Source organism: Nostoc sp. CmiVER01 (assembly GCF_034531135.2).
Taxonomy (GTDB): domain Bacteria; phylum Cyanobacteriota; class Cyanobacteriia; order Cyanobacteriales; family Nostocaceae; genus Nostoc.
Genome location: NZ_JAVRBU020000016.1, coordinates 119,270 through 227,098, shown reverse-complemented (window position 1 = coordinate 227,098; position 107,829 = coordinate 119,270). Strand labels below are relative to the sequence as shown.

The following is a 107,829-nucleotide window of genomic DNA, read 5'->3' as shown; positions in this document are numbered from 1 at the left end:
TCCCCTCTTTGCGCCAGTCATAAGTAGATCCTTCTAAGCTTTGGGAATCTACTGCGGCAGTGAATACGCGGTGTCCGACAATAGTTGTCCGCAATTCTAGCGCCTTGGGCACATTTTCTTGAAAGGTCATCGGACAAAAACGCAGTCCTTCCATATTCTCCAGGTCATTATTTGTAACTGGAGTGGTAAACACAACGTTTTCTCGCCCCTGCTGATCGTAAATAGCAAAAGAAGAAAGCATTTTGGTAACTATACCTTGGTTACACTCTTGAGCAAATTGCTTGACTGCTTCTGGATTGTTTGAAGTCAGAGTACGTGGAGTTACAAGACCTATTTTGCGTGCAACTTGCAATTGTAATTGCTTATTATTAGCTCGATCCACATTGGACATTTTATCAAAGTGAAATCCTTGAAGGCTGGCAATCATACCCCTGACTGTGGCGCGACATTCGTTAATTGATGCATCTCTGTATTGCTTGTCCATTGAGTCGGGAATTTTTTCTCCGTAGCGCATCCGCCGATACCAAACTGAGGAGACTTCACTCAAATCTAGCTTTTGTTCGCCATCAGTAATAATTACTCGTTCACTATCGCCGCAGTAAATATCTAGCTTGACTTCGGTGGGATATCTGTCTGTGTCAAACCGAAATGCTTTTTCTCCTCTAGCCTCAATTTCTTTGATGACTAGAGGAATACTTTCGTTGTCTTTACTAAACGTAACTATTAATACGGTCATAAAAAGTATGAACAGTGAAGTATGTAGACACCTTTTGGGTGGCTTGCCGCGGGCTAATATCAAATATTAAGTTTTTGATTATTCATTCTTTGTTTGAAGTAGGGCGTCTGCGATCGCACTTGCAATCGGTAAGTTTAAATCCTTTTCCAGCATTCCCCACTCCCCCACAGGGTTGATTTCCAAAAAGACGTATTCCCCTGATGGTGTGACGATGAAATCTAAGGCTCCAAACAACAGCCCAAATTTCTCCATAAAGGCTTTGAGACGACGAATTACTTCATCAGGAAGCTGGTGATGTTGCCATGCGCCAACTTCAACACCAGGTTTACGCCAATCAACTTTGGCTGCTGCATACATATCTGCATTTAGCGCCCCCACAAATACATTACCATTCACATACACCATCCGTAATTCCTGTTGCTTTGGAATTTGCTCTTGAAAAACCATTGGGCAATAACGCAGTGACTCAGCATCAACTAAATCTTCTTCTTTGACGATGCTGGTGTACAGAAAAAACGAGGAGTTAGCTTCCATACTGCGGGAAAGAGCAGTTAAGAGCTTGCTCACCATTTTGCCGTTGACTTGCCCAAAAAACTCTCGTGCTGCTTGGGCTTTGTTGGTGACAAGAGTCTGGGGAATAACAAAGCCTACTTCAGACGCAATCCGCAGTTGACGCAGCTTGTTACTTGCATAATCTATCCGCTCTAAATTATCTACCCACGTAGCTCCCTTGAGGCTGTCCCAAAAAGCATCTAAAGTTGCAAGTGATTCTCTAACGCAAGCTTCTCGGAACTTTGGCGCTAATTCTTGACTCAGTTGTGGTTCCCAAATACGGCGCATCCATACAGCTTGCACCTGCTCTGTGTTGATAGAGCGGTTGTTACATTCTATAGTGTGGTAGCTTTTAGACTTATCAAAATGTGCTGTTAATTGCACTTCTAGAGGAAACTTATCAGTATCTAGACGAAATGATTGCACCCCTTTTTTTGATAAGGCTTCTGCCACTCTATCTATTGTAAAGAAATCACCACTGTGGGTGATTAATAAAACAACATCACGAGACAGGTGCATAAAATATTTTTTTGAGAATTTTAGGAGGTAGCTATTCAAAAATAGCAAACAAATTGCCTTTTAGAAACCAAAAATTTTAGATGATTTAGGGATTTATAAAAAGCAATCATCTCTATCTTATGGATAAGGCAATATGAAAGCGATCGCCTACGGCGGGCGCTCTGCGCCATCGCGTCTCTATGAGTAGTTTTCAGTTCTTTGATAACTGCTACTCTATTAAATGATGATTCAGCCAATTACAAGGTATCTTTCCGATCAGAAAGGTACTTTCAGATGTAAAAGAGTAAATTATTTATCTTCCAAATCTGAAGGAAACTTGTAAGTCCAAGGAACCTCTGTTCCTTCAGTAGCTTGCTCTGACAAGAAACGTGTAAAGAATGGTAACGCTACAACATCCACTGTTTTTACTGTGTTTGTAGGCATGAGTTTCCTTAAAAAAATTAACTTGTTTTTCAACTTAAATGTATATCATTAATTAAATATATTTTCAAGGTCAGTTAAGACAGTTATGACGTTAAAGCAGTTAGGAAAGTTAAGAAATTTAGGAAACTTAAGCAGGCAGCTAAGAAAAAATATTTAAGAATTAATATCAAAATCATCAATATTAAACTATAATTAGAACAAAAATTAAATCCAGCAAAATCCTTATTGGATATAACTTACAGCAAACTATTTTTTTGGTAATTTGTTTCTTAAACTTCTTAAATTTCTTAAATTAATTATTTTCCAGGCTGTTGCATTTTATCTAGAAAAGTGAGATCATGCTCTAATTGAAATTAGAAGTATGTTAATTTAAAGAAAGCAAATTAGTTTTAATGATAAATTATAAAATAGTCTTTCTCAAAAAAAAGTAAAGTCATCAGTCATAGCAGGAGTTAGTTATACTGTGATCGCAGCCACACTTACAGCATTGACAACTCCGTTTAGCATCGTAGGAGGTATAGAGATGTTAGTCTAATAACGGTTGTAGGAGATACTTTAATGGGATATGTGATTAAAGCCATTATTATGGCTATTTATGCAAAATGTAAAAAGACTGAATCTGTAATATTTCTTATCAAATAAATTAAAGATTTACTTATTATAGAAGAGCTAAAAGCTTGTTATATAAGTCAACTCATTTTCATCAAGTGTAGTATACAGAAGGTAATATTGATTTAAAAAAATAGGATATTTAGGAAAATGTAGAAGTTAATACAGTTAAAAAGTTAGAGTTAGTTCTTAGTGAGTTTAATTATGAATGATGAAGCAGAAAATATTAATATTCAGTCAGAGGCGATCGCCATTATTGGTATAGGGTGTAGATTTCCAGGAGCGAATAATTATAATGAATTTTGGTATAATTTAGAGAAGGGAGTTAATAGTGTAACGGAGATACCTCAAGAACGATGGAATATTGATAACTTTTATTCTTCAAATATCGAACTTCCCAATACAAGTACTAGTAAATGGGGAGGATTTATCGAAGATGTAGATAAATTTGACGCAAAATTTTTTCAGATATCAGAGCGAGAAGCTCGGCGAATAGATCCTCAACAAAGGATCATGCTAGAACTGAGTTGGTCATGCTTAGAAGATGCTGGATATTCACCATTAGAATTATCAGGAAATAACGTTGGTGTTTTTATTGGTGTTTGTAATTTCGATTATAAAGAATTACAAGATAAGGGCGAAGTCATTGAAGGATATAATTCTACAGGTACATATACTTCTATTATTCCCAATCGAATTTCCTACTTTTTCAACTTTCATGGCCCTAGTATTCCGATAGATACTGCTTGTTCTAGCTCACTTGTAGCCATACACCAAGCAGTGAATACACTCAATCAAAATGAATGTGAGATGGCGTTAGTTGGTGGTGTCAGTGTATTGTGTACACCGACTAGTTATATCTCTTTTAGTAAGTTGGGTATGTTATCACCTGAAGGGAAATGCAAAACCTTTGATGCTCAAGCAGACGGTTATGTGCGAGGTGAAGGGGCAGGTGTCATTTTATTAAAACCTTTGAAAAAAGCAGTTGAGGATAAAAATTATATTTATGGAATAGTTAAAGGTAGCGCCATAAATCATGGTGGTCATACGCGTACTTTAACTTCTCCCAATGCTTATTCTCAATCACAAGTTGTGAGGTCTGCATGTATAAAAGCAAATATTACACCTGATACAATATCTTATATAGAAGCTCATGGAACAGGTACGCCGTTAGGCGATCCAATTGAAATTAATGCTTTAAAACGAGCATATACACAACTATATCAGCACTATGGTATTGAACAAACCGCAGAAAGCTATTGTGGATTAGGTTCAGTAAAAACAAATATTGGACATTTAGAATCAGCAGCAGGTATTGCTGGGATCATAAAAGTATTATTGGCAATGAAATATAAAAAATTGCCAACAATTAACAACTTTCAGCAATTAAATCCTCGAATCAAGTTAGATGGTAGTCCCTTTTATATAGTTAAAGAAACGAAAGATTGGCAACATTTAAAGACAAAAGAAGGGAAAATTATTCCTAGACGAGCAGGGGTAAGTTCCTTTGGCTTTGGGGGTGTTAATGCCCATATAATCCTAGAAGAGTCGTTAGTGCCAGAAGAAATAGTGGTGACGAACATTGAGCGTCCAAGCCACTTGATAGCACTTTCGGCGAAAACTGATAAGGCTTTAGAAGAACTAGCAAAAAGATATCAAATTTATTTAAAATCTGATTTAAAGATATCGTTAGCAGATATTTGTTACACCGCCAACACTGGGCGAAGCTCCGGAGGAGCCGCTTCGCTAACGCATTTTGACTACCGCCTTGCTATTGTGGCCGACTCTAGAGAGCAGTTGGTCGATCGACTCAGTGCTTTCGCATCTGGGAAAGACATCACCGGCTTAATTAGCGATAAACCTGGCAAAAAGCCAGCAAAGATAGCCTTTTTATTCACTGGTCAAGGCTCTCAGTACATCAATATGGGTCGCCAACTCTACGATAGCCAACCCATCTTTCGCCAAACTATCGAGCAGTGCGATGAAATTCTCCGCCCTTATCTGAAGGATTCTTTGTTAGAAGTACTTTATCCTACCCAGACTCTTGAGCAATCATCTTTGTTGGATGAAACTGCCTATACCCAACCAGCATTGTTTGCTTTTGAATATGCCCTGTATCAACTGTGGAAATCTTGGGGCATTGAACCAAATGTGGTGATGGGTCATAGTGTAGGCGAATATGTTGCGGCAACTGTCGCAGGCGTTTTTAGCCTAGAAGATGGACTTAAACTCATTGCCTATCGGGGACAGTTGATGCAGCAATTGCCTTCTGGAGGCGAGATGGTTTCACTAATGGCTTCCGAGGAAAGAGTTCGGAAAGTTATAGCGCCATTTCATGACACAGTGGCATTAGCAGCCATCAACGGGCCTGAAAGTGTAGTGATTTCGGGAGCCAGTGAAGACATTGCTGCTATTTGTCAGCAACTGTCAACACAGGGGGTAAAAACGAAGCGGTTACAAGTATCCCATGCTTTCCATTCTCCATTCATGACACCCATGTTGAAGGAGTTTGAGCAAGTAGCTAGTCAAATAACCTACAATCAACCCCAGATACCATTAGTCTCTAATATCACCGGACAAATTGCTGATGAGAATATCACCAATGCACAATACTGGGTGAATCACATCCGACAAACAGTGCGGTTTGCCGATAGTATGCAGAGATTACATCAACTTGGGTATGAAGTCTTTTTAGAGGTTGGGCCTAAGCCAATTTTGTTGGGTATGGGTCGTGAGTGCTTGCCTGAGGGTGTGGGTTGGTGGTTGCCTTCTCTGCGTCCGGGAGTGCCAGAATGGCAACAGTTGCTTTCTAGTTTGGGTGAATTATATGTAGGGGGAATGGCAGTAGATTGGTCAGGGTTTGACCGTGACTATTTCCGCAAGAAAGTTACATTACCCACTTATCCGTTTCAACGACAGCGCTATTGGATTGAGAATACACCCCCTAAACCTCAACGGCAACAAAACTCGACAAAACTGCACCCATTATTAGACAAAAAGCTCCAGTTGCCCTTAAGCAAAGAAATCTTGTTTGAGTCTGAATTCAGTAGCCAAACCCTACCGTTTTTAGTAGATCATCAAGTTTATAACCAAATTGTTGTGCCTGGAGCCTGTTATCTCTCCTTGCTATTGGGTGTAGCAGATTTGACTTTTGCCAGTGAGTCATGTCTGTTAGAAAATATAGTTTTCCCTCAAGCATTGGTTATCCCAGAAGATAAAGCACGCACAGTACAGCTGGTACTGTCTTTTGAAGAGAGTAGCGCATCTTTCAAACTTATCAGCTTTGATCCAGTTGCAAATAGTAGTACTCAGATAAGTCAGTGGCTAGTCCATGCCACAGGGAAAATTTCACAAGGCGTTAACATTGCACCAGAAACTGTCTTTCTCCAACAGATACAGACGCGCTGTACTCAACAAATAGCTGCTGTGGAAATTTCCCAAAGTTGGCAAAATCGGCAGATTCAATTTGGTGCAAGCTTTCAGTGGCTTGATTGTGTCTGGTGTGGAGAAGGAGAAGCCCTAGCCAAGCTCAAATGGCTTGATCTAGTAGATGATTTAGAGAAGTATCAATTATATCCAGGTCTTCTGGATTCCTGCTTGCAACTGACCAGCTTTTTCTTCCCTAGTGAAGACACTTTTGTACCCTTCGCAATTGAAAGTTTCCAATTTTACCAACGTCCCCAAAGTCAGCAGTTATGGTGTCATGCAGTACGATGTCTCCAAGGGGCTACGCCTACGCAGTCTGAGAACTCCGATTCGGACAACCTTGTAGTAAATATCAGGCTATTTGACGTTAACGGGCAGTTGATTGCAGACATCAAAGGTTTTGAGGCTAAAAAAGCAACTCCCAACACTTTATTGCAAAGTCTCCAGCTAGACTTGAAAGAAAATTCTGTAGAAAATTGGCTGTATGAAGTAGAGTGGCAACCTCAAGTGCGCTTTAGCAATGAGCAACTGTCTCCAAATTACCTGCCAGCACTTGCAGAAATTAGCCCTAAACTTCAGCCACAATATTCTCAATTGATGGCTGAACCACAGCTAAAAGTTTATCAGGCAGCAGTCAGCCAGTTAGAAGCACTCAGCATTAACTATGTGCTGCAAGCCCTGACAGCAATGGGATGGAAACCGCAATTAGGGCAGCGCTTCACTACAGATGCGATCGCTAACCAGTTAGGAGTAGTCAGCCAACATCAACGGCTATTCAAGCGACTACTAGAGATGTTAGCAGAAGTAGGGATATTAGAGGCAAAAGCTTTGGAATGGCAAGTTATCCGCGAGCCAGAAGACATCGCTTTGCAAGCTGAATTAAATGCCCTGTTAACTCAATATCCAATAGCAAATGCTGAATTCACTCTTCTAGGACGTTGCGGCCTATCATTAGCCCAAGTACTAAGGGGCGAATGCGATCCATTGCAATTGCTTTTCCCCGAAAACGACTCAACTACAGCCCAGTTATATGAGAATTCGCCACTGACAAAAGTGATGAATATCTTAGCTCAACAAGCCATAATTTCACTTGTCGAGCATTTACCAACTGGACGGGGATTAAGAATATTGGAAATCGGCGCGGGAACTGGTGGAACAACCTCTTATTTACTACCACATTTATCCTGTGAGCAAACCGAATACCACTTCAGCGATATTGGGATCTCTTTTACCCAAAAAGCCCAAGAGAAATTCCAGGATTTCCCATTTGTAAAATATCAAGTATTAAACATTGAAAAAGATCCCTTTAGCCAAGGATTTGAAAAGCAGCAATATGATGTAATTGTGGCTGCCAATGTCTTGCACGCTACCCAAGATTTACAACAAACCCTCAAACACACCAAGCAATTATTAGCACCACAGGGCATATTAATTTTATTGGAAACAACTCAGCGTCAGCGTTGGCTGGACTTAATCTTTGGGTTAACTCCAGGATGGTGGCGATTTAACGATTTACACTTACGTCCAGACTATCCCTTAATTAGTGCTGCCCAATGGCAAGAAGTGTTGCAAGAGACTGGGTTTACAAGCACAGTTAATATATCATCTACTCAACAAACTCAAAGCGTTTTATCTCCAGCAATGCTAATGCTGGCACAAGTACCACCATCACCAAACGAGTTGGTACAAGTTGAGCAAAAACATTGGCTGTTATTTGCAGATCGGCAAGGTATAGCGCAACAATTAGCTGACAAGCTAGATACTCACTCACAACTTTGTACCTTGGTATTTGTTGGTGAGGAATATGAACAATTAGACCAGCAAAAATTCAAAATTAACCCAAGCAACCCACAACATTATCAAAAGCTATTGCAGGCAATCAATAGCAAACCCTTGAATTTGTATGGTGTAGTTCATTGCTGGAGTTTAGATACAGTTAAAGCAGCAGAACTCACCGCAACCGATTTAACTGCGGCATCTTTACTAGGATGTGGTAGCACCTTGCATTTAGTCCAGGCATTGACAGGGACTAATTTATCTGCTTATCCTCGCCTCTGGTTAGTAACTCAGGGAGCAGTGGCGATCAGCTTTGCCAACCTAGAGGGATTAGTGCAATCAAGCTTGTGGGGAATGGCAAGGGCGATCGCTACCGAACATCCAGAACTCAACTGTGTGCGGGTAGATTTAGCTCCAAAGGCAGATGCAAAAGTTGTGCAAGCCTTATTTGAGGAAATTTGGTTTCCGACTAAAGAAGACCAGGTTGCCTTTACAGACCAACTGCGTTATGTCGCTAGGTTAGCTCGCTATCAGAAGCATAAAGATTATCTAGAAACAGCAGCACCAAAACCTCTAAAGTTCCGTGAAGATAGTACCTACCTGATAACTGGCGGTATGGGTGGTTTGGGTTTATTGGTAGCTCGTTGGATGGTGCAACGGGGAGCAAGGCATTTGGTGTTAGTTGGGCGTAGTAGTGCAAGTGCTGCTGTTCATAAGCAACTTCAAGAGTTAGAACAGGCTAGCGCTCAAGTAAATGTTATTCAGGCCGATGTGTCTGATGTCGAACAAATCACAAAAGTACTCTCAGAAATTGAGCAAACTCTACCACCACTGCGCGGAATCATTCATTCTGTTGGTGTTTTGGATGATGGCATTCTACAACAACAAAACTGGCAACGCTTTGCAAAAGTTTTGGCTCCAAAAGTAGAAGGAGCTTGGCATCTGCATACTTTAACTCAGAACCAGCCTTTAGACTTTTTTGTGATGTTTTCTTCTATAGCTTCTTTACTTGGTAATGCAGGTCAATCTAACCATGCGGCAGCCAATGCTTTTCTTGATGCTTTAGCCCATCATCGCCAGGCTCAAGGACTAGCAGGTTTGAGCATTAACTGGGGAGCTTGGTCACAAGTAGGAGCCTTCGCAGAGCGTCAACTTGATGAGCAAACAAAAACACGGGGTATTGGAACGTTTAACCCAGAACAGGGATTAGTTGCTTTGGAGCAATTATTATGTCAATCCTCTACTCAAGTTGCAGTTATGCCTATGAATTGGGTGCAGTTTTTGGAAAAATCCAATTCAGTTTCGCCGTTGTTCGCTAACTTTTTGCAAACTTCAGTAAAAACTGTGGTTATGCAATCTGAGATGGTTGAGCAAATAAAGACAACAAATATTACCAAGCGCCGAAAACTTTTGCAAGATCATATTTTTTCACTAGTTGCTAAAGTCCTCGGTTGGCATTTGTCAGAATCCATTGATCTACAGAAAAACTTTTTTGAGTTAGGGATGGATTCGCTAACTTCTTTAGATTTGAAAAATCACCTACAAAAGAGTTTAAAATGCTCTTTACCGCTAAATTTGGTTTTTAAGTATCCTACTGTAGATTTGCTAACTGATTATCTATTGGAAGAACTTGGCTTAGATTCTGATTATGAATTAGATAAAGAAGTTCAAGAGGAAAGTAATGAGCCATTTCAACTAATAAATATTGCAAGTAATAATAATAGAATTAAAATAGAATTATGAATTTATTAGAATTTTTACAAGACATTTCTTTTAAAGGAATTGAATTGGGGCATGATGGAGAAAAATTGCTAATAGATGGTTCGGAAAGTTTATTAACTCCTGATGTCATTGCTAAACTCAAACAACACAAAACTGAAATTTTACAGTTACTGCGCGATCGCCCAGATATTTTAAATATTTATCCTCTGTCCTACGGTCAACAATCCCTGTGGTTTCTATGGCAATTAGCACCTAAAAGCGCAGCCTATAATGTAGCTTTTACCTGTCGTATCTGTTCACCTATAAATGTCACGATTTTACAAAAAAGTCTACAAATTATTCTTGAACGTCATCCACAATTACGTAGCAAGTTTTTTAAGCAAGATAATAATGTTGTTCAACAGATCCATCAAACTCAGTTCACAGATTTTCAGCAGATAAATGCCTCTACTTGGAAAGAGCAGGAGCTTGAGCAAAGAGTTTTTCAGGAATACCAACAACCCTTCAATATCGAAAATGATTCGATAATGCGGGTGCGTTTGTTCAGTTGGTCACAGCAAGAACATATCTTGTTAGTAACCATACACCATATTGCTGTTGATGCTTGGTCTGTATTATTACTAATAGAAGAGTTAATAACAGTCTATCTTGTACTAGAGTTAGGTGTTCAGCCATCTCTAACTCCTCTAAAGCACTCCTATATAGATTACGTTCGTTGGCAAAGAGAATTATTAACCAGTACTCAAGGAGAAAAACTGTGGAACTACTGGCAGCAAAAACTCGCAGGGGAGTTGCCTGTACTCAACTTGCCAACAGATAGACCAAGACCAGCCATACAAACCTACAACGGCGCTTCTTATAATTTCAAGATATCCCAAAAGCTCACAGAACAACTGAAAAAGCTAGCTCAAGCAGAAGGCGTGACCCAATACATGGTTCTGCTAGCTGCATTTCAGGTTCTCTTGTATCGTTACACCGGGCAAGAGGATATTCTGGTTGGTGCGCCCACATCAGGTAGAACTCAACCGGAATTTGTGTCACTAATTGGCTATTTTGTCGATCCAGTGGTTATGCGGGCGAATCTCTCAGGAAATCCTAGTTTTCAAGAGTTTCTGACTCAAGTTTGCCAAACAGTATCAGAAGCATTAGCGCATCAAGATTTTCCCTTTGCTCTACTGGTAGAAAGATTGCAGCCACAGCGCGATCCGAGCCGTTCTCCTATCTTTGGGGCTGTATTCAACTTCCTTTTCCAGAACTTGGGGCAGTTTGAGCATACGCAACAACTGTGGTTAGGAGGTGAAGTAGATAAAGAAGGAATTAAACTCAAACCTTTTGAAATGCCTCAGATGGAGGGTCAGTTTGACCTAAATCTGACGATCGCAGAAGCAAGTTCTTCTTTATCTGGGATTTTTAAGTACAATACTGACCTTTTTGATGTCAGCACTATCGAGCGGATGCTGGGGCATTTTGTGACCTTGCTGGAAGCAATTGTGGCTAATCCACAACAAAAAAGTTCGCAATTGCCTATGCTTACAGAAGTTGAGCAACACCAGTTATTGTTTGAGTGGAACAACACACAAGTGGAGTATCGCCAGGATAAATGTATCCACCAGTTATTTGAAGAACAGGTTGAGCGAACCCCGGATGCAGTAGCAGTTGTATTTGAAAATCAACAACTGACTTACCACCAGTTGAACTGTCGTGCTAACCAGTTGGCGCATTACTTGCAGTCTTTAGACGTGGGAGCAGATGTGCTGGTTGGGTTGTGTGTGGAGCGTTCGTCGGAGACGTTGCCGGAGGCATCGCTAGAAACAATCGTGGGAATATTGGGTATTCTCAAAGCGGGTGGAGCTTATGTGCCACTTGACCCTGAGTATCCAACTGAGCGTTTGCGCTTTATGCTCGAAGATGCTCAAGTTAGAGTATTGTTAACACAACAGCAATTAGTAGAGTCAATTCCTCAACATCAGGCGCGTGTCATCTGCTTAGACAGCGACTGGGAAAAAATTTCTCAAGAGTGCGAGTCAAACCCTTCTTACACCGCCACACCCGATAACCTAGCATACGTCATCTACACTTCTGGTTCTACAGGTAAGCCCAAAGGCGTTTTAGTCAACCATTCAAATGTAGTTCGTCTGTTTGCAGCGACAAACTCTTGGTATAACTTCAACTCTCAAGATGTCTGGACACTGTTCCACTCTTATGCATTCGACTTTTCCGTATGGGAAATTTGGGGTGCTTTACTGTATGGTGGACGACTGGTAGTAGTGCCCTACATGGTGACGCGATCGCCCGAATCCTTCTTTGAGTTATTAACTCAAGAGAAAGTCACAATTCTCAATCAAACACCCTCAGCTTTTCGTCAGTTGATTAAAGCCGAACAGTCAACGGCAACTACCGGCAATTTGAACTTACGCTTGGTTATCTTCGGCGGAGAAGCCTTAGAACTGAAGAGTTTACAGCCTTGGTTTGAGCGTCATGGCGACCAATTGCCACAGTTAGTAAATATGTACGGGATTACAGAAACAACTGTACACGTCACCTACCGTCCATTGAGTAAAACCGATTTAAATGGCACAGCAAGTGTAATTGGTCGTCCGATTCCTGACTTACAGGTGTATGTACTGGATGAATATAAACAGCCAGTGCCGATTGGTGTTCCTGGTGAAATGTACGTTGGTGGTGCAGGGGTGGCGCGTGGCTATCTCAATCGTCCGGAACTTACAGCGCAAAGATTTATATCTAGTCCTTTTGACAATTCAAAATTATATAAAACAGGAGACTTAGCACGTTATTTGCCCAATGGCGAGTTAGAGTATTTAGGACGAATTGACCAACAAGTGAAGATTCGCGGCTTCCGCATTGAGTTGGGAGAAATTGAGGCATTACTAGCGCAACACCCAGCTGTTTGGGAAAGCGTGGTGGTGATACGAGAGGATGAACTTGACGACAAACGTTTAATAGCTTACGTAGTGCCGAAGGTGAAACAATCTTCTACAGTCGCAGAACTACGTCAGTTCCTCGCCAATCAACTCCCCAGCTATATGGTGCCAAACACTTTTGTGATGTTGGAGTCCCTGCCACTAACTCCCAATGGCAAAATAGACCGCCGCGCATTGCCAAAACCGGAGTTAGACAGCACACTGCTAGAAAAATTTGTTGCCCCACGCACCCCAATTGAAGAAATGCTGGCACAAATTTGGGCGCAAGTGCTGAGAGTAGAGCAAGTAAGCATTTACGATAACTTCTTTGAACTTGGGGGGCATTCGCTACTAGCAACTCAACTGCTTTCACGTATTCGCAACATTTTCAAAGTAGAACTACCATTGCGTAGTCTGTTTGCCGCAGCAACACTAGCCGAATTGGCACAAGAGATAGGGCAGTTGCAGCAACAAAATTTAGAAAAAACCTCCCTACCGATCTTACCAAGAGCAAGGAATGCAGAATTACCACTGTCTTATGGTCAACAGCGTTTGTGGTTTTTAGACCAGTTCGAGCCGAACAGCGCCATTTACAACATACCTACAGCTTTGCATCTTCAAGGAACTCTCAAGGTTGCAGCCTTAGAACAAAGCTTGCGAGAAATTATTCATCGCCATGAAGCTTTACGCACCAACTTCATCACAGTTGATGGAAAACCTTCTCAAATCATTCAAACACAAACAAATTGGACGTTCTCAGTTGTTGATTATCAGCATTTATCTACAACTGAACAAAAAATTGCCACACAGCAATTAGCGCAAAAACAACTTATTCAACCCTTTGACCTAGCAACTGAAGCATTAATTAGGGCGACATTAGTAGTGCTTAATAAGACAGAACACGTCTTGTTAGTCTATATGCATCATGTTGTCTCTGATGGCTGGTCAATGGGTGTATTTGTTCAGGAATTAGCAGCACTGTACAATGCTTATTCAATAGATCAGCCGTCATCATTAGCACCACTACCGATTCAGTACGCAGATTTTGCAATTTGGCAAAGACAGTGGTTGCAAGGAGATGTACTACAAAAGCAATTGATTTATTGGCAACAACAACTTGCAGATGCACCAGGTTTATTGTCGCTTCCCACAGACCGACCGAGACCTGCTGTGCAAAGTTTTGCAGGGGCATATCAACAGTTTGCACTTTCCAAGCAGCTAACTAGTGGGTTAATACAGTTAAGTCAAGAGCAAGGAGTTACCTTGTTTATGACGCTGTTGGCAGCTTATGATACTCTGTTTTACCGCTACACAGGCGTGGCAGACATTTTGGTTGGTTCACCGATCGCAAATCGCGATCGCAGTGAAATAGAGGGGTTAATTGGCTTTTTTGTCAATACCTTAGTCATGCGTACAGACTTATCAGGCAATCCTAGTTTCTGTGAGTTACTGGATCGCGTTCGTGAAATGGCAATGGATGCATACTCTCATCAGGATTTGCCATTTGAAATGCTGGTGGAAGCATTACAGCCAGAACGGGATCTTAGCCATACACCACTATTTCAAGTGGCGTTTGTCCTCCAAAATGCTCCCATGTCTCAATTGGAGTTGACTGGGTTAACCGTTAGTCCACTGGTAGTAGAAGGTACAACTTCCAGGTTTGATCTTACCTTACTAATGGAGAATACTGCTACCGGACTGGTAGGGCTTTGGGAATATAACACTGATTTGTTTGATGGCAGCACTATTGAGCGAATGACTGGTCATTTTGTGACCTTGCTTGAAGGTATTATTGCTAATCCAGAGGAACGGATTTCTCAATTGCCTCTATTGACACAAATTGAGCAGCATCAGTTATTGGTTGAGTGGAACGATACTCAGGTAGATTATCCCCAGGATAAATGCATCCATCAGTTGTTTGAGGAGCAGGTAGAGCGCACCCCGGACGCTATAGCAGTTGTGTTTGAAAATCAACAACTGACTTACCACCAATTGAATGCCAAAGCTAATCAGTTAGCTCGTTACTTGCGCTCATTGGGCGTACAAGCAGATGTGCTAGTGGGCATTTATGTGGAACGCTCATTGGAAATGATTGTCGGACTGTTGGGGATTCTAAAAGCGGGTGGGGCTTATGTACCACTTGACCCAGACTATCCCCAAGAGCGTTTGAGCTTTATGCTTGAAGATGCTCAAGTTCCAGTGCTGCTGACACAACAACAACTTATTGAAAGGCTGCCTGAGCATCAAGCGCAAATTGTATGTTTAGATACTGACTGGCAATCTATTTCTGTGTCAAGTCAGGATAATCCAATTACTGGTGTGCAAGATAGTAACTTGGCTTATGTGATTTACACTTCCGGTTCGACTGGAAAGCCCAAAGGAGCAATGAACACTCACTTGGGGATTTACAATCGCCTACTGTGGATGCAACAAGCTTATCAATTAACACCAGTAGATTGCATTTTACAGAAAACTCCTTTTAGCTTCGACGTTTCAGTTTGGGAGTTCTTCTGGCCATTAATAACTGGAGCGCGTTTAGTTTTGGCTAAACCCGGTGGACATAAAGATAGTGCTTACTTGGCCAACCTAATTCAGCAACAGCAGGTGACTACACTGCATTTTGTACCTTCTATGCTTCGGGCTTTCGTAGAAGAAGAAAGTGTAAAAAATTGTAGTAGCTTGAAACGAGTTATCTGTAGTGGCGAAGCTCTACCAAAAGAACTCCAGGAACACTTTTTCGCTCGGTTAGACTGTGAATTACACAATCTCTACGGGCCAACAGAAGCGGCAATTGATGTCACTTATTGGCAATGCTTTCCAGATGGAAATCTTAGGACAGTACCTATTGGTCGTGCGATCACCAATACACAAATTTATATTTTAGACTCTCACTTACAACCAGTGCCGATTGGTATACCAGGAGAATTGCACATCGGTGGTGTGGGGTTGGCACGAGGCTACCTCAATCGCCCCGACTTAACCAACGAGAAATTTATCCATAACCCATTTAGCGACGAGCTGCATTCACGGCTTTACAAAACTGGCGATCTTGCACGCTACTTAAGTGACGGTAATATTGAGTACTTGGGGCGTATAGACAATCAAGTTAAGCTGCGGGGCTTCCGCATTGAGTTGGGAGAAATTGAGGCCGCGCTAACACAACACCAGGCTGTGGGAGAAACTGTAGTCATCGCCCGTGAAGACGATCCTGACAATAAGCGTCTGGTAGCTTATATTGTCCCCGACCAAGAGTATGCCTTCCCAGTTCTACAACTACTTCGTTTTAAAAACAAAGGTCTGCTGAATGAAGAGTTACTCTATGAGTTGCCAAATGGCATGGTGATTGCCCATTTGAATAAAAACGAAACAGAATTCGTCTACAAAGAACTTTGGGAGGAACAAGCTTATTTAAAACATGGTATTACCATCAATGAAGGGGATTGTATCTTTGATGTGGGTGCCAATATCGGTCTGTTCGCACTATTCGCAGGTCAAAGGTGTAAAGATGTTTCTATTTACGCATTTGAGCCAATTCCACCTGTTTTTGATCTGTTACGCCTAAATACTGAGGGCTATGGCTTAAATGTAAAGCTATTTAATCTTGGTCTTTCCAGCGAGACAAAAAGTGACATTTTTACATATTATCCTCAAGTTTCCGTCATTTCCGGGCGCTTTGGAGATACCGAGCAAGAGCGAGAGGTACTTAAATCCTTTTTGTTCAAACAACAAAATATTGGAGAAAATGACACAGGAGTATCTAGTCAGGCAATTGATGAACTGCTAGCAGAAAAATTGCAGAGTCAGCAATTCACTTGCCACTTAAGAACAATTTCTGAGGTGATGGATGAGCATGGCGTTGAGAAGGTGGATTTACTAAAAATCGACGTAGAGAAAAGTGAGCGGGATGTGCTTTTTGGCATCCAACGAAAAGATTGGCAAAAGATTCAGCAGATAGTTGTAGAGGTTCATAACATTAACGATAGGTTGGAGGAGATTGCAGACCTGCTAAAAGAACATGGATACGACCTAACTATAGAGCAGGATGCTGTACTAGAAAATACTGGACTCTACAACATCTATGCCAGACGACCATCCATAAACCAGTACCAAGGACAGGAGTCTGGTAGTACTTTAGTCAGCGATTCTGTAAAACCGACCTGGAGCAATTCCAGTTTATTACTCAGTGAAGTTCGCTGCTTCCTGCAAAAGAAGCTACCCGAATACATGGTGCCATCAGCCTTTGTACTGCTGGAGTCCTTGCCCCTGACATCTAACGGCAAAGTAGACCGCCTCGCACTGCCAAAACCAGAGTTAGACAGCAAACTGCTAGAAAAATTTGTTGCCCCGCGCACCCCAATTGAAGAAATGCTTGTACAAATTTGGGCACAAGTCTTGAAACTGGAGCAGGTAGGCATACATGATAACTTTTTTGAACTTGGGGGGCACTCGCTACTAGCAACCCAACTGGTTTCACGCATCCGCACCAGCTTGAAAGTAGAACTACCATTGCGTAGTCTGTTTGCCGCCGCGACAGTTGCCGAATTAGCTCATCTTATTGGGCAGTTGCAGCAACAAAAGATAGAACTAATTTCTCCACCCATCTTACCAAGAGCAAGGGATGCAGAATTACCACTGTCTTATGCTCAACAGCGTTTGTGGTTTTTAGACCAGTTACAACCGAACAGCGCCTTCTACAACATACCCATAGCTTTACATCTAGTAGGAACTTTCAATCAAGTAGCCTTAGAACAAAGCTTGCGAGAAATTATTCATCGCCACGAAGCGTTACGCACCAACTTCGTCATAGTTGATGGACAACCTTCTCAAATCATTCAAATACAAACGAATTGGACAGTTTCAGTTGTTGAATTGCAACATCTATCACCAGCCGAACAAGAAATTGCAAGACAGCAATTAGCGCAAGAACAAGCACTTCTTCCGTTTGACTTGGCAAATCAAGCATTAGTCAGGGCAACATTAGTAGTGTTGTCCGAGACTGAACACGTCTTGTTGGTGTGTATGCATCACATTGTCTCTGATGGCTGGTCAATAGGTGTGTTTGTCAAAGAGCTAGCGGCACTGTACAATGCTTACTCTCAAGGTCAGCCATTACCCTTAGCCCCATTAATTCAGTACGCAGATTTCGCCATCTGGCAGCGAAACTGGTTGCAAGGGGATGTACTGCAAACTCAACTAAGTTACTGGCAACAACAACTGGCAAACGCACCAGCTTTATTGTCGCTACCAGCCGACCGACCTAGACCAGCTGTGCAAACCTTTAATGGGGCACATCAAGAGTTTACACTTTCAAAGGAGCTAACTGCTAGTCTGGCACAACTGAGCCAGCAAGAAGGAGTAACGCTATTCATGACGCTGTTGGCAGCCTTTGATACCCTACTTTGCCGCTACACAGGACAAGAAGATATTTTGGTGGGGTCTCCTATTGCTAACCGCAATCGCAGTGAAATTGAAGGATTAATTGGCTTTTTTGTCAATACCTTAGTGATGCGTACAGACTTATCAGGCGATCCTAGCTTTAGCGAATTACTTGGTCGCGTTCGGGAAATGGCGATGGATGCATACTCTCATCAGGACTTGCCATTTGAAATGCTGGTGGAAGCGTTGCAGCCAGAACGGGATCTGGGCCACACACCACTGTTTCAAGTGATGTTTGTTCTTGAGAATACGCCTATACCTCAAATAGAGTTGGCTGGGTTAAGTGCCACTCCATTGATGACAGCAAGCACAACGGCAAAGTTTGATTTGACTTTAGCAATGGAGAACACCGCTACTGGACTAGTGGGGTGGTGGGTATATAACACTGACTTGTTTGATGTATCTACCATTGAGCGAATGACGGGTCATTTTTTGAGATTGCTTGAAGGTATTATTGCTAATCCGAAAAAGCGAATTTCTCAATTGCCCCTGTTGACACAACCTGAGCAACAGCAGTTATTAGTTGAATGGAACGATACTCAAGCGGATTATCCCCAGGATAAGTGTATCCATCAGTTGTTTGAGGAGCAAGTTCAGCTTACCCCAGATGCGATCGCAGTTGTGTTTGAAAATCAACAACTGACTTACCAGCAGTTGAATGCTAAAGCTAATCAATTGGCGCATTACTTGCGTTCTTTGGACGTAAAACCAGATGTACTGGTCGGGTTATGTCTAGAACGCTCACTAGACATGGTGATAGGACTTTTGGGAATTCTTAAGGCGGGTGGGGCTTATGTGCCACTTGATCCTGACTATCCCCAAGAACGTTTGAGTTTCATATTAGAAGATGCTCAAGTTTCAGTACTGCTTACTCAACAGCGACTTGTTGAGAAACTGTCACAGCATCAAGCAAACCTTGTCTGTTTAGATGAAGCTTGGTCACAAATTATCCAAAACAATCAAGATAATCCCGTCAATGAAGTCAGAGCTTTTCATATAGCTAATGTAATTTACACGTCAGGATCTACAGGTAGACCCAAGGGTGTCATGGTTGAGCATACCGGACTGTGCAACTTAGCTCAAGCTCAAATTAAGACTTTTGGCTTGCAAAACTTCAGTCGTATTCTCCAGTTTGCTTCCCTGAGTTTTGATGCTTCTATCTGGGAAGTCGTGATGGCTTTTGGCTCAGGGGCAACACTTTACTTGGAAACAAAAGACTCTTTATTGCCAGGGAAACCATTAATTGAGCAGTTACGCAATCATGGCATTACCCATATCACGCTTCCACCATCGGCGTTAGCAGTTATGCCAGCAGAGGAACTCCTGGCATTGCAGACAATGATTGTAGCCGGAGAAGCTTGCTCTGCTGAATTAATCAGGCAGTGGTCTGCTGGCAGAAACTTTTTTAACGCTTACGGGCCAACAGAAGCTACTGTCTGTGCCACGATTGCAAAATGCACTGATGGCGATGAGAAAGTTTCTATTGGTAGAGCGATCGCCAATACACAAGTCTACATTTTAGACGAAAATTTACAACCAGTGCCGATTGGTGTGCCTGGAGAGTTACACATCGGTGGTGTGGGGTTAGCCAGAGGCTACCTTAACCGTCCAGAGTTGACACAAGAGAAATTCATCTCCAATCCGTTTGAGGAGATAGGGAGGAGTAAATTATATAAAACTGGAGATTTGGCGCGTTACTTACCAAATGGCAACATCGAATACTTGAGACGAATTGATAATCAAGTAAAAATACGCGGTTTCCGCATTGAGTTAGGCGAGGTTGAAGCAATACTGAGCCAAAATGGTGATATACAGACATGTTGTGTCATCGCCCGTGAAGAAATTCCAGGTAATAAACGCTTAGTCGCTTACGTAGTACCGCATCCACAAGCAACACCCACAACAAGCGAACTACGACAGTTCCTTTCCAATAAACTGCCTGGGTATATGGTGCCAGCCGCTTTTGTGATGCTGGAGTCCTTACCCCTGACACCTAACGGCAAAGTAGACCGTCGCGCTCTACCTGACCCAGATTTACATCAGGAACTATCAGATTATGTAATGCCAAATACAGAAGTAGAAAAAATCATTGCTGGCATTTGGCAAAAAGCACTGGAACTAGAAAAGGTAGGAGTTTACAATAATTTCTTTGAACTAGGAGGGCATTCGTTACTACTAGTACAAATTAATCAGCAATTGCAAGAAAAATTTGGTTTAAAACTATCAATAGTTGATATGTTTAATTACCCAACGATACATACTTTAAGCCAATACTTGAATACTAAATTCAATCAAGAAGATACGTTTATAGAAAAGAGTTCTCGTACTCAAACTCATAGTGACAGTAAATCTTTAAGAAACCAACAATTACAGCTTAGACAACAGCATCGCTCTCAGAAAAAAAGGTAGAAAAATGAAAGTAAATTCAGTTAATCATAATAATGATTTAAACAATTCTGAGATAGCAATAATTGCTACTGCTGGGCGGTTTCCAGGAGCAAAAGATATTGAATCTTTTTGGCAAAATCTACGTGATGGTGTAGAGTCTATCTCCTGGCTGACAGATGAAGAATTGATAAAATCTGGTATTTCTCTAGATTTGCTGAGTAATTCTAATTATGTGAAAGCTAGTGCTGCTTTACCAGAGATTGAATTGTTTGATGCAAATTTCTTTACTTATAGTGCGAAAGAAGCTGAGTTAATAGATCCACAACAACGCCTATTTTTAGAATTAGCTTGGGAAGCTGTAGAAAAGGCTGGTTATGACCCACAAACTTACAACGGTTTAATTGGGATTTATGGTGGTGTAGGGATAAATAGTTATTTGCTTAATAATCTTTATCCTCATCATCAATTATTAGAGACATTTAGCCTTCTGCAATTGGGAATTTCCAACGATAAAGATTTTTTGCCGTCACGAGTTGCTTATAAACTCAACTTGACAGGGCCAGCAGTGAATGTGCAAACTGCCTGTTCTACTTCTTTAGTCGCTGTTCATTTAGCTTGTCAAAGTCTATTAAATGGTGAATGTGATATGGCTTTAGCTGGTGGAGTTTCTATCAGCATTCCCCAAAACAGAGGTTATTTGTATCAAGAGGAAATGATTCTTTCTCCTGATGGACACTGCCGTGTTTTTGATGCTCAAGCACAAGGAACTATTGTCGGTAGCGGTGCTGGTATTGTGGTATTGAAAAGATTAAAGGATGCAATAAGCGATCGCGACCACATACATGCAATTATTAAAGGCTCGGCGATCAATAATGATGGTGCAATGAAAGTCGGCTACACTGCTCCTAGTGTCAGTGGTCAAGCAGCAGTCATTAGCGAGGCTCAAGCTATAGCTGGTGTAGATGCCGAAACAATTTCTTATATTGAAGCTCATGGCACCGCTACACCTTTAGGAGATCCGATTGAAATCGCAGCGTTAACTCAAGCTTTTACTCAAAGTACTGATGAAAAAGGCTTCTGCGCTATTGGTTCGGTAAAAACCAACTTTGGACATTTGGATACAGCAGCAGGTGTCACAGGTTTGATTAAGACTGCATTAGCACTGGAACATCAAATGCTGCCTCCTAGTTTGCACTACCAGACACCTAATCCCAAAATTGATTTTGCTAACAGTCCTTTTTACGTCAATACAACCCTGACTGAATGGAAAACAAATGACACCCCTCGCCGTGCTGGGGTTAGTTCTTTTGGTATGGGGGGGACGAATGCTCATGTGATTTTGGAAGAAACTCCTTTGTTAGAGCAGGGGAGCAGGGGAGCAGGGGAGCAGGGGAGAAATTATCAACTTTTGGTACTTTCTGCTAAGACTGCAACTGCACTGGAGAAGGCGACAAATAATTTAATCACGCATTTAAAAGAGCATCCAGAACTCAACTTAGGCGATGTAGCTTATACACTCAATAGCGGTCGCCGGGATTTTAATCATCGACGGATGTTAATTTGTCAAGACTTAGAAGATGCTGTTACAGGTTTAGAGTCAAAACAAGTATTTACCAACTATACAGAGATTACAGAACGGTCTGTTGTCTTCATGTTTCCCGGTCAAGGTTCTCAATATGTCAACATGGCACGGGAAATTTACCAAACCGAGACAGTATTTAAAGAACAAGTTGATTATTGCTCAGAAATCCTTAAACCCCTACTAGGGCAAGATTTACGTCATATTCTTTACCCCAGTGATGAAAAGATTGATGAGGCATCGCAGCAACTTCAACAAACAGCTGTTGCTCAACCTGCTATTTTTGTAATTGAATACGCCCTAGCTAAATTATGGCAGTCATGGGGAGTGGAGCCACAAGCTGCGATCGGTCATAGTATTGGCGAGTATGTAGCAGCAACTCTAGCAGGAGTTTTTTCCCTAGAAGATGCTTTATCTCTAGTAGCAGCACGCGGACAGATAATGCAGCAACTTCCTAGTGGGGCAATGCTTTCTGTTCCCTTGCCCGTAGACAAAGTAAAATCCCTATTAGGATCAGAACTTTCTGTTGCAGCGATTAATCAACCTTTGCAGTGCGTGGTTTCCGGTTCTATAGCAGCAATAGAGGCACTACAAAATCAGCTAGCTACTCAAGGGATTGAATGTCGCCGTCTGCATACTTCTCATGCCTTCCACTCCCAAATGATGGAACCAATTTTAGAGACATTTGCAGAGCAAGTTAAAAGAGTTACTTTAAATCACCCAAAAATTCCTTATATCTCTAACCTGACTGGTACATGGATTACAGTCACCCAAGCCACAAATCCTGACTACTACGCTCAACATCTGCGTTCCACAGTGCTTTTTGCCCAAGGTGTAGAGAAATTATTGGCAACACCTGAGCAAGTCTTACTAGAAGTGGGGCCAGGACACACACTCACTACATTAGCTAAAAAGCATCCTGACAAAGCAGCCGCACAAACGGTGTTGACTTCGTTACGTCATCCTCAAGAAAAGCAATCCGATACTCGTGTTTTATTCAATACACTAGGTCAACTCTGGCTAGCTGGAGTCAATATAGATTGGTTTGGATTCTATAGTCAGGAGGAATATTATCGTCTTCCCTTACCAACTTATCCCTTTGAGCGCCAACGTTATTGGATTGACCCTCCACAAAAAACAGCTTGGGGGCAGTTGCAAACCTTACCCACAACATCACAATTGTGGACATCGCTCATAGAAGCAGGCCAGAATCAAGCAAGTGTTAGAGATGGAGAACTCAACGAGTTAACATATCGAGAGAATAGACACTGGTTGGATCATTTATGTACAGCCTATATCAACTCTGCATTCAAACAACTAGGGGCTTTTAAGAATGCCGAGGAAAAGTATTCTTTAGAGAATTTGTTGGCGCAATGCCATATAACTCCCCGTTATCAACAATTGGTGTGTAGATGGTTGCAAATATTAGTAGAGCAAGGACAACTACAGCAACAGGAGGGGTTATTTACTGGACTAGTGCCATGTTCGCAAGATTTGATTCATGAACTTTTAAAAGAAGTCAGAGTAAGAATGGCTGCTAAATCTCTAACAGTAGATTTAGTACAGCGTTGTGGTGAAAATTTAGCTAATGTTGTTGTTGGTAAACAAGAACCTTTAGAGTTTTTCAATGAACTGATTTATCAAGAAGAAAACAACGGTTCAAATTCAGAATTGGCATTATTAAATTACTACAACTCTATCTTGCGCTCAAGCCTGGAAAAAGTGGTCAAGTCATTGCCATCATCGGTTCACCTGAGAGTTTTGGAAATCGGCGCGGGTACTGGTATGTCTACGCAAGCATTACTACCTGTATTGGCTTCAAAACAAACCAACTATACTTTTACTGATATTGGTAGCGGCTTTCTGACTAAAGCGCAACAGAAGTTTAAAGAATACCCATTTGTTGAATATCGCTTACTAGACATAGACAAGTCGCCAACTGAGCAAGGGTTTGAGAAGCATAGCTTTGATGTAGTAATCGCTTCTAATGTGTTGCACGCAACTCGGAACATAGATCAAACCCTCCAAAATGTGCGCTCTTTATTAGCTCCTGGGGGCTTCCTCTTATTGTGGGAAATAACTCAGCCAAAAATAGACTTTGATATCAGTTGGGGTCTGCTGTTAAAACTTTTAGATGATAATAGACGCAGCCCAGGTCAGCCTTTTATTATCAAAAATGAGTGGTTTGAAGCATTACGCGATCGCGATTTTGTTCAAGTTGCTGCTTTTCCAGAAACTGAAGCGTTTGAGCATAAGATTATTATGGCTCAAGCTTCTGTACCAGTCGCATTTAGCACAAAGTTTGGACAAAAAGAGACTGATCAAAAATTACAGCTTTCATTACAAACAAAGCCGGATAATTTTCAGCTAGAGAATTTATCTGTACTTCACTCAAGACCCGATTTGCCAAATTCATATATAGCTCCCCGCAATGAACTTGAGCAAAAAATTGCCGATATCTGGCAAGAATTATTGGGAATCAAGCAAGTAGGAATCAATGACAATTTTTTTGAATTGGGAGGAGATTCTCTAATAGCTGTTCAGGTTTTGTCCCGGCTACGAAATATTTTTTATATCAAATTATCTCTAGCAAGTTTGTTTGAATATCCCACAATAGCTGAAATAGCACTAAAGCTAGAAAAACAACTAGAACCAGATATTAACTTAGGTGCAATTGATAGAGAAGAAATAGCAATATGATCGACATAAAATAGTTATTAACTATGAATTACGAGTTACGAATTAGTTGACAGTATGAAGGTAATAATTATATGAATATCAAGCAATTTGTAGCTGAACTTTCTCAACAAGGTGTAAAATTGTGGGTTGAAGGTGAACAGTTGCGTGCTAATGCTCCAAAGGGAGTATTGACAGCAGAAACTCGTGACTCATTAGTTAAGAATAAAGCAGAACTTATTTTGTGGCTGCACCAGAAAAATGATATCGCCACTGATACTGATTTACCCCCGATCAAAGCCGATCGCCCTCAGAACTTACCTCTGTCTTTTGGCCAAGAACAAATCTGGTTATTGAACCAGTTGGAACCAGATAACCCCTTCTACAACGAACAAGCAGCTCTAAAATTGCACGGTCAGTTGAACGTCGTAGCACTAGAGCAAAGCCTCAACAAAATTATCTCTCGCCACGAAGCATTACGTACTAACTTCGACACCATCAACGAGCAGCCAGTCCAAGTAATTGCTGACAGCTTAATCTTAAGTCTGCCAATCATAGATTTAACAGATTTACCTGAAAGTGAAAAAGCGATCGCTTGTCAGCAATTAGCCACAGCAGAAACAACTCGACCCTTTGCTCTTGCTAATTCTCCTTTAATTCGAGCTTCTGTGCTTAAACTCACAGAGGTAGAACACGTCTTGCTAATCACAATACACCACATTGTTTTTGATGGTTGGTCAATGGGTGTGATAATGCGGGAATTAGCAACCATTTACTCAGCCCTTAGCAATAACCTATCTCCAGAGTTACCTGAGTTACCAATTCAGTATGCCGACTTTGCTATTTGGCAACGGCAGTGGTTACAAGCAGAAATACTCGAAACACAGCTTGACTATTGGAAAAAACTACTCAAAAACGCTCCTACCTTACTAGAGTTACCCACAGACAGACCAAGACCAGCCATTCAAACTTTCCGAGGCGCACTCTACAGTGTCGAACTTTCAAATCAACTGAGTCAAGCAGTTGCTAATTTCACCAGGCAAGAGGGAGCTACTCTGTTCATGACGCTGTTCGCAGCTTATGTTACCTTGCTTTATCGGTATACAGGCTCCGATGACATTTTAGTAGGCACACCCATTGCTAAACGCGATCGCTTAGAACTCGAAGGGTTAATTGGCTTTCTTGTCAACACTTTAGTATTACGTACCGATTTGTCAGGCAACCCCACTTTTGGGCAATTGTTAAGTCGAGTACGTCAACTGACAGTGCAAGCTTACGCTCATCCAGACCTGCCCTTTGAGGAATTGGTAAAAGCATTGCAGCCACAACGAGACCTCAGTCATACACCATTGTTTCAGGTGATGTTTGTCCTCGAAAATGCTCCCATATCTGAAGTAGAGCTTACTGGATTAACTGTCAGTCCGTTAGCGATAGAAAGAACAATTGCCAAGTTTGATTTGACTTTATTCATTAAAAATACTACCTCTGGGCTGGCAACTGTGTGGCAATACAACACAGACTTGTTTGATGCGTCCACCATAGAGCGGATGGCGGGTCATTTTGTGACCTTGCTCGAAAGCATTATTAGTAACCCTCAAGAGAAAATTTCCCAATTGCCACTGTTGACACAAGTTGAGCAACAGCAATTACTTGTCGAGTGGAACAATACAGGAGTGGATTATCCCCTCAATAAATGTCTGCATCAATTGTTTGAGGAGCAAGTTCAGCGTACCCCAGATGCAGTGGCAGTGGAGTTTGGCAATCAACAACTGACTTATTATCAATTAAACTGTCGCGCAAATCAGTTGGCGCACTACCTCAAGTCTTTGGGAGTGAAAGCCGATATATTGGTGGGGTTGTGTGTGGAACGTTCCTTAGAAATGATCGTGGGACTGTTAGGAATTCTCAAGGCAGGTGGAGCATACCTGCCACTCGATCCCAACTATCCCAATGAACGCCTAAGTTTCATGCTTGAAGATGCTCAAGTTCAAGTACTGCTAACCCAAAATTCACTTCTTGAAAGACTACCTCAGCATCAAGGGAAAGTTATCTGTTTGGACACTGACTGGATACAAGTTTCCCAGTTCAGTCAAGACAATTTCATCTCTGGCGTACAAGCTGATAATCTGGGTTATGTGATTTACACCTCTGGTTCTACAGGTAAACCTAAAGGTGTAGCGATGAGTCAGCTTGCTCTTGTCAATTTAATCTTCTGGCAAGTGGAAAATCTGAAAGTTGCTCGCGGCGCAAGGACTTTGCAATTTTCTCCTCTCAGCTTTGATGTTTCTTTCCAGGAAATGTTCTCTACTTGGCATTCTGGAGGTACATTAGTCTTGATTACGGAGGAATTGCGGCGAGAGCCAATGGCTTTGTTAGCTTTGATGTCAGACAAAGCGATTGAGAGACTGTTTATTCCCTTTGTTGGCTTACAGCAACTAGCTGAAGTAGCTGTTGGCAATAAATTGTTTACAAGTCATTTGCGGGAAATCATTACTGCTGGGGAACAGTTGCAAATTACTCCCGCCATTTCTCACTGGTTGAGCAAACTCACTGATGATTGTACTCTGCACAATCATTATGGGCCATCAGAAAGCCATGTAGTCACTACTTTTACGCTGACTGATTCAGTGGAGACTTGGCCCCTACTGCCTGCCATTGGTCGTCCCATTGCCAACACACAAATTTACATCCTGGATAAATATCTACAGCCTGTACCTGTGGGTGTGCCAGGAGAATTATACATTGGTGGTGTTGCTTTGGCGCGGGGCTACCTCAACCAACCACAGTTAACACAACAGAGATTTATCCCTAACCCTTTTGAGGAGGTACAAAGGGATAGATTATATAAAACGGGGGATTTGGCACGCTATTTACCGGATGCAAACATTGAATACTTAGGACGTATTGATAATCAAGTTAAGGTGCGAGGCTTCCGAATTGAGTTGGGAGAAGTCGAAGCCGTACTGAGCCAGTATGAAGATCTAGAGGGATGTTGTGTTATCGTTCGTGAAGATAACAGGGGTGATAAACGCTTAGTCGCCTACGTGGTAACAGATCGGAACTGTACACCGACAATCAACCAACTATGGCAATTCCTGAAAGCAAAGCTGCCAGAGTACATGGTACCCAATGCTTTTGTGATCTTGGATTTCTTGCCACTGACTCCTAGCGGTAAAGTAGACCGAGGTGCTTTACCTGCACCTGATATACACAGCAGTAATTCAGACAAATTTGTAGCCCCACGCACTCCGATTGAAGAACTACTGGCACAAATTTGGGCGCAAGTGCTGAAAGTGGAGCAAGTAGGAGTTTATGATAACTTCTTTGAACTTGGGGGACACTCGCTACTAGCAACGCAACTAGTTTCACGCATTCGTAACATTTTCAAGGTAGAATTACCATTGCGTGAATTATTTGCAAGAGCGACAGTTGCCGAATTAGCACTCATCATTGAGCAGTTACAGCAACAAAAAATAGAACTCTCTGCACCACCTATCTTACCAAGAGAGACGAATGCTCAATTACCACTGTCTTATGCTCAACAGCGTTTGTGGTTTTTAGACCAATTAGAGCCGAACAGTGCCTTATACAATATCCCCTTAGCTTTGCGTCTAGTCGGAACTTTTAATCAGGCAGCCTTAGAACAAAGCTTACAAGAAATTATTCATCGCCATGAAGCGTTACGCACGAATTTCGTCACTGTTAATGGAAAACCTTCTCAAATCATTCAAACACAAACGAATTGGACGCTCTCAGTTCTTGAGTGGCAATATCTGCCACCAGACGAACAAGAAATAGCCACACAGCAATTAATACAACAACAAGCCATTCAGCCTTTTGAACTGGCAAGTGTTGCATTACTCAGGGCGACATTAGTAGTGCTGTCCGAGACAGAACACATTTTGTTAGTGTGTATGCACCATGTGGTGTCTGATGCTTGGTCAATAGGTGTGTTTATCGAAGAATTAGCAGCACTATACAATGCTTATTCTCAAGGTCAGCCGTCACCTTTAATACCACTGCCGATTCAGTATGCAGATTTTGCCCTATGGCAAAGAAACTGGTTACAAGGAGATGTCCTGCAAAGCCAACTAAGTTACTGGCAACAGCAACTAGCAAACGCACCAGCTTTATTGCCCCTACCTACAGACCGACCTAGACCTGCGGTGCAGACTTTCGCTGGCGCATATCAAGAGTTTGCACTGTCAGTTGAGTTAACTAATCGGCTGACAAAACTAAGCCAGGAGCAAGGAGTAACTTTGTTCATGACGCTCTTGGCAGCTTATGATACCTTACTCTATCGCTACACAGGTGTAGGAGACATTTTAGTAGGGACACCAATTGCAAACCGCGATCGCAGTGAAACAGAAGGGTTAATTGGCTTTTTTGTCAACACTTTAGTCATGCGTAGTAACCTGGCAGATAATCCTAGCTTTAGCGAATTGCTCACTCGTGTACGAGAAATGGCAATGGACGCTTATGCTCATCAGAATTTGCCTTTTGAAATGCTAGTTGAGGCATTGGAGCCACAAAGAGACCTTAGCTATACACCACTGTTCCAAGTGATGTTTGCACTCCAGAATGCGCCTATGTCTCAAGTCGAGTTAACTGGGTTAAGTGTCACCCCATTGATTGCAGAAAGCGCAACAGCTAAGTTTGATTTGTCTTTATTAATGCAGAACACTCCGACTGGAATGGTGGGTGTATGGGAGTATAGTACTGACTTATTTGATGAGCGCACAATTGAGCGGATGAGTGGGCATTTTAGAACCTTGCTGGAAAGTATCGTTTCTAACCCAGAGAAGCGAATTTCTCAATTATCACTGCTGACACAACCTGAGCAACAACAGTTATTAGTAGAGTGGAACGATACTCAGGCGGATTATTCTCAGGATAAGTGTATCTATGAGTTGTTTGAAGAACAGGTTGGGCGTACCCCAAATGCAGTAGCAGTTGTATTTGAAAATCAACAACTTACCTATCACCAGTTGAATTGTCGCGCTAACCAGTTGGCTCATTACTTGCGCTCATTGGGTGTGGAAGCAGATACGCTGGTTGGGTTGTGTGTAGAACGCTCTTTAGAAATGCTTGTGGGACTCTTGGGAATTCTCAAAGCAGGCGGGGCTTATGTGCCACTTGACCCAGACTATCCTACTGACCGTTTGGCATATATGCTCAATGATTCACAGGTGCAGATACTGTTGACTCAAGAGAAATTGCTCACTAGCTTACCGGAACATACCGCCCGTGTATTCTGCTTAGATCGAGACTGGGAAGACATATCAACGGAAAGTGAAGACAATCCAGTTAGTGGCTCTACAACTGATAACTTAGCTTATGTCATTTATACATCAGGCTCAACAGGTCAACCTAAAGGTACTTTAGTCAACCACTCAAATGTAGTGCGTCTGTTTGCAGCCACGGATTCTTGGTATCACTTTAGTCAAGATAATGTGTGGACAATGTTCCACTCTTATGCATTCGACTTTTCCGTGTGGGAAATTTGGGGCGCATTGCTGTATGGTGGACGACTGGTAGTAGTTCCGTATTTAGTGACGCGATCGCCCGAATCCTTCTATCAGTTATTGTGTCAAGAGCAAGTCACAATTCTCAATCAAACACCTTCCGCCTTCCGCCAATTAATTCAAGCTGAACAGTCAGGTTTAACCACTAGTAATTTAAACTTACGCTTGGTAATTTTCGGTGGAGAAGCCTTAGAAATCAAGAGCTTACAGCCTTGGTTTGAGCGACATGGCGACACCTCACCCCAATTAGTGAATATGTATGGGATTACAGAAACTACTGTACACGTCACTTATCGTCCATTGAGCAAGGAAGATTTAAATCACACAGCCAGTATTATAGGTCGTCCGATACCTGACCTCAAGGTTTATGTGCTGGATGAATATAAACAGCCAGTACCAATTGGCGTTCCTGGTGAGATGTACGTTGGTGGTGCTGGGGTGGCGCGTGGCTATCTGAATCGTCCAGAACTGACAGCAGAACGCTTTATTTCTCATCCTTTTAGCAACTACGACAAAGCGCGACTATATAAAACCGGGGACTTGGCACGGTATTTGCCCAATGGCGATTTAGAATATTTGGGACGCATCGATAATCAAGTCAAGATTCGGGGTTTCCGCATTGAGTTGGGTGAGGTGGAAGCATTATTAGCTGCTCACCCAGATGTTTGGGAAAGTGTGGTGGTAGTGCGAGAGGATGAACTGGGTAACAAACGTTTAGTGGCTTACGTAGTGCCGCAGGTGGGACAATCTCTGACAATCCAAGAACTGCGTCGCTTCCTCAGCAACCAACTGCCAAGCTACATGGTTCCAAGTGCTTTTGTACAGTTAGAAGCTCTCCCACTGACAGCAAATGGTAAGATAGACCGTCGCGCTTTACCTGTACCTGACACTGCAAGACCAGAACTAGAAGATGTTTTTGTTACGCCTAGCACAAGAGAAGAAAAAATATTAGCCACTATCTGGGCTAATGTTCTCGGTATTGAGCAGGTGGGTATTCATGATAACTTCTTTGCTTTAGGTGGAGATTCTATCCGTAGCATTCAAGTGCTGTCTCAAGCTAAAGAACATGGTTTGAGTTTCTCTCTTGCACAGCTATTCCAACATCAAACAATTCACGAGCTAATCCAAGAGCTGGAAACACAAGAGAATAACATTACAAAATTAGAATTAACTCAACCATTCAGCCTAATTTCGATCGCAGACAAACAACATCTACCTAACGGTTTGGAAGATGCCTATCCTCTGGCTATACTGCAAATGGGAATGGTTTACCACAGTGAGTATAGCCAAGATAGTACATATCACGACATTTTCAGTTTCCATCTCAAAACCCCGTTTGATGTTCAACTTTTACAAGTTGCTATTCAAGATTTAGTCAATCATCACCCTGTACTGCGGACTTCGTTTGAGCTGAGTAAATTTAGTATTCCGTTGCAACTAGTTCATCAGCAAGTTGAGATTCCCTTGCAGGTAGAAGATTGGTGTCATTTGGATGGTTCTCAGCAAGAAGTTGCCTTAGCTGCTTGGTTTGAAGCTGAAAAGAAACGTCATTTTGATTGGACTCATCCTCCTCTATTGCGTTTCTTTGTGCATCGTCGCACGCCGGAAACATTTAATTTGTCTTTGAGCTTCCACCATGCCATTCTTGATGGGTGGAGTGTTGCTTCGATGATGAGTGAGTTTTTTAAACGTTACTTGTCACTTTTAGGCAAATCAGTAGATTATGTATCGCCATTTAGTATTGCCTTCCGGGATTTTGTGGCTTTAGAGCAACAGGCGATCGCATCATCGTCAACTGCGCGATACTGGAGTGAAAGGTTAAACGACAGCACTTTTACCAAATTACCTCGCTGGTCTTTTGTGCAAACAAATACTAATGTTCGAGAAGTTGGTGTGCAAGAGGTAACTTTATCCCCCGAAATTTTTGCAGGCTTAAAACAACTGGCTCAGTCGGCAGAAGTTACACTCAAGAGTGTGCTGTTGGCTGCTCATCTGCGAGTATTAAATTTCCTCACTGGTGAGTCAGATGTAGTAACGGGTGTAGCAGCTAACGGACGACCTGAGCAAAGTGATGGTGAACGAGTCCTGGGACTATTCCTCAATACATTGCCATTCCGCTTGCAATTTGCTGGAGGTACTTGGACAGACCTGGTGCAAAAAGTGTTTGCAGCAGAACGAGAAATGTTGCCACACCGCCGCTATCCTTTGGCAGAAATACAGAGAAGTTTGGGTAGCGAATCTCCTCTGTTTGAGACGGCGTTTAATTTCACGCATTTCCATGTCTACGAACAAGTACTGGGACTCGATAATTTACAGCTGCTAGGTGGAAAGTTTTTTGAACAAACAAACTTTACTTTTCTTGCTCAATTCAGCGTCAGTCCCAACTCCTCTGAGGTAGCACTGAATTTGAAATACGATCCCTGTGAATTATGTTCCGAACAAATTAACAGGATTAGCGATTATTACCTTAGAGTTCTTGCTGCAATGGCGAACCAGCCACAAGGACGTTATGAGTTGCACTCTCTTGTTTCTTTAGAAGAGCATCATCAACTTCTAGTGGAGTGGAACCAGACAGCATTAGAATATCCCAAAGATAAATGCATTCACCAGTTGTTTGAAGCGCAAGTAGAACAAACACCCAATGCAACGGCGGTGATATTTGGGGATCAACACCTTACATATACCGAGTTAAACGCCAGAGCAAATCAACTTGCCCATTATCTACAAACCCTTGGGATCAAACCAGAAGTACTGGTTGGGTTGTGTGTGGAGCGATCATTAGAAATGATAGTGGGAATGTTGGGAATTCTCAAGGCGGGTGGGGCTTATGTACCTCTCGACCCAGAATATCCCCAAGAGCGTTTAAGCTTCATGCTCGAAGACACTCAGCTATCAGTCGTATTGACTCAAGAAAAACTAGTTAACAAACTAGGCGATCGCCTCCGGCGCGGCTTTGCCGATTCTCCAGAGGAGACGCTACGCGATCGCCAAGCTGGTGTAATTTGCTTAGACTCAAACTGGGATATCATCAGCCAACAAGCACAACACAACCCAACTACTAGCATCAAAGCTGATAACTTAGCTTATGTAATGTACACAAGCGGTTCTACAGGTCAACCCAAAGGCGTTAGCATTATCCATAGAGGTGTAGTTCGATTAGTCAAACAAACCAATTATGTGAGCATTTCTGCTCAAGAAGTATTTCTACAATTTGCTCCCATCTCCTTCGACGCTGCAACTTTTGAAATTTGGGGTTGCTTAGTTAACGGTGGAAGACTAATAGTATTCCCCTCTAATAACCCATCAATAAATGAATTAGGACAAGTTATTGAGCAATACCAAGTTACTACCCTTTGGCTAACGGCGGGTCTATTTCATTTAATGGTAGATGAAAATATTGATGTTTTAAAATCCTTACGTCAACTGTTAGCAGGTGGTGATATTTTATCTGTTCCTCATGTCCAGAAATTTCTCCAAACTGTAGGGAATTGTCAATTGATTAACGGCTATGGCCCAACAGAAAATACAACTTTTACTTGCTGTTATCAAATCCCAACCTCACTCAGTCCAGATGTCTCTGTTCCTATTGGTCGTCCCATTGCTAATACCCAGGTTTATATTTTAGATAAAAATCTGCAACTGGTATCTATTGGTGTACCAGGAGAATTGTTTATTGGTGGTGCAGGGTTAGCGCGGGGTTATTTCAACCGTCCCGAATTAACACAAGAGAAATTTATCCCCAATCCGTTTGAGGATTCAGGAGGGAGTAGATTATATAAAACTGGGGACTTAGCACGCTATTTACCTGATGGCAATATTGAATACTTAGGACGTATTGACAACCAAGTAAAAATGCGCGGTTTCCGCATCGAATTGTCAGAAATCGAAACAGTCCTGAACCAACATGGTGATGTGCAAGCATCTTGCGTCATCCTTCGTGAAGATATCCCTGGTGATAAACGCTTAGTAGCCTATGTGGTAGCGCATCAGGACTGTACACCCACTTTAGGCAGCGAACTGCGGCAATTCTTGAAAACAAAATTACCAGATTACATGGTGCCAAATGCTGTTGTCATCTTGGAGTCATTGCCGCTAACTCCTAACGGCAAGGTAGATCGCCGTGCTTTGCCCATACCGGATTTACAAAGCGAAATTTCAGATAAATATGTTGCCCCGCGCACACCAATAGAAGAAACACTGGCACAAATTTGGTCACAAGTGCTGGGATTAGAGCAAGTAGGAATTCATGATAACTTCTTTGAACTTGGCGGACACTCGCTACTTGCAACCCAACTGGTTTCACGCATCCGCGATCGCTTCAAAGTGCAACTTTCTTTAAGCGAATTTTTCAATGTCGCAACAATAGCTGAACTAGCGCAATCTATCGGGAAGTTACAGCAACAAAACTTAGACCTAACTGTTCCACGCATTCTACCAAGGAGCAAGAGATGATTACTGAAGAATTATTACCCCTATCTTATGCTCAACAGCGCTTGTGGTTTTTAGACCAGTTAGAGCCGAATAGTGCTTCATACAACATCCCCTTAGCTTTGCGTCTAGTGGGCAATCTCAATCAAGCTGCTTTAGAACAAAGCTTGCAAGAAATTATTGATCGCCATGAAGCTTTACGCACAAACTTTATCACTGTTGATGGACAACCACTACAAATCATTAGGGAACAGAGAACAGGGAACAAGGAACAGGGGATCGTATCAATTGTTAACTTGAAGCATTTATCCACAAATGAACAAGAAATTACTACACAGCAATTGGTACAACAAGAAGCTATTCAACCTTTTGACTTGGCAAACCAAGAACTAATTAGAGCAACATTAGTATTGTTGAATGAGACAGAATATGTCTTGTTAGTGTGTATGCACCATGTTGTCTCTGACGGCTGGTCAATGGGTGTGTTTGTCCAAGAACTAGCAGCACTGTACAAGGCTTATTCTGAAGGTGAGCCGTCACCTTTAGCACCACTACCCATTCAATACGCAGATTTTGCCTTATGGCAAAGAGACTGGTTGCAAGGGGATGCACTACAAACTCAACTAAATTATTGGCAACAACAATTAAAAGATGCACCAACTTTATTGTCACTACCCACAGACCGTCCCAGACCTGCCGTGCAGACTTTCGCTGGTGCAACTCAAGAATTTCCACTCTCAGTTGAGTTGACTAATAGACTGACAAAACTGAGCCAAGAGGGAGGTTGTACTCTCTTTATGACTCTATTAACAGCCTTTGATATTTTACTTTACCGTTACACAGGGCAATCAGACATTTTGGTAGGGACACCGATCGCCAACCGCGATCGCAGTGAGATAGAAGGGTTAATTGGCTTTTTTGTCAACACCTTAGTGATGCGTACTAACTTAGCAGGCGACCCCAGTTTTAGCGAATTACTTGGTCGCGTTCGCCAAATAACTCTAGGAGCGTATACTCATCAGGAATTGCCTTTTGAAATGCTAGTTGAGGCATTGCAGCCAGAACGGAATCTCAGCCATACACCACTGTTCCAAGTGATGTTTGCACTCCAGAATGCACCCATGTCTAAACTAGAGCTTGCTGGTTTAACTATCAGTTTTTTAACAGCAGAAAGCAAAACTACTAAGTTTGATTTGAGTTTATCAATGTACAACTCTGGTACTGGATTAGTGGGTGTATGGGAGTACAGTACAGACTTATTTGATAGCAGCACAATTGAGCGGATGACTGGGCATTTTGTGACTTTGCTGGAAGGAATTGTGGCTAATCCCAAAGAGCGAATTTCCCAATTGCCAATGCTTACACAAGTTGAACAGCATCAGTTATTAGTTGAATGGAACTCGACTCAAGTAGATTATCCGTTTGATAAGTGTATCCATGAGTTGTTTGAGGAGCAGGTTAAGCGTACCCCGGATGCTGTAGCAATTATCTTTGACAATCAACAACTGACTTACCAGCAATTGAACTGTCGCGCTAACCAGTTGGCGCATTACTTGCAGTCTTTAGGTGTAAAACCAGATACATTGGTAGGTATTTGTGTAGAGCGATCGCTCTTAATGGTCGTGGGACTACTGGGTATTCTCAAAGCAGGTGGGGCTTATGTGCCACTTGACCCAGACTATCCCCAAGAACGCTTGAGCTTTATGCTAGAAGATGCTCAAGTTCCAGTTTTGCTAACACAACAGCAACTCCTTGAAAAGTTACCTCAGCATCAAGCGCAGGTTGTATGTTTAGATACTGACTGGCAATCTATTTCACTGTCAAGTCAGGATAATGCGATCGTGCAGCTTACCGTAGGTATCACAAAAGTACAAACAACTAACTTGGCTTATGTAATTTATACCTCTGGTTCTACAGGCAGACCCAAAGGGGTTCTTATCTCACATGGCGCGATCGCCAACCACTGCTGTATTATTCAACAAGCTTATGCACTTGTACAGAGTGATCGTGTACTCCAGTTTGCCTCAATCAACTTCGATGCCTCATTAGAACAAATATTTCCTACATTAATAGTTGGTGCTTGTTTAATACTCCGAGGCTCAGATGTATGGACTCCGACAAACTTTCAAAAAATAATTTTGGATTTTGGACTTAGTGTCGTTAATCTCCCAACAGCCTATTGGCAACAACTGGCTCAAGAGTGGGTCAAAACACAAGTGTTAGATACCAACAGCAAACTCAGACTTGTGGTTGTTGGTGGAGATATAATTTTGCCCGAATATGTTACCCAATGGCAACAAAGTCCAATGTCTTGTGTTCGTCTGGTCAACGCTTATGGCCCCACAGAAACGACTATCACCGCAACACTGTTTGAAATTCTTCCCCAGTTGAGTCAAGATATTAATCTGAAAAAAATTCCTATTGGTCGTCCTCTGCCTAACAGGAATATATATATTCTAGACACATATTTACAGCCTGTTCCAATTGGTGTGCCAGGAGAATTGTACATTGGTGGTGTGGGGTTGGCAAAAGGATATCTCAACCTTCCACAATTAACAAGCGAAAAGTTTATTCCCAATCCGTTTAGCACTAATCCAAATTCCCGCCTCTACAAAACTGGGGACTTGGTACGCTACTTAAGCGACGGGAATATCGAATATTTAGGACGAATTGACAACCAAGTGAAAATTCGCGGCTTCCGTATTGAGTTGGGAGAAATCGAAACAGTACTGAGCCAACACGGTGATGTCAAAGCATCTTGTGTCATTGTTTGCGAAGATACTCCAGGTAATAAACGCATAGTTGCCTACGTAGTACCGCATCAAGGGCAGATACCTACAGTTAACCAGTTGCGCTCCTTCATCTCTGGGCAATTGCCTGCTTACATGATGCCTCATGCTTTTGTGATGCTAGAGTCCCTACCTCTTTTGCCCAATGGCAAGGTAGACCGCCGCGCATTGCCTGCACCAGACTTTCGTGGGGAACTAGAAGTCAGTTTTGTAGGGCCACGCACCCCCATTGAAGGAATGCTAGCGCAGATTTGGGCAGAAGTTCTGAGACTAGAGCAAGTGGGCATTTACGATAACTTCTTTGAACTTGGCGGAGATTCTATTCTCAGTATTCAAATTATTAGCAGAGCCAAGCAAATAGGATTGCATCTGGCTCTCAAGCAATTATTTGCACATCAAACAATTGCAGAATTAGCGACAGTTGCTAACATAGCAAATGCGATCGCAGTAGAACAAGGATTAGTCACAGGGACATTACCTCTAACACCAATTCAACACTATTTCTTTGAGCAAAATTTCCCAGAGCCGCACCACTTTAATCAATCATTTCTGCTCTCAGTCCCATCTGACCTCGAACCAGAGTTATTAAAGCAAGTATTGCAGCAATTGTTAGCACATCACGATGCTCTGCGCTTACGTTTTACACAATATGAGTCCACTTGGCAACAAATTCACTCTGCTGTAAATGATAACATTTCTTTCTCTCAAATAGACTTATCGGAACTCCCAGAAAGTGAGCAACAAACTGCCATTGAAACTAAAGCGGCTTCCTTTCAGGCGAGTTTGAATCTGTCAGAAAATCTAGTGCAAGTCGCCTTTTTTCATCTGGGTATTGACAAAAGGGCACGATTACTAATAGTTATCCATCACTTGGTAGTTGATGGTGTTTCTTGGCGGATTTTATTAGAGGATTTACAAACAGCTTACCAGCAACTTGCTCAAGGTAAAGCCATTGCCCTGACTGCCAAAACAACTTCTTTCAAGGATTGGTCTGAAAAATTAACAGCTTATGCACAATCAATTGCCCTCAAATCTGAAGTGGCTTATTGGCTGAATGAATCTCGCGCCGCAGTTCCTTCCATCCCAGTTGACCATACACAAGGGGCAAACACCGTTGCGTCTGCCAGTACAGTATCAGTGTCATTAAATGAGATCGAAACTCGTGCCTTACTGCAAGATGTGCCAAAGGCTTACAACACTCAGATTAATGATGTGCTACTGACTGCCTTGGTGCTGGTTTTGGCAAAATGGACTAACTCAAGCTCTGTGCTGTTCAACTTAGAAGGTCATGGGCGGGAAGATATTGTTGATGGTGTTGATTTATCACGGACTATCGGTTGGTTTACAACCATTTTCCCTGTATTTGTGGAACTCCAAGCAACAGAAAATCCAGCAGATGCCCTAAAATCTGTCAAAGAAGAACTGCGCGCTATTCCCAACAAAGGAATTGGCTACGGCTTATTGCGCTATCTGAGTCAGGATGCAGAAATTGCTGCTCAAGTCCAAGCATTTGGGCAAACAGAAATCAGTTTTAATTATTTGGGTCAATTCGATCAACTTCTCAATACATCTTCTTGGATGCAGCCAGCTAGTGAGTCTGCTGGACAAAGCCAAAGTTTGCAGAACAACCGTGCTCATTTATTAGACATTAACAGCATTATTGCTGGAGAACGGTTGCAAATCGAGTGGATTTACAGCACAAATATCCACCAGCACGCCACGATCGCAACTCTGGCGCAAGATTTTGTCAAAATATTGCAAGGGTTGATTGCTCATTGTTCATCACCTGAGAGTGGAGGTTATACACCTTCAGATTTCCCGCTAGTCAACCTAAACCAGCTAGAACTAGACCAACTGTTGACAAGTTTAGGCAAAACTAACTCCAAAAATATTGAAGATATTTACCCACTTTCTCCCATGCAGCAAGGGATGCTGTTTGAAAGTTTGTATGCTCCAGACACAGGAGTATATTTTGAGCAGTTAAGTTTTACTTTAAAAGGTGAGTTGAACGTAGCAGCTTTTGAGCAAGCTTGGCAGCAAGTGGTAGCACGGCATTCAATCTTGCGGACTGCTTTTGTTTGGGAGCAATTAACCCAGCCACTTCAAGTAGTTTATCGGCAGGTGGATATTAACCTCAACAGACATGATTGGCAACGGCTATCTGCACAAGATCAGCAAGAGCAATTAGAGCTTTTCTTGCATTCACAGCGACAACAGGGTTTCCAACTCTCTCTTGCACCACTGATGCACCTGGCCCTCATTCAATTGAGTGCAGATACTTATCAATTCGTTTGGAGTTCTCATCACTTATTGCTTGATGGCTGGTCAATGCCTTTGGTTTTCAAAGACCTATTGTATTTTTATCAAGCAATTTTTCAGGGTGAAACTAAGACAGTTCAACCAACCCAAAGCTACCGCAACTATATTGCTTGGCTACAGAAACAAGACTTAGCCCTAGCTGAACAATTCTGGAAAGAAAAACTCCAAGGTTTTACCTCACCCACTTCTTTGATAGTTGATAAACCCTCGTCAAAACGACAACAGCTAAATTCTAGTTATAGTGAACAACAAATCCAACTGACAGTGCAAGCAACAGCAGCCCTACAAAGTTTTGCACGACAACATCAACTGACAATAAATAATCTAGTGCAGGCAACTTGGGCAATACTTCTGTGTCGCTACAACCAAGAAACAGATGTAGTTTTTGGTGCTACTGTGTCCGGTCGTCCGCCATCTCTTATCGGCATCGAATCGATGGTGGGAATATTTATCAACACTTTGCCAGTGCGAGTTCAAGTTGCAGATGATACCCAAGTGCTGGCTTTGTTGAAGGATTTACAGGCACTGCAAGTTGAGTCTGAGCAATACTCATATAGTTCATTAGTAGAGATTCAGGGCTGGAGTGAAGTCCCCAGAGGAACGCCTTTATTTGAGAGCATTGTTGTCTTCGAGAATTATCCAGTTGATGCGGCAGTGCAAGAACACAATCACAGTTTCGACCTAGACAATATTCACAGCATTGAACAAACCAATTATCCTCTGACTGTAGTTGCTGCTCCTGGTAAGCAATTTTTGGTAAAGATTAGCTACGATACTAGCCGATTTGATGATGCAGCGATCGCTCGAATGTTAGAGCATTTTCAAACATTGCTTGAGGGAATTATTGCTAATCCACAGCAGCGAATTTTGCAATTGCCTCTGCTGACAGCAACTGAGGAACAGCAATTATTAGTGGAATGGAACGACACTCAAGTTGATTATCTTCAAAATAAATGTATCCATCAGCTGTTTGAAGGGCAAGTAGAGCGTACTCCAGATGCGATCGCAGCTGTCTTTGAAAATCAACAACTGACTTACTACCAGTTGAATGCCAAAGCAAATCAGTTGGCGCACTACTTACGCTTTTTGGGTGTGAAAGCTGATGTGTTGGTGGGCATTTATGTGGAGCGATCGCTAGAAATGGTCATAGGACTATTGGGGATTCTTAAGGCGGGTGGGGCTTACGTGCCACTTGACACAAACTATCCTCAAGAACGCCTGAGTTTCATGTTAGAAGATGCGGCTGTTTCGATATTGTTGACTCAGCAGCAACTCGTTGAGATACTACCTGAGCATCAAGCAAAACTTGTCTGTTTGGATACTAACTGGCAATTAATTTCCCAGTTTAGCCAGGACAATTTCATCTCTGATGTGCAAGCAACTAACTTAGGTTATGTAATTTACACCTCTGGTTCTACAGGTAAACCTAAAGGTGTAGCCATGAGTCAGCTTGCTCTTTGCAATTTGCTCCTGTGGCAACTGGAAAATATGAAAATTTCTCGTGGAGCAAAAACTCTGCAATTTTCTCCTATCAGCTTTGATGTCTCCTTTCAGGAAATGTTTTCTACTTGGTATTCTGGAGGTACATTGCTCTTGATCACGGAGGAATTGCGCCGAGATCCAGTGGCTTTGTTAGCTTTGATGGAAAACAAAGCGGTTGAAAGATTGTTTATTCCCTTTGTTGGCTTACAACAACTAGCTGAAGTCGCTGTTGGCGGTGATTTATTTACTAGTAATTTGCGGGAAATCATTACTGCTGGTGAACAGTTGCAAATTACTCCCGCCATTTCTCATTGGTTAAGCAAACTAACTGATGATTGTACTTTGCACAATCATTATGGGCCATCAGAAAGCCATGTAGTCACCACTTTTACTCTGACTAATTCAGTGGACGCTTGGCCGCTACTTCCTCCAATTGGACGACCAATTGCTAATACACAGATATACATCTTAGATAAATATCTACAGCCTGTACCTATCGGTGTAGCAGGAGGATTATACATTGGTGGTGTCTCTTTAGCGCGAGGCTACCTGAACCGACCTGAATTAACACTTGAGAGATTTATCCCCAATCCCTTTAGCACTGACACGTACTCCCGGCTGTATAAAACTGGAGATTTAGCACGCTATTTACCGGATGGAAACATTGAATACTTAGGACGCATCGACAATCAGGTTAAAGTGCGAGGCTTCCGGATCGAATTGGGAGAAATCGAAGCAGTACTGAGCCAACATGGCGATGTGGAGGCATGTTGTGTCATCACCTACAAAGACGGCGATCAGCGCCTAGTCGCCTACATAGTGCCGCATCAGCACTGTACACCGACAATTAGCGAACTGCGCCATTTCCTCAAAGCAAAGCTACCAGAGTATATGGTACCCAATGCTTTTGTGATGTTGGAGTCGTTGCCCCTAACTCCTAGCGGCAAAGTAGACCGCCGCGCATTGAAAGTATTTGATTTACATAGCAGCGACTCAGATAAATTTGTTGCACCACGTAACCAATTAGAACTGCAATTAGCACAAATCTGGTCAATAATTTTGAAAGTGGACAAGGTAGGAGTACAAGATAATTTCTTTGACCTCGGTGGTCATTCCCTTTTAACTCCTTACTTAATGGCTCAAATTAAACAGCAGTTTGGTAAAGATATTCCTATAGCCAGCCTTTACCAAAATTCAACTATCGAACAGTTGGCAACTGTTGTGCAAGCGGATTCGGATTCCTCAATTTGGTCTCCCTTAGTAGCAATTCAGTCGAACGGTTCCAAGCCACCTTTGTTTTGCCTTCCAGGAGCTGCTGGTACTCCTTTCTACTTGTATGACTTAGCTCGTTGTCTAGGTTCAGATCAACCATTTTACAGTTTCCAAGCAAATGGTCTTTCTGGAGGATCGGTAGCCCTTACCAAAGTTGAGGATATGGCAGCCCAGTACATTCAAGAACTAGAGGTTGTTCAACCGCAGGGGCCTTATTTTTTGGCTGGGCATTCTTTTGGCGGTAAATTAGCCTTTGAAATGGCGCAGCAGTTACTTCGCAAAGGACATAAGGTTGCTTTAGTTGCCATTCTTGATACTTCAGCACCTTTTTATCAGGAAAAGCCAGAAGGTTTTGATTGGGATAATGCTAAATGGCTAGCTCAATTGGCAGGTGCAATCGAAATTATTTACGCAAAGAAACTAGATATTTCAGACGAAATTCTTCAATGTTTGGTTTGGGAAGATCAACTGAAATACGTTCTAGAACGATTAAAAAATGCTGATATCTTGCCTCCCGATGATGAAATTACACAGCTTAATAATATGGTGCAATTACTCAAAGCTAACTCTCTAGTTAATTATGTGCCACAACAGGTTTATCCAATCCGAATTACTTTGTTGCGGGCCAGCGAAACTCCCGCAGTCGAGGAGTCTAATAGTGAAGTACTTTCTGAGATTTTGCAGGATTCGACCTGGGGCTGGAGCAAGTTTTCTCCCGAGCCGATGGATATCCATTTTGTCCCTGGCAACCATGTCACGATGATGACTCAACCCTATGTTCAGACATTAGCCAAACAGTTGAAAGCTTGTATCGAAGAAGCACAGGAAACTATGGGTGATGGGGTATAAACCTTCTTTTGATCGCCAGATTCTGCTCATAAGGAGCATTCTACTGTGAAATAGCGATCGCCTGACTCAATGTTAATCAACACAAGTTCCTATTAGTAATTAGTTTGTTTTAAGCATCAAAACAATAGTTATGTTCTATACCAATCAGATCGACAAAACCATGAAATTAACGAAAGACCAAATAGAATATTACAAAGAAAACGGGCTACTCTTTATCCCAGAGCTTTCTCAACAAAAGAAGTTGAGGCAATGCACGCTGCTGTTGAAGATTTGATAGTAAGAGATATACCAGGACGGATTTTAGAAAGGGATAACAAAACAGTGCGCGCTCTTCATGGATGCCACGCCACCACGGAAATTTTCGATTCTTTGACTCGACACCCTAGCCTCCTAACATCTACCTGTAAAATTCTCAATAGCGATGTATATGTCTACCAATTTACAATCAACTTTAAAGCAGCTTTTGGAGGAGATATATGGCCGTGGCATCAAGACTTTGTATTTTGGGGTCAAGAAGATGGTATGCCATCCTCTAAAGCATTGAATGTTGCTGTTTTCTTGGATAAATGTAATGAGTTTAACGGGCCTATGTATTTCATTCCAGGTTCTCACAAAAAGAGCCTTGTTCACTTGGGACAAACAGAGTCATCTGAAGTTAATCACCAAAAAAATGACTGGAAATCTAATGTTAGTGCTGCTCTTAAGTACTCTCTTGGGAAAGAAACGATCGCCAAACTAGCTACTGAAAAAGGTATCGTTGCACCCAAAGGCCCTTTAGGCTCTGTCCTTTTCTTTCACTGTAATTTAGTACACGGATCAGCACCCAACATTTCTCCTTACGATCGCAGGCTCCTAATTATCACTTATAACAGCATCAACAATATACCAAGCTTCAAGGGGCAACCCAGACCAGAATTCTTGGTGAGCCGCGATCACACACCACTACAGCCTCTATTCAACAAAGCTCTTATCGAGCCTGCATTTCGTAGATAATGCGATCGCCTAAACCTAAAAATGGATGAAGTCGAGCCAGCACAAGTAAATATCTAAGTGCAAACATGATTTTGAGTATCGAGTGCTATATGTAATTTCTCACTCGGTACTTATTACTTGTTATTCAGCACTAAAAAGTATTAAATCTGATTATAAAAGATTTCAGTTTATTTTTAAAATATGCCAACCCAAGTTCTTCAAACTCAACCCGGAACAAATCCTGTTTCAGATTTTATCCAATTCTGGAAAAATGTCGGAGCGATCGCAGGGCCTTACTGGTATCCAACAAAGCCAGGAGAAAGAGCATTTTCAGATGTGATTCGTGCATGGGCAATGCTTATTCTGCTGATATTATTAATAATCGCACTTGTAGGTATAACTGCTTTTAATAGTTTCGTTAATCGTTATTTGATCGATATAATTATTCAAGAAAAAGATTATTCTAAGTTCATTAACATAGTGTGGCTTTATGCTGTTGGGCTTGTCTCCGTAACCCTCTTAGTTGGATTTTCTAAATTTCTTAGAAAAAAAATCGCTCTTGATTGGTACCAATGGCTCAATAATCAGATTTTAGATAAATATTTGACCAATCGTGCTTATTATAAAATTAATTTTAAAGCTGATATTGATAACCCAGATCAACGTTTATCTCAAGAAATTGAACCTCTTCCTAGTAATGCCCTCAGTTTTTCAGCTACTTTCCTAGAAAAAGTACTGCAAATGGCAACTTTTTTAACGATTCTCTGGTCAATTTTCCCAAAGGTCGCTATTGCTTTGCTGATTTATACGATTATAGGTAATTTGATTGCTGTGTACTTAAATCAAGAATTAATTAAAATTAATCAAGAGGAACTTGAATCTAAAGCAGACTATAATTATGCACTAACTCATGTTCGGAATCATGCCGAATCAATAGCTTTTTTTCGAGGAGAAAATCAAGAATCAAATATAATTCAACGAAGATTTAGTAATATCCTAAAAAGTGCGATACGCAAAATTAATTGGGAGAGAAATAACGAAATTTTTAACAGAGGGTATCAGTCTGCTATCGAATTTTTTACGTTATTATTACTCGCACCTTTATATATTAGTAATGAAATTGATTTTGGACAAGTTGGACAAGCTACTTTAGCTAGCTATCTGTTTGCTACTGCTCTGGGAGAATTAATAGCTGAATTTGGCACTTCTGGAAATTTTTCGAGTTACGTTGAGCGTTTAGCTGAGTTCTCAGATGCATTGGAAGAAGTCACTAAACAACCTGAGAATCTGAGTACTGTTAAAACAATAGAAGAAAACTATTTTGCTTTTGAGAATGTCACCTTACAAACACCAAACTATGAGCAGGTGATCGTCGAAGATTTGTCACTTTCTGTTCAACGTGGAGAAGGTTTATTGATTGTTGGGCCAAGTGGTCGAGGTAAAAGTTCTTTGTTGAGAGCGATCGCTGGTTTGTGGAATGCGGGGACTGGTCGTTTGATGCGACCTCCCCTAGAAGAAGTCTTATTTTTGCCCCAACGCCCTTACATAATTTTGGGAACTTTACGCGAACAGTTACTCTATCCTAATACAAATCGTCAAATGAGCGATCGAGAACTCAAAGAAATTTTGCAACAAGTCAACTTACAAAATTTGCTAAGTCGAGTCAATGGCTTTGATACAGAAGTTCCTTGGGAGAATATATTATCGTTGGGAGAACAACAACGCCTTGCATTCGCACGACTGTTAGTTACTCATCCTAGCTTCACTATATTAGATGAAGCAACCAGTGCCTTAGATTTGAATAATGAAGGAAGTTTATATCAACAGTTACAATCAACTCAAACAACTTTTATTAGTGTTGGACATCGGGAAAGCCTGTTTGATTATCATCAATGGGTTTTAGAGCTTTCACAAGATTCCAGTTGGCAACTTTTAACTGTGCAGAATTATCGGCTTCAAAAAGCAAAAGAAATTGTCATCACTCCTACCCAAAAAGCTGAAATCAAAATAGATGATTTTTCCAACGAAAAATCCCAAATCCAACCAGAAAGAGCAGTAGAAATAGACACAATCGAAGGACTTTCTCACCAGGAAATGCAGATGTTAGCTAATTATTCAATTGGTACTATTAGAAGTAAGGCAAGCAAAGGACAATCCATAACTACTAAAGAGGGCTTAACCTACTGCTATAACAAAAACCCAAAGATATTGAAATGGGTAAGACTTTAGTACTCTATTTTTAACTAATTGCGTCATCCTTGTTTGTCTGGTGGTAGCGATGAGCCTGTAGTATAGAGATTCAATTTTAAAATCATTTGATGAATTAAAAACTGTATTAGTTACTAAGGCAAAACTTCAACAAACAAATTTCAAAACCAGTTATAAATTTGAGTATATGTTTACGCTTTTTATTATGAGGTGATAATCGCATTTTATTGATTTAGAATGGTTACGTCATTATTTTAATGGCTCTCCTAGACTTCCGTTGATAAATTAATACTAAAAAACCCTAAAATACTTGATATAACTAGGTTTTGCTAAAATATAACCGTAAGGATTCAGGTCTAATCTTGCGGAAGCAAAGAAGGGCGAGACAGACAATTATTAGAGTCAGCCAGTAATGCTTGTACAAAAAAATCAATCACAGACCTACCTTGACGACGACAGGTTTGCGCCACCGTCAACAAATTGGCAGTGTGTTGAAACCGTTCCATTGACCGGAAACCACCATTAACTTTGCGTTTTGTTACGGCCAAACGCAGCGAACGTTCAGCTTCATTATTATCAGGAGGAACTTCAGGGTAGTCAAGAAAATACCACCATTGATTGGCTTTATCGCGCAGAGAACGTAAAAGGTTTCCTGCTGTAGCTCCGGCTAAGTCAATCCACTGATTAAGTGTTCGTTGCAACTTGGAACAGGTGGTCAGATTAGCGATGTCAATGGTAAAGTAATTCAACTTGGAGCGATCGCCACCTTTCTAGATGTCCACGAAACCTGTTACAACTGCTGGTATTGTCACTATTGAAGCAACCGGCAATACATTAATATAATTAATATAATCGTGACTTTTAGCTCGACTTTATCCAACTACGCAGCATAAACAGCAAGATCCCGCAAACGTTCAAACAAAGGGTGAGGTACTTTTACCATTTCAAAGGATTCATGGGACATGGAAAAAGTGCTGCGAGCAAAAAATCGCCGCACCAAAGCCAGTGCATCAGAGAAGGAAGGCAAATGTTTGGTGTACCAGCTTGTTTGTCGAACTTGCCACCAATTAAGCAAATTCATATCTAGCTAGCTTTTTGGGCTTTTCTATCCGTCGAACTCACGTAATTTTAGATTTTGGATTAAAATAATTTTTTGGTTCATGCCCCGTCCCTTGTAGAGCAACTGCGCTATGAAGAAAGCAAATCTAAGCTTCTGAAACTAAGTCTCGTTGTGGGGGTTAATCCCTTCTCCCAAGGGGAGAAGACTCGCTAACGCTGCGCTAACAGCAGTCGCTCATGGGGGAAACCCCCAGACGCTCGCGGACTCGCTAACGCTGCGCTATCGCTCTTGGCGTCTCCCCTTGGGAGAAGACCGCGCTGCTTCACCAAAATTGCAAATCTAAAATCCAAAATACCTTGACCTTAGCGCGATCCTCTATAAGTAACCGATCTTTGCAAATTAGCTAGAGCGCGATTGTAATCCAAAATGGCTGCGACTCGATTACCTTCTGCTCTTGTCAAGTCATTTTCAGCAGAAATCACCTCTGTTTGAGTGCCCACACCAGCTTGAAACCTCAGCCTTGCTAAAGTCAGAGCTTCCCTAGCTTGATTTAAAGCCACACTAGAAGTCTGCACATTATTTAAATTGGATTGCAATTGAGAATAGTACTGTTCTACATCAAAGCGAATTAGATCGCGCTGGCTACCAAATTGAGACTCTGCGATCTCAATATTAGCTCTCGACTGAGCCGCCCTGGCTCTTGCAGCTCCAGCATCAAACAAAGTGAGATTTCCGTTAAGTCCTAATGAATAGCCATCAGTAATGCTAGCGCCATCATTATACCGATCTAACAGGTTGTAGTTGGCTGCCAAACTAATTTGCGGCCCTAGCTGTGAAAGTGCCTGTCGTCGCTGTTGCTCGGAAAGATTACGTTGTGCTAATTGCTGTTGCAATTCCGGACGATTTTGAAACGCTTGGACAATACTTTGTTCTACCGTCTGCGGCCAAAGACCGGCTATTTGTACAGGATCTGCGGCAGTAATATCAACTGACTCTGACAAACTTAACAACGTGGCAAGTTGACGACGGGCAATTTGTTGCTGCGAGATAGCATTAACCAGGTCTTGTTGAGAATTTGCTAAATTCACCTGAGCTTGCAACACATCAAAGCGCGTACCCACTCCAGCCTGTTCTCTGGCTAGAGTATCCCGCAAATTAGCCTGGGCATTTTCCACAGCAGCTCGATTAATTCTTACTTGTTCATCTGCTTGTTGCAAATTGTAGTATTGAGTGGTGGTATTCAAACTAATTGTCAAAGACTGATTTTCAACATTCAATTGATCTACACGTAATTGTTCTTCGGCAGCTCGGATTGTCGCTTGTCGATTACCGGAGGTATAAACGTCATAATTTAATTGGGCTGAACCATTAAAAGAGGTGCGGCCTTGAGATGAATTATTAGTAAAACCATTACCATTATTAGTCACACTACTGTTAATATCCAGAGTAGGAAACAAGGCAGCTTGAGACTCGCGTAGCGCCGAACGACTGCGTTCTAGCTGTAATAGGGCTAGCTGTAAATCTCGATTGTTGCGTCGTGCGAGTTCCAAAGCTTGTGCCAAACTGATTGGCACAGTTTGCTTAATCCTGACTTCCTCTGGTTTAGTAGGAAATTGCAGAGGATTGGGACTGGGGTTGAGGTAATTGGGAACCTTTATAGGGGTTGAGGTATTCTGGGGCTTTGGGGGAGTTGCTGCACTTGCTGCATTTGGAAAAAGAATAGCGAATGCTACGGTAATCCAGGTAAAATGCACGAAGAATAAACTGAAATTCATAAATAGATTGTAGTTATTAATTAGTTTTCGAGGATACAATCACAACTTTTCATCCTAATTGATCTAAGAGAATTTTAAACTTCCCCTCAAAAAACTGATACTAACAAATTAGCCTACAATCAAGCCATCCTGAACTCGAATAATCCTTTTGGTTTGAGCAGCGATATCTGGTTCATGAGTGACAATCACAATCGTGATCCCTTGGTCATTAAGTTCGGTCAGTAAACTCATCACCTCATGAGAAGTTTCTGTATCTAAAGCTCCTGTTGGCTCATCTGCCAATACTAATGCAGGTCGGTTGACCAAAGCACGAGCGATCGCTACCCTTTGTTGCTGTCCCCCAGATAGTTGACTCGGACGATTAGATATACGTCCCCCTAGTCCTACTTTTTCCAAGGCATCTAATGCTCTTTGACGGCGTTTTGGCTTAGGCAAGTTAGCGTAAACCATTGGTAGCATAACATTTTCTAGCGCTGTTGCCCGCGCCAATAAATTAAATTGTTGGAAAACAAAACCAATCCTTTGGTTACGAATATAGGCTAGTTCATCATCATCAAAAGTCGTCAGGTTTCTGCCTTCAAAAATATAGTCTCCAGTTGTGGGACGATCCAGACATCCCAAAATATTCATGAGCGTAGATTTCCCCGAACCTGATGCACCCATAATTGAGACATATTCACCTTCTTCAATAGAGAGTTCAATTCCCTTGAGGATTGGCACACTAACTTCTCCCAAGTGGTAAGTTTTAGTAATAGATTCCATCCAGATCATTGTTGGCATAAGAGTTAGGAGAGACGCGATTAATCGCGTCTGTACAAGAGTATTGAGTAGAGACGCGATTAATCGCGTCTGTAATTACGAATTACGAATTATTTAGTCGCTTCTTAAAGCGGTGATTGGATCTAATTTGGCAGCATTCCGTGCTGGAATTACCCCAGCCACTAAGCCAACGCTCAATGAGAGTCCAAAGCCAGCAATAATCGACAATAAAGAAATTACAAAAGGAAATTTGAAAGTGTTTGCAGCTATAAAGGCTAATAAAATACCAGTGACCATGCCAATACATCCACCAACAATGGAAATCATGATCGCTTCAGTTAAAAATTGATTAAGTATTGCAGAATTGGTGGCTCCCACAGCTTTACGAATCCCGATTTCTCGCGTCCGTTCAACCACAGAAACCAGCATAATGTTAGCAATACCGATTCCACCAACCACTAACGAAATTCCAGCGATCGCTACCACCATTACTGTAAATAAACCCACAATACTAGTGAAGGTACTAACAATATCCGCTTGATTAGTCAATCGAAAATCATCAGCTTGCGGCGGATAAATATTGTGACGCAGCCGTAAAAGATTAGTGACTTGAAACTGAGCGGCTTCTAACTGTTCCTGATTAGCGCCTTTAACTAAAATTCCATTTACAGAAACGCCTACTAGGGCATTGTTTCCAACCAGTCTCTTTGACATAGTAGTTAGAGGAATGAAAACCTGGTCATCTCGATCCATCGGCCCCTGAGAACCTTTAGGTTCCATCACCCCAATTACTTCATAAGCCTCTCCCTGAATCCGAATTCTCTCGCCGATCGGATTTACACCCTGTGCAAAGAGGGTTTTTTGAACTGTAGGGCCAAGAATAGCTACCTGTGCGGCAATATCTAATTCTTCTTGAGTAAAATATCTCCCTTGCTGGGGGTGAGTATTTCTAACTTCTGGGTAGTTCAAATCTGTGCCATAAATCGTAGTTGAAGTGTTCTGTCCTGCATATACAACTTGGGCGCTGCGTTGGAGATAAGCAGAAACCATCTGTGCTGATGGTGCTTCTTTAGCGATCGCCTTGGCATCTTCCCAAGTCAAGGTGCTGCTAGAACCTACTCCTTGACGGACATTCCCACTTCTTGCCGCACCCGCCAGAATTTGAATGACATCTGTACCCAATGCTTGTATCTGTTGTTCAACCCCCTTTTGCACTCCCTGACCAACAGAAGTAATGGCAATAACCGAAGAAATCCCAATAATTACGCCCAACATAGTTAGACCCGTGCGTAATTTGTTACTCCACAGAGTCTCTGCCGCCATTGTCAAAATTTCCAGCAACGGCACTGTGCGAGTATTCTTCGGTTTGTAAAAGCCCTTAAATATCTTAAACATAAAGTTTTATTTAAAACTCAATACAATCAGTTAAGCATTTCTTCCTTCTCTTCCTTTGCGTCCTTGGCGTCCTTGGCGGTTCGTTAAAAAAGTTGACCTTGACAAAGAGTTAAGCCTTAACCCAAGTGTATTGATTTAAAACTAACTTTAAGGGGAACCACCAGCAGAACCGCCGCCTGAACGACCTCCGCCACCACCGCCTGAACGACCTCCACCGCCACCGCCTAGACCAGGGAAAACTCCTCCTCGTGGTGTTGATTGCGGACGCGATCCTGGTGGGAAACTCAGCAATACCCTTTCATTTCCTGTCAATCCAGACTTAACTTCAGTAAAATTATTCGCGCTGACACCAGCCTCAATAGGAGTAAACACAGGTCTGTTATTCTTTCCTGCTACAAACACACCTGTGGCATTTTCTTGCCGCACCACCGAGGCGGTTGGTACTACTAGAACATTTTCAACTTGACCGACTTGAAAATCTACTTCCGCATTCATCCCAGATCGCAATAGCCTTTGAGGGTCTGAAAGTGATACTCTCACTTCAAAACTGGTGACGTTTTGCTCTACTATTGCTTGGGCAGCAATTTGGCTGACTTTACCTTCAAAAATTTTTCCTGGATAGGCATCCGCCTTAATCGAGACTTTTTGCCCAAGGCTAATTTTGGAAATATTTGTTTCCGCTAAATTTGCGACAACTTCATTTGTTGAAGCGAGAGACAAGATTGAAGAAGAAGAAGAAGAAGCTACTTCACTACTGGCTGTTGTCGGTGTCACGAAAGCGCCGGGATCAGCATACTTCTTTGTCACTACACCATCAAAAGGGGCGCGAATAATTGTGTCATTGATTTGGGCTTGGATGTTTTGCAACGAACCACGAGCAGATGTTACCTGGGCACGGGCTGCGTTAATATCTTCTTGGCGCGTTCCGGCTTTTAGAAGTGCTAAAGCTTGCTGTCTTTGCTTCACCACAGCTTGGGCTTGCTCAATGTCTTCGGGACGTGACCCAGCTTTTTGTAGAGCCAGTGCTTGTTGTGCTGCATTTACAGTAGCTTGGGCGCTGTCGCGATCGGCACGGCTTTGGTTGAGAGTCTGAAGGGAAATACCGCCTGCATTGTAAAGTTGTTGATTGCGGACAAGATTATCTTCTGCTTTTCTTAGAGCTGCTTGAGTGTTTTGTAACTGTGCCTGTGAAGCAGCAATATCTTGAGAGCGATTACCTGCTTGTACCTTTTGTAGATTCGCTTCGGCTTCGTCTAATGCTCCCTGTGATTGGCCAATATCTTGAGGACGATTACCTGCGATCGCCTTTTGCAGATTCGCCTCGGCTTGTGCCAATTGTCCTTGAGCAGAGGTGAGTTGCCCCCGCAAGTTGGAATCATCCATGTAAGCGACAATCTGTCCCTGTTTGACAATATCCCCTTCTTTCACCAGCAGGCTTTTCAGGATGCCGGAATTTTTCGGGCTGAGGTTGATTGACCGCTCAGGTTTCACCGTTCCATTGGCTGAAACTGTGATTGTTAAACTCTGCCTTTGTACAGGCTGTGTCAGCACCCGCCGTCTGGCTTCTTGGCGGGGAGCAACCGTTACTTGGTAATAAACGGCATAGCCAATTCCACCCAAAAGGCAAAGAGCAATTAGCCAAGAGAGCCAATTACGTTTCACCTTTTTTTTCTTTATCTCTGGAACGAAAACTGATGAATCTACGGTATTTGGTGTATCAATCATATAACTTCGTCTCAAAAGAACAGCTACCGAGCTAGTTATTCACGGCTAATATAGCCTGGTAGCCCTATACCAACAATGATTTTGAGTTTTTAAGTGTTTTAAAGGTTTATTTGCAGTACTAATCCACTAGGGAGTCTGAAGTAATCATCATGCACTCTAACTAATCTTCCAGCAGGAACAATTTCCTGATTAGGAAGAAGAATATCCCCGTTGGGAAGTCTGAAGTAACCTTGATTACGCAGTCTAGCTATGGATCTAGCAGGAATAATTTCCCCATTGGGATATCTGATGTCACCATTACCAAGTCTGACTACTCTGTTATTGAATTGGTTGTTACGGTTCCAATTATCCCGTTCTCTAGAGTTTCTGACTTCTACAGGATAAGGTCTGCCGTCGCGGTTCCAATTATCTCGATCTCTAAGGTTTCTGACTTCTATAGGATAGGATCTGCCATCTCGGTAATTACTTCTATCTTCTCTATAGTTGCGTCTGCCGTCGCGATCCCAATCTTGATTGCGATCGCCAACAACGTAGACTTTCGTCTGGGCACTTGCAGGCGCAGTTAAGAGAGTAGGAACAACGATCAGGGCAGCAGCAGCTAAGACTATCGATACCCGGTTTGCTTTCAACATGGAATTGATTCCTTATTTGTATTAAAGTTATATTTTGTTTGCTGAGTTTTGAATTCAGCAATCTTTAGTCATTTGTTGTGTTTAATATTTCCCTCTTCGTATAAATTCATACATATTAATTATTACTTAAAACGTCCAAACCAATGTATGACCAAAGTCATTAGTAATTCCAGACTCATGTATGACCAAAGTCATAAGTTTTTTTAATGGGGAATAGGCATTGGAAATTAATCAATAATTCTTCCCCTGCTCCCTCATCCCCACTCCCCACTCCCTAATTAATCCTAATGATGGAAGATTTTGCTACCGTCAACAGCGCAGATCGTTTAAGCTAGCTGAAAGATTCTTTGATTAGTGGCTTAAAGGCGGTAGTGTGCCTAAACATGTTCGTTTGATTTCTTTTCTAATGGTCTGTAGTTTATGGAGTATGCCAAAAGCCGCTAACGCGCAGGCATTAATACCCCATACATTGCAACTAGATGGGACAAAGTTAGAGAAGCAGGGGTTGACCTTGGCTCAAGAGGCGGCTCAACTGGCTCAGTTTCAACAGATTGATTTAGCTTTGCCACGAGCGCGTCTGGCTAGTCAACTGGCTCCGAAGAATGATAAAGTGTGGTTGCTCTTAGGTGGATTGCAACTGCAAACCAAAGAGTATGACGGGGCGATCGCTAGCCTGAAAAAAGCGCAATCTATCAACCCCAAAAATGGTGATATTTTGTTTGCTTTGGGTTCAGCTAATTTTCAGCAGAAAAATTACCAAGCAGCTGTTGTCAATTACCAAGACGGTTTGAAGTTAAAACCCAACGATCCAGAGGGTTTGTTTAATTTGGGTAATGCTTACTATCTGCTGGGTAAATTGCCAGATGCGATCGCGCAGTACGATAAAGCCGTCTCCTACGATAAAAAATTCTGGCCTGCGATTAATAATATTGGCTTAATCAACTACGAACAGGGTAATACCTCTGAAGCGATTAAACGATGGCAATCTGCTATAACCCTTGATAAGCAAGCCGCAGAACCTTTATTAGCCTTAGCAGTGGCACTGTATACTAAAGGCGATCGCCAGCAAGCATTAAGCTACGGGGAAGCCGCACTCCGCATCGATCAGCGCTATGGTAGTTTGAATTTTCTCAAAGAAAACCTCTGGGGCGATCGCCTACTGGCTGATACGAAAAAATTCTTAGAATTACCGCGTATTCAAGCAGCCCTACAGCAACGAGAAAACTCATCATCAGCCCCTGAACAACAGTCTACTCAATAGAAGTGGGGAGTGGAGAGTGGGGATGAGGGAGCAGGGGGAGCGGAGGGGACAAGGGGACAAGGTGACAAGGTGACAAAAGTTTAGAACTTTCAACAAGTCTTTCTCCTTGTCCCCAATTCTCCTTGTCCCCAAATCCTCTTTCCCAATGCCCAATTCCCTACTCCCTACTCCTATTACCACTTGCCTAACAGTACCTTTTCGTAGTACATCTATACTAAACTGACTAAATACAGGAACTAGTTGCCCAAAAATCTTTGCGGGCGAGTAGTCCTGAAATTAGTTGTCAATTCTCAATGGTCGTCTGTGGGTAGAAGTGCGATGATTTGGTCAACAAACTGTTGATGGTCAACAACTGGCTTAGAGATGTAACCATCAGCGCCGCTTTGCTTGAGAAAGTTTTCGCGATCGCCTTCCATAGCATGTGCCGTCACCAAAATAACGGGTAAGTTTGCTGTTTTGGGATCAGATTTTAACATTTGTGTAATTTTGATTCCATCAACAGATTTACCTTGGTAAACGCTTCTAGACAGAGAAACATCCATCAAAATCAGGTCGGCTTCTCCTGATTGGGCAATTTTTATTACTTCTTCCACATTTTCAGTGTGTTTTACACCCAAGCCGCCACGCTTGGATAAAATTTTGGAAAAAACACGAGCATTAATTAGATCGTCTTCGACAATTAAAACAGTTTTCATGAGATTTTTAGTAATAGAGGTACAGTAAGGCGATTAGGCAATTCAAAATTTAAAATGAGAAAATGCAGTCATGGCAAGTATCGTGACTATGGAGTCTATACAAATTAAGTGTGCAGCAAGCATATCATTCGATTAAAAAAACAGCTACCTGCTATGTGTTTCCTTTTTAATAGTCAATGTACATCCTGTCATCAAGGATGATACTACTGCTTTTTCTTCTATGACCATGCCAATTTTAGATTTTAGATTTTAGATTAAAAATCATTTCGGTTCATGCCCCGTCCCAAGGAATGCCCGTAGCTCTGCCTTTATGGTGGGCTGAACAAATCCAAAATCCTAAAATTTAAAATCCGACGCTCGACGACTCGCTCTAAGCGAAGCTATGCCAAAGGCTTTACGCTGCGCTATCAAGCTTCGTATCCTTGTAGTCGGTGTCAATCCAAAATCGGCAATCTAAAATCCAAAATTGTTTGACTATCAATATTTTGTTAGGAATCCCATTTCATCCGTTATGCTGTGGTTGCTGCAATATTGAGTTCCGACGGCTTTAGTGTAGTTAAATTTCAGGGAAAAAACTCATGGCAAAACAGTTAAACCTTCTCTCAACGGGACAGGTAATTCCAACAGCCCTGCACACCGAGATGCAACGGTCTTATCTAGAATATGCCATGAGCGTGATTGTCGGGCGAGCGCTACCAGACGTGCGTGATGGCTTAAAACCAGTGCATCGCCGCATCCTATATGCCATGCACGAACTTGGTTTAGTACCAGATAGACCCTATCGAAAATGTGCCCGTGTAGTGGGTGATGTGTTGGGTAAATACCATCCTCACGGCGACCAATCAGTTTACGATGCTTTAGTCAGGCTAGTACAGGATTTTTCTAGCCGCTATCCTTTGCTGGCAGGACATGGTAACTTTGGCAGTGTCGATAATGACCCGCCAGCAGCGATGCGTTATACAGAAACGCGCCTCGCACCCATTAGTCATGAGGGAATGCTGACAGAAATTGGCGAAGAAACTGTGGAATTTGTCGGTAACTTCGATAATTCCCAGCAAGAACCAACAGTATTACCTGCTCAGTTGCCGTTTCTGTTGCTCAATGGCTGTTCTGGTATTGCCGTGGGAATGGCGACGAATGTTCCACCCCATAATTTGGGAGAAGTTGTCGATGGGTTAATTGCTTTAATCGACAACCCAGATTTGCCAGATGAAAAATTATTTGAGTTAATTCCAGGGCCAGACTTTCCCACTGGTGGGGAAATAATTGGTGAGACTGGAATTCGAGAAGCATACACCACAGGTAAAGGCGGGATTCTGCTGCGGGGAATTGCGACTCTGGAGGAAATTCCAGCCACAAGGGGAAGCAAGCGACGGACGGCAATTATCATTACAGAGTTGCCTTATCAAGTAAATAAGGCTGCTTGGATTGAGAAGGTAGCGGACTTAGTAAATCAAGGTCGTTTGCAAGGAATTTCTGATCTTCGAGATGAAAGCGATCGCGAAGGGATGCGGGTGGTAATTGAACTCAAACGCGATACTAATCCCCAAGAAGTTCTCCAGCATTTGTATCATCAAACTGCTTTGCAAATGACTTTTGGGGCAATTCTCTTAGCAATAGTGAATGGACAACCCCGCCAGTTAAGTTTGCGTCAACTTTTGCAAGAGTTTTTGAGTTTCCGAGAAGAAACGCTCAACCGTCGCTACAATTACGAGTTGGAGAAGGCTCAAAGTCGTGTGCATTTGCTGGAAGGTTTACTCAAAGCACTATCTAATTTGGATCAGGTAATTGAAATTTTGCGGCAAGCTCCCGATGGTAGTACGGCAAAAATAAACCTTTGTAGCCGACTAGATTTGAGTGAAGTACAAGGAGATGCAATTTTGGCTATGCCGTTGCGTCGCCTCACCAGTTTAGAACAGCAAAATTTGCAGCAGGAATTTGAGCAGATAAGTGAACAAATTAGATTGTTGGAGCTATTACTCAACGATCGCCGAGAATTACTCAAGGCACTGAAAAAAGATTTGCGATCGCTCAAGCGCAAGTACAGCGATCCCCGACGGACAAAAATTGGAGAGGAGCAAAAGTCTAAGGTAGAGGAGCAGAGGGGCAGAGGGGCAGAGGGGCAAAGGAGCAGAGGGGCAGAGGAGGAGGAACTTAAATCTTCTGAACCGGTAGAAGAGGCAATTTTAGAGTTTACCCAACGGGGTTATGTGCGCCGTACCCAGCCATCTGGGAGAAAGTCAAAAGGTGAAAATGGCCTGCATGATAATGACTTCATTATTCAAACTGTGTTGACTGACACAGAGAAAGACTTGCTAGTATTAAGCGCTAGCGGCAAAGTTTACCCTGTGAAGGTGGGAGAAATTCCCCCAACCACTGGCCGTTCCCCACGAGGGAAACCTTTGATTACCATGCTTAGTAATACTGCTCAAGGCGCTCAAGAAGCTGTAGTCAGCCGCTTTTTACTGCCGGAAAATCTCGAAACTAAGCAGATGATTCTTTTAACAAAAGAGGGACGGATTAAGCGGCTGTCTCTGGGAGAATTTACTAACTTAACTCGGCGCGGAATCACAATTTTGAAGCTCAAAGATGATGATGAATTGTCATTTACCCAGTTCACCAAACCAGGAGATCATCTGATTTTAGCTAGTTCAGGTGGGCGACTGTTGCGCTTTGCAGTCAATGATGAACAATTACCGATCATGGGACGTGCAGCGATGGGTTTACAAGCATTTCGGTTATTGAAAAATCAGCAAATGGTTGGCTGTGCCACTGTCGGGAAAGATGACCAGCTACTGCTAATTACTCAAGAAGGATATGCCAAGCGAATGCCTGCGAGCCAGTTAAGAGCCGCTAATCGCGGCGATTTAGGCACGCAAGCGCTGAAATTTGCTAGCAAAACTGACAACTTAGCTGGTATGGTTATAGCGACGATCGCATCTAGCGAGGTAGCTTTAGTGACGAATAAAGAGCGGGTGGTGCGGATACCTGTGGAAACAGTGCCAATTTTAGGAAGGGATGTGAAAGGTGAAAGCATCCTTCAACTCAACCGCGATGAAAAAATCATTACTGTTGCTGAAGTGCGATCGTAAATTAGGGTGATGTTCAACTTGCGACAAGCCAACTTGCAGGATTTAGAGGCGCTAATCCAACTGCGTCTCGAACTTCTGCGGGAGGCTGGCGATATAAAAGGTAACTCTGACACCGCAAACCTAGCAGAAGCAACTCGAAAGTATTTTGCTGAAAAAATGCCGCAGAATGACTTTTTAGCTTGGGTAGCTGAAGTGGATAGTCAAATTGTTGCCACTAGCGGCTTAGTATTTTTTCAACGCCCCCCCTATAACGGTAATCTTTCAGGCTTAGAAGCCTACATTATGAACGTTTATACAATTCCGATGTGGCGAGGACAGGGAATTGCTACAGCACTCTTAAAGGAAATTATCAGCTTTGTCAGAACAACTGAAGCAAAACGCCTCTGGCTTCACGCCACTGAGGATGGTAAACGTATCTACGAGAAGCTTGGTTTTGTCTCGACTTCAAAAGAAATGGAAATGGTCTGGTATTGAACCAAGTATTTCTGACTACAAATATCTCTATAAATTATCAAGTAGTTTTTTATTTTAAAATAACAAACTCTATAGAAAATCAAGCAATGTAAGTTCTTTACTTGCATATTAATATCAATAAGCCATATTATTTATGGAAGTAAAAATTTACCTAACATTTCTTCTACCTCAGTAAATCTCACTGAAGGTAGATGTTTGAATATGTATAAATAGTTATTTCTATTTATGTCAAGCTATGGAAACAAAAGTATAAAACATGTTGCCTTTATTAAAATATTTGTTATATTAGTTTACATAAGGAAATAAACCTTAAAAATTAAGCTTGGAGTTTGAACGATGACTAATGCAACCACAACAAAAGTAACTACTCCTGTAATTGAAGATCGCAACGCTTGGCGTTGGGGCTTTACTCCACAAGCAGAAATTTGGAACGGCCGCTTGGCAATGATCGGCTTTTTGGCAGCCGTTTTGGTTGAGCTTTTTTCTGGTCAAGGCTTTTTACATTTTTGGGGCATCCTATAAGTTTTAATATTTAAGATGACCTATAAATAAAAAAACCTGGAGTGCTAATTCACTACCAGGTTTTTTATTGTTTTGTCATTTGTCAGTTGTCATTTGTTTATTTACTAATGACCAATGACTAATAACTAATTGACTACCGAATATACTCTTTGAGAACACTGTTACGATTTGGGTGGCGTAACTTGCGGAGTGCTTTCGCTTCAATTTGACGAATACGTTCGCGGGTGACGTTGAAAATCTGTCCGATTTCTTCAAGAGTCTTCATCCGACCATCATCCAAGCCGTAACGCAGTCTGAGCACATCGCGTTCACGAGGACTTAGACTATCGAGGACTTTTTCAAGGTCTTCGCGCAGAAGGTTTTTGGAAACTTGGTCTTCTGGCGTTTCACCATCGGATTCAATAAAATCGCCCAATCGAGAATCTTCTTCTTTACCAATGGGTGTTTCTAATGAAATGGGTAGCTGGGCAGATTTAGCAATAAATCGCAACTTCTCAATGGTCATTTCCATACGAGTGGCAATTTCTTCTTCAGTGGGTTTGCGACCCATTTCTTGAGATAGCAACTTGGTAGTTTTCTTAATCCGAGAGATGGTTTCGTAAAGGTGAACTGGAAGACGAATTGTGCGGGATTGGTCTGCGATCGCGCGGGTAATTGCTTGACGAATCCACCATGTAGCATAAGTGGAAAACTTATAACCTTTTTCGTGGTCAAACTTTTCAGCGGCACGAATCAAACCGAGACTGCCTTCCTGAATTAAGTCTTGGAACGACAAACCACGATTCATGTACTTCTTGGCAATTGAAACTACAAGACGGAGGTTAGATTGCACCATCTTGTCTTTCGCCCTACGACCAACATGGAGGCGATAACGAAAAGCTGGCAAAGGTAGTTGTACTGCTTCTGCCCATTCACTATCTCTAGGATCGCGATCTAACTGTTCACAGAGTCTTTCTCGCACTCTCTCTAATTCCAGCAAATCAGCGATTTTCCGCGCCAATTCAATTTCTTCGTCTGCCCGCAACAGCCGAATTCTACCAATTTCTTGCAAGTAAAGCCGAATTGAATCTTCGGTATAGTGCTTCTTCTTGCTTTGTGTCCGACGACGCGATTTAGCGGCTTTTCCAGACTTTGCGTCGTCCTCATCAGACTGAGGCTCTAAAAATTCCTCGTCACCTTCATCGATGATCAGCAAGTCCTCTTCATCGTCTATTAAGAGTTCTTCTAACTCGAGCTCAGGCTGATTTATTATTTCTAGGTCAGGCTGATATATGCTTTCGAGTACGTTGTTAGCCTGGTTCATGCCGCGTTCCTCATGCTCCTTGCAGAATCAATTACTCAAGACAAGATGTGTTTACTGCTCTTTTAAACGAGCTATTCATTAACCGAAAATAAGATTTTTGGCAGATTTGCCAAAGATATTTTCGGACGTTTTACACCTCCGGTCGGAGGTTTTAAAACTAGTTTAAGCGATTACTAAAAGTGACTTGCTCATCTTAGTAAATGTTATGTGTGTTGCTATCACACACTGCTTTCAACTAACTGGTCAAAAAAAAGACTCGTCTTTATCAAAAAATTTGCCACTCTATACTAATGAGTTCAGACTGTTGGCAGATTTTCCTAGAAAGACTCTTCCGATTGTAGCCTGTTTCACAGAAATTGCACTCTTTTTGTGTATTAATCATGAACTTCTAAAGCAACTATTAGCCACTATTACCAAAAAGACATTAAAAACAGGAGTTCTACCCTTAAATTTTTTTCTACTTTTCGGAATTGCAGTGACCCTCTTATTACATTACAAAGTAAGTACCTTTGCTTTTGCTGAATTTCATGTGTTTTACACAACATTAATTACTTAGGAAGAGTGAATTTTATGTTAACTCAGACGATTCGCCTTAATCTACCCATTTTTACATTTCCTTCACAAATTATGCATTCCTTAGACTAAAGCGGTTCTTGACCTTGGGTAAATACAACAAGGGTGATGGTGTTTGCCTTAAAGCAGTTAACCTTCTGCGTACTAATTACCTTAACTGAGGAGTTGAGGCTGTGGCAGAATCGACCTGATAGCAGATCAATTTAGGTTTAACTAATTTGGTCTTATTCACACGTTAGCGCACTGTGGCGATTTCAGCCCTATGAAACTTGACAAACTTTTCTTATTGTATACAAGGATATTTTAATCAATATAAAAAGAATTTGTCCTGTGAACTCGCCAGTATAGTCTTATTTAAGGCAAAAGTTCATTAGATACATCCGATACAATAGCGATCGCTAAGGCAGTACATGAAGATATTAACAAGTTTGCTGCCAGATGGTGTCCGCTTCCAGTAGGCATTACCTCGAACAAAGAGAATCCTGAAGATTGCCTGATGATTTGGTTACAAACTTAATTTACGTAAGTATGTTGTAATCTTCAATACTGTTATTCCAGTAAATTTTTGTCATCTTATTATGAGAAATCCTCAAAATACTTATTAATTGCTGTTTGATAGATGAGATTCAGTTATTTTCTTAAAGCATAACAAATGTGTTTCTAGCTGGTGGACAAAATAAATCAGCCATTCAGTCCAAAGAGTATCATCTTAACTAAACTTCTATAAAGTTGGTAGTTTAGCTAACAGTAGAAGATTGAATTTTTGTAAAATATTGACAATAAGCAAATTATATGGTTAATTGCTAACTGAAAAATTTAGAATTTTTGTAGTTATGTTGCCCTGACCAGAAATAGAAAGGTACAGAGCAAATAAATTTATTTATGGGGTTGGGAAATTTTTAACTTTTGAATGCGTGACTTTTGACTTCCCGGAAGGGGCTGACCTATCGTGGTGTTGGGGTGGTTTTTAGACTTGAGGGAAAATTAGGTGGCAGAAGTACCTGATCAACTATATGAACAATGCCGTTGCTAGCTGGGATGTCTGGCTGAGTCACTTTAGCGTTGTTGACTGTGATTGAATTGCTGGCACGATCAACTGTGATTTGAACAGGACTACCTTCAATTGTTTTAACTTGTCCAGATGTCAATTGCTGGGAGGCAATTCCCCCAGGTATAACATGATATGCTAGAAGCTTGACTAATTGTTGTTTGTTTGCTGGCTGTAAGAGTTGATCTAAAGTAGTTTTTGGTAAAACAGAGAAAGCGGCGTCAGTAGGTGCAAATATTGTGTAAGGGCCTGGTTTAGCAAGCTGTTCAGTTAAGCCTGCGGCTTGCACTGCTCGGATGAGGGTTTGAAACTGTCCTTGACTAGCTGCTGACTTTGCCAGTTCTGCTAAATTTTGGGTGGCAATGGTGGCAGTAGGAGTTGGCGTGATAGGAGGGACAGTTGCTGTAGGACTTTCGGCAGGTTGAACGCAGGCAGACAGAGCAATCAAGCTACTTATGCCAATAATATTTAACAATATTTCTACTATGCCTTTGCTCGCTTTCATAGCTTTGTCTAAAATCCAGTTAAATAAGGAATTATTGACAATATCTAATGAATTTATGGATATAGTCACTCATCTAACGACATAGTTTGGAGTCTGAAAAATATTAATACAAAGTATCTACATATTTTGTAGTTTGACATCCTCCGAAAGGGGTAGCTTTCATAGCAGTTTTGGATATAAAAAAGGTAATGGGTGAAAACGTATCACCCATTACCAATGTCACAAATTATTGGAGTCGTGCTAGAGAATTGATATTAGATATCTAAATCGGTGAAGTTGAGTTTAGAACCATAGGTTTCAATGAATTCCCGTCTGGGAGCGACGCGATCGCCCATTAAAATTGTGAAGATGCGATCGGCTTCAGCAGCGTCCTCAATTTCGACTTGCTTCATTTTGCGGGTTTCTGGGTTCATTGTGGTGTCCCAGAGTTGTTGTGGCATCATTTCACCCAAACCTTTGAAGCGTTGGATGGTATAGTTGGCATTAGCAGGGAATTTAGCAATTGCTTGATCTTTTTCGCGATCGCTATAGCAATACTCATGATTACGTCCCCGTTCTACTTTAAACAGTGGGGGACAAGCAATATAAATAAAGCCTTGTTCGATTAGCGATCGCTGATATCGATAGAAGAATGTTAACAACAAAGTCCGGATGTGCGCTCCATCTACGTCAGCATCCGTCATAATGACTATGCGGTGGTAACGCAGTTGAGTAGAATCGAATTCATCACCTTTGACACCTAAACCGAGTGCTGTAATTAACGATTGAACTTCGTTATTTTTATAGATTTTAGCGTCGTCGGTTTTTTCAATGTTAAGAATTTTACCACGTAGAGGTAATATTGCTTGAGTGCGGCGATCGCGTCCTTGTTTGGCACTCCCACCGGCTGAGTCTCCTTCCACGATGAATATTTCCGATTCGTTGGGATCGCGAGAACTACAATCTGCTAATTTACCAGGTAATGGCGAAGATTCCAGTACGGATTTGCGCCGAACTAATTCCCGCGCATGACGCGCTGCTTCTGCGGCTTTGAAAGCTTGGATAGCTTTGTCTAAAATTGAGTCTGCGATCGCAGGGTGAAATTCTAGGTACTCAGTGAGGACTTCTCCTACCAAAGAATCAACAATCCCTCGAACTTCAGTGTTACCGAGTTTGGTTTTGGTTTGTCCTTCAAATTCTGGATCTGGGACTTTAACCGAAATTACCGCAGTCAAACCTTCGCGGACGTGTTCGCCACTGAGGTTAGGTTCATTCTCTTTAATTTTATTGCGCTTGCGAGCGATCGCATTTAATGTCCGAGTCAGAACTGCTTTCAAACCTTCTAAGTGCGTACCACCATCTACTGTACGAATATTGTTGGCGAAACCTAGAATATTATCCGTGTAAGCATCAGTACACCATTGCAAAGAAACTTCCACTTGTACATTGTTCCGTTCTCCTTGCACATAGATAATTTCTTCATGCAGTGGCTGCTTCTCGCGGTTCATGTAAGCAATGTACTCTTTGATCCCACCCTTGTACTCGTAGGTTTCTACCTTGGATGTATCGCTTTTTAGTAGTTCTAAACGGTGGTCACTAAAGGTAATTTTGACACCTGCATTCAGATACGCCAATTCCCGTAGGCGTCCTGATAAAGTGATGTAATCAAACTCAATGCTATTTGTAAAGATTTGGATATCTGGCTTGAAAGTGACAGAAGTTCCAGTTCTAGCTTCCTTGTAAGGCTTTGTTTGCAGCTCACTAACTGGGACACCACGTTCATAGCGCTGAAGATGAACCTTTTTATCTCGCCAAACCGTAACTTCTACAACTTCAGATAGAGCATTAACAACAGAAACACCAACTCCGTGTAATCCTCCAGAAACTTTGTAACCACCGCCGCCAAACTTACCACCAGCGTGCAGTACCGTCATCACGGTTTCTAAAGCCGATTTTCCGGTGCGCGAGTGAGTATCGACGGGAATACCGCGACCATCATCTGTTACAGTTACTGAACCATCAGCGTTGATATCCACTTCTATATGAGTGCAATGACCCGCCAAAGCCTCATCAATTGAATTGTCCACCACCTCGTAAACTAAATGGTGGAGTCCTCGCGGCCCAGTGGTACCGATGTACATTCCTGGTCTTTTGCGGACGGCTTCCAGACCTTCCAGAACTTGAATCTGATCGGCACTGTAACTGCTCGTCATGTAAACTCTCCTGATGCGTGGGGTTGAAATCGCCTAAAGGCAAATAAAAGTAAAAACACTCCAAAATTGTAACACAAAAGCCTTGCTGGCGTCTGTAGGGCATTTTCAAGAGAAGTTTATACTGGGGTTGCACTACCGTGGAAGAGGGGCAGGGGAGGTAGGGGAAGAATTTCTAAATCTTGACCAATGACTAATGACCAATGACTAATGACTAAATTAATTGTGATTTGTGGGGCGACGGCAACGGGTAAATCGGGTTTAGCTTTGGCTTTGGCGATGCGGTTGGGTTCTGTAATTCTCAGTGCTGATTCTCGTCAAGTTTATCGTGAGTTCGATATTGGGACGGCAAAACCAACTGTAGCTGAACAAAAATTGGTGCCACACTATTTAATAGATATCTGCAATCCAGCAGATATCATGACAGTAGCAGACTATCAGCAGCAAACACAAGCTTTAATTGCTTCTGTTGGTGTTACCCCACTGTTTTTAGTTGGTGGTACTGGCTTATATATCCGTTCCATTGTCCAAGGGATGAAAATTCCGAGAGTTGCACCACAGATGGAATTGCGATCGCAGCTTGAATCTCTCGGTCAACCACAACTCTACGCCATGTTACAACAAGTTGACCCAGTTGCAGCACAAAAGATTCATGGCAATGATTCAGTGCGAACTTTAAGAGCCTTAGAGGTATATTATGTCACTGGTCATCCAATTTCAGAACAGCAAGGGGAGAATCCACCAAATTATCCGATTTTGCAAATTGGTTTAGATTGCGATATTGAAAAGTTGCTTACTCGTATTCAACAGCGCACTGAGCAAATGATAGCAGATGGTTTGGTCGCTGAAGTGGAGTATCTTTGTCAAAAATATGGTGCTGATTTGTCTTTGTTGAATACTTTGGGCTATCAAGAAATTAAGCAATATTTGGCTGGGGATATTTCCTTAGATGAGGCGAAAGAATTAATAATTTTGCATACACGACAATTTGCCAAGCGACAACGCACTTGGTTTCGAGCCTATCCAAAAATTGAATGGTTTGATGCAGATGATCCTAATTTATTAGAGAAGGTTTGGCATCGGATAAATGAATTTATAAGTTGCACAAGTTCGTGAGAATTATAAACTCATGCAAAGACGCAAAAAACTTTGCGCCTTTACAGCGAGTGTTCTATAGATTGTCAGGATCTACGCCCATAGCCCGTAGCCTATCTGCTAGCAATTGGGTGCGTTGTTCTGCTTGTTCTGCACGTTGTCGTTCTTGTTCTGCACGTTCATCTCCAGTCGATAAAACATTACCATCTTGGTAGCACCAGCGTAACCAAGTATCTTGTCTACCTTCAAATTTTCCTTGCCACAAAGTTACACCTAAACCAACTTGTTCTAACCAATTTTCTGAAGTTTCAAAGTAGCGCCTTCCTCTAAGTTCATAAACGCGTAGTAGTTTTTCTCCTAATTGTTGATTCTGGTCATATACAATGTAGTAACTAGCCCGCATTTGTTCATAAATTTTCAGCTTTTTGCCAAGTTCATCCCCTTCTTTATTAGAGACAATTTCTAGGACAACTTCTGGAGGTTTGCCAAAACGCCAAACCATATAACAACGATTTTGTTTTTCCCACCAATTTTCAGGAACTTGGACATCTAAGCTGAGAAAAACATCAGGTACAATTGCTGGTTGACCGTCTGTATGATAGATACCTACATTAGCTTCAGCTAAAAAAGTCTGCTGTTGTATGGAACTGTAAAGAGAGCTAACTAAAAGACGTTGTTGTTTGGCAGATGCAAAATTGTCCACAGGTGTATCATCTTCAGTGACTAGCTGGTTGGCATCTGGCACATAGTAATCATCATCATTGATTAGAACTTGCTGAACCATGATTTTATTCAGTATTTAAGAGCGTTATTTCTAGGTTAATTGATTGGGGATTGCAGAGTGCATTGATTCAATATTTTATACTTAAAAATTCTGAGGAGTAGTCATCAATGGAATCTTTTTCAGAACTTGTAAAGCTTTCTAGACTATTAAATGATTTCAGACAACCCTGGTTTGTAGCGGGTGGATGGGCGATAGACCTTTTTATAGGAGATGTAACTAGGGTACATAAAGATATAGAAATCGCAATATTTAGGAAAGACCAGAACAGCCTGCGAGAATATTTATTTGGCTGGGAATTTACCAAGGTTGTTAATGGAAAAATGGAGCCTTGGAATGAAGATGAATGGCTAGAGTTACCGATACATGAAATTCATGCTCATACTAAAAATAACTTATTCTCGGAACTAGAGATTCTCCTGGATGAGTCTTCACAGAGCGAGTGGAGGTTTCGTAGAAATCTTGATATTGCACGTCCATTATCAATGATTCGGTTATTTTCTGATATCGGTGTACCGTTCCTTGCTCCAGAGATTGTACTCTTATACAAAGCCAAGAATCCCAGGTCTAAGGACGAAGATGATTTTTATCGTGTATGCAGGTTACTTAATGAAGAGCGTCAAGTTTGGCTTAAGCAAGCAATAACACTGTGTCACCCCGGACATCATTGGCTTGCAGAAATTCATGCTAACTGAAGATGAGCGCGATCGCTTCCTATCCATCTAAATTATTGCTGCAAATGAGTGCGATCGCATTTACTCACTCTTAGCTGCTATTCTTGCAACAATAGTAATTACAGCTATACTAACCAGCCTGCAACATCTACCTTGAACTTTAAAAAACTATGCTTACCCAAGATAAAAAACAACGCAACTGGAAACCTATTCTCAAAGCATTCGAGGCTGTCCTTGGCAAAAATGGTGTGGTGCAACGCCGCGAAGAACTCATTACCTATGAATGCGATGGTTTGACTGGCTATCGCCAACGTCCGGCTGTGGTGGTGTTACCCAGAACTACAGAACAAGTTGCAGAAATTGTAAAAATATGCAACCAATATTCTATCCCCTTCATAGCACGCGGCTCTGGCACTGGTCTATCTGGTGGTGCTTTACCATTAGAAGATTCTGTTTTAATTGTCACTTCGTTAATGCGGCAAATCCTCAGCATTGATTTGGAAAATCAACGGACAGTTGTCCAACCAGGGGTGATTAATAGTTGGGTAACGCAGGCTGTTAGTGGTGCTGGTTTTTACTACGCTCCTGACCCTTCCAGTCAAATTATTTGCTCTATTGGAGGCAATATTGCCGAAAACTCTGGTGGCGTACACTGTCTTAAATACGGTGTTACTACTAACCACGTTTTAGGATTAAAAATTGTCACGCCGGAAGGGGAAATTATTGATTTAGGCGGACAAATCCCAGAAATGCCTGGTTATGATTTAACAGGTGTTTTTGTTGGTTCCGAAGGCACTTTAGGAATTGCCACAGAAATTACTTTGCGAATTCTCAAAAGTGCAGAATCAATTTGTGTGCTGTTGGCAGATTTTACTAGCATTGAAGCAGCTGGGGCAACTGTTTCTGATATCATCAGCGCCGGGATTATTCCTGGTGGTATGGAAATGATGGATAACTTCAGCATCAATGCTGTTGAAGATGTTGTAGCAACTAATTGTTATCCCCGCGATGCTACTGCCATTTTGCTAATAGAAATTGACGGTTTAGAAGTAGAAGTTGCAGGAAATAAGCAGCGAGTTATTGAAATTTGTAAAAAGAATGGGGCACGAAATGTCACTTCTGCTACTGACCCAGAAACCAGATTGAAATTATGGAAAGGACGCAAAGCCGCTTTTGCTGCGGCTGGGCATTTAAGCCCAGATTATTATGTACAAGATGGTGTAATTCCTCGGACTCAGTTGCCTTATGTTTTGCACGAAATTAAAACATTAAGTGAACAATACGGTTATCGAGTTGCTAATGTATTTCATGCTGGCGATGGCAATCTTCATCCGCTAATTCTTTATGATAATTCTGTGCATGGAGCATTGGAACAAGTAGAAGAAATGGGTGGAAAAATTCTTAAACTTTGTGTCCAAGTTGGTGGTAGCATTTCGGGTGAACATGGCATTGGTGAAGAGAAAAAGTGCTATATGCCCCAGATGTTTAGCCAAGTTGATTTAGAAACTATGCAATGGGTACGGGAAGTTTTTAATCCTAAAGGGTTAGCAAATCCTGAGAAGATATTCCCCACACCACGAACTTGTGGTGAAGCAGCAAATGCATCGACACTCAAGCAATTTGAAGGTGTGGAAAGATTTTAAGAAGTTAGGAGTTAGGAGTACAGACGCGATTAATCGCGTCTGTACAAAAATTAAGAGTTTGGAGTCATAATTTATCAGGTTTTAGTATACGTTAAGTATATTTATAACCAAGATTGGCTCTGCATTATTGCTACTATTCTGAGTTCTGAGTTCTGACTCCTGAATTCTGAATCATCATTCCTTTACATCATCCGGAGGATTACAACTTTATTTTGTAGTTATATATATTCCGATCGCACTAGGTAACGCTTACAAATGAATCGGGTTGCTCGCCGTTATGTTTCTTACTTACTGTGTTTGGGATTAGTAGCCACCTTGACAGTTTTTTCGCTCTTTTCAGTCTCTTCAGTGCCAGTTTATTCCCAAAACATAAGTCCTTTAACTACAGAAATTCGCGGCGTTTGGCTCACTAATGTTGCTAGTGGTATACTATTTGTTCCTTGGGGTATTAACCGTGCTATAAACCAATTATCGGCTCTTAACTTTAATACAATTTATCCTGTAGTTTGGAATCGAGGACATACTTTTTATAAGAGTGCTGTAGCTAAAATGACTACAGGTTCGGAAACTCAACCTTTGCTCAACTTCATGCACGGGGGACAGGATGTTTTAGCAAAAATAGTAACACTTGCCAAAAATAAAGATTTGAGAGTCATCCCCTGGTTTGAATACGGGTTTATGACGCCGCATTATTCACAATTAGCAAGGCGTTATCCCGACTGGTTGACAATTGGGCAAGAAGGTGTAAAGTCTACTCAAGATGCTCCACCAGAAGAAATCGATAATGTTTTGGTAAGTAAGGTGGCTTGGTTAAATCCCCTACATCCGCAAGTTCAAGAGTTTATCCAAGGGCTAATTTTGGAAGTAGTCAAAGATTACGATGTGGATGGTATTCAGCTTGACGATCATTTTGGGATGCCGGTACAGTTTGGCTACGATCGCTTCACTATTGAACTCTACCAGCAAGAGCATCAAGGCAAAAGTCCCCCAACTGATCCTTTTAACTCAGAGTGGATGCGGTGGCGGGCAGACAAAATTACTGATTTTATGGCAGAAATCTATCAAGCTGTCAAGGCGGTTAAGCCTAAAGTTAGAATATCTCTGTCTCCTAACTATCAAGCTTTTGCCTACAAATACTATTTGCAAGACTGGGAAAATTGGGTAAAAAAAGGTTTAGTTAATGAGTTAATTTTGCAAGTATATCGAAATGACAAAAACTCTTTTATCGCTCAACTAGAACAATCATCCATAAAATTGGCTCAAAGTCTAATTCCTGTAGGTATTGGTATATCAACAGGAACGGTGCGTAATCCTGTGAAAATGGCACAAATTAGAGAACAAGTTCAGGTTGTACGCGATCGCAATTTTGATGGTATCTCCTTTTTCTACTGGGAGAGTCTCTGGGGTTACATTGTACCGGAATCACCCCAACAGCGACGCAAAGCTTTTTTTGATCTGTTTAATGCTAAAACTGTCAGACTATTACAACCAAAGAAACTTTAATGCCATTCGCGCCGGAAAATACTAGATTTAGCTTTCTATTGCTGTGGACTTTCGCTACTTTTGGCGGTTTTTTATTAAGTTTACTGTTTATCGAAGTCGGTGATAAACCAGATATTGGGGTAGTAGAGGCGGCTATCGGCGGATTTGCGATCGCACTTCCTCAAGGTTGTCTTCTCAAAGAACCTACCTATTGTATCAGGTGGATTTTGTCAAGTCTTTTGGGTTGGAGTATCATCACCGCGATCGGTATTGGTGCGGTGGGTTGGATAGTCCCTAGCACTCAGATTCTTCCCCTGAGAATCCTGTCTGGGGCGGTTTATGGGGCGCTTGGCGGCTTGGGGATTGGATTGGCACAATCATTAGCAATTCCCCAGCATAACGCGTGGCGATGGATATTTGTCTCTTCGGCAAGTTGGGCTGTTGCTGTCCCCGTGGGTTCTGCTGTCGGGATGATTTTACATCGCCTGATGCAGTTATTTTTAGGCGAAGTCATGGGATTAGCTATTACTTGGCTGCTGGTTGGTATCTTCACCGGAATGAATGCTCATAAATTGCGATTGTAAATTCTCCCATTCTCTATTGCCTATATTAAGAATTATAAATTTAATTGATGTATACTGAAGTTTGCACTTAAGTATATGCAAAAATCTGGAAAAACTGTTAAAAATCAACTTCAATAAGTTTGCCCAACCTGCAAATGTATTTTTGCCTTCAAAAAGCAGGATTTGTTAAGCTGACTTTTATTAGCTTTCCTAGATTTCTGACAAGAAGTAGAGAAAGATCCAAATCTCGATGAGCAATAGCTGACAATACTTTGCTATAGGCGCTGAAGTGCATTTAATATAAGCGTAACGACAAGAGAGCGCCTAGAAGAGTCAGTAATACCAGACAGGGACTCTCGCATGAATATAAATCCAATGGAATCAACTATGGAGTTGACAAAATTATCACCACCTCAGATTCTCTTCGGCACAGAAGTAGATGAGAAAAGTAGTAGTGAGCAATTTTTACTGAGCATGTACGATTCTGTGCAAGCATCAATATTTGTAGTTGATGTTCTGGAGGACGGAGATTTTCGTTATGTGGCACTTAATCCCACTCATGAGCAGTGGATAGGCATTCGCTCAGATGATCTCCGGGGCAAAAAACCAGAGGATATTCTCTCCCCCAACGATGCTGCTAAGGTGCGTCAGCATTATGCTGAATGTGTGCTATTCGGCAAAACTATTTCTTACGAACAATGTTTGCAATTCCAGGGAGTTCAGACTTGGTGGAGTACGACTCTCACGCCGCTAAGGGATGCTAACTCTAGGATTTATCGACTGATTGGTACTAGTAGCAATATTACTCCTGTGAAGCAAGCAGAGCAGGCAGTTGGACTCCAGGTTGAACGGGAACAACTGCTAGAAGCGATCGCGGGACGAATTCATCAATCTGTCGAATTAGAGACAATTCTGCATCAGACAACAATTCAACTGCGGCAGTTTTTGAATTGCGATCGCGTCCTAATTTATCGCTTCGAGACTGATGGCAGTGGGGTAATCATTGCTGAATCAACTGTGACTGATCCCCTGTTGGGAAAAAATATTACCGATCCCTGCTTCAGTGGCAAATATCCAGAACACTACAGGCAAGATTGCATTCAAATTGTTGAAGATATTTATGCAGATGGGTTGCATCCTTGCCATATAGATTTTCTGGCATCTTTGCAGGTGAGAGCCAATCTAACCGTGCCGATTTTCAAAGAGCAAGATATGTGGGGGCTATTGATTGCCCAGCATTGCCACCAATCGCGTCAATGGCAGCAAACAGAAACAGACTTGACTCTTCAGTTGGCAACTCAAATCGGCATTGCTGCCAGACAGGCAGAACTTCGTCAGCAAATCAAGGATCTCCAAGCAAAGTTGGAGTTGCAAAAACAGAAACAAAAAAATCAGTTGCAGCAGGTGCGAAACTTTCAAGCCTTAGTGCGACGCATGACAGAACAAATCCGCGACAGTCTGGATGAAAGTCAGGTATTGCAGACAGTGACTCAAGAATTAGCAGAGTTACTCAACCTTGACCGTTGCCAAATCGAACTTTATAGCACCTGTCAAACTCTGGTTACTATTACCTACGAGTACAGCATTAACCTACCTCGCTGTCAAGGATTGACCAGACAGATTGCAGACCGTCTTGAAGTTTATCAGTCACTATTGCAAAAACAACCTTTGCAATTTTTAGAAATTGTCCCTGGATGGCAACCAAAATTGTTGGTTATGTCTCAGATGGCTTGTCCAGTTTTCGATACTCAAGGGATTTTAGGAAATATTTGGTTGACAAGACCAACACAAGAGGCATTTGATGAATTTGAAATCGAGTTAGTGCAGCAGGTTGCAAATGAATGTGCGATCGCTATTCGTCAAGCCCAACTTTACCAACAAACCCAGGCACAGGTCAAAGAATTAGAAAATTGCGATCGGCTCAAAAACCAATTTCTCAGAAACCTGTCCCAAGAATTGCGGACACCAATAACAAGCATCAGCCTTGCAGTCCAAACTCTTGAAAGTGTCCTGACACCAGCAGAAATATTAGAGATAGAAATAGTTCCACAACTCTTACAGATTCTGCATAACGAGTGTGCGCGAGAAAACAAGTTAATTAACGACCTACTCACACTCACATATCTAGAAGCCGAACCTGATCCCCCAACTTTGATTGCCATTGACTTACAAAGCTGGCTTCACCCCATTGTCGAGTCTTTTCGAGACCTCACCACTTGCCAGCGACAGCAGTTAAATCTGAGTGTTGATCCCGCACTTCCGCTTTTAGAGACAGATATCACAGATATGGAGAGGATTATCACCGAACTACTCAACCATGTCTGCAAATATACCCCAGCAGGCGAGTCTGTCACAGTCTCTGCTCACCTGGCAGAGGACGCAGTAGAGCTTAATATTAGCAATTCAGGACTAGAGCTTACCAGCAACGAACTGTCACGGATATTTGAGCCTTTCTATCACCCTTCCAAACATGATCCTTGGAAACATAGCGGCACTGGGCTAGAATTGGCATTAGTGCAGAAAATGATCAGACATTTAGGCGGCTCAATTTATGTAGAGAGTGGAGCCGGTCAAACCACCTTCAGCATCAGATTCCCGCTTTAATTAGTTTTTTGGCACGGTACTAGCTAATTTGTCAGAAGTTTGCTATTATGATTATTCGTGCGGGTGACTAGCTCAACGGTAGAGCAGTAGACTCTTAATCTATTGGTTGCGGGTTCAAATCCCTCGTCACCCACTTTTAAAGTATTTTGTACTGAAGAGCTTTAATTATCTGTCACTGTTAACAGATTATTGTCACTTTTCACTAATTAAGCGCATTTGTTGGAGGGAATTCCTAAAGTAGAAGTAGAGGCTAAATCTTCCCTAGTAGCTGCACATGGGTTTGATGCAACTAAGATTTTTGTGGGAAGAAAGACCTAACCCCCTAACCTCCTTCCCTATAAGGGAAGGAGAAAATTCAAAACCTCTCTTCTTTTAGGAGAGAGGAATGGAAGTGAGGTCAATATTTAATTTTGATGGTGCTTAATTATGACTGTAACCTTACAATTACCTCCTAATCTGCAATTTACTGATGAGGAATTTGCACAAGTTGTCGCTGTGAATAAAGAATTGCGACTAGAGTTAACTGCTGAAGGGGAATTAATTATCATGTCACCCACTGGGGGAGAAACGGGAAACCGTAATTTTGATTTATTAGGTCAAATATGGTTTTGGAGCAATCAAAATAACCTCGGAAAAGCTTTTGATTCTTCTACTGGGTTTAAACTGCCAAATGGGGCAACTCGTTCGCCTGATGCTTCTTGGGTAAAGATAGAACAATGGAATGCTCTTACCCCAGAACAAAGAAAGAAATTTATCCCTTTGTGTCCTGATTTTGCAGTGGAATTAGTTTCTGAAACTGATGATGTGGAAGAGATTAAAGCCAAAATGGCGGAATACTTAGCAAATGGCTTAAAACTCGGTTGGTTAATTAATCCTAAAGATAAACAAGTAATCATTTATCGCCCAAATCTTGCACCAGAAGTTTTACAATCTCCTACGAGTCTATCGGGTGAAGATGTTCTCCCTGGTTTTGTTTTAAATTTACAGCAGATTTTTACATAGATGAATGATTATCTTGATTTTATTTCTACAATTACAGAACGTTCTCAAATTAAAACTTTTATAGAATCTGATGCTGGTGTTCAGCAGCAAGAAGGCAAACTTTATAGTGTGTTTGCTGCTTGGTGGCAAATACACTATAAATTTTGGGTGAGTTGCCTAAAACTAAAAAGGTGATGGAACTCTGCGCTGAGTTTTTTAGTTCTTTTGTGGATAGTTTGCAACCAGTGGGATTACTTGGCCGCTTTAAAGTTGCGGGTGTGATTGCTTGCTTTAAAGAAAAGATGCTTTAAGTTTTACAAGCCGATGCAATGGCATGACAAGTCGATACGTTAACAATAAAACTGATTTAGCAGGCAAAAGTAAGTTTTATTACAGCGCTCGCCTCAAATTTTTGCCACATCATGCCTTTTTATTGATATTTAGAATCTAATTGCATAGCTCCCAAATATTTAGTCAAATAAGGCGAAAAAACTTCATAAATTAAGGTTAGTGGCTGTCCATGATGCCAAAACAAGTAATGGCGACCCCAAAAAGGCCCAGCTACATCAAAACCAGACTCTAGGGCCGATGAGTCACCATAGTAAATTCCTCGAACATCCCGATACAGTTCTGTGCGAAGACGAGCTAAACTTGCCCAAATTGGTAATGAACGATTTTGCAAATACTCATCTACATGACTAGCTTCCCACCACGAGGTAGCATAGGCTAATCGCTGACCAGAAGCAGTCCGCAGCCACACTTGCCGCCGTAATCGCGGCCCTGGTACAGCTTGGATCAAGTCAGGAGCGTCATCTAAGTCCATGCCAATCAATGACATATCAATGACATCTACTTCTATAGGCTCACCTGTAAGCAATTCTAGGTGACGTGTTGGAGAGCCGTCACCCAAAAGCATTAGCTGCCAAGCAGGTGCTAGCTGAGTATGAGGTAAACTTTTTTGAATTATTTCCTCCCCTCCTTGCCAAATCGGAGTGAGGCGATGCCAAGCTGCTGGCAGTGTTAGGTTGTTTGTCGCCGTAAAAGTAATACTCAATGCTTTTTACAAAACTTCACGTATCTCTATAAAAGCATAAAAAACCATAGAGTCATTTGTTCTTTGTCATTTGTCCTTTGTTAAAAATTTCTGATGCCTGAGCAAGCCGCGAAGCGTCTAATCTTGCAAGATGACCAATGACCCTCTAAATTTAAGGGTCAACAGTCCAAGGTCTATTGACCCTCGACTATTGACCCTTTACTAATCAACAAAATATGCGGATGGGGAGACTCGAACTCCCAAGGCAAAGCCACACGCACCTCAAGCGTGCGCGTATACCAATTCCGCCACATCCGCACGGGTTGTCTAAACATAGACTATAGCATAAGAAACTAATTATAGTAAGGTGATATCTAAAGTTATATTTCTCAAAAATATAAATTTCCTCAAGGCTGTATCAGACTGACAGAAATCTAGCATCTGCACAAGTGATATTAAAAAGGGTAGAACGACTGTAGGAGGTGCGGTGCGTAGGCGCAGCCCGCCGCAGGCATCGCGTACCCACCCTTTGTAGGCAATCTCTACGACGGGCTATGACGCTCGCGGACTCGCTTTGCGCGTCGCTATCGGCGTCGCCGAAACCTAGTTTAGTAAGCTAGCTAAGACTTACAGCAGCAATGTTGTTAGTGTAGTAAGACTCGTAGAGGCAGCAAGCCTGCAATATGCGAGTTTGCTTAGTAATCAGGGTGGCGAATCTCCTGTGATAATTTGAAATAATGCGATCGCGTCGTTTCAAGTTGGATCAGAGAAAATGTCAATCTACTGGTAATGATATCGAAACTAAAAAATGAAGTTTGACAAAATATTAATTGCCAATCGGGGAGAAATCGCCCTTCGCATTCTCCGCGCCTGTGAAGAAATGGGAATTGCGACAGTCGCGGTTCATTCCACCGTTGACCGGAATGCTCTTCATGTCCAACTTGCTGATGAAGCGGTTTGCATTGGCGAACCTGCTAGCAGTAAAAGTTATTTGAATATTCCCAATATTATTGCTGCCGCACTGACCCGCAATGCGACTGCTATTCACCCAGGTTATGGTTTTTTGGCAGAAAATGCCCGGTTTGCGGAAATCTGTGCCGACCATCATATTGCTTTTATTGGCCCAACTCCAGAAGCTATAAAGCTGATGGGGGATAAATCCACTGCCAAAGAAACCATGCAAAAAGCTGGAGTCCCGACAGTACCAGGTAGTGAGGGGTTAGTAGAATCTGAGGAAGAAGGATTAAAATTCGCCAAAGAAATCGGCTATCCAGTGATGATCAAAGCCACAGCCGGTGGTGGCGGACGGGGTATGCGCCTAGTTCGTTCTGAAGATGAATTTGTCAAACTTTTCTTAGCAGCCCAAGGGGAAGCAGGAGCAGCTTTTGGTAATTCTGGCGTTTATATAGAAAAATTTATTGAACGTCCCCGCCACATCGAATTTCAAATATTGGCGGATAACTACGGTAATGTCATCCACTTGGGCGAACGGGATTGCTCAATTCAGCGCCGGAATCAAAAGCTACTAGAAGAAGCACCAAGCCCGGCTCTCGACAAAGACCTGCGTGAGAAAATGGGACAAGCTGCTGTCAAAGCTGCCCAATTCATTAATTACAGTGGGGCGGGTACTATCGAGTTTCTCTTGGATAGATCGGGTAAATTCTACTTTATGGAAATGAACACCCGGATTCAAGTAGAACATCCTGTAACAGAGATGATTACTGGGGTGGATTTAGTTGCCGAACAAATTCGCATTGCCCAAGGCGAAAGACTTAAGCTTACCCAAGAGCAAGTAGTCTTGCGGGGTCATGCGATCGAGTGTCGGATCAACGCTGAAGACCCAGATCATGACTTTCGTCCCTCTCCAGGACGGATAAGTGGCTATCTGCCCCCTGGAGGCCCTGGTGTTCGCATTGATTCCCACGTCTACACAGATTACCAAATCCCGCCTTACTACGATTCTTTGATCGGCAAGTTAATTGTTTGGGCCCCAGATCGACCCACTGCTATTAACCGCATGAAACGCGCACTTCGGGAATGTGCCATCACTGGACTACCTACCACAATTGGATTTCATCAAAGAATTATGGAAACTCCACAATTTTTGCAGGGTAATGTCTATACAAGTTTTGTGCAGGAAATGAACGGCTAGGGGAGTGGGGAGTGGGGGGTGGGGAGTGAGGAAATGAGGGAAATGAGGGAGATGGAGTATAACCAATGCCCCATGCCCCATGCCCCATGCCCCATGCCCCATGCCCCATGCCCCATGCCTAATTAACACGGTCTAGCATTGTCAGCAATCCTTGTTGACCTAGTAATATTTCTCGCATCAGACTGAAGATACCAACCCAAATAATAGGTGTAATATCCACTCCGCCTATAGGTTGCACCACTTTTCGCAATGGCACTAAAAATGGTTCAGTGGGCCAAGCTATTAAATTAAAGGGCAAACGATTCAGATTCACTTGCGGATACCAAGTGAGAATGATCCGAAATATAAATAAAAATGTCATCAGCCCTAACACAGGGCCAAGAATCCAAGCAGTCAGGTCAACACCAGTCATGGGTTTAAGGTACTATCTGTAAAAAAAGAAAAATTTAGGCAACGGCAAGCCGCGCTTCGCTAAGTCCACAAAATTTGAAGCTTTGTAAAGCCCTCTCATCATCATTTTAACCAAATGCTGCCACTTCCTTGTGTAATAGAAAAGTAAACTCCCCACAGCAGTTACCAAGTTTGGCAGTTCAGAGTTAGAGGCTTCTCAAGAAAGTAATACACTATTAAAATTAGGATGAAGTGTGTAAAAAAAGGTTTAGAAGTATGACGCCTTCTTTAGCAAATTTTCTTTGGAGTCTGTTATGGGGTACTGCAATTGTTGTAATCCCCGCTACAGTTGGTCTAATTTTCATTAGCCAAAAAGATAAAATCCAGCGTTCATAATGCTTATGAGAGTTAATCAACTCTCATAACCGATTGTCTGTCAGCTATTTATAATAATTGCACTAAAAGCAGCAGTGCTTGCCGCTAGGGCAGTTGTAGCTAACAGACATAGGTTTATTTTATTTTTCGGTGAACAGCTTCAGAGCTTCTTTGCCAAAAGCTTTGAAGCTTCAATATATTGTGACTAATTACAGTAGTGATTTTAATTGTGACTCGCTAACATAGATTTGATATTGGGAAAACAGCAATGATAAATTTTGGGCTGAACTCAGCCAGTTTTCTGGCTCAGGTAAATTTTGGGGCAAACTCAGCCAGTATTCTAGGAATTTTCCTGGCTGTGGCTGGGGCAGCACTGTATTTTCTCCGCACTGTGCGTCCAGAATTGTCACGGGATCAAGATATCTTTTTTGCGGCAGTCGGTTTGCTCTGTGGCTTTATTCTTGTGTTTCAAGGATGGCGCTTAGACCCGATTCTACAATTTGGTCAACTGCTATTAGTTGGCACAACTGTATTTTTTGCAGTTGAAAGTATTCGTCTGCGGAGTATAGCTACCCAGCAAGCAAAGCGCAACACTCCGATTGTGGATGATGAGCGAGAGGTAAGCGGAAACTATTCCTACAAGAATCGCAGAAAGTATCAGGCTGAAATGGATGCAGACTTAGATCCATTGCCTTATGAAGACGAGGAGGAACGCCCCGTGCGTGCCCGGATTCGGGGTAGCAGAGATGAGATTTCCACTCGTGATGACTACTACGAGGAACAACCCCCCCGTCGTTCAGAACGCCGCAACAGCAGCAGTGAAAGACAGGCTCCAGCAGATAGAACGCGGCGGCGGACTTCTGGACGTCCTGTGAATCGCCCTTCTGAAAGCTCTGAAGAAGAGAATTGGGGTTCTTCATCTAGGCAAGTTGATGATTGGGAAAGTTCGGGAGAGGAAGTTAGAAAACCTTCTCGGCGTAATAACGGATCTGGGCGTCCAGAAAGCCGGGAAGATGATGTCGCTCCCAGACCAAGAAGGCGGCGTCCACCCACTGACTCGACTTCTCGAAGACCGCGCGAAGATGATGAGGCGATCCCAACTGATTATGTGCCATACAACCCGGTTGAAATACCAAATGAGGGGCGAGATAATTCGACCGATTTTGATGACGATGTTTAAAACACTTGGGGTGACAGTAGGTTTAAAGGCGACGGAAAACAGTTGAGGTGGAAAAATTTACGCCTACATTTTGGCTCCAAAGACCAATTCATTGGAGCCTGGTTTTTGGTTTAACCAGTTTGCTTGCATCTTGTGGTTATAACGATATTTCTATGGGGCCTACTTCCCTCAACAGTCGCTACACTGAGGAGCAACCTGCTTTGAGTGGAAATGGGCGCTTTTTAGCATTTGTATCTAATCGGAATGGTAATCAGCAGCTACTGGTTTTCGATTTAGAGAGGCAACTGTTTATTAGTACACCGGGAATAAACCGAGCGGAGACAATTGCGGAAAGTCCTAGCTTGAGCTATACCGGGCGTTATATTGCTTATCTTACCAGTGACCAAGGTAGACCGGTAGTGGCGCTTTATGATCGCGCTATACAACAGTCGCAAATCGTCACACCAACCTATCGCGGCTGGGTTAGAAAACCAAATATCAGCCCCGATGGACGTTATGTTGTCTTTGAAAGTGCCAGCCGTGGTCAGTGGGATATTGAAGTCCTAGACCGAGGGCCAAATATTGAGTTAGATATTCCTAATGGTGCAACCGTAGGTTCACCTCCGTAGAAGACAGGGAGTAAGGGAGCAGGGAGATGAGGGAGAATAATTAATGCCCGCCCCATCCCCCATGCCTAATATATGAAACGTGTTTTTTTTATACCTGTATTTTTATCCTTAAGTTTATTGACTGGGTGTTTTGGCTACCCTCGCCTTTTGAGTTATCCCTTTGATCCGGGGGGGCGGAGTCTCAATAGTTTAGCGTCGGAATTAAACCCCCAAATTTCTGGGAGATACATTGTTTTTATTACTGACCGACGTGGTAGCCAAGATGTTTATATGTTTGATACAGTGACTCGTGATTTGGTTGATTTGCCGGGTTTAAACTCCTTTGATGCGATCGCAACTCATCCTAGCGTTTCCCAAGATGGTCGTTATGTTGTGTTTGCTGCTAGCCGTCAGGGGCGATCGGCTATTTTTCTCTACGACAGGGAAACACGCCAATCACGCAATTTGACTAATAATCTACAATCTGAAGTCCGCAACCCTACAATTAGCGCTGATGGTAGTAGAATTGCTTTTGAATCCAGTAACAACGGGCAGTGGGATATTTTAGTATATGACCGTTATGGACAGCCGTTGAATATACCTCAAGAACCACGTTGAAGAGTGGGGAGTGATGAAAGAAAATTCCCTATTTCTTTCTTTCTATTCCCTACTCCCTATTCCCTTCTACTTGTTGCACAGATTCAATGAGCGATCGCACTTGTTCTGTCCCTTCAGAAGGCTCAAATGATAGAGGAAATTTACCCCGGAGAATCATCCGCAAACCGAGGGGTGCAAGACTTAGTAATCCTCTTAAATCTTTAAAGTAATTACCGACAACTTGTAAACCAAATTGACGTTCATCAATCCAACCACCTTCTTTAACTAAATCCACTAATACTTTTCGGTGACGAATTGAGCGACTATCATCGGCTTGTTTGTGGGTGAGAATTTCTTGTTTAATTTTGGTGATTTGTTCTAATGGTGCAACCTCCATTGGACAAACTGAATCGCAGTATAAACAACGGGTACAACCCCATACGCCTTTAGTACCTTCGTTATAGCTTGCTAAACGATTTTCGGTGTCGCTATCGCGGGAGTCTGCTACCATCCGGTAAGCTTTAGCAAGGGCATGGGGGCCAACAAAGTTTGGATCAACTTCACGGGCATTGCATTCTGAGTAACAAGCACCACACATAATACAGTTACCAGTTTGATCGAGGCGCGATCGCTCTTGTGGTGTTTGCAAAAACTCTCTTTCTGGCACTTGTCGTGCTGCCGTACTCACATAAGGAGCAACTGCTTCTAGATTATTCCAGAAGCTGCTCATATCTACAACCAAATCTTTAATCACAGGCATATTGCCTAGAGGTGCGATCGTGATTTCGGGAATGGGATTTACTTTACTTTGGGATGATGCTATTTGTTGTAATCTGGCAAGTTCACTGCCAATATTTTCCTTACAAGCTAAAGCCGAACGCCCATTAATTCGCATAGCACAGCTACCACAAATTGTATTACGGCAATTTTTGCGAAATGCCAAAGTTCCATCTTGTTCCCACTTAATATGATTGAGGCAATCCAGAATTGTATTACCTGCTTGAGCCTCTACAAGGTAGGTTTGCACCACTGGGGAGGAATTTTGTTGCTGTCGAATGACCTTAAAAATAACTTCCATGACCACTACCAAAATTTTAAAATTGCTTCACTAGCCTCAAAAATCATGATTCAAGGCAGGTAGTTGCGAAAAATGAGCTATACTTCTTTGACCTTCATTCAAAGCCTAGCGTTAATAGGCTGACCATGAAAGAGCGGCTGATTCTAGTTTAACGATAACCATTCAAACTTCACTTATAGCAGTGCTGTAGCCAATATTTGTGTCAAATTCTCAGATAAAACGCCAAAAATGTAATTATAGCTTTGCATTGAATTTACCTGTTTAGGAATGTAAAGGAAAGAGCGTTTTACTTTCTTCTGTGACCTAGCGATCGTATCCCAATTAAATGCATGTCAGGTTAGCGACACCTCTTGATGTCAACTTGAGTTAGAGCAACTAACTAGAAAATTCAGCAGAAGCTACCACTTGACGGAATTTTTTGATTATATAGAAGTGTAAAAGGGTATGTTCAATATATAGTAGTGGCAATCCGATAGGCAGATGTTAAGAGATTTATTCTTCCCATAGACAGACGTACAAAATTCTCTGACTGCTTTTGAGCTTACGATAATAAACCCAGGAAAAATCCTTACACTTTAAAATAAAAGTTATTGTACTGGGAATCCCGGATGCGCGAGACTTTTAAATTTTTGCTTCCTCTCAATCAAGAAAATCTTGAATTTAACACATTGGTCAAAACTGCTCGTCTAAATAGATAAATTTTTATAAAAGGCATAGAGCAATACTCACGCTTGCAATAAAGGGTTAGGAAAATCCTCAGTGCTTTTTCCAAGCTTTCAGTCCTGGAATTTAAATAAAAATTTACCAGCAACTTTAATTCAAAATTAAACAACTATTTTGCTATTATTAGTCCATGCTAGTATTTAATATAAAATTACGAAAACACAAAACAGAATCAATAGCCGTATCAGCGCGGTTACTACTGCTTTGTTAAATCGTAATGTAGAGACAAGAAAATTCGCGTCTCTACTGGCAGTACAAAAGGGCATAAGCCCGTAGGACTCTATTGAAATACTATGCTTTCCTAAGCTTGAGAGGATGAGTAGAAAAAACCTACCTTCTCATTGAGCAGAGGGGCAAGCACTAAAAGTGGAAAACCTGCATTTTTTGGGATCTACGACTTATTTGGAGTAGAATTAACCCAATTTGTAAAGGTTGCTGAAAGTTACACCGCTACAGTAGCGCCAAAAGAGAAAATAATTTCATTTCTGATGGCGAATAATGGTTAAAATTGCCGTGAAATCAGCAAAATGAATTTCTATGGCAACTATGACCAATTGGTTGTGGACAACCATATATAGAAGTGCTTTTGGCTCCTATCGGCAGGAATTGACCCGTTACACTAGAGTCCTAAGTAGCTCTATGCAAATGCTAAAAAGCCAAATGCCAGCATAAGACTACATCGTTTTTCAGTTTGGAGAGAGTAAGGAAAATTTGAGCATAATGACTGAAACTGCAACCGCGCCATTAACCGGAAAAGCACTACTTGCTAAAGTAAAAGAACTTTCCACTTTACCACGCCGAGAAAGAGCTAAACAGTGCGGCTATTACACTGTTACTAAGAATAACCAGGTTCGTGTCAATCTCACTGATTTTTATGACGCTTTGCTATCGGCTAGAGGGATTCCTCTAAGTCCAGAAGCACCTAAAGATGGTCGTGGTCGTGAACCGACATACCGGGTTAGTGTCCATCAAAATGGTCAGATTGTGATTGGTGCCACATATACCAAAGCAATGGGCTTAAAGGCTGGAGATGAGTTTGAAATTAGGTTGGGATACAAACATATTCACCTAATTCAACTGGGTGAAAGTGACAAAAAACTAACCTCAGAAGATATAGACTCCGACGAATCGGACGAAGATTTGGAAGACGAAGAGTAAATTTGCTGATGGTAGGGATAAGTTTCAGGTAATGATAACTTGTCCTTACCACGACAGCAAACTAGTACAGGTCGGCGGAAATAAACGTAGTATTTCATTACAGCCATAAAACTCAAAATTAAAGCTTTTTGACTTTTGACGTTTGAGTTTTGCCTTGCGGCACTAGTAGCTCTATATAGAAAATTTTGTCACAAGTAAAAAATACGATTAGACCCCTTGCAGAAGTCACCAATTTTAGTAGAGTCTTGATTAATCAGCAAGAAATCTATAGTGCAAGAAGTCTATCGTGTTTTTTTTGTTTAGTTTAGTAACTTATTTTGAGTCTCCTGTCAACGCTTTATTGACGTTTATGGAAAATGCACCAGCACTAGTTGTAGTGATGGCATTTTTTACTTTCTGGATAATTTGCTGGTTGCCAGTGGCTACAGTATCAGCAATATTGCTCAATTGGCAACCACCTAAACCTTTACAGCCAGAGCAAAAAATGCCGTTATTGGTGTCACTCTATCTATTAGCTCCCCTAATTCTGTGGGGAGTTAGTTGGTTTACCAATAAATCTTTTTCGGATTACGGCTTTGTTGGCAATATTTCAACTATTGGTTCTTTAGCACTAGGTTTTACTTTGGGAGTGGTGAGCCTAGCTATTGTATTTAGTGGGCAATTTGGGTTAGGCTGGTGTTCTTTTGAAAAGACGAATTTCAAGTTAGCGCTACCCATCTTGCTACCGATTTTGTTGATAGCGTTATTAGTTGGTGGGATAGAAGAGTTAGTTTTTCGCGGTTTCCTGTTTACTGAATTAGCGCAGGATTATCCAGTTTGGGTAGCAGCAGTAATTTCTAGCTTGATATTTGCCTTGCTACATTTGGTTTGGGAGCAACGCGAAACCGCACCTCAACTACCTGGATTGTGGCTGATGGGAATGGTGCTGGTGTTAGCACGGTTTGCCGATCGCAACAATTTGGGTTTAGCTTGGGGATTACACGCGGGATGGATATGGGCGATCGCTACTATAGACACAGCAGAACTAATTACTTATACAGGTAAAGTCTCTGATTGGTTCACTGGTAAGAATAAAAAACCCTTAGCTGGTTTGACAGGAATTATTTGTGTATTGGGAACTGGAATGATTATCTGGTTTTTTTCTAGGCATAATTAAAGTGAAAATAGCGAGAGCAAGACGCCCAACCTACAAGAGATGATTAATTTTTGTGGGCGTCTTATACATTAGAGATTCGTTACCTAATCCCTAATTTTTAACTTCCAAAGCCAGGAATTAAACGCTTAAGGGCGCGATCGGTAACGTCGCTATACCGCAGTTCTCCACAGAGAATCTTACCCATGATTTTGGCACCGGAGGGATGCTTAACACCAACTTTGTAGCCAATAGCAGGAAAGCGATAGAATGCTCCAGCTAATTTTTGTGCCCAAGCCATCTCATTACCCCATTCTTCATTAATAGCTTCAGTATATTTTTCTAAAGCATTGCTATCACCAGAAAGGGCGTCGTTAATAGCTCCTGCTGCAATCAAACCACTAAAAATTGACGGACGAATGCCTTCTGCTGTCATAGGATAAACTACACAAGCAGCTTCCCCAGCCAAAACTGCATTTTGAGTATGCAACTTTTGCTTTCCATTCCACAAGCAAAGGGGATAACCATACTGCTTGCTAGTTTTGATATCTAGATCAAACGATCGCGCATACTCATCTAAAATCTTTTTAAAATCTTGGGGTTGACCACCAACAAATGTACCGATCCCAATAGAATAACCATCCGCCTTCGGAAAGTTCCAAATGTAGCCATTTTTCACCAAGCCCAACTCAAGGTGAATTGTGGATTTGTCTTTAACAGTTGCAGAAACTTCTGCTTCTAAAGCGGCTGCTAAACTGCGTTTACGGTCTTTGAAGCCTAGCCATTTTGCCATTGGCCCTTTAGCACCATCAGCCGCGATTAAGTAGCGACCTGTAACTGGCCCATTGGTTGTGTTAATTTGCCAATAGTCACTTTTAAATTCAATACCCGTTACTTCAGTATTATCTCGGAGTTCAGCTCCTTGCTTCTGCGCCTGCTGCACTAGGAAATGGTCAAAAATATCTCGTCGCACCATCCAGACTGGTTCTTCTGTGGCGATTTTTGCTTCTACTGGGTCGCCTAATTTCCAGGTAAAGCGAAAGGAGTCGGCTTTGACAGAAATTGCAGGGCTAAAATCAAAGTCAAACCATTGAGCGATCGCTGGAGATACACCACCGCCACAAGGTTTATATCTTGGTAGAGATTCTTTTTCTAACACTAATACTGAGCGGCCCTGTTTAGCTAAATGATATGCAGCTGTTCCACCAGCTGGCCCAGCGCCGACGATGATGCAATCGTACATAAGGCTGAATTTTTGCTCCTGAATTACTTTAATTAATTTTTGTTTTGTTAAATATCTAACAAATGATAAAGGCTGAAGAATTTATCCATCATCCTTCAGCCTTTATGCTTCAGACATTAAACTTTAAACAGTCGTGATGTCTTTTTCTTTTTCTGCCAAGAGTGAGTCTATTTTGGCAATATACTCGTTTGTCAGTTTTTGCAAGCTATCTTGTTGGTCTTTGGATTCATCTTTGGAGATTTCAGAGGCTTTCTCCTGTTTGCGAATCGCGTCTATAGCATCGCGGCGGATGTTACGAATAGCAACACGACCTTCTTCAGCATATTTAGATGCCATTTTGACAAATTCTTTACGGCGATCGCTGGTTAAAGGCGGAATATTCAGCCGAATTACAGAACCATCGTTACTGGGGGTTAAACCCACATCTGAGAGGGAAATCGCCTTCTCAATGATGTTTAGGGTATTACGCTCATAGGGCTGAATCAGAATTGTCGAAGCATCTGGCGTGCTAATAGTTGCCAGTGATTTTAAGGGCGTAGGCGAACCATAATAGTCCACTAATACCTTATCTAATAGACTCGCATTGGCGCGACCAGTGCGAATCGTGTTAAAAGCTCTTTGAGTTGACTCAACAGAACTTTGCATTTTACTTTTCGCGTCAGCTAATATCACAAGAACCTCCCACAAGGGTACCGATGGATTCTCCCAAGACGGCTCGGTGGATATTACCTCGCACCGTTAAGTCAAATACCAGAATTGGGATATTATTTTCTTTACACAAGGCGATCGCAGTACTATCCATCACCCGCAAATCTTTGGCTAGAACATGCGCGTAGGTAAGGCTATTGTAACGCTTGGCGTCAGGATAAATATGAGGATCGGCATCATACACTCCGTCTACTTTGGTGGCTTTAAAAATCACTTCTGCATCAATTTCTGCGGCTCTTAATGCCGCAGTAGTATCCGTAGTAAAGAAGGGATTTCCAGAACCAGCGCCAAAAATTACCACCCGCCCTTTTTCAAGATGGCGGATGGCACGACGACGGATATAGGGTTCTGCTAATTCTTGCATAGCGATCGCAGTTTGCACCCGCGTCTGTACTCCTATGCGTTCTAACGAATCTTGCAACGTCATGGCATTCATTACCGTGGCAATCATCCCAATATAGTCAGCGGTTGCCCTGTCCATCCCCGCCGATGCTGCTTTGACGCCACGAAAAATATTGCCGCCGCCAACAACTATGGCGATTTGAGTGCCAGTGGCTATCACCTCTGCTAATTCTTGTGCTATGCCTTTGACCACTTCGGGATCAATACCATAGCCCATGTTGCCCATTAAGGCTTCACCGCTCAGTTTGAGTAAAACCCGTCGGTAATTCGTTCCCATGAAGTTCCGCTTTATCAAAAAAGTTGCAATTGCCTCCAATTTAAGATAGCAGTTACAGGGACTATCTATGTCTAGTTACGCCAAATCAATGTAGTACCTGTTGCTTCTGTTTGTGGTATATCTATTTCTTCACCTAGAAACAGAGAAGCGATCGCAGTTCTCAAATAATCCTCTCCCGCCGATAATGGATCTTGAGGATGATCGTCAATTGTACCTTTGTAGCGTACTATACCATTACTATCTATTAAAAATGCCATTGGTGTTTTTGTAGCACCAAAACTGCGGGTTACATCTTGCGTCGAGTCCCACAGGTAAGGAAAGTTCAAATCGTGACGCTGGGCAAAAGCTTTCATATTTTCAAAGCTTGGCTTAGTGCCATGATTACCATCACTACCATTCATACCAATTAATGTGAAGCCTTTGGGGGCAAATTCGGCTTGAATGTTTTTTAACCTGTCTATGTACCACTCTACATAAGGACAGTGGTTACATAGAGAAATAACTGCCACTACTCGGAACTTTTCAAGATAACGCCTGAGATGGTGTACTTGACCATCAATTCCTGGCAGTTCAAAATCAGGTGCATAGCTCCCAACGGGAGTATCAATTGTTTCTAGTAGATTCATGATTTCTGGCTCGCAGAACTAGGAACAAGAAAAATATTGTTAAATTCAGCGTCAGTTTCCAGTTGCAAACCACCCCTTAGCCGATGCCTCATATTCGACAATGTTATATACCAAATTTGCGATCGTAAATTGTGAAACTACTGAATCTAGCAGTGACGCTAATTCGCTTACATCTAAAAATAGTGAAAATATTACTCACATTATTGTAGAAGTTATGATTTCTAATACTGACATAATCTAAGTTGTGAGTAAATTACCTCTATCAACAAGACGGAAATCTATGCTGGATAAAACTATCAGCCAAGGAGCTTTCGTGCTGTCTGTCTGAGCTATCACTACAAAGGATTTACTTTGAGAATCTGATAAATTTTATTCAAATTGACAACAATTTTACTTACGTCTTGCTGCTGAGAGGCTTTTACCCTTGTATTCATCAAATTTTTATGACAACCTCAAGTTCAAAAACAGCACTTACTTCTACAAAAACCTGGATTTGGCAAGATTTCTCTATCTGCTATCAAACCCAAGGAACCACTGGGCCAGCCGTTGTTCTAGTGCATGGATTTGGCGCTTCTTGGTGGCATTGGCGGAAAAATATTCCCGTATTAGCACAAAGTTGCCGTGTTTATGCTATTGATTTGATTGGGTTCGGTGCTTCTGCAAAACCTCAACCTGGAGAAAAAATTGCCTATACTCTAGAAACATGGGGACAGCAAGTGGCAGATTTTTGCCGTGAAGTTGTCGGTGAGCCAGCTTTTTTAGTAGGAAATTCTATTGGCTGTATTGTAGCCATGCAAGCAGCAGTAAGCAACCCAGATATTGCTTTAGGAGTTGCTTTGCTCAACTGTTCTTTACGGCTGTTGCACGATCGCAAACGGGTAACTTTACCTTTATCTCGTCGTTATGGAGCGCCTCTACTGCAACGCCTGTTATCTATCAAACCAGTTGGCGATTTCTTTTTCAATCAACTCGCCAAACCAAAAACGGTACGGAAAATTCTGCTGCAAGCATACTCGAATCCTGAGATGGTGACAGATGAGTTAGTAGATATTTTGATGTCACCAGCAAGCGATCCGGGTGCTGGAGCTGTGTTTCTTGCTTTTACTTCTTATTCTACAGGGCCATTACCAGAAGACCTTTTACCATTGTTACCCTGTCCTGCGATTATCTTGTGGGGAACAGCCGATCCGTGGGAGCCAATTAAGTTAGGGAGAGAATTAGCTAACTTTCCCCAAGTAGAAAAGTTTATTCCTTTAGAGGGAGTAGGGCATTGTCCGCAGGATGAAGCGCCGGAGTTAGTCAATCCGATTTTACTCGATTGGATTTTGGAGCGATCGCGGTAATCATCTGTGAGAGGTTAGAATAGTGTAAATTTTGTCAATCAGCTAAAATCCACTTAAATACTGAACTGATCGTAAACAATAAAGACGACAATTCCAAGGAAAATAAAGAGGATTAAAGTAGCTATTAAACCACGGTGTCGAGAGACAACATCAAGAAGTACTAGTAGCCAAAATAAGGCAATCTCAACTGCGCTAGCAATGAACACAAGTATAAGATTTTTTTGAGCTTGTTTAGCCAGCAAAACAAAACTAAAATTTTTGCTGAAAGAACTGCCTACAAGACCAGAGGCCGATATCGTTAGATCTACCAAATTAACTAATAAGCAAATAATTACTATGCCTCCCATTACTGTCAATACAACAGCCAGTCCTTTAAATAATCGATTTATAAGCATCATTTTTTGCTGCTAGAAGAAAATTTTGACATAATAATAAGTATTGTTAAGTTCAAAGACATCGCCGAAGTCATTGAACGGACAGATACCACAATCTATGGACTCGCCGCCTTCTAGACGAAAGATATCTGTAGGATTAGGTTGGGTTGAGGAACGAAACCCAACACCAAGAATCTTTGATTTTGTTCGGTTGAACAAAGTGAAACCCAACATACAAATATTTTATTTTGTCAGAGTAATAAAAGAGCGTTTGAAATAGCACTCAAGGCAATTACTAATTAAAAACTAACTGACATAAAAAGAAACCAAGGGCTGCACTGCCCAAGGGAACTGTCAAATTGTCAATACCTAAAAATGAAACAGCTTCTAAAGCCGTAGCTATAACTGCTACTAACAGTGATACTGCCCAAGTTTGCCAATTGTTACCTTGAGTTCCAACTAAAATCAAACTATTGATGAGATAGCTAACGAGCATCATAGTTAGGGAACCTTCCCAACTTTTTTCTATTCCAAAAACTTTATACTTATGTTTACCAAAGCGTTGCCCAATTAAGGCTGCTAATCCATCTCCCCAAGTCATCACCAAAATTCCAAGTGCTGCGTATTGGGGTTGTTGCAAGTACCAGAACCAGGCAACTAAAATACCGAAACTTACAGAGTAAAAAAATGTCCCTAAGCTTTGCCGTCCAACGCTATTAATACCAGGAAGAATGGGTAATCGGTAGGATAATAAGGTGATTGCACTCGCTAAAATAGAAGCTGTAATCCCTACACTGGCGGGAATATCTAGCCACCAGGCGATTAAAATCACGTTACCAGTGCCAATATGAACTATCTTCCGCACGATTTCTGGCTTATCGGCAAAGCGGTTTACTACCCCTGCAATCAGAAGGATGAGTAACACCCAAATTGCAGCCAACGCAATTTGCAGCCATAAAACCGGAATTGAGGTGAAGTCAGAAAATGTAATTAACAAAGATACGACAAAATGAAAATTTTTACCCCTGTTACTAATTTATAAGATTTGGGTAGCTGCAATGAAATTATTATTTATTTGGCTGATTCGGGGCTACCGAATGTTTATCTCGCCGTTGTTTCTCCCGACTTGTCGCTTTCAACCAACTTGTTCGATGTATGCTATTGAAGCTATTGAACGATTTGGAGTGTTGCGTGGTAGCTGGATGGCAACTCGGCGGATTTTGCGCTGTCATCCGTTTCATCCAGGTGGTTACGACCCGGTACCAGAGGTGGTGGAAAAGTTTAAGGAGGAGTAGTTTTGTGCAGTGGGGAATTGAGGGGTGAAATTTAAACGCAGAGGGGAGGCAGCGCGGTCTTGGGGGTTCCCCTATGAGCGACTGCCGTCGCGCAGAGGGAAGTGCAGAGGGACACAGAGGATGAGAAGAGGGGTAAATTATTAAAGGATGTGTTTGTGGGTATAGATATTTGGGGAGATGTCAACAGATGAGGTTGTCATCTAGCGTGGGGAGGTTGAATAATTTAATTTAGACTTACGATGATTAATTTTACTGCGATTTCTATACCAGAACCACAAATTCCTACTCCTGGCCCGAGTCCGCTACCTAGCCCCAATCCTGAGCCGAATCCGCTACCTAGTCCTGAACCTGTACCGGGGCCAGCGATTCCTCAACCCTTACCGGGGCCTGTACCAGAACCAGTACCTGCTCCCATTCCTCAGACGGTTCCAGGGCCAATTCCCCAAACCATACCGGAACCTGTTTAGATTACCTTGGTAATGTAATCCAAAATCTCAAATCTAAAATCCAAAATGCTAAGAGCCGGAATTGTCGGACTTCCCAACGTCGGAAAATCTACTTTATTTAATGCTGTAGTTGCTAATGCCAAAGCTGAAGCAGCTAACTTTCCTTTTTGCACGATTGAACCGAATGTCGGCGTTGTCGCAGTACCGGATGAACGGTTAAATGTTCTTGCTAAAATTGCCAGTTCAGCACAAATTATCCCAGCGCGGGTTGAATTTGTAGATATTGCCGGTTTAGTTAAAGGTGCTAGTCAGGGTGAGGGACTAGGAAATCAATTCCTGTCCCACATCCGGGAAGTTGATGCGATCGTCCATGTGGTACGTTGTTTTGAGAATGACGATATTATCCACGTTGCTGGTTCTGTTGACCCAGCGCGAGATATTGAAATCATTAATATAGAACTGGGTTTATCAGATTTAGCACAAATTGAGCGGCGAATTGATCGCACTCGTAAACTAGCTCGTACCAGCAAAGATGCACAGTTTGAAATCACAGTCTTAGAAAAATTAGCTGCGGCTTTAAACGAAGGTAAATCGGTGCGTCAGGTGAGCTTGAATGAAGAAGAAACAGAAATTATTAAAGGATTAGAACTGCTCACTTATAAACCGATTATCTACGCTGCAAATGTATCTGAGGATGAATTGGCAACGGGTAATCATTTTGTCGAAACAGTGCGGCAAATCGCAGCAACAGAAAATGCCCAAGTTGTGATAGTTTCGGCTCAAGTTGAAGCTGAATTAGTGGAATTACCAGAAGAAGATAAAGCTGATTTTCTTGCGTCTTTAGGTGTGGAAGAAGGCGGCTTGAAATCTTTGATTCGGGCAACTTACACGCTTTTAGGTTTGCGGACATATTTCACTTGTGGCCCTAAAGAAACCCGCGCTTGGACAATTAATGCGGGAATGTCTGCACCTCAAGCTGCTGGTGTAATTCACAGTGATTTTGAGCGGGGATTTATTCGCGCCGAAACTGTTGCTTATAAAGATTTGGTAACAACTGGTTCGATGAATGCGGCGAAAGAAAAAGGCTTGGTTCGCAGTGAAGGGAAAGAGTATGTTGTGCAGGAAGGGGATGTAATGTTGTTCCGATTTAATGTGTAGGAGTAATTAATGAGTGACCGTTATCGATAAGATAATGGTCAACCCCTTTGGTAAGTCAAAAGTCAAAAGTCAAAAATTTACCAAGCCCATAAATTAGAAAGGTAAAATTTGTTGAAAGTGTTTCACAACATTTAATAGAAGAAGTACGGGCAAAGCTCGAGACATTAATTTTATAAAACTAATTTTATTTTAATTTAGAAGTGCGATCGCACCCCAATACGGTTCGGATAAGCAAGGGAAAAAGGGGAGGTAATCCAAAATCTAAAATCCAAAATTGTTTGACTCACGATAGTACTTTCTGTAAAGAAAGCAATAATTCGTTGACAGTATAGGGCTTTGGCAAAAATGTATTGACACCAATGTTAGTTAATGAACTGAGCTTCTTCTCGGACATAAGTCCACTGCTGGCAATAATTCTGGCTTGAGGGTTAATTTTTCGCAGGGTACGGATGGCAGTTAAACCATCCAGCGAGGGCAGCATAATATCCATTAGTACAGCACTGATTTTGTCCCTATTTTTAGCGTACAGCGCGATCGCCTCTATGCCATCACTGGCAACTAAGATTTTATAATTGTGAGCTTCTAATGATGTTCTGGTAATCTCTTGAATGGCAGTTTCATCATCCACAATCAAAATTAATTCTCCATGTCCTGTTTGTAATGGCAATTCTTCTGGAGTGAATGTTTCCATTCCCTCCACTGCTGGCAAGTAAACCTTAAAGCTAGTGCCACTTCCCACTTCGCTATACACATTCACAAAACCTCTGTGGCTTTTAACTATCCCCAGTACGGTGGAAAGTCCTAAACCAGTGCCTTGTCCTACATCTTTTGTAGTAAAGAATGGCTCGAAAATTCTATCTAAGATTTCTCTAGGTATCCCACCTCCAGTATCGGAGACAGTAACCACTGTGTAAGGCCCTTCTTTGGCTTCCAGGTTCATCCGGGCATAATTTTCGTCAATCAACAGATTCTCAGCATAAATACTCAAACTACCGCCATTGGGCATAGCATCGCGGGCGTTAACGCAGAGGTTCATCAGCACTTGATGCAGTTGTGTGCTATCTCCAGAAACCATCCACAAATCCTGTGGTACATCAGTGCTAATTTCTATGGATTTGGGAAATGTCTCTTTGAGAATCTTGCCAAGTTCCACAATTATATGTCTGAGTTGCAAAGTGATGCGCTTCCCTTCTACACCCCGCGCAAAAGATAGCACCTGTTTGACTAAATCAGCACCGCGTCTAGCGTTGATTTCCAAAATTTCTAGTAGATGGCGAGTTCGCTCATCTGCATGAGGAAATTTGAGTGGTAATAATTGCGCTCCTGCCAAAATCGGTGTCAGGATATTGTTAAGGTCATGAGCAATGCCACTAGCTAAAGTACCAATACTTTCCAAACGTTGGGCGCGAAACAATTGGGCTTCTAGATGTTTTTTCTCGGTAATATCTGTGTCAACGGTGAGAATAGATTTGGGTTTCCCTTGTTCGTCGCATACCAAACTCCAGCGACTAGCAACAAGGATTTCCTTGTCAGTTTTAGTAAGTTTAGTTAATTCGCCCTGCCACTTTCCTTTATTAACAACTTGTAAAAGAGCCGCTTCAATTTCTGGTGAAGGTTCGCCATACAAAAGCTTACTAGCATTTTGGCCCCGAGCTTCTGTCGCTTTCCAACCATAAAGTGTTTCTGCGCCTTTGTTCCAGAAGATAATTTCATTGTTTAAATCTCGCAGGCAAATGGCATCTGTAGTGACATCAAGTAATGCTGCTTGTTCGCGGATTTTTTCTTCTGCCAATTTGCGTTCGCGTAGCGCGACTTGTCGTTCGCTAATATCAATACTGGCGCATGTAACACCAACAACTTCTTGCGACTCGTTCCGCAATGGCTCAACTGTCAAATCGTAATATCGAGTTGTATCTTTGATTGTTATTGATACTTCCTCTCGCGTTCCTATGCCAGTGGTTAATACTCCACGTTTAATTGTGGTGAGACGTTGAGCATCTTCAACTGGAATAATATCCAAGTCTTGTTTGCCCAACATTTCTTCAACTGTCAATCCATAAGAGGGATTATAAACCCAGGTGTACCGTAACTCGCAATCTTGGTTGTAGACAAAGATGGGAGAGTTTTTGAGAGCTACCCGAAATCGTTCCTCACTTTGTCGCAGTGCGTTGTCTGCCCGTTGCCGTTCGATAGCATAACGCATTGAGCGCACCAGCAAGTCGCCAGTTACTTGCCCTTTCACCAAATAGTCTTGCGCTCCTTCTTGCATTGCTCTAATCGCTAGGGTTTCATCGTTTATACCCGTCAGCACAATTATCGGGGTGGCTTTTGCTTGATGGTGAGCGATGACAAAAGTTTCTAGTCCCTGGCTATCTGGCAGCGAGAGGTCTAACAAAATTACATCAAAAGGTTCCTTAGCTAAGTAGTTGAGGGCTTCGGAAAGGCGCTCAACGGGCGACAAATCAACTACAACTGTGGTAACTTCCTTTAAAAACTCTTGTAATAAAAATACATCACCAGGGTTATCTTCTACTAATAAGACTTTAATATTTTTACCTGCCATTTCCACTACTCCGGTGGCAGTTTTACGATCGCAAACCAAAAATTTTCTATTGATTGTACAATTTTAACGAATTGATCGAAATCGACGGGCTTAGTTATATAACAGTTTGCACATAAATTATAGGCTTTAAGGATGTCTTCTTCAGCTTGGGAAGTCGTCAAAATTACTACAGGAATTCGCTTGAGGTTTTCATCTCCTTTAATTTCTGCCAGTACTTCTCGCCCATCTTTTCTAGGGAGATTTAAATCGAGCAGGACAATATCTGGATGGGCTGCTTTGACATATTTTTCCTGCTTTCGCAAGAATGCCATTGCTTCTACCCCATCTTCGACCACATTCAAGTGAATCGAAATTTTGCTTTCTTCCAGGGCGATGCGTGTGAGTTGGGCATCGCCTGGATTGTCCTCTACCAACAAAACCTCAATAGGCATAATCGGTGTTATAATGCCCACGATTGCTTACCTGCTCTTTCTGGAATTGTGAAGTAGAAAGTCGAGCCTTCACCCAGTTTTGACTCAACCCAGATCCGGCCGCCGTGGCGTTCTATAATTTTTTTACAAATTGCCAGACCAATTCCAGTACCCGGATACTTATCTCTACCGTGCAATCGTTGAAAAATTATAAAAATGCGTTCAGTATACTGGGATTCCAAACCAATACCATTATCGCGTACCCAGAATAACCATTCATCTACCGACGGTATAACATTTAAACTTTCCCCGTCTGGATTTGCATTTGGCTTCGCTACTCCGATGTGAATTTGTGGCTGCTGATGACGGCAAAATTTGATTGCATTGCCAATCAGGTTTTGAAATACTTGGATCAATTGGGTAGCATCAACCATTACTTCTGGTAGAGACTCGTCGTGAGTGATAATTGCTTTACTATCTGCGATCGCAATTTGCAGATTAGCGATCGCTTGTTCTAAGACAATACTACAATTTACTCGTATAAAAGGCTGTCCACGGGTACTAACGCGAGAATAATTCAACAAATCATTTATCAGCGTCTGCATCCGTCGCGCCCCATCTACTGCATAGTTGATAAACTGATCAGCATTAGTATCAAGTTGATTTTTGTATCTTCGCTCTAATAGTTGTAAATAACTCGTTACCATCCGCAAAGGCTCTTGTAAGTCATGGGAAGCTACATAAGCAAACTGTTCCAATTCCGCATTAGAACGAGCGAGTTCTTGACTTTGCTGAGTTTCTTTTTCTAATAGTTGCGCTTGAGATAAAGCAATGCCAATTTGGTTAGCTAATTGCTTTAACAACTCCGTCTCAAAATTATTCCACCGTCGAGGTGCAGCACACTGATGAGCCAGCAACAAGCCCCAAATGCCCTCCCTGACCATAATTGGCACTACGAGGTTAGCCTTGATAGCAAACTGCTGAAGAAATTCTCGATGGCATGGTTGAATGTGAGCGGTTTCAACGTTTTCCATCGCACTCACTCTTCCTTGGCGATATCTTTCTATATATTCTTCTTTAAAGCAGGGGTCAAAAATATTTCTTCCCAAAATTACCGGCCAACCAGGTAGCACCGCCTCTTGTACTACTGTTCCCGAACCATCAGGCTCTAGTTGAAAAATTAAAACTCGGTCAGCTTGTAGTAGTTTTTGTACCTCAGTAACAGTGGTTTGGAGGATTTCGTCTATTTGTAAAGATTCTCGAATTTTCAGGGTGATTTCAGAAAATAATTGCGATCGCAAATTCTGTCGCTTTAATTCTTCATCAGCCTGCTTGCGATCTGTGATATCTGTATAAGAACCCACCATCCGCACTATATCACCCGATGCGTCCCAAAGTGCCTGTCCTCGATCTAGAATCCATTTATAGCTGCCGTCTTGGCATTGGATTCTATATTCACAGACGTAAAACGGTATTTTCTTGGCAAAGTGGTCTTGGAAGGCTTGAAGTACCCAATCTCGCTCATCGGCGTGGATTAATTTTGTCCATTCATCCCAACCGTTGGAAACTTCGTGGTCTTTATAACCGAGCATTTCTTTCCACCGAGTTGAGAAGAACACTTCATTAGTCTTGAGGTTCCAATCCCATATACCATCATTATTACCATTTAATGCTAATTGCCAACGTTCTTCACTATCTTGTAGTGCTTCTGCTGTTCGTCGTCGTTCAGTAATGTCTTGGAAATAAACAGATAAGCCGTCTTTTGCAGGATAAGCGTGGACTTGAAACCAGCAGTTGAGTGGCTGATAAAACTCCTCAAATTCCACACTCACCTGTTCTAACATTGCCCTGTGATACTCACGATGGAATGTTGTATCTATTAATTCTGGAAATACCTCCCAGATGCTTTGACCTAATAATTCATTCTGGGTTTTTTGCAACAGCAATTCTGCTTGACCATTAATATAGGTGAATCGCCACTTTTTATCTAAGGCAAAAAACGCATCAGTGATGCTTTCTAGCAAATTAGCAATGCGGATTCTAGCTGATTCTGACTCGGCGTGTGCTGCTTGCTCATACGCCACAAGCTTCTGGGTAACTTGAGATACCTCAGTTACATGACGCCTGAGTTCTAATTGGTCGATTACCAAACGACTCAGAGCTACAAGCGCCTCCACTTGTTTTTGGTTCAATTCTTTTGGAGCTTGGTCAATGACACACAGAGTTCCCAGCATATCTCCCTTGGGAGTAATTAGGGGTACACCTGCATAAAACCTTATATATGGATAGCCAGTTACTACTGCATTATTTGCTAATGTTTCATCAGCTAGGGTGTCAGGAACCACCACAACATTACGCCGCTCTTGGCAAAGGTAAGATAACCCAACACACCGGGGCATTTCTGATACATCTAAACCTACTTTTGCCTTAAACCATTGACGGTTTTCATCAATGAAGTTTACCAAGGATATGGACGTACCACAAATAAATGCCGCTAACTGAGCAAGATTGTCGTAAGCTTCTTCCGGTTCGGTGTCAAGAATTTGATACTGGCGGAGGGCTTCTAGCCTCGCCACTTCTGTATCAATTTGTCCAGCTTTCATTAACTTTTCTTAATAAATTTAAATGTAATATCCAGTCATCAGGGTGGCTATCTCAAGAATAGCTTAATCTTTTGTAATAATTTTTAGTCTTTTCCCCGCCTCTGGCTGTTCAGGAAAGCCTGTTAAATTCTGTCAAAATGCTAAATTCGCATTATTAAAGTGATTTTAGTAGCAAGCATTCCCTGTATACGCCGCAAAATTATTGCGTAGACGTAGCCCGTCGTACATATCGCGCTAATTCTAGTGTAAACAAATTTAGCCTGTATGAGGAGATTTAATTGTTGCAGACTATTTACTAATCATTAAAACCTCACCTTGTCCTCACAGACATCCCTCTCCTTAACAAAGCTACGTTGTACACACATAAGTCTCTTAACCTGCAATGCGATTGCATCGACTGATAATGCCATTGCATCGACTAACAATGCGATTGTATCGACTAACAATGCAATTGTATCGACTAACAATGCAATTGTATTGACTGACAATGCGATTGTATCGACTGACAATGCGATTGTATCGACTGACAATGCTATCTGTTTCTTTCGTTTCCATGCTCTACATGAGAATAAGGAAAGCGTTATCAAGATAGGGTTTTAGGACGGACTTGTGTGTATACCGTAGCCTTAGTAAGGAGAGGAACAGGTTTTGCACAAGCAAAATCAGGGTGAGGTTTCTTTGGGCTATTGGATAAACCGTGAATTACGTCAATGAAGAGGGCAAGGGGCAGTTCTTGCAGTTCTTGCAGAAAGGAGAACCCCATACATAAATGTAGGGTTGCTAGAACAAGGACATATTATTTCTCGCGTTTGCACGCCTCGAAATAAATATTTCTATCCTACGCATAAATAAATTTATTTGCTCTGATACCATTTCACTAAAATCCTGATACAAATTCTTTCCCCTCTGCTCCCCTGCTCCTCTGCTCCCCTGCTTGCCTAAATGTATCAACCTTAAAGTGAAACGGTATGAATCCCTCTTGGCAGGCGAACTTAGAATCTTTCCCCCTTGCTCCCTGCTCCCTGCTCCCCTGCCGCTTCTGTCACCTTGACAGCACTACTATTACACCTCTACCAAAACGGCTTCTCGCAGCTTGGCAATCACATCACTTAAATTACCCGTGTTCATGCGGTAACTCAAAGGATGGGCAATTAACCGCGCCGTGCTTTCATAGAGAGTAGCAATTTCAATCAGACCATTTTCGCGCAAAGTCCGCCCTGTAGAAACTAAATCCACGATCGCTTCTGACATTCCAGTAATCGGGCCTAGTTCAACTGAACCATACAACGGCACTATTTCCACAGGTAAATCTAGACTGTGGAAATATTCACGAGCGCAATTTACATATTTTGAAGCAACTCTACCATGCGGTGGTAAATGTATCGGCGATCGGTAAGAACTAGATGCCTTTACCGCCACCGACATCCGACAATGCCCAAACTGCAAATCCACCAAGTGGGCAACTTGCGGCTGCTTCTCTCGCAGCACATCGTAACCAACAACACCCAGTTGTGCCTGACCATATTCTACATAAACAGGCACATCCTGCGCCCGCACCAACAAAGCTTTTGCGACTCCTTTAGTGTCAGGAATTTGAAGTTGGCGAGTTCCTGAATCTAAAAAAGCACTAAAATCTAACCCGACAGATTGTAGCAAGCGGATGCTATTTTTAAGGAGTTCCCCTTTTGGCAATGCAACAGTCAGCATTCTTTTTTTAATATCCTTGGCGTTCTGGCAGTTGAATAATATTGAGAATATCTCTATATGCTTACCACAAGCAGCATGAGAATTTTATTAGTTGATGATGAAGTTGAACTAACTGAACCCTTGAGTCGCTTATTAACTCGTGAGGGTTACATTGTGGATGCCGCTTACGATGGCACAAGTGGCAACGAACATGCACAAACAGGCAATTATGACCTACTAATTTTAGATTGGATGCTGCCAGGAAAAACGGGGTTAGAAATTTGTCAGCAATTGCGGCGTCAAGGTAAAACCACTCCCGTGCTGTTTCTCACAGCAAAGGATACTCTAGATGACCGCGTACAAGGTTTAGATGCTGGTGCAGACGACTATTTGGTTAAACCTTTTGAACTGCGAGAGTTGCTAGCCAGAGTCCGGGCTTTATTGCGTCGTTCCGGTTCCCAAACCTATGAAACCACTACCGGACGTTTAACCGTCGCTGATTTAGAACTCGATTGTGAAAATCAAGTAGCCTATCGCCAAGGACGAATAATTGAGTTATCGCAAAAAGAAAGCCAGTTGCTGCAATATTTTATGGAACATACTGGACAACTAATGACTCATGCCCAAATTATGGAAAATTTGTGGCAAGAGGAAGAACAACCCAGTAGTAATGTAATTGCAGCATTAATTCGTTTGCTGCGTCGTAAGATAGAGGTAGGTAAAGAAACTACACTGATTCACACAGTTTACGGTAAAGGCTATCGTTTCGGTGCTTCCTCAGTGGAGTAAGTTTAGCCGCCTGTTTTCAACTGACAAAGATTCGGTTAATTGGTTAGGAGAATCATTAACATCTTTCAATCTTTGCAATTTTAATTCCTGTCGAAGTTTGTTGTAGAGGGATGAATCCACAGGCATCATAATCTGTGAAATTTCTTTCCTGATAATACTGCATTCCTTTTAAATTCTGAATTCTAACTCCTGGGTGCTGAATTCTTACACATCTTCCAACAAGCAAGAATTTCCTATTGATGTTAGCAATAAAGACACGAGGAAAGGTTTAATGAATACTGTTGTGCTAAATCTAGAACCGATTGCTCATCTAACCGATGAACAATTTTATCAATTGTGTATTGCCAATCGTGATGTCAGCCTGGAAATGAATGCAGCTGGAGAATTAATAATTATGCCACCAGTAGGAGGAGAAAGTGGAAATCAAGAAGCTGGACTAATCACTGATTTAGAAATTTGGAATCGTCAAGCAAAATTAGGGAAAGTTTTTAGTTCTTCAACTATCTTTATACTTCCCAACGGTGCAAAACGCTCTCCTGATGCTGCTTGGGTAAAATTGGAGCGGTGGGAAGCTTTAACACCAGAACAACGAAAAAAATTTCCGCCACTTGTACCCGACTTTTTGATTGAACTGCGATCAGAGACAGATCGCCTTGCAACAATTCAAGAGAAAATGCAGGAATACATTAAAAATGGTCTGCGTTTGGGTTGGCTAATTAATCCTCAAGATCGCCAAGTTGAAATTTACCGACTTTTGAAAGCTGTGGAAGTTGTGCAAATACCAGCGATTGTTTCTGGAGAAGATATATTACCCGGATTTGAGTTGCAAGTATAGGTAAATGATAAGCCTGAAGGTATAGCTTTGCTATACTGCATTATCCCAAAAAATACTGCATTTTTGATGTAGCGCGTAGGCGCAGCCCGCCGCAGGCATCGCATATCGCTACCGAGCAAAATCAAGTAGCTGAACTTGAGTTATAGCTTTGTCGATTGATTATATTCTCAAATTCCTTGGAATAACAGATTTACCTGCGAAAACTTTCGACAAAGGAATTAATTTCAGGGAAACGTCCTACGAAATTCAACAAAGCGTGTTAAAAATGGTAACTGAGTCAAAAACACAGCTTTTGAAAGAGCAGGGAAGGTTGATTACCGAAGTATCATCAACATTTAGGGTGGAAAAATTTAATATAATTAGCTGTTCTAAAGAATGGTTAAACCTGTTGGTGTACTTGACTAATCAAGCAAGTAATAAGTTTGCAAGTATAAGGTATAGGTTTCAATGGCACCGCCTCTTGTGTCTGTTCCGATGAAGAAAAATAAGAAACCGTCTCTGGTGCTGACGCTCTCGGCTGCTGGGCTATTGATTGGTGCGGGCAGTGTAGGATACTGGTTGTTAAGCCAGAGACAACGAGCTTCTAGTGATTTGCTAGTAGGTGCAAATATTATTCCTGGTGATGCCCTGTTTGCGGTTTCTCTGACAACAGATCCCCAGCAGTGGCAGAAATTGCGGGAGTTTGGCACAAAAGAAACCCAAGCAGAACTGGACAGAAATTTAGTTGAATTGCGCGATCGCTTTCTCACTAATAATGGTTACGACTTCCAGAAAGATATCGCTCCTTGGGTAGGCAATGACGTTACAATCGCAATTCTTGCCCCAGCAATAGTGAGTAAAGCTGCACCCAAACCAGTTACCACCAATGAAGATGCTGCCAGCGATCAGCAGTCGATGGTAATGGTATTACCAGTGAAAAATCCAGAAATCGCCAAAAATATTTTGGCACAACCCAAAACCCTTAAACAAGGCAAATGGATTGACCGTATTTATCAAGGAATCGCCATAAAACAAAGTGAGGGACAAGCAGGAGAAAACTTCTCAGCAGCATTACTAGATGGGCGTTTTTTAGTTATAACTGATAATCCCAAAGCCACAGAAAGAGCAATTGACGCTTACAAAAATCAAACATCTCTAGCGACAACAGGGGGCTTTGCTGAGAACTTTCCAAAAATTGCCGATTACCAACCCTTTGGCCAGTTTTACGTCAATGTGCCAACAGCAGCCAAAATAGCCGCAGCTTCTCCAAACCGCCCAATACCAGCTCAAGTTTTGGCTCAACTGCAAAATAACCAAGCTTTAGCGGGGACAATGACTTTAGAGACAGAAGGAATCCGCTTCAAGGGCGTTTCTTGGTTAAACCCTAATAGTCAACGGGTGCTGGCGGTAGAAAACAAAGCTGGACAAATGCAAAACCGCGTACCAGCAGAAACCTTAATGATGCTTTCGGGGGGAAACTTACAGAGATTGTGGGGAGATTATGTTTTAACATCTCAAGGAAATCCCCTCTCACCGATCGCACCAGAACAACTTAGAGGTGGTATAAAATCTCTTACCACTCTTGATTTAGATAAAGATTTGCTCAGTTGGATGAAAGGCGAGTTTTCCTTATCACTGATTCCTACTACTCCAAAACAAGGTTTACCAGATGATTTTCGTCTGGGTTTACTTTTCATGGTACAGACAAGCGATGCCTACGGCGGGCAAAGCCTACGTAATTCAGCTGAAACATCAATAAAACAGCTCGATGACGTGATGAGAAATCAATATCAGTTCCAAGTTCAATCGGCGAAAGTCGCAGGACAACCCGTTGTTAACTGGGTTTCACCCTATGGTACTTTAACTGCTACCCACGGCTGGTTAGATGGAGATGTCGCCTTTCTAGTGGTGGGCGCTCCTATTACTGATAAAATTCTTCCCAAACCCAACAACACACTAGCTAGCACGATCCCCTTCCAACAAACAGTTCCTACAGAACCAAATCCGACAAATGGTCAATTTTTCTTGGATGTAGAACGAACTGTGAAAAATTTTCCTTTACCAACTCTAATTCCCAATCAACAAGCTTTGCTTGATGCAACGCGCTCAATTGGGATGACATCCGCAGTCAGCGACAGTCGCAGTAATCTTTACGACATTTTTATAGCACTTAAAAAAGTTAGGAACACAACTCCCCTGCCTAGTCCAGAAAGTAATAAGAGCAGTTCTGTTAGATAGGGGAGTGGTGAGATTAGGGGAACAAGGGATAACTATTGAAAAAGTTTCTTCCTTGTCTCTTCCCCATTCCCTATTTCCTATTTCCCCTGTCCCATGACCCTCTAAGCATATAGGATCATAACAGTCAGAATCGATATTTTAAATTATCCACGGAGAGAAGACTTTATGAATTTGGTTGTACTCCAGAACTGGCTGGACAATGCCTCCTTTGCCATATTATTCCTAACAATGCTGGTTTATTGGGGAGGAGCGGCTTTTCCAAATCTGCCTTATCTAGCCGCTTTGGGGACAGCTGGGATGGCGATCGCTAATTTGTGCATGGCGACTCTACTAGGGGCAAGATGGATAGAAGCTGGTTACTTTCCCTTAAGTAATCTCTATGAATCGCTGTTTTTCTTAACTTGGGGAATTACCACCGTCCATCTCATTGCTGAAAGTAGTAGCCGTAGCCGTTTAGTAGGAGTTGTTACATCTCCTGTGGCAATGCTGATCGCTGCTTTTGCGACTATGACACTACCATCCCAGATGCAAGCGTCAGAACCCCTAGTACCTGCCTTGAAATCAAATTGGCTGATGATGCATGTCAGCGTGATGATGTTGAGTTATTCTGCTTTAATGGTGGGTTCGTTATTAGCGATCGCTTTTTTAGTTGTGACTCGCGGTCAAAACATCCAACTACAAGGTAGTTCTGTAGGTACTGGTGGCTATCGCAGCAACGGCTACCGCTTACACAAAGCAGCTGAACTAATTCCTCAACCATCAGCCCCTTCTGCCGAAAATAACGGTTTTGCTCGTTTTGAAACTACTAGCAACGGCAACGGTAACGGTAACACCGCAGTTTTGGGTTTAGTTACAACAACCCCAATCCAAAATCCGCAAGACGCTTCGCTATCCGAAACCCAAAATTCCGAACCCCTTTCACCCCAGCGCCTTAGCCTTGCCGAAACCCTCGACAACATCAGCTATCGCATCATCGGGCTAGGATTTCCCCTGCTGACAATTGGTATTATTGCTGGCGGCGTTTGGGCTAACGAAGCTTGGGGTTCTTACTGGAGTTGGGATCCCAAAGAAACTTGGGCATTAATTACCTGGTTAGTGTTTGCTGCCTATCTCCACGCCCGAATCACTCGCGGTTGGCAAGGGCGTCGTCCGGCAATTTTAGCCGCCACTGGTTTTGTTGTTGTTTGGGTTTGCTATCTTGGTGTGAATCTTTTGGGTAAAGGTTTACATTCTTACGGTTGGTTCTTTTAAGAACCGTTTAAATAAAACTACCCCACCCGCGCTGCCGCGCACCCCCCTTACCAAGGCTACGGTGTATACACAAGTCGAATTACCCCCCTTAATCCCCCCTTATTAAGGGGGGAAATAATAAATCTAGTTCCCTCCCCTTTATAAGGGGAGGGTTAGGGTGGGGTAAAACCTTGGTTAATCAGCTATTTCAGACTTGTGTATACACCGTAGCTTACTAAGGGGGGATGAAAGGGGGGTGGGAGGTTTAGGGAGGGGTAACGCGAGAATACTAGGCTAATTTAACGGACATGAAATTATTACTAAATTTTTATTTGACTAGCACTAAATCTATAAAGTTGTCATTTTGTTTCGGATGAACTGTTATATCCCTGGAAAATATAAATTTATTGACAGGAGATTTTTATGGAAGATGGATTCGAGAGACTAAATCATGATGAAGTTGTGTCTATAGAACCAGACACTTTTAATAAGTTAAATATTGCTAAAACTTTTAAAGTTCGTGATTTGATTACAGCAATTAAGGAATATATTGGAGCAGCAGAAACAGACGAAGTAAATTTGTATACAGAAGGATTAAATTGTGAGGTTTTACAATTCAGTACTCAAGGGTGGAAAAAAGGAAAAGTTAGACTTGCTTTAGAATTTTGTCCTGAAGATTCTGAATCACCACTTGATGAAATTTTTCAAAGACTCAAACAAGTAGAAAATTAATATCCAATGAGCAAAAAAACCCCGACTTCTTAAAGAAGTCGGGGTTCTGATACTCTCGATATTTGCAAATAAAATAGGATTTGCTCAATTGCTATCAAAATTCATTAATAAAATAAAGATGTACTAATAACAGAGAAACGGTAAACCTATCATGCTAAATTACGATCCATTAGCTTGTTTGCCCTCATCTGAGGAACTGCCAGACTCTGACGATACCCCTGTGGATAATGAATTACAAGATTTAATTCCCGGTTTACTCAAAGCTACCCTAGCAATGGCTTGGCCAGAACGCATGGATTGGTTTTTTGGTATAGATATGGGGATTTATTATGACCCAGATTTATTAGCGATAGTCCCAGATGGGTTTTTGAGTTTGGGTGTTGAGCGATTTTACGATCAAAACCTCCGCCCCAGTTACGTGCTTTGGGAAGAGAAAAAACTACCCATATTAGTGCTGGAGGTGGTATCTCAGACATATCGCGGTGAGTACTCAACTAAGAAAGCAGAGTATGCAAGATTAGGGATTTTATATTATGTGGTTTACAATCCATTTCGTCGGCGTAAGCCACGTTTAGAAGTTTACAAGTTAGTTAATAATGTTTATGAATGTCAAGATGGTAATCCTGTTTGGCTGCCAGAGATTAGTTTAGGAATTGGCATAGAACAGGGAACTTATCTAGGCATTCCCCGCGAGTGGATGTATTGGTATAACCAGCAAGAGCAAAAGCTTTTAACACCAGAAGAAGACAAAAAACTTGCTCAACAAAAAGCGCAGCAAGCAGAACAGAAATTTCAATTATTACAAGAACGGTTGCGATCGCTCGGCATAGATCCTGATTCTCTCATTTAAATTGCTATCAAGATTCATTTATAAAATAAAGATGTACTAATAACTGAGGAACCGTAAATCCGTCATGCTAGAGTACAATCCATTAGCTTGTTTGCCTTCATCTGAGGAACTACCAGACTCTGACGACACCCCAGTGGATAACGAATTACAAAATATAATTCCAGGTTTACTCAAAGTTATCTTAGCGATGGTTTGGGCA

At 41.9% G+C, this 107,829-nt stretch carries 65 protein-coding genes, 2 tRNA genes and 1 pseudogene; 38 read left to right on the top strand and 30 right to left on the bottom strand.

Annotated features, from left to right (window positions below; translation table 11 throughout):
* The 3 genes from RMZ43_RS26735 to RMZ43_RS26725 all read right to left on the bottom strand — a co-directional run.
* The coding region (locus tag RMZ43_RS26735; protein WP_428850929.1) for an MvdC/MvdD family ATP grasp protein at positions 1-736 on the bottom strand (736 nt) is incomplete at its 3' end.
* 78 nt (positions 737-814) lie between these two features.
* Entirely contained in the window at positions 815-1,807 is a 993-nt protein-coding gene (locus RMZ43_RS26730) for an MvdC family ATP-grasp ribosomal peptide maturase (protein WP_322652556.1), read from the bottom strand.
* 288 nt (positions 1,808-2,095) lie between these two features.
* The gene (locus RMZ43_RS26725; protein WP_322648174.1) at positions 2,096-2,230 is read right to left on the bottom strand and encodes a hypothetical protein; all 135 of its coding nucleotides are present in this window, start codon (positions 2,228-2,230) and stop codon (positions 2,096-2,098) included.
* Between the two features lie 813 nt (positions 2,231-3,043).
* Here RMZ43_RS26725 and RMZ43_RS26720 point away from each other — a divergent pair.
* From RMZ43_RS26720 to RMZ43_RS26690, 7 genes are all read left to right on the top strand, one after another.
* Positions 3,044-9,784 carry an SDR family NAD(P)-dependent oxidoreductase gene (locus tag RMZ43_RS26720; RefSeq protein WP_322652555.1) on the top strand — a complete coding sequence of 2,247 codons (6,741 nt, stop codon included), beginning with the start codon at positions 3,044-3,046 and terminating at the stop codon, positions 9,782-9,784.
* Positions 9,781-20,529, top strand: coding sequence for a non-ribosomal peptide synthetase (locus RMZ43_RS26715; RefSeq protein WP_322652554.1), 10,749 nt, complete (start codon positions 9,781-9,783; stop codon positions 20,527-20,529). The genes RMZ43_RS26720 and RMZ43_RS26715 overlap by 4 nt, the downstream gene beginning before the upstream one ends.
* A gap of 4 nt (positions 20,530-20,533) precedes the next feature.
* Entirely contained in the window at positions 20,534-24,787 is a 4,254-nt protein-coding gene (locus tag RMZ43_RS26710; protein WP_322652553.1) for a beta-ketoacyl synthase N-terminal-like domain-containing protein, read from the top strand.
* A 71-nt stretch (positions 24,788-24,858) separates the two neighbouring features.
* The gene (locus RMZ43_RS26705; protein ID WP_322652552.1) at positions 24,859-34,740 is read left to right on the top strand and encodes a non-ribosomal peptide synthetase; all 9,882 of its coding nucleotides are present in this window, start codon (positions 24,859-24,861) and stop codon (positions 34,738-34,740) included.
* Positions 34,737-43,427: a non-ribosomal peptide synthetase gene (locus RMZ43_RS26700; protein ID WP_322652551.1), complete on the top strand. Its 8,691-nt coding sequence runs from the start codon at positions 34,737-34,739 to the stop codon at positions 43,425-43,427. The genes RMZ43_RS26705 and RMZ43_RS26700 overlap by 4 nt, the downstream gene beginning before the upstream one ends.
* A 249-nt stretch (positions 43,428-43,676) precedes the next feature.
* On the top strand, positions 43,677-44,420 hold the full coding sequence (locus RMZ43_RS26695) for a phytanoyl-CoA dioxygenase family protein (RefSeq protein ID WP_322652550.1): 744 nt from the start codon (positions 43,677-43,679) through the stop codon (positions 44,418-44,420).
* A gap of 180 nt (positions 44,421-44,600) precedes the next feature.
* Positions 44,601-46,628, top strand: coding sequence for an ABC transporter ATP-binding protein/permease (locus RMZ43_RS26690; protein WP_322648181.1), 2,028 nt, complete (start codon positions 44,601-44,603; stop codon positions 46,626-46,628).
* 335 nt (positions 46,629-46,963) lie between these two features.
* Here RMZ43_RS26690 and RMZ43_RS26685 read toward each other — a convergent pair.
* A pseudogene (locus RMZ43_RS26685) lies at positions 46,964-47,311 on the bottom strand (IS66 family transposase); the annotation flags it as partial.
* Here RMZ43_RS26685 and RMZ43_RS26680 point away from each other — a divergent pair.
* Positions 47,303-47,425 carry a hypothetical protein gene (locus RMZ43_RS26680; RefSeq protein ID WP_322648288.1) on the top strand — a complete coding sequence of 41 codons (123 nt, stop codon included), beginning with the start codon at positions 47,303-47,305 and terminating at the stop codon, positions 47,423-47,425. The pseudogene RMZ43_RS26685 and the gene RMZ43_RS26680 sit on opposite strands and share 9 nt — an antisense overlap.
* Before the next feature lie 62 nt (positions 47,426-47,487).
* Here the strand turns inward: RMZ43_RS26680 and RMZ43_RS26675 are convergent, their stop codons facing one another.
* The 6 genes from RMZ43_RS26675 to RMZ43_RS26650 form a co-directional block, all read right to left on the bottom strand.
* Positions 47,488-47,688 (bottom strand): hypothetical protein, encoded by a 201-nt coding sequence (locus tag RMZ43_RS26675; RefSeq protein WP_322648182.1) that lies wholly within the window; start codon positions 47,686-47,688, stop codon positions 47,488-47,490.
* Between the two features lie 341 nt (positions 47,689-48,029).
* On the bottom strand, positions 48,030-49,442 hold the full coding sequence (locus RMZ43_RS26670; RefSeq protein WP_322652549.1) for a TolC family protein: 1,413 nt from the start codon (positions 49,440-49,442) through the stop codon (positions 48,030-48,032).
* A gap of 108 nt (positions 49,443-49,550) precedes the next feature.
* Positions 49,551-50,222, bottom strand: a complete 672-nt coding sequence (locus RMZ43_RS26665; protein ID WP_109009410.1) for an ABC transporter ATP-binding protein — start codon at positions 50,220-50,222, stop codon at positions 49,551-49,553.
* A gap of 93 nt (positions 50,223-50,315) precedes the next feature.
* Entirely contained in the window at positions 50,316-51,596 is a 1,281-nt protein-coding gene (locus RMZ43_RS26660; RefSeq protein WP_416212065.1) for an ABC transporter permease, read from the bottom strand.
* 147 nt (positions 51,597-51,743) lie between these two features.
* The gene (locus RMZ43_RS26655; protein WP_322652548.1) at positions 51,744-53,321 is read right to left on the bottom strand and encodes an efflux RND transporter periplasmic adaptor subunit; all 1,578 of its coding nucleotides are present in this window, start codon (positions 53,319-53,321) and stop codon (positions 51,744-51,746) included.
* A gap of 98 nt (positions 53,322-53,419) precedes the next feature.
* Positions 53,420-53,953, bottom strand: coding sequence for a hypothetical protein (locus tag RMZ43_RS26650; RefSeq protein ID WP_322648185.1), 534 nt, complete (start codon positions 53,951-53,953; stop codon positions 53,420-53,422).
* Positions 53,954-54,326: 373 nt separating this feature from the next.
* Here RMZ43_RS26650 and RMZ43_RS26645 point away from each other — a divergent pair, with 373 nt between their 5' ends.
* Positions 54,327-55,214: a tetratricopeptide repeat protein gene (locus tag RMZ43_RS26645; protein ID WP_322652547.1), complete on the top strand. Its 888-nt coding sequence runs from the start codon at positions 54,327-54,329 to the stop codon at positions 55,212-55,214.
* Positions 55,215-55,504: 290 nt separating this feature from the next.
* On the opposite strand, the gene RMZ43_RS26640 is transcribed toward RMZ43_RS26645, so the two are convergent.
* Entirely contained in the window at positions 55,505-55,909 is a 405-nt protein-coding gene (locus tag RMZ43_RS26640; protein WP_109009404.1) for a response regulator, read from the bottom strand.
* A 578-nt stretch (positions 55,910-56,487) separates the two neighbouring features.
* Between RMZ43_RS26640 and gyrA the strand changes: the two genes are divergently transcribed.
* The 3 genes from gyrA to RMZ43_RS26625 all read left to right on the top strand — a co-directional run bounded on the left by gyrA (position 56,488) and on the right by RMZ43_RS26625 (position 59,997).
* A complete protein-coding gene (gene gyrA, locus RMZ43_RS26635; RefSeq protein ID WP_322652546.1) occupies positions 56,488-59,001 on the top strand; it encodes a DNA gyrase subunit A in 2,514 nt (837 codons plus the stop codon).
* A 9-nt stretch (positions 59,002-59,010) separates the two neighbouring features.
* Positions 59,011-59,475, top strand: a complete 465-nt coding sequence (locus RMZ43_RS26630) for a GNAT family N-acetyltransferase (protein WP_322652545.1) — start codon at positions 59,011-59,013, stop codon at positions 59,473-59,475.
* 336 nt (positions 59,476-59,811) lie between these two features.
* Entirely contained in the window at positions 59,812-59,997 is a 186-nt protein-coding gene (locus RMZ43_RS26625; RefSeq protein WP_109009401.1) for a chlorophyll a/b-binding protein, read from the top strand.
* A 133-nt stretch (positions 59,998-60,130) separates the two neighbouring features.
* Here RMZ43_RS26625 and rpoD read toward each other — a convergent pair whose 3' ends face one another.
* The 3 genes from rpoD to gyrB form a co-directional block, all read right to left on the bottom strand.
* Positions 60,131-61,300, bottom strand: a complete 1,170-nt coding sequence (gene rpoD, locus RMZ43_RS26620; RefSeq protein ID WP_069073375.1) for an RNA polymerase sigma factor RpoD — start codon at positions 61,298-61,300, stop codon at positions 60,131-60,133.
* 1,517 nt (positions 61,301-62,817) lie between these two features.
* Positions 62,818-63,426: a fasciclin domain-containing protein gene (locus RMZ43_RS26615; RefSeq protein WP_322652544.1), complete on the bottom strand. Its 609-nt coding sequence runs from the start codon at positions 63,424-63,426 to the stop codon at positions 62,818-62,820.
* A 254-nt stretch (positions 63,427-63,680) separates the two neighbouring features.
* Entirely contained in the window at positions 63,681-65,618 is a 1,938-nt protein-coding gene (gene gyrB, locus RMZ43_RS26610) for a DNA topoisomerase (ATP-hydrolyzing) subunit B (protein ID WP_322652543.1), read from the bottom strand.
* A 207-nt stretch (positions 65,619-65,825) separates the two neighbouring features.
* Between gyrB and miaA the strand changes: the two genes are divergently transcribed.
* Positions 65,826-66,731, top strand: coding sequence for a tRNA (adenosine(37)-N6)-dimethylallyltransferase MiaA (gene miaA, locus RMZ43_RS26605; RefSeq protein WP_322652542.1), 906 nt, complete (start codon positions 65,826-65,828; stop codon positions 66,729-66,731).
* A gap of 55 nt (positions 66,732-66,786) precedes the next feature.
* On the opposite strand, the gene RMZ43_RS26600 is transcribed toward miaA, so the two are convergent.
* Positions 66,787-67,494, bottom strand: a complete 708-nt coding sequence (locus RMZ43_RS26600; protein ID WP_322652541.1) for a Uma2 family endonuclease — start codon at positions 67,492-67,494, stop codon at positions 66,787-66,789.
* Between the two features lie 107 nt (positions 67,495-67,601).
* Between RMZ43_RS26600 and RMZ43_RS26595 the strand changes: the two genes are divergently transcribed.
* The 8 genes from RMZ43_RS26595 (at position 67,602) to RMZ43_RS26560 (ending at position 75,633) form a co-directional block, all read left to right on the top strand.
* The gene (locus tag RMZ43_RS26595; protein WP_322648193.1) at positions 67,602-68,186 is read left to right on the top strand and encodes a nucleotidyltransferase domain-containing protein; all 585 of its coding nucleotides are present in this window, start codon (positions 67,602-67,604) and stop codon (positions 68,184-68,186) included.
* A 149-nt stretch (positions 68,187-68,335) separates the two neighbouring features.
* Positions 68,336-69,808, top strand: coding sequence for a glycolate oxidase subunit GlcD (gene glcD / locus RMZ43_RS26590; protein WP_322652540.1), 1,473 nt, complete (start codon positions 68,336-68,338; stop codon positions 69,806-69,808).
* Between the two features lie 255 nt (positions 69,809-70,063).
* Entirely contained in the window at positions 70,064-71,311 is a 1,248-nt protein-coding gene (locus RMZ43_RS26585; RefSeq protein WP_322652539.1) for a glycoside hydrolase family 10 protein, read from the top strand.
* A complete protein-coding gene (locus RMZ43_RS26580) occupies positions 71,311-71,874 on the top strand; it encodes a hypothetical protein (protein ID WP_322652538.1) in 564 nt (187 codons plus the stop codon). Before RMZ43_RS26585 ends, RMZ43_RS26580 begins: the two co-directional genes overlap by 1 nt.
* Before the next feature lie 339 nt (positions 71,875-72,213).
* Positions 72,214-74,457, top strand: a complete 2,244-nt coding sequence (locus tag RMZ43_RS26575; RefSeq protein WP_322648197.1) for a sensor histidine kinase — start codon at positions 72,214-72,216, stop codon at positions 74,455-74,457.
* 61 nt (positions 74,458-74,518) lie between these two features.
* A tRNA-Lys gene (locus RMZ43_RS26570) sits at positions 74,519-74,590 on the top strand.
* Between the two features lie 290 nt (positions 74,591-74,880).
* Positions 74,881-75,459, top strand: a complete 579-nt coding sequence (locus tag RMZ43_RS26565) for a Uma2 family endonuclease (protein ID WP_322652558.1) — start codon at positions 74,881-74,883, stop codon at positions 75,457-75,459.
* On the top strand, positions 75,460-75,633 hold the full coding sequence (locus tag RMZ43_RS26560) for a hypothetical protein (protein ID WP_322648198.1): 174 nt from the start codon (positions 75,460-75,462) through the stop codon (positions 75,631-75,633).
* A gap of 235 nt (positions 75,634-75,868) precedes the next feature.
* Here RMZ43_RS26560 and RMZ43_RS26555 read toward each other — a convergent pair whose 3' ends face one another.
* Positions 75,869-76,492, bottom strand: coding sequence for a chorismate lyase (locus RMZ43_RS26555; RefSeq protein ID WP_322648199.1), 624 nt, complete (start codon positions 76,490-76,492; stop codon positions 75,869-75,871).
* Between the two features lie 216 nt (positions 76,493-76,708).
* Positions 76,709-76,789: transfer RNA gene (locus RMZ43_RS26550), tRNA-Leu, on the bottom strand.
* Between the two features lie 490 nt (positions 76,790-77,279).
* Between RMZ43_RS26550 and accC the strand changes: the two genes are divergently transcribed.
* Positions 77,280-78,623: an acetyl-CoA carboxylase biotin carboxylase subunit gene (accC, locus tag RMZ43_RS26545; RefSeq protein ID WP_322648200.1), complete on the top strand. Its 1,344-nt coding sequence runs from the start codon at positions 77,280-77,282 to the stop codon at positions 78,621-78,623.
* A gap of 118 nt (positions 78,624-78,741) precedes the next feature.
* On the opposite strand, the gene RMZ43_RS26540 is transcribed toward accC, so the two are convergent.
* The gene (locus tag RMZ43_RS26540; RefSeq protein ID WP_322652537.1) at positions 78,742-79,035 is read right to left on the bottom strand and encodes a YggT family protein; all 294 of its coding nucleotides are present in this window, start codon (positions 79,033-79,035) and stop codon (positions 78,742-78,744) included.
* 254 nt (positions 79,036-79,289) lie between these two features.
* On the opposite strand from RMZ43_RS26540, the gene psbX reads away from it, so the two are divergent.
* From psbX to RMZ43_RS26520, 4 genes are all read left to right on the top strand, one after another.
* Positions 79,290-79,409: a photosystem II reaction center X protein gene (gene psbX / locus RMZ43_RS26535; RefSeq protein ID WP_174709687.1), complete on the top strand. Its 120-nt coding sequence runs from the start codon at positions 79,290-79,292 to the stop codon at positions 79,407-79,409.
* A 247-nt stretch (positions 79,410-79,656) separates the two neighbouring features.
* Positions 79,657-80,568: a Ycf66 family protein gene (locus tag RMZ43_RS26530; RefSeq protein WP_322648202.1), complete on the top strand. Its 912-nt coding sequence runs from the start codon at positions 79,657-79,659 to the stop codon at positions 80,566-80,568.
* 47 nt (positions 80,569-80,615) lie between these two features.
* Positions 80,616-81,176 carry a TolB family protein gene (locus RMZ43_RS26525; protein WP_322648203.1) on the top strand — a complete coding sequence of 187 codons (561 nt, stop codon included), beginning with the start codon at positions 80,616-80,618 and terminating at the stop codon, positions 81,174-81,176.
* Positions 81,177-81,248: 72 nt separating this feature from the next.
* Positions 81,249-81,773: a TolB family protein gene (locus RMZ43_RS26520; protein WP_322648204.1), complete on the top strand. Its 525-nt coding sequence runs from the start codon at positions 81,249-81,251 to the stop codon at positions 81,771-81,773.
* 49 nt (positions 81,774-81,822) lie between these two features.
* Here the strand turns inward: RMZ43_RS26520 and RMZ43_RS26515 are convergent, their stop codons facing one another.
* Entirely contained in the window at positions 81,823-82,830 is a 1,008-nt protein-coding gene (locus RMZ43_RS26515) for a succinate dehydrogenase/fumarate reductase iron-sulfur subunit (RefSeq protein WP_322648205.1), read from the bottom strand.
* 1,443 nt (positions 82,831-84,273) lie between these two features.
* Here RMZ43_RS26515 and RMZ43_RS26510 point away from each other — a divergent pair.
* Together RMZ43_RS26510 and RMZ43_RS26505 are read left to right on the top strand one after the other, a co-directional pair.
* Positions 84,274-84,711, top strand: coding sequence for an AbrB family transcriptional regulator (locus RMZ43_RS26510; protein WP_109007297.1), 438 nt, complete (start codon positions 84,274-84,276; stop codon positions 84,709-84,711).
* A gap of 286 nt (positions 84,712-84,997) precedes the next feature.
* Positions 84,998-85,867, top strand: coding sequence for a CPBP family intramembrane glutamic endopeptidase (locus RMZ43_RS26505; RefSeq protein WP_416212066.1), 870 nt, complete (start codon positions 84,998-85,000; stop codon positions 85,865-85,867).
* A 97-nt stretch (positions 85,868-85,964) separates the two neighbouring features.
* On the opposite strand, the gene RMZ43_RS26500 is transcribed toward RMZ43_RS26505, so the two are convergent.
* From RMZ43_RS26500 to RMZ43_RS26485, 4 genes are all read right to left on the bottom strand, one after another.
* The gene (locus RMZ43_RS26500) at positions 85,965-87,086 is read right to left on the bottom strand and encodes a geranylgeranyl reductase family protein (protein WP_322652536.1); all 1,122 of its coding nucleotides are present in this window, start codon (positions 87,084-87,086) and stop codon (positions 85,965-85,967) included.
* Between the two features lie 123 nt (positions 87,087-87,209).
* Positions 87,210-87,758 carry a ribosome recycling factor gene (frr, locus tag RMZ43_RS26495; RefSeq protein ID WP_322652535.1) on the bottom strand — a complete coding sequence of 183 codons (549 nt, stop codon included), beginning with the start codon at positions 87,756-87,758 and terminating at the stop codon, positions 87,210-87,212.
* Positions 87,745-88,473, bottom strand: a complete 729-nt coding sequence (gene pyrH, locus RMZ43_RS26490; protein ID WP_100898733.1) for a UMP kinase — start codon at positions 88,471-88,473, stop codon at positions 87,745-87,747. The genes frr and pyrH overlap by 14 nt, the downstream gene beginning before the upstream one ends.
* A 71-nt stretch (positions 88,474-88,544) precedes the next feature.
* Positions 88,545-89,099, bottom strand: coding sequence for a thioredoxin family protein (locus tag RMZ43_RS26485; protein WP_322652534.1), 555 nt, complete (start codon positions 89,097-89,099; stop codon positions 88,545-88,547).
* 443 nt (positions 89,100-89,542) lie between these two features.
* On the opposite strand from RMZ43_RS26485, the gene RMZ43_RS26480 reads away from it, so the two are divergent.
* Positions 89,543-90,442 carry an alpha/beta fold hydrolase gene (locus tag RMZ43_RS26480; protein ID WP_322652533.1) on the top strand — a complete coding sequence of 300 codons (900 nt, stop codon included), beginning with the start codon at positions 89,543-89,545 and terminating at the stop codon, positions 90,440-90,442.
* A 53-nt stretch (positions 90,443-90,495) separates the two neighbouring features.
* Here RMZ43_RS26480 and RMZ43_RS26475 read toward each other — a convergent pair whose 3' ends face one another.
* The 3 genes from RMZ43_RS26475 to RMZ43_RS26465 all read right to left on the bottom strand — a co-directional run bounded on the left by RMZ43_RS26475 (position 90,496) and on the right by RMZ43_RS26465 (position 91,813).
* The gene (locus tag RMZ43_RS26475) at positions 90,496-90,840 is read right to left on the bottom strand and encodes a hypothetical protein (protein WP_322652532.1); all 345 of its coding nucleotides are present in this window, start codon (positions 90,838-90,840) and stop codon (positions 90,496-90,498) included.
* A gap of 9 nt (positions 90,841-90,849) precedes the next feature.
* Positions 90,850-91,050 carry a hypothetical protein gene (locus RMZ43_RS26470; RefSeq protein WP_322648211.1) on the bottom strand — a complete coding sequence of 67 codons (201 nt, stop codon included), beginning with the start codon at positions 91,048-91,050 and terminating at the stop codon, positions 90,850-90,852.
* A gap of 61 nt (positions 91,051-91,111) precedes the next feature.
* Positions 91,112-91,813: a diacylglycerol/polyprenol kinase family protein gene (locus RMZ43_RS26465; protein ID WP_322648212.1), complete on the bottom strand. Its 702-nt coding sequence runs from the start codon at positions 91,811-91,813 to the stop codon at positions 91,112-91,114.
* 61 nt (positions 91,814-91,874) lie between these two features.
* Here RMZ43_RS26465 and yidD point away from each other — a divergent pair, with 61 nt between their 5' ends.
* The 3 genes from yidD to ychF all read left to right on the top strand — a co-directional run bounded on the left by yidD (position 91,875) and on the right by ychF (position 93,715).
* Positions 91,875-92,111, top strand: coding sequence for a membrane protein insertion efficiency factor YidD (yidD, locus tag RMZ43_RS26460; protein ID WP_322648213.1), 237 nt, complete (start codon positions 91,875-91,877; stop codon positions 92,109-92,111).
* 239 nt (positions 92,112-92,350) lie between these two features.
* Positions 92,351-92,578, top strand: a complete 228-nt coding sequence (locus tag RMZ43_RS26455; protein WP_322648214.1) for a hypothetical protein — start codon at positions 92,351-92,353, stop codon at positions 92,576-92,578.
* Positions 92,579-92,623: 45 nt separating this feature from the next.
* Entirely contained in the window at positions 92,624-93,715 is a 1,092-nt protein-coding gene (ychF, locus tag RMZ43_RS26450) for a redox-regulated ATPase YchF (protein ID WP_190912345.1), read from the top strand.
* Between the two features lie 283 nt (positions 93,716-93,998).
* Here the strand turns inward: ychF and RMZ43_RS26445 are convergent, their stop codons facing one another.
* The 4 genes from RMZ43_RS26445 to hisG form a co-directional block, all read right to left on the bottom strand.
* Entirely contained in the window at positions 93,999-96,278 is a 2,280-nt protein-coding gene (locus RMZ43_RS26445) for a hybrid sensor histidine kinase/response regulator (RefSeq protein WP_322652557.1), read from the bottom strand.
* 5 nt (positions 96,279-96,283) lie between these two features.
* A complete protein-coding gene (locus tag RMZ43_RS26440; RefSeq protein WP_109007311.1) occupies positions 96,284-96,709 on the bottom strand; it encodes a response regulator in 426 nt (141 codons plus the stop codon).
* 8 nt (positions 96,710-96,717) lie between these two features.
* Positions 96,718-99,291 carry a GAF domain-containing protein gene (locus RMZ43_RS26435; protein WP_322652531.1) on the bottom strand — a complete coding sequence of 858 codons (2,574 nt, stop codon included), beginning with the start codon at positions 99,289-99,291 and terminating at the stop codon, positions 96,718-96,720.
* A gap of 1,062 nt (positions 99,292-100,353) precedes the next feature.
* Positions 100,354-100,998 (bottom strand): ATP phosphoribosyltransferase, encoded by a 645-nt coding sequence (gene hisG, locus RMZ43_RS26430; RefSeq protein WP_322652530.1) that lies wholly within the window; start codon positions 100,996-100,998, stop codon positions 100,354-100,356.
* A 75-nt stretch (positions 100,999-101,073) separates the two neighbouring features.
* Here hisG and rppA point away from each other — a divergent pair, with 75 nt between their 5' ends.
* The 6 genes from rppA (at position 101,074) to RMZ43_RS26400 (ending at position 107,630) form a co-directional block, all read left to right on the top strand.
* Positions 101,074-101,766, top strand: coding sequence for a two-component system response regulator RppA (gene rppA, locus RMZ43_RS26425; RefSeq protein WP_322648283.1), 693 nt, complete (start codon positions 101,074-101,076; stop codon positions 101,764-101,766).
* Between the two features lie 271 nt (positions 101,767-102,037).
* Positions 102,038-102,601: a Uma2 family endonuclease gene (locus RMZ43_RS26420; RefSeq protein WP_322652529.1), complete on the top strand. Its 564-nt coding sequence runs from the start codon at positions 102,038-102,040 to the stop codon at positions 102,599-102,601.
* 447 nt (positions 102,602-103,048) lie between these two features.
* Positions 103,049-104,818: a DUF3352 domain-containing protein gene (locus tag RMZ43_RS26415; RefSeq protein WP_322652528.1), complete on the top strand. Its 1,770-nt coding sequence runs from the start codon at positions 103,049-103,051 to the stop codon at positions 104,816-104,818.
* A 165-nt stretch (positions 104,819-104,983) separates the two neighbouring features.
* Entirely contained in the window at positions 104,984-106,069 is a 1,086-nt protein-coding gene (gene ccsB, locus RMZ43_RS26410; RefSeq protein WP_322652527.1) for a c-type cytochrome biogenesis protein CcsB, read from the top strand.
* A gap of 402 nt (positions 106,070-106,471) precedes the next feature.
* Complete coding sequence (locus tag RMZ43_RS26405) at positions 106,472-106,780, top strand: KGK domain-containing protein (protein WP_322648220.1); 309 nt, start codon at positions 106,472-106,474, stop codon at positions 106,778-106,780.
* A gap of 151 nt (positions 106,781-106,931) precedes the next feature.
* Complete coding sequence (locus tag RMZ43_RS26400; protein WP_322648221.1) at positions 106,932-107,630, top strand: Uma2 family endonuclease; 699 nt, start codon at positions 106,932-106,934, stop codon at positions 107,628-107,630.
* The last annotated feature ends 199 nt before the right edge of the window (positions 107,631-107,829 follow it).

Bases quoted from the DNA above. Each gene is read 5' to 3' on its own strand.
- RMZ43_RS26730 (WP_322652556.1), bottom strand. From the start codon at position 1,807: ATGCACCTGTCTCGTGATGTTGTTTTATTAATCACCCACAGTGGTGAT.
- RMZ43_RS26725 (WP_322648174.1), bottom strand. From the start codon at position 2,230: ATGCCTACAAACACAGTAAAAACAGTGGATGTTGTAGCGTTACCATTC.
- RMZ43_RS26720 (WP_322652555.1), top strand. From the start codon at position 3,044: ATGAATGATGAAGCAGAAAATATTAATATTCAGTCAGAGGCGATCGCC.
- RMZ43_RS26715 (WP_322652554.1), top strand. From the start codon at position 9,781: ATGAATTTATTAGAATTTTTACAAGACATTTCTTTTAAAGGAATTGAA.
- RMZ43_RS26710 (WP_322652553.1), top strand. From the start codon at position 20,534: ATGAAAGTAAATTCAGTTAATCATAATAATGATTTAAACAATTCTGAG.
- RMZ43_RS26705 (WP_322652552.1), top strand. From the start codon at position 24,859: ATGAATATCAAGCAATTTGTAGCTGAACTTTCTCAACAAGGTGTAAAA.
- RMZ43_RS26700 (WP_322652551.1), top strand. From the start codon at position 34,737: ATGATTACTGAAGAATTATTACCCCTATCTTATGCTCAACAGCGCTTG.
- RMZ43_RS26695 (WP_322652550.1), top strand. From the start codon at position 43,677: ATGCACGCTGCTGTTGAAGATTTGATAGTAAGAGATATACCAGGACGG.
- RMZ43_RS26690 (WP_322648181.1), top strand. From the start codon at position 44,601: ATGCCAACCCAAGTTCTTCAAACTCAACCCGGAACAAATCCTGTTTCA.
- RMZ43_RS26675 (WP_322648182.1), bottom strand. From the start codon at position 47,688: ATGAATTTGCTTAATTGGTGGCAAGTTCGACAAACAAGCTGGTACACC.
- RMZ43_RS26670 (WP_322652549.1), bottom strand. From the start codon at position 49,442: ATGAATTTCAGTTTATTCTTCGTGCATTTTACCTGGATTACCGTAGCA.
- RMZ43_RS26665 (WP_109009410.1), bottom strand. From the start codon at position 50,222: ATGCCAACAATGATCTGGATGGAATCTATTACTAAAACTTACCACTTG.
- RMZ43_RS26660 (WP_416212065.1), bottom strand. From the start codon at position 51,596: ATGTTTAAGATATTTAAGGGCTTTTACAAACCGAAGAATACTCGCACA.
- RMZ43_RS26655 (WP_322652548.1), bottom strand. From the start codon at position 53,321: ATGATTGATACACCAAATACCGTAGATTCATCAGTTTTCGTTCCAGAG.
- RMZ43_RS26650 (WP_322648185.1), bottom strand. From the start codon at position 53,953: ATGTTGAAAGCAAACCGGGTATCGATAGTCTTAGCTGCTGCTGCCCTG.
- RMZ43_RS26640 (WP_109009404.1), bottom strand. From the start codon at position 55,909: ATGAAAACTGTTTTAATTGTCGAAGACGATCTAATTAATGCTCGTGTT.
- gyrA (WP_322652546.1), top strand. From the start codon at position 56,488: ATGGCAAAACAGTTAAACCTTCTCTCAACGGGACAGGTAATTCCAACA.
- RMZ43_RS26630 (WP_322652545.1), top strand. From the start codon at position 59,011: ATGTTCAACTTGCGACAAGCCAACTTGCAGGATTTAGAGGCGCTAATC.
- RMZ43_RS26625 (WP_109009401.1), top strand. From the start codon at position 59,812: ATGACTAATGCAACCACAACAAAAGTAACTACTCCTGTAATTGAAGAT.
- rpoD (WP_069073375.1), bottom strand. From the start codon at position 61,300: ATGAACCAGGCTAACAACGTACTCGAAAGCATATATCAGCCTGACCTA.
- RMZ43_RS26615 (WP_322652544.1), bottom strand. From the start codon at position 63,426: ATGAAAGCGAGCAAAGGCATAGTAGAAATATTGTTAAATATTATTGGC.
- gyrB (WP_322652543.1), bottom strand. From the start codon at position 65,618: ATGACGAGCAGTTACAGTGCCGATCAGATTCAAGTTCTGGAAGGTCTG.
- miaA (WP_322652542.1), top strand. From the start codon at position 65,826: ATGACTAAATTAATTGTGATTTGTGGGGCGACGGCAACGGGTAAATCG.
- RMZ43_RS26600 (WP_322652541.1), bottom strand. From the start codon at position 67,494: ATGGTTCAGCAAGTTCTAATCAATGATGATGATTACTATGTGCCAGAT.
- RMZ43_RS26595 (WP_322648193.1), top strand. From the start codon at position 67,602: ATGGAATCTTTTTCAGAACTTGTAAAGCTTTCTAGACTATTAAATGAT.
- glcD (WP_322652540.1), top strand. From the start codon at position 68,336: ATGCTTACCCAAGATAAAAAACAACGCAACTGGAAACCTATTCTCAAA.
- RMZ43_RS26585 (WP_322652539.1), top strand. From the start codon at position 70,064: ATGAATCGGGTTGCTCGCCGTTATGTTTCTTACTTACTGTGTTTGGGA.
- RMZ43_RS26580 (WP_322652538.1), top strand. From the start codon at position 71,311: ATGCCATTCGCGCCGGAAAATACTAGATTTAGCTTTCTATTGCTGTGG.
- RMZ43_RS26575 (WP_322648197.1), top strand. From the start codon at position 72,214: ATGAATATAAATCCAATGGAATCAACTATGGAGTTGACAAAATTATCA.
- RMZ43_RS26560 (WP_322648198.1), top strand. From the start codon at position 75,460: ATGAATGATTATCTTGATTTTATTTCTACAATTACAGAACGTTCTCAA.
- accC (WP_322648200.1), top strand. From the start codon at position 77,280: ATGAAGTTTGACAAAATATTAATTGCCAATCGGGGAGAAATCGCCCTT.
- RMZ43_RS26540 (WP_322652537.1), bottom strand. From the start codon at position 79,035: ATGACTGGTGTTGACCTGACTGCTTGGATTCTTGGCCCTGTGTTAGGG.
- psbX (WP_174709687.1), top strand. From the start codon at position 79,290: ATGACGCCTTCTTTAGCAAATTTTCTTTGGAGTCTGTTATGGGGTACT.
- RMZ43_RS26530 (WP_322648202.1), top strand. From the start codon at position 79,657: ATGATAAATTTTGGGCTGAACTCAGCCAGTTTTCTGGCTCAGGTAAAT.
- RMZ43_RS26520 (WP_322648204.1), top strand. From the start codon at position 81,249: ATGAAACGTGTTTTTTTTATACCTGTATTTTTATCCTTAAGTTTATTG.
- RMZ43_RS26515 (WP_322648205.1), bottom strand. From the start codon at position 82,830: ATGGAAGTTATTTTTAAGGTCATTCGACAGCAACAAAATTCCTCCCCA.
- RMZ43_RS26510 (WP_109007297.1), top strand. From the start codon at position 84,274: ATGACTGAAACTGCAACCGCGCCATTAACCGGAAAAGCACTACTTGCT.
- RMZ43_RS26500 (WP_322652536.1), bottom strand. From the start codon at position 87,086: ATGTACGATTGCATCATCGTCGGCGCTGGGCCAGCTGGTGGAACAGCT.
- pyrH (WP_100898733.1), bottom strand. From the start codon at position 88,473: ATGGGAACGAATTACCGACGGGTTTTACTCAAACTGAGCGGTGAAGCC.
- RMZ43_RS26485 (WP_322652534.1), bottom strand. From the start codon at position 89,099: ATGAATCTACTAGAAACAATTGATACTCCCGTTGGGAGCTATGCACCT.
- RMZ43_RS26480 (WP_322652533.1), top strand. From the start codon at position 89,543: ATGACAACCTCAAGTTCAAAAACAGCACTTACTTCTACAAAAACCTGG.
- RMZ43_RS26475 (WP_322652532.1), bottom strand. From the start codon at position 90,840: ATGATGCTTATAAATCGATTATTTAAAGGACTGGCTGTTGTATTGACA.
- RMZ43_RS26470 (WP_322648211.1), bottom strand. From the start codon at position 91,050: ATGTTGGGTTTCACTTTGTTCAACCGAACAAAATCAAAGATTCTTGGT.
- yidD (WP_322648213.1), top strand. From the start codon at position 91,875: ATGAAATTATTATTTATTTGGCTGATTCGGGGCTACCGAATGTTTATC.
- RMZ43_RS26455 (WP_322648214.1), top strand. From the start codon at position 92,351: ATGATTAATTTTACTGCGATTTCTATACCAGAACCACAAATTCCTACT.
- ychF (WP_190912345.1), top strand. From the start codon at position 92,624: ATGCTAAGAGCCGGAATTGTCGGACTTCCCAACGTCGGAAAATCTACT.
- RMZ43_RS26445 (WP_322652557.1), bottom strand. From the start codon at position 96,278: ATGGCAGGTAAAAATATTAAAGTCTTATTAGTAGAAGATAACCCTGGT.
- RMZ43_RS26440 (WP_109007311.1), bottom strand. From the start codon at position 96,709: ATGCCTATTGAGGTTTTGTTGGTAGAGGACAATCCAGGCGATGCCCAA.
- RMZ43_RS26435 (WP_322652531.1), bottom strand. From the start codon at position 99,291: ATGAAAGCTGGACAAATTGATACAGAAGTGGCGAGGCTAGAAGCCCTC.
- hisG (WP_322652530.1), bottom strand. From the start codon at position 100,998: ATGCTGACTGTTGCATTGCCAAAAGGGGAACTCCTTAAAAATAGCATC.
- rppA (WP_322648283.1), top strand. From the start codon at position 101,074: ATGAGAATTTTATTAGTTGATGATGAAGTTGAACTAACTGAACCCTTG.
- RMZ43_RS26420 (WP_322652529.1), top strand. From the start codon at position 102,038: ATGAATACTGTTGTGCTAAATCTAGAACCGATTGCTCATCTAACCGAT.
- RMZ43_RS26415 (WP_322652528.1), top strand. From the start codon at position 103,049: ATGGCACCGCCTCTTGTGTCTGTTCCGATGAAGAAAAATAAGAAACCG.
- ccsB (WP_322652527.1), top strand. From the start codon at position 104,984: ATGAATTTGGTTGTACTCCAGAACTGGCTGGACAATGCCTCCTTTGCC.
- RMZ43_RS26405 (WP_322648220.1), top strand. From the start codon at position 106,472: ATGGAAGATGGATTCGAGAGACTAAATCATGATGAAGTTGTGTCTATA.
- RMZ43_RS26400 (WP_322648221.1), top strand. From the start codon at position 106,932: ATGCTAAATTACGATCCATTAGCTTGTTTGCCCTCATCTGAGGAACTG.